This is a genomic window from Paenibacillus xylanexedens (assembly GCF_007676705.1).
In the GTDB taxonomy this organism is placed as follows: Bacteria; Bacillota; Bacilli; order Paenibacillales; family Paenibacillaceae; genus Paenibacillus; species Paenibacillus xylanexedens_C.
On the sequence record NZ_VEBF01000002.1, the window covers coordinates 403,700 to 519,042 of the forward strand.

General features: G+C 45.1%; 106 protein-coding genes, 1 pseudogene and 1 other annotated feature (1 of these 108 cut by a window edge). Of the genes and pseudogenes, 20 read left to right on the plus strand and 87 right to left on the minus strand.

The features are described from left to right. The 18 genes from FS628_RS11735 to metH all read right to left on the minus strand — a co-directional run. On the minus strand, positions 1-97 hold the 5' end (the start) of the coding sequence (locus tag FS628_RS11735; RefSeq protein ID WP_145322090.1) for a hypothetical protein. 302 nt of this gene lie to the left of the window's left edge; only the first 97 of its 399 coding nucleotides appear in the window; it begins with the start codon at positions 95-97; the stop codon falls past the left edge of the window. A 16-nt stretch (positions 98-113) separates the two neighbouring features. Continuing rightward, positions 114-599: a hypothetical protein gene (locus FS628_RS11740; protein ID WP_062834890.1), complete on the minus strand. Its 486-nt coding sequence runs from the start codon at positions 597-599 to the stop codon at positions 114-116. Positions 600-660: 61 nt separating this feature from the next. Beyond that, positions 661-2,727, minus strand: a complete 2,067-nt coding sequence (locus tag FS628_RS11745) for a hypothetical protein (RefSeq protein ID WP_145322092.1) — start codon at positions 2,725-2,727, stop codon at positions 661-663. After that, positions 2,717-4,543 carry an ATPase, T2SS/T4P/T4SS family gene (locus FS628_RS11750; protein ID WP_145322094.1) on the minus strand — a complete coding sequence of 609 codons (1,827 nt, stop codon included), beginning with the start codon at positions 4,541-4,543 and terminating at the stop codon, positions 2,717-2,719. Before FS628_RS11750 ends, FS628_RS11745 begins: the two co-directional genes overlap by 11 nt. 7 nt (positions 4,544-4,550) lie before the next feature. Next, complete coding sequence (locus FS628_RS11755; protein WP_145322096.1) at positions 4,551-5,381, minus strand: hypothetical protein; 831 nt, start codon at positions 5,379-5,381, stop codon at positions 4,551-4,553. Continuing rightward, entirely contained in the window at positions 5,378-6,091 is a 714-nt protein-coding gene (locus FS628_RS11760; protein WP_145322098.1) for a hypothetical protein, read from the minus strand. The genes FS628_RS11755 and FS628_RS11760 overlap by 4 nt, the downstream gene beginning before the upstream one ends. Before the next feature lie 74 nt (positions 6,092-6,165). After that, positions 6,166-7,188, minus strand: coding sequence for an SAF domain-containing protein (locus FS628_RS11765; RefSeq protein ID WP_145322100.1), 1,023 nt, complete (start codon positions 7,186-7,188; stop codon positions 6,166-6,168). A gap of 26 nt (positions 7,189-7,214) precedes the next feature. Then, entirely contained in the window at positions 7,215-8,693 is a 1,479-nt protein-coding gene (locus FS628_RS11770; RefSeq protein ID WP_145322102.1) for a serine/threonine protein kinase, read from the minus strand. Between the two features lie 190 nt (positions 8,694-8,883). Beyond that, complete coding sequence (locus FS628_RS11775; protein ID WP_145322104.1) at positions 8,884-9,933, minus strand: SAM-dependent methyltransferase; 1,050 nt, start codon at positions 9,931-9,933, stop codon at positions 8,884-8,886. A 6-nt stretch (positions 9,934-9,939) separates the two neighbouring features. Beyond that, on the minus strand, positions 9,940-10,713 hold the full coding sequence (locus FS628_RS11780; protein ID WP_145324104.1) for an ABC transporter ATP-binding protein: 774 nt from the start codon (positions 10,711-10,713) through the stop codon (positions 9,940-9,942). 2 nt (positions 10,714-10,715) lie between these two features. Further along, positions 10,716-11,033: a thioredoxin family protein gene (locus FS628_RS11785; RefSeq protein WP_145322106.1), complete on the minus strand. Its 318-nt coding sequence runs from the start codon at positions 11,031-11,033 to the stop codon at positions 10,716-10,718. Then, positions 11,033-11,371, minus strand: coding sequence for a cyclic-phosphate processing receiver domain-containing protein (locus FS628_RS11790; RefSeq protein ID WP_017688046.1), 339 nt, complete (start codon positions 11,369-11,371; stop codon positions 11,033-11,035). Before FS628_RS11790 ends, FS628_RS11785 begins: the two co-directional genes overlap by 1 nt. 19 nt (positions 11,372-11,390) lie before the next feature. Beyond that, positions 11,391-12,239 carry a deoxyribonuclease IV gene (locus FS628_RS11795; RefSeq protein ID WP_145322108.1) on the minus strand — a complete coding sequence of 283 codons (849 nt, stop codon included), beginning with the start codon at positions 12,237-12,239 and terminating at the stop codon, positions 11,391-11,393. Further along, complete coding sequence (locus FS628_RS11800; RefSeq protein WP_145322110.1) at positions 12,229-13,050, minus strand: Fpg/Nei family DNA glycosylase; 822 nt, start codon at positions 13,048-13,050, stop codon at positions 12,229-12,231. The genes FS628_RS11795 and FS628_RS11800 overlap by 11 nt, the downstream gene beginning before the upstream one ends. Positions 13,051-13,056: 6 nt before the next feature. Further along, positions 13,057-13,866 carry a TIGR01457 family HAD-type hydrolase gene (locus FS628_RS11805; RefSeq protein WP_145322112.1) on the minus strand — a complete coding sequence of 270 codons (810 nt, stop codon included), beginning with the start codon at positions 13,864-13,866 and terminating at the stop codon, positions 13,057-13,059. A gap of 81 nt (positions 13,867-13,947) precedes the next feature. Beyond that, the gene (locus tag FS628_RS31340) at positions 13,948-14,094 is read right to left on the minus strand and encodes a hypothetical protein (RefSeq protein WP_186327799.1); all 147 of its coding nucleotides are present in this window, start codon (positions 14,092-14,094) and stop codon (positions 13,948-13,950) included. A gap of 128 nt (positions 14,095-14,222) precedes the next feature. Continuing rightward, on the minus strand, positions 14,223-15,161 hold the full coding sequence (gene rnz, locus FS628_RS11810) for a ribonuclease Z (protein WP_145322115.1): 939 nt from the start codon (positions 15,159-15,161) through the stop codon (positions 14,223-14,225). A 77-nt stretch (positions 15,162-15,238) separates the two neighbouring features. Beyond that, positions 15,239-18,679: a methionine synthase gene (gene metH / locus FS628_RS11815; protein ID WP_145322116.1), complete on the minus strand. Its 3,441-nt coding sequence runs from the start codon at positions 18,677-18,679 to the stop codon at positions 15,239-15,241. Positions 18,680-18,858: 179 nt separating this feature from the next. Here metH and FS628_RS11820 point away from each other — a divergent pair, with 179 nt between their 5' ends. After that, on the plus strand, positions 18,859-19,404 hold the full coding sequence (locus FS628_RS11820; protein ID WP_145322118.1) for a cupin domain-containing protein: 546 nt from the start codon (positions 18,859-18,861) through the stop codon (positions 19,402-19,404). A gap of 87 nt (positions 19,405-19,491) precedes the next feature. Here FS628_RS11820 and FS628_RS11825 read toward each other — a convergent pair whose 3' ends face one another. The 8 genes from FS628_RS11825 to FS628_RS11860 form a co-directional block, all read right to left on the minus strand. Continuing rightward, positions 19,492-20,166: a GntR family transcriptional regulator gene (locus FS628_RS11825; protein ID WP_145322120.1), complete on the minus strand. Its 675-nt coding sequence runs from the start codon at positions 20,164-20,166 to the stop codon at positions 19,492-19,494. A gap of 102 nt (positions 20,167-20,268) precedes the next feature. Further along, the gene (locus FS628_RS11830) at positions 20,269-21,903 is read right to left on the minus strand and encodes an ABC transporter substrate-binding protein (RefSeq protein WP_145322122.1); all 1,635 of its coding nucleotides are present in this window, start codon (positions 21,901-21,903) and stop codon (positions 20,269-20,271) included. 291 nt (positions 21,904-22,194) lie between these two features. Further along, the gene (locus FS628_RS11835) at positions 22,195-23,067 is read right to left on the minus strand and encodes a carbohydrate ABC transporter permease (RefSeq protein ID WP_036613592.1); all 873 of its coding nucleotides are present in this window, start codon (positions 23,065-23,067) and stop codon (positions 22,195-22,197) included. A gap of 12 nt (positions 23,068-23,079) precedes the next feature. Further along, positions 23,080-24,009 (minus strand): ABC transporter permease, encoded by a 930-nt coding sequence (locus tag FS628_RS11840; protein WP_440131292.1) that lies wholly within the window; start codon positions 24,007-24,009, stop codon positions 23,080-23,082. A 586-nt stretch (positions 24,010-24,595) separates the two neighbouring features. Further along, positions 24,596-25,387: an HAD family hydrolase gene (locus FS628_RS11845; protein ID WP_145322126.1), complete on the minus strand. Its 792-nt coding sequence runs from the start codon at positions 25,385-25,387 to the stop codon at positions 24,596-24,598. 28 nt (positions 25,388-25,415) lie between these two features. Beyond that, positions 25,416-25,925, minus strand: coding sequence for a hypothetical protein (locus tag FS628_RS11850; protein ID WP_017688037.1), 510 nt, complete (start codon positions 25,923-25,925; stop codon positions 25,416-25,418). A gap of 124 nt (positions 25,926-26,049) precedes the next feature. Further along, positions 26,050-26,259 (minus strand): DUF896 domain-containing protein, encoded by a 210-nt coding sequence (locus FS628_RS11855; RefSeq protein ID WP_017688036.1) that lies wholly within the window; start codon positions 26,257-26,259, stop codon positions 26,050-26,052. A gap of 95 nt (positions 26,260-26,354) precedes the next feature. Continuing rightward, positions 26,355-26,732: a LysM peptidoglycan-binding domain-containing protein gene (locus FS628_RS11860; RefSeq protein WP_145322128.1), complete on the minus strand. Its 378-nt coding sequence runs from the start codon at positions 26,730-26,732 to the stop codon at positions 26,355-26,357. A 294-nt stretch (positions 26,733-27,026) separates the two neighbouring features. On the opposite strand from FS628_RS11860, the gene lexA reads away from it, so the two are divergent. Next, complete coding sequence (lexA, locus tag FS628_RS11865) at positions 27,027-27,653, plus strand: transcriptional repressor LexA (RefSeq protein WP_017688034.1); 627 nt, start codon at positions 27,027-27,029, stop codon at positions 27,651-27,653. A gap of 108 nt (positions 27,654-27,761) precedes the next feature. Here lexA and FS628_RS11870 read toward each other — a convergent pair whose 3' ends face one another. Next, the gene (locus FS628_RS11870) at positions 27,762-28,454 is read right to left on the minus strand and encodes an aldehyde dehydrogenase family protein (RefSeq protein WP_313958616.1); all 693 of its coding nucleotides are present in this window, start codon (positions 28,452-28,454) and stop codon (positions 27,762-27,764) included. A 104-nt stretch (positions 28,455-28,558) separates the two neighbouring features. On the opposite strand from FS628_RS11870, the gene FS628_RS11875 reads away from it, so the two are divergent. After that, complete coding sequence (locus FS628_RS11875) at positions 28,559-28,852, plus strand: tyrosine-type recombinase/integrase (RefSeq protein WP_260871014.1); 294 nt, start codon at positions 28,559-28,561, stop codon at positions 28,850-28,852. A 57-nt stretch (positions 28,853-28,909) separates the two neighbouring features. Here FS628_RS11875 and glnA read toward each other — a convergent pair whose 3' ends face one another. The 19 genes from glnA to FS628_RS11970 form a co-directional block, all read right to left on the minus strand. Continuing rightward, positions 28,910-30,238 (minus strand): type I glutamate--ammonia ligase, encoded by a 1,329-nt coding sequence (gene glnA, locus FS628_RS11880; protein ID WP_091029299.1) that lies wholly within the window; start codon positions 30,236-30,238, stop codon positions 28,910-28,912. 130 nt (positions 30,239-30,368) lie between these two features. Further along, positions 30,369-30,782 carry a MerR family transcriptional regulator gene (locus FS628_RS11885; RefSeq protein WP_056689944.1) on the minus strand — a complete coding sequence of 138 codons (414 nt, stop codon included), beginning with the start codon at positions 30,780-30,782 and terminating at the stop codon, positions 30,369-30,371. An 82-nt stretch (positions 30,783-30,864) separates the two neighbouring features. Then, positions 30,865-32,118 (minus strand): methionine gamma-lyase family protein, encoded by a 1,254-nt coding sequence (locus FS628_RS11890; RefSeq protein WP_145322130.1) that lies wholly within the window; start codon positions 32,116-32,118, stop codon positions 30,865-30,867. Positions 32,119-32,202: 84 nt separating this feature from the next. Then, positions 32,203-33,489, minus strand: a complete 1,287-nt coding sequence (gene hflX / locus FS628_RS11895; protein ID WP_076210080.1) for a GTPase HflX — start codon at positions 33,487-33,489, stop codon at positions 32,203-32,205. 118 nt (positions 33,490-33,607) lie between these two features. Further along, a complete protein-coding gene (locus FS628_RS11900) occupies positions 33,608-34,579 on the minus strand; it encodes an AAA family ATPase (RefSeq protein ID WP_091011956.1) in 972 nt (323 codons plus the stop codon). 113 nt (positions 34,580-34,692) lie between these two features. Continuing rightward, the gene (locus FS628_RS11905; RefSeq protein WP_145322132.1) at positions 34,693-35,256 is read right to left on the minus strand and encodes a DUF402 domain-containing protein; all 564 of its coding nucleotides are present in this window, start codon (positions 35,254-35,256) and stop codon (positions 34,693-34,695) included. Positions 35,257-35,542: 286 nt separating this feature from the next. After that, positions 35,543-38,206: a penicillin-binding protein 1A gene (locus FS628_RS11910; protein WP_145322134.1), complete on the minus strand. Its 2,664-nt coding sequence runs from the start codon at positions 38,204-38,206 to the stop codon at positions 35,543-35,545. A gap of 169 nt (positions 38,207-38,375) precedes the next feature. Next, a complete protein-coding gene (gene hfq, locus FS628_RS11915; RefSeq protein ID WP_017687918.1) occupies positions 38,376-38,618 on the minus strand; it encodes an RNA chaperone Hfq in 243 nt (80 codons plus the stop codon). A 373-nt stretch (positions 38,619-38,991) separates the two neighbouring features. Then, positions 38,992-39,939 carry a tRNA (adenosine(37)-N6)-dimethylallyltransferase MiaA gene (gene miaA / locus FS628_RS11920; RefSeq protein ID WP_145324108.1) on the minus strand — a complete coding sequence of 316 codons (948 nt, stop codon included), beginning with the start codon at positions 39,937-39,939 and terminating at the stop codon, positions 38,992-38,994. After that, a complete protein-coding gene (locus FS628_RS11925; protein WP_145322136.1) occupies positions 39,929-40,714 on the minus strand; it encodes a class I SAM-dependent methyltransferase in 786 nt (261 codons plus the stop codon). Before FS628_RS11925 ends, miaA begins: the two co-directional genes overlap by 11 nt. Positions 40,715-40,731: 17 nt before the next feature. Continuing rightward, complete coding sequence (gene mutL / locus FS628_RS11930) at positions 40,732-42,951, minus strand: DNA mismatch repair endonuclease MutL (RefSeq protein WP_186327800.1); 2,220 nt, start codon at positions 42,949-42,951, stop codon at positions 40,732-40,734. 22 nt (positions 42,952-42,973) lie between these two features. Then, positions 42,974-45,775 carry a DNA mismatch repair protein MutS gene (gene mutS / locus FS628_RS11935; protein WP_145322140.1) on the minus strand — a complete coding sequence of 934 codons (2,802 nt, stop codon included), beginning with the start codon at positions 45,773-45,775 and terminating at the stop codon, positions 42,974-42,976. A 423-nt stretch (positions 45,776-46,198) separates the two neighbouring features. Next, positions 46,199-47,449 carry a putative amidoligase domain-containing protein gene (locus tag FS628_RS11940; protein WP_260871015.1) on the minus strand — a complete coding sequence of 417 codons (1,251 nt, stop codon included), beginning with the start codon at positions 47,447-47,449 and terminating at the stop codon, positions 46,199-46,201. A 200-nt stretch (positions 47,450-47,649) separates the two neighbouring features. Next, positions 47,650-48,210, minus strand: a complete 561-nt coding sequence (locus FS628_RS11945; RefSeq protein WP_062835006.1) for an outer spore coat protein CotE — start codon at positions 48,208-48,210, stop codon at positions 47,650-47,652. Positions 48,211-48,285: 75 nt separating this feature from the next. Then, entirely contained in the window at positions 48,286-49,263 is a 978-nt protein-coding gene (locus tag FS628_RS11950) for an aromatic acid exporter family protein (protein ID WP_145322142.1), read from the minus strand. Positions 49,264-49,662: 399 nt separating this feature from the next. Then, positions 49,663-50,454, minus strand: coding sequence for an ABC transporter permease (locus tag FS628_RS11955; RefSeq protein ID WP_145324112.1), 792 nt, complete (start codon positions 50,452-50,454; stop codon positions 49,663-49,665). 38 nt (positions 50,455-50,492) lie between these two features. After that, positions 50,493-51,287 carry an ABC transporter ATP-binding protein gene (locus FS628_RS11960; protein ID WP_145322144.1) on the minus strand — a complete coding sequence of 265 codons (795 nt, stop codon included), beginning with the start codon at positions 51,285-51,287 and terminating at the stop codon, positions 50,493-50,495. A gap of 29 nt (positions 51,288-51,316) precedes the next feature. Beyond that, positions 51,317-52,321, minus strand: coding sequence for an ABC transporter substrate-binding protein (locus FS628_RS11965; RefSeq protein WP_145322146.1), 1,005 nt, complete (start codon positions 52,319-52,321; stop codon positions 51,317-51,319). A 160-nt stretch (positions 52,322-52,481) separates the two neighbouring features. Continuing rightward, positions 52,482-53,996, minus strand: a complete 1,515-nt coding sequence (locus FS628_RS11970) for a carboxypeptidase M32 (RefSeq protein WP_145322148.1) — start codon at positions 53,994-53,996, stop codon at positions 52,482-52,484. 225 nt (positions 53,997-54,221) lie between these two features. Between FS628_RS11970 and FS628_RS11975 the strand changes: the two genes are divergently transcribed. From FS628_RS11975 to FS628_RS11990, 4 genes are all read left to right on the plus strand, one after another. After that, a complete protein-coding gene (locus FS628_RS11975; protein WP_062835011.1) occupies positions 54,222-54,797 on the plus strand; it encodes a beta-class carbonic anhydrase in 576 nt (191 codons plus the stop codon). 172 nt (positions 54,798-54,969) lie between these two features. Further along, on the plus strand, positions 54,970-55,536 hold the full coding sequence (locus tag FS628_RS11980; protein WP_145322150.1) for a PadR family transcriptional regulator: 567 nt from the start codon (positions 54,970-54,972) through the stop codon (positions 55,534-55,536). Between the two features lie 99 nt (positions 55,537-55,635). Then, a complete protein-coding gene (locus tag FS628_RS11985; protein WP_124116370.1) occupies positions 55,636-56,139 on the plus strand; it encodes a hypothetical protein in 504 nt (167 codons plus the stop codon). Between the two features lie 5 nt (positions 56,140-56,144). Beyond that, positions 56,145-56,423, plus strand: a complete 279-nt coding sequence (locus FS628_RS11990; protein ID WP_017687903.1) for a YxcD family protein — start codon at positions 56,145-56,147, stop codon at positions 56,421-56,423. 124 nt (positions 56,424-56,547) lie between these two features. Here the strand turns inward: FS628_RS11990 and tyrS are convergent, their stop codons facing one another. The 9 genes from tyrS to FS628_RS12035 all read right to left on the minus strand — a co-directional run bounded on the left by tyrS (position 56,548) and on the right by FS628_RS12035 (position 66,150). Then, entirely contained in the window at positions 56,548-57,810 is a 1,263-nt protein-coding gene (gene tyrS, locus FS628_RS11995) for a tyrosine--tRNA ligase (RefSeq protein ID WP_145322152.1), read from the minus strand. Between the two features lie 117 nt (positions 57,811-57,927). After that, positions 57,928-58,154: a binding site (T-box leader), on the minus strand. 99 nt (positions 58,155-58,253) lie between these two features. After that, on the minus strand, positions 58,254-58,712 hold the full coding sequence (locus FS628_RS12000; protein ID WP_145322154.1) for a DMP19 family protein: 459 nt from the start codon (positions 58,710-58,712) through the stop codon (positions 58,254-58,256). A gap of 5 nt (positions 58,713-58,717) precedes the next feature. Then, positions 58,718-59,176 (minus strand): Imm63 family immunity protein, encoded by a 459-nt coding sequence (locus FS628_RS12005; RefSeq protein ID WP_145322156.1) that lies wholly within the window; start codon positions 59,174-59,176, stop codon positions 58,718-58,720. A gap of 145 nt (positions 59,177-59,321) precedes the next feature. Continuing rightward, the gene (locus FS628_RS12010; RefSeq protein WP_145322158.1) at positions 59,322-60,791 is read right to left on the minus strand and encodes a protein adenylyltransferase SelO; all 1,470 of its coding nucleotides are present in this window, start codon (positions 60,789-60,791) and stop codon (positions 59,322-59,324) included. A gap of 291 nt (positions 60,792-61,082) precedes the next feature. Further along, positions 61,083-62,399 (minus strand): nucleobase:cation symporter-2 family protein, encoded by a 1,317-nt coding sequence (locus tag FS628_RS12015; protein WP_145322160.1) that lies wholly within the window; start codon positions 62,397-62,399, stop codon positions 61,083-61,085. A 505-nt stretch (positions 62,400-62,904) separates the two neighbouring features. Next, positions 62,905-64,089: an S-layer homology domain-containing protein gene (locus FS628_RS12020; RefSeq protein ID WP_145322162.1), complete on the minus strand. Its 1,185-nt coding sequence runs from the start codon at positions 64,087-64,089 to the stop codon at positions 62,905-62,907. Between the two features lie 156 nt (positions 64,090-64,245). Continuing rightward, positions 64,246-64,851 (minus strand): hypothetical protein, encoded by a 606-nt coding sequence (locus FS628_RS31345; RefSeq protein ID WP_222125229.1) that lies wholly within the window; start codon positions 64,849-64,851, stop codon positions 64,246-64,248. 370 nt (positions 64,852-65,221) lie between these two features. Then, positions 65,222-65,521, minus strand: coding sequence for a Dabb family protein (locus FS628_RS12030; RefSeq protein ID WP_145322166.1), 300 nt, complete (start codon positions 65,519-65,521; stop codon positions 65,222-65,224). Between the two features lie 47 nt (positions 65,522-65,568). Then, positions 65,569-66,150 carry a TetR/AcrR family transcriptional regulator gene (locus tag FS628_RS12035; protein ID WP_145322168.1) on the minus strand — a complete coding sequence of 194 codons (582 nt, stop codon included), beginning with the start codon at positions 66,148-66,150 and terminating at the stop codon, positions 65,569-65,571. Positions 66,151-66,373: 223 nt separating this feature from the next. On the opposite strand from FS628_RS12035, the gene FS628_RS12040 reads away from it, so the two are divergent. From FS628_RS12040 to FS628_RS12050, 3 genes are all read left to right on the plus strand, one after another. Then, positions 66,374-67,489 carry an NADH:flavin oxidoreductase gene (locus FS628_RS12040; protein ID WP_145322170.1) on the plus strand — a complete coding sequence of 372 codons (1,116 nt, stop codon included), beginning with the start codon at positions 66,374-66,376 and terminating at the stop codon, positions 67,487-67,489. A gap of 227 nt (positions 67,490-67,716) precedes the next feature. Then, entirely contained in the window at positions 67,717-68,568 is an 852-nt protein-coding gene (locus FS628_RS12045; RefSeq protein ID WP_145322172.1) for an AraC family ligand binding domain-containing protein, read from the plus strand. Further along, a complete protein-coding gene (locus FS628_RS12050) occupies positions 68,565-69,494 on the plus strand; it encodes a DMT family transporter (protein WP_145322174.1) in 930 nt (309 codons plus the stop codon). The genes FS628_RS12045 and FS628_RS12050 overlap by 4 nt, the downstream gene beginning before the upstream one ends. A 71-nt stretch (positions 69,495-69,565) precedes the next feature. On the opposite strand, the gene FS628_RS12055 is transcribed toward FS628_RS12050, so the two are convergent. Then, the gene (locus FS628_RS12055; protein WP_145322176.1) at positions 69,566-70,267 is read right to left on the minus strand and encodes a pseudouridine synthase; all 702 of its coding nucleotides are present in this window, start codon (positions 70,265-70,267) and stop codon (positions 69,566-69,568) included. A 204-nt stretch (positions 70,268-70,471) separates the two neighbouring features. Here FS628_RS12055 and FS628_RS12060 point away from each other — a divergent pair, with 204 nt between their 5' ends. From FS628_RS12060 to FS628_RS12080, 5 genes are all read left to right on the plus strand, one after another. Next, positions 70,472-71,104 (plus strand): DUF1963 domain-containing protein, encoded by a 633-nt coding sequence (locus FS628_RS12060; RefSeq protein ID WP_145322178.1) that lies wholly within the window; start codon positions 70,472-70,474, stop codon positions 71,102-71,104. A 342-nt stretch (positions 71,105-71,446) separates the two neighbouring features. After that, complete coding sequence (locus FS628_RS12065; RefSeq protein ID WP_145322179.1) at positions 71,447-72,655, plus strand: MFS transporter; 1,209 nt, start codon at positions 71,447-71,449, stop codon at positions 72,653-72,655. A 93-nt stretch (positions 72,656-72,748) separates the two neighbouring features. Continuing rightward, complete coding sequence (locus FS628_RS12070; RefSeq protein WP_145322181.1) at positions 72,749-73,987, plus strand: aspartate aminotransferase family protein; 1,239 nt, start codon at positions 72,749-72,751, stop codon at positions 73,985-73,987. Between the two features lie 271 nt (positions 73,988-74,258). After that, positions 74,259-75,308, plus strand: coding sequence for a zinc-dependent alcohol dehydrogenase (locus tag FS628_RS12075; protein ID WP_145322183.1), 1,050 nt, complete (start codon positions 74,259-74,261; stop codon positions 75,306-75,308). A gap of 71 nt (positions 75,309-75,379) precedes the next feature. After that, complete coding sequence (locus FS628_RS12080) at positions 75,380-76,117, plus strand: HAD family hydrolase (protein WP_145322186.1); 738 nt, start codon at positions 75,380-75,382, stop codon at positions 76,115-76,117. Positions 76,118-76,261: 144 nt separating this feature from the next. Here FS628_RS12080 and FS628_RS12085 read toward each other — a convergent pair whose 3' ends face one another. The 7 genes from FS628_RS12085 to FS628_RS12110 all read right to left on the minus strand — a co-directional run bounded on the left by FS628_RS12085 (position 76,262) and on the right by FS628_RS12110 (position 80,666). Further along, positions 76,262-76,444, minus strand: a complete 183-nt coding sequence (locus tag FS628_RS12085) for a YjfB family protein (protein ID WP_017687882.1) — start codon at positions 76,442-76,444, stop codon at positions 76,262-76,264. A 110-nt stretch (positions 76,445-76,554) separates the two neighbouring features. Further along, complete coding sequence (locus tag FS628_RS32620) at positions 76,555-76,680, minus strand: hypothetical protein (protein WP_260871016.1); 126 nt, start codon at positions 76,678-76,680, stop codon at positions 76,555-76,557. Between the two features lie 304 nt (positions 76,681-76,984). Further along, the gene (locus FS628_RS12090) at positions 76,985-77,206 is read right to left on the minus strand and encodes a hypothetical protein (protein WP_145322188.1); all 222 of its coding nucleotides are present in this window, start codon (positions 77,204-77,206) and stop codon (positions 76,985-76,987) included. 18 nt (positions 77,207-77,224) lie between these two features. Further along, the gene (locus tag FS628_RS12095) at positions 77,225-78,367 is read right to left on the minus strand and encodes a YncE family protein (protein WP_260871017.1); all 1,143 of its coding nucleotides are present in this window, start codon (positions 78,365-78,367) and stop codon (positions 77,225-77,227) included. A 355-nt stretch (positions 78,368-78,722) separates the two neighbouring features. Beyond that, positions 78,723-79,580 carry a Cof-type HAD-IIB family hydrolase gene (locus FS628_RS12100; protein WP_145322192.1) on the minus strand — a complete coding sequence of 286 codons (858 nt, stop codon included), beginning with the start codon at positions 79,578-79,580 and terminating at the stop codon, positions 78,723-78,725. Positions 79,581-79,638: 58 nt separating this feature from the next. Beyond that, positions 79,639-80,097: an SMI1/KNR4 family protein gene (locus FS628_RS12105; RefSeq protein ID WP_145322194.1), complete on the minus strand. Its 459-nt coding sequence runs from the start codon at positions 80,095-80,097 to the stop codon at positions 79,639-79,641. Between the two features lie 50 nt (positions 80,098-80,147). After that, positions 80,148-80,666, minus strand: coding sequence for a GNAT family N-acetyltransferase (locus tag FS628_RS12110; RefSeq protein WP_145324114.1), 519 nt, complete (start codon positions 80,664-80,666; stop codon positions 80,148-80,150). A 219-nt stretch (positions 80,667-80,885) separates the two neighbouring features. Between FS628_RS12110 and FS628_RS12115 the strand changes: the two genes are divergently transcribed. Further along, on the plus strand, positions 80,886-82,043 hold the full coding sequence (locus tag FS628_RS12115) for a S8 family peptidase (protein ID WP_145322196.1): 1,158 nt from the start codon (positions 80,886-80,888) through the stop codon (positions 82,041-82,043). Between the two features lie 120 nt (positions 82,044-82,163). Here the strand turns inward: FS628_RS12115 and FS628_RS12120 are convergent, their stop codons facing one another. The 11 genes and pseudogenes from FS628_RS12120 to FS628_RS12170 all read right to left on the minus strand — a co-directional run bounded on the left by FS628_RS12120 (position 82,164) and on the right by FS628_RS12170 (position 95,989). Next, entirely contained in the window at positions 82,164-82,562 is a 399-nt protein-coding gene (locus FS628_RS12120; RefSeq protein WP_145322198.1) for a RidA family protein, read from the minus strand. A 314-nt stretch (positions 82,563-82,876) separates the two neighbouring features. Next, positions 82,877-84,319 (minus strand): 6-phospho-beta-glucosidase, encoded by a 1,443-nt coding sequence (locus tag FS628_RS12125; protein ID WP_145322200.1) that lies wholly within the window; start codon positions 84,317-84,319, stop codon positions 82,877-82,879. A 34-nt stretch (positions 84,320-84,353) separates the two neighbouring features. Beyond that, a complete protein-coding gene (locus FS628_RS12130; protein ID WP_145322202.1) occupies positions 84,354-86,267 on the minus strand; it encodes a beta-glucoside-specific PTS transporter subunit IIABC in 1,914 nt (637 codons plus the stop codon). A gap of 416 nt (positions 86,268-86,683) precedes the next feature. Continuing rightward, positions 86,684-88,624 (minus strand): beta-glucoside-specific PTS transporter subunit IIABC, encoded by a 1,941-nt coding sequence (locus FS628_RS12135; RefSeq protein ID WP_145322204.1) that lies wholly within the window; start codon positions 88,622-88,624, stop codon positions 86,684-86,686. Positions 88,625-88,791: 167 nt separating this feature from the next. Beyond that, on the minus strand, positions 88,792-89,631 hold the full coding sequence (gene licT, locus FS628_RS12140) for a BglG family transcription antiterminator LicT (RefSeq protein WP_036613486.1): 840 nt from the start codon (positions 89,629-89,631) through the stop codon (positions 88,792-88,794). A gap of 214 nt (positions 89,632-89,845) precedes the next feature. Next, positions 89,846-90,160 carry a hypothetical protein gene (locus FS628_RS12145; RefSeq protein WP_145322206.1) on the minus strand — a complete coding sequence of 105 codons (315 nt, stop codon included), beginning with the start codon at positions 90,158-90,160 and terminating at the stop codon, positions 89,846-89,848. 57 nt (positions 90,161-90,217) lie between these two features. Beyond that, positions 90,218-90,779, minus strand: a pseudogene (locus FS628_RS12150) (shikimate kinase). Between the two features lie 168 nt (positions 90,780-90,947). After that, the gene (locus FS628_RS12155) at positions 90,948-92,105 is read right to left on the minus strand and encodes an acyltransferase (protein WP_145322208.1); all 1,158 of its coding nucleotides are present in this window, start codon (positions 92,103-92,105) and stop codon (positions 90,948-90,950) included. 71 nt (positions 92,106-92,176) lie between these two features. Then, positions 92,177-92,710 (minus strand): GNAT family N-acetyltransferase, encoded by a 534-nt coding sequence (locus FS628_RS12160; protein WP_145322210.1) that lies wholly within the window; start codon positions 92,708-92,710, stop codon positions 92,177-92,179. Beyond that, on the minus strand, positions 92,691-93,167 hold the full coding sequence (locus tag FS628_RS12165) for a putative immunity protein (RefSeq protein ID WP_145322212.1): 477 nt from the start codon (positions 93,165-93,167) through the stop codon (positions 92,691-92,693). Before FS628_RS12165 ends, FS628_RS12160 begins: the two co-directional genes overlap by 20 nt. A 101-nt stretch (positions 93,168-93,268) precedes the next feature. Beyond that, the gene (locus tag FS628_RS12170) at positions 93,269-95,989 is read right to left on the minus strand and encodes an alpha-L-rhamnosidase (RefSeq protein ID WP_145322214.1); all 2,721 of its coding nucleotides are present in this window, start codon (positions 95,987-95,989) and stop codon (positions 93,269-93,271) included. A 134-nt stretch (positions 95,990-96,123) separates the two neighbouring features. Here FS628_RS12170 and FS628_RS12175 point away from each other — a divergent pair, with 134 nt between their 5' ends. Next, complete coding sequence (locus tag FS628_RS12175) at positions 96,124-97,008, plus strand: AraC family transcriptional regulator (protein WP_145322216.1); 885 nt, start codon at positions 96,124-96,126, stop codon at positions 97,006-97,008. 10 nt (positions 97,009-97,018) lie between these two features. Here the strand turns inward: FS628_RS12175 and FS628_RS12180 are convergent, their stop codons facing one another. From FS628_RS12180 to licT (FS628_RS12195), 4 genes are all read right to left on the minus strand, one after another. Continuing rightward, positions 97,019-97,585, minus strand: a complete 567-nt coding sequence (locus tag FS628_RS12180) for a 5' nucleotidase, NT5C type (RefSeq protein ID WP_145322218.1) — start codon at positions 97,583-97,585, stop codon at positions 97,019-97,021. A 165-nt stretch (positions 97,586-97,750) separates the two neighbouring features. Next, positions 97,751-99,214: a glycoside hydrolase family 1 protein gene (locus tag FS628_RS12185; protein ID WP_145322220.1), complete on the minus strand. Its 1,464-nt coding sequence runs from the start codon at positions 99,212-99,214 to the stop codon at positions 97,751-97,753. Between the two features lie 49 nt (positions 99,215-99,263). Then, the gene (locus FS628_RS12190) at positions 99,264-101,183 is read right to left on the minus strand and encodes a beta-glucoside-specific PTS transporter subunit IIABC (RefSeq protein ID WP_145322222.1); all 1,920 of its coding nucleotides are present in this window, start codon (positions 101,181-101,183) and stop codon (positions 99,264-99,266) included. A 132-nt stretch (positions 101,184-101,315) separates the two neighbouring features. After that, the gene (gene licT / locus FS628_RS12195) at positions 101,316-102,170 is read right to left on the minus strand and encodes a BglG family transcription antiterminator LicT (protein WP_036613466.1); all 855 of its coding nucleotides are present in this window, start codon (positions 102,168-102,170) and stop codon (positions 101,316-101,318) included. 272 nt (positions 102,171-102,442) lie between these two features. On the opposite strand from licT (FS628_RS12195), the gene FS628_RS12200 reads away from it, so the two are divergent. Continuing rightward, on the plus strand, positions 102,443-103,465 hold the full coding sequence (locus tag FS628_RS12200) for a hypothetical protein (protein WP_145322224.1): 1,023 nt from the start codon (positions 102,443-102,445) through the stop codon (positions 103,463-103,465). Between the two features lie 227 nt (positions 103,466-103,692). On the opposite strand, the gene FS628_RS12205 is transcribed toward FS628_RS12200, so the two are convergent. From FS628_RS12205 to zwf, 4 genes are all read right to left on the minus strand, one after another. Then, on the minus strand, positions 103,693-104,796 hold the full coding sequence (locus tag FS628_RS12205) for a metallophosphoesterase (RefSeq protein WP_145322226.1): 1,104 nt from the start codon (positions 104,794-104,796) through the stop codon (positions 103,693-103,695). A 244-nt stretch (positions 104,797-105,040) separates the two neighbouring features. Next, positions 105,041-106,459 carry an NADP-dependent phosphogluconate dehydrogenase gene (gndA, locus tag FS628_RS12210; RefSeq protein ID WP_036672842.1) on the minus strand — a complete coding sequence of 473 codons (1,419 nt, stop codon included), beginning with the start codon at positions 106,457-106,459 and terminating at the stop codon, positions 105,041-105,043. A gap of 68 nt (positions 106,460-106,527) precedes the next feature. Then, positions 106,528-107,193, minus strand: coding sequence for a fructose-6-phosphate aldolase (gene fsa / locus FS628_RS12215; protein ID WP_145322228.1), 666 nt, complete (start codon positions 107,191-107,193; stop codon positions 106,528-106,530). Between the two features lie 36 nt (positions 107,194-107,229). Beyond that, on the minus strand, positions 107,230-108,753 hold the full coding sequence (gene zwf, locus FS628_RS12220; protein ID WP_145322230.1) for a glucose-6-phosphate dehydrogenase: 1,524 nt from the start codon (positions 108,751-108,753) through the stop codon (positions 107,230-107,232). A 112-nt stretch (positions 108,754-108,865) separates the two neighbouring features. Here zwf and FS628_RS12225 point away from each other — a divergent pair, with 112 nt between their 5' ends. Then, positions 108,866-109,750: a LysR family transcriptional regulator gene (locus FS628_RS12225; RefSeq protein WP_145322232.1), complete on the plus strand. Its 885-nt coding sequence runs from the start codon at positions 108,866-108,868 to the stop codon at positions 109,748-109,750. Positions 109,751-109,841: 91 nt separating this feature from the next. Here FS628_RS12225 and FS628_RS12230 read toward each other — a convergent pair whose 3' ends face one another. The 5 genes from FS628_RS12230 to FS628_RS12250 all read right to left on the minus strand — a co-directional run bounded on the left by FS628_RS12230 (position 109,842) and on the right by FS628_RS12250 (position 113,571). Continuing rightward, complete coding sequence (locus FS628_RS12230; RefSeq protein ID WP_260871018.1) at positions 109,842-110,069, minus strand: chemotaxis protein CheW; 228 nt, start codon at positions 110,067-110,069, stop codon at positions 109,842-109,844. A 49-nt stretch (positions 110,070-110,118) separates the two neighbouring features. Then, entirely contained in the window at positions 110,119-110,799 is a 681-nt protein-coding gene (locus tag FS628_RS12235) for a hypothetical protein (protein ID WP_145322234.1), read from the minus strand. Positions 110,800-110,941: 142 nt separating this feature from the next. Then, complete coding sequence (locus tag FS628_RS12240) at positions 110,942-111,535, minus strand: cupin domain-containing protein (RefSeq protein WP_145322236.1); 594 nt, start codon at positions 111,533-111,535, stop codon at positions 110,942-110,944. Positions 111,536-111,672: 137 nt separating this feature from the next. Further along, positions 111,673-112,629 (minus strand): aldo/keto reductase, encoded by a 957-nt coding sequence (locus FS628_RS12245; RefSeq protein ID WP_260871019.1) that lies wholly within the window; start codon positions 112,627-112,629, stop codon positions 111,673-111,675. A gap of 135 nt (positions 112,630-112,764) precedes the next feature. Continuing rightward, positions 112,765-113,571 (minus strand): helix-turn-helix transcriptional regulator, encoded by an 807-nt coding sequence (locus FS628_RS12250; RefSeq protein WP_260871020.1) that lies wholly within the window; start codon positions 113,569-113,571, stop codon positions 112,765-112,767. A 162-nt stretch (positions 113,572-113,733) separates the two neighbouring features. Here FS628_RS12250 and FS628_RS12255 point away from each other — a divergent pair, with 162 nt between their 5' ends. Next, complete coding sequence (locus tag FS628_RS12255) at positions 113,734-115,272, plus strand: hypothetical protein (protein WP_145322241.1); 1,539 nt, start codon at positions 113,734-113,736, stop codon at positions 115,270-115,272. Positions 115,273-115,343: the final 71 nt, after the last annotated feature.

The window sequence follows — 115,343 nt, forward strand, 5'->3', positions numbered from 1 at the left end:
ATAAAATCGTAACATTCTGTTGCCCGTACAGGCAGGCTGTCACAAACAGGACAACCGCCGTACAAAACAACATGAGATGTTGGGTATTCTGGGACATGTTAAACCAACTCCTGTCAGGATTGCTGGAAGATCAGCCCTCTTACCACGTTAGATCGGTCTTTTACGATAATCGCTTTGAATTTACCACTTGGATTGACATATTGATTGTCTTTTTCACTCATGGTCTGGTTAATAATCCCCACTTTATCGTCAGGTGCAATAACCGAGCCATAGTCCGCATTATTGAGATCCTGTGAAATGTTCAGTTGGTTGCCGTACCATTGACCCGCTTTATTTTTACCCGTAATTACTTGGATACCGAACTGATCCTTGTCCGCGTATTTACGCAGCGCATTGGTTACCTGTGATCCACTGATGGTTGTTCCGTCATATACCGTAAATGCCGCCTGGGACAACTCGGTTTGAATATCAGCAAAATTATTCTGGGCCGTCTTGGTTGCCTCCTGAGCCGAAATAAACAACAGAACTACAATTGTGATCAAAGCGATCGTCAAAAATATCCCTGCTGCCACCTTTAAAGCGCTTGATGCATTGTTCATGTTAAATCCTCCTAAGTTATAAGTTATTAATATATTTCAGACTTCACACAGAGGGACTGTGCTACAGTTTCTGAATTTGTTCATAATAAATGTTCATTTGCAAGAAGCTCATACCCACCAATGGAATGACCAGATACAAGAAGATAAGGGCATACATAGGTGTAAATCCGATGGTTCTCCCCCATGATGCTTTTACATCAATCATTTTGCTGTACTCCTGCTTGCGCTGTTCAAAATAGAAGGCCATCATGCTCTCAAGATCATCGAAGGCTTCACGTATTGAGATTTTGCCAAGGGCAAGCTGCAATTTATCAACCAGTCGCTGGAACTCGGGCAAGCCCGCCTCTTCTTTTAATTGTTCAAGTGCATGCTCTGGCCCATGTTCAAAATGCAACAAACATTTTTGCAGCGGACGCTTGAAAATGACGGCAAATCGATTAAGCCATTCCAATATCTCCTCGACTGACATTCGGTCCATCTCACGCAAAATGGAAATCACTGTCTGGAATTGATAGATTTCATGTCGCATATCCATACTCCGCATCTTCCGCTGAAATAACATGAGCCATACGGGAATGTAGTACCCTGCTATACCCATGAGAATGGCTATAATCATTTCCCACCAGCGTACATATTGCTTGTTATACACCTCAAGTTTCTGCATAATGCGCGCGATCGTCTCAGTCTGTGTATCGTGATCCAACTGAACGGGAGATAACTGCTGTAACGCTTTGGAGATGTCTTCGTATGTAGCCCCCCGGTTCATTTCTACACTTTCCAGCACGGATTGATCCAACGCTGTTTTTTCCTCAGCCTTCCTGAGATCCGCCTCAGCCATTGCGCCAAACATGCGGTCATCCCTTATCGGATCATACAAGATGTGATTACGTTCAACCTGGTGCAACAACAAGATGCAACCCATCGTAAGGACCAAACAACCTGCGAATAACATCACTCGACGAATGGCGAGCCATTCGTATTTTAACTCCGAACTACTCTCCCTCATCAGGCGTATCGTTTGGCTGTACTGTGTACTGCCAGGTTTTGCTGCAAACAACATTGCCAATTTCCGTATGAAAGTTTGCTTGTACAGAAGCTGGTCCAACCATGAATGCTTATGCCCTGAACGGTAACGGGTCTCATCGTATTGCTGGAGCCTTTGCAGAAGCAAATAGGCAAGAATGATGATGACATAGATCGATATTTTGGTGACAAAACCGATTTTGCTGCGATAAAATTCATCCATCGTTGGAAAACTGACTCTGGCCCAACGTTCGATTGGAGCCGTGAACAATACAGGGGCGAGCGCGATGATGTTGAGCCCTTTGAGCAAATAATCTAATTTATCACGCCGCAAAATCTCCAAATGAATCTCCTGAGTCAGGTTACCCAGTCCTTTAAGATAGATAGAACCTTGTGCCCTATCCTTATCTCCGAACTCCATGACCATATAGGAAATGCCTGCGAATCCTTTGAGAAAACGGTTGGGAGCTACTTCATAATAACGCTCAAGGGCTTCATTCGGATCTGGAGAAGTTAGAGCTTCGTAGATCAGTCTGACCTGTTCAGCCGCTTCTCCTGTACCTGCTTCAGCAGCTTCATAGAGCGCTTCCTCAACCATGCCATGCTGATGATACCGATGCCTTACATCTGCAAACAGGTCCAACATCTGCACCAGCAACCTCTTCTCCATTCGACTGAGGCACATATCCAACACTAGACTGTTTAGCACCACAGCACAGAGGACGGACAATATTACAAAAGCGATACCCGGCTGCAGTAGAAACAGAATGACACTTATGCCTCCATAGCCTCCCAGAATAATCAGAACCACTGTCATCGTCATTCTTCGAAGAGACGGCTCATCCCCCACGTGACGGAATGAAATATGCTTCTGCACTTGTAGAATATAGGATGATAGCAGTGGGACTTTCATTCCAAGGCGGTAAGACTGCAACAAGAGTGATCCCAGTCCTTTGAATCCCTTCCCGCTGGGCGTAAGAATAAGGCCGGACTGACTTGTTGAGCCACCTCCTCTGCGACGTAGCAAGCTTAAAACCAAGAGCGTGATCAGCAACCCTCCTGCACAAATACTTAATACGAGGAGCAGAGTCCATTTAATGGTCATGCTGATCACCCCAATGTTGCTCCATAAAATGTTCAAACTTCTCGGCATCCTGCAATGTCATCTGTTCTCGCATGTCGATTATGCTACCCGAAGAGATTGGAGCTGTCGCGACATACGATCCATCTCTGTACTCCACAACATTACGAAACGCAAAACCTGCCCTCTCTTCCACGCTGTCACCTTGATTCGCACGAGGAAGACATTCCGTAATACGTTCAATATATCTTCGTCCCTCAGCATCTTTCTTCATATGAACATCGAAATTAATGACACTCACAACCTGCTCCTCAGCAATATGTTCATGTTGGAACATGCCTGTTTTGAGCAAGGAATTACGGAGGGAGAAGACCAGATCACGAAAAGTTTTTGCATGGTGTGTAAACAGGGTGAACAGACTGGCAACCTGGGACATTTGAATCATCCATGCAGCCACTTCATCACTCGCAACCTCACCGAGAATATTTACAGTACCATCCGTTTTTTTCTGCAAATCAAGTCCTTGTTGACCTGAGATATGTTCGGTCTCTCGGAAACTCAAAATATTACGTCGGCTGTAGATCCGTCTTAATTGAAGTTCGAACGCCATCTCCTGAACCCGAAGGGTATACGATGCATAGATGTGTTTGACCATAGCCATAAGCAACGTTGTTTTACCAGACCCCTGTGCCCCGGTTACAGCTGTAATCCGGCTTCCTTTCATCAGATATTGAAGCAATGTAATTGGCAGATCTGCGTTGTTACCCGTAATCAGTTGTTCAAGTGAAGCATTCGGAATATCGAATTTCCGGACGAAGAATGCCCATGATTCTGCAAAAGGAGGACGAACCACTACGACACGTGAGCCATCTTTCATCTCGTTCACCTTGTACCCACTCGCTTCCGACAACTGTCCCGGATAATTGTATTTGTATATGTTCTGGCATACACGTTTCAGTTCACGAATGCTGCCGAATGACAGAAAGGACAGATGGATAGACTTACCTTTATAGAAAATCCAGACACTTTCCATCCCACTCAGCGGTTCTTCATGTGCATCATCCTCGAGCCCTTGATCCAACAAATCATTCCATGTTGCCGGTTTTTGAAGTCCCAAATTATGAACAGTGTCCAGCATACCGCTGACACCACCGCTAACGCCGTCAATACGTTGGTCCCTTATCTCATCAACAACCGAGAACCCTTTATAGTGCTGGTAGATACGTTGCACGATGATATCCGTCTTTTCTCTGAATCCAAGCTCTCGATATTCGCACTCGAACACATACTGAATGTCCTCTTCAGAAATATAATAACTCCCTCCATCCTCCGAACCTTCCTCCATTCTCAGCCTGCCAAGATCGTAGGTATCAATCATTCGGGAAAGAGCATCCACACCGAATTGCTGTCGGTACAGATAGAACACAATTTCGAATCGGTCCTGGATCGTCAACAAATCAGGTTCAGCGAACAAAATAACTTCATCTACATTCGATTTGTTCAGACCTATGCTTCGGACCAACAGATCTCCTATCAGGTTTTTGACATATGTTTTATCGCTGATACTGCCTGAGACACAGCCTTTCAGGGCTTTTCTCATCTCGGCACGTTGATTGATTCTACGACGATATTCTTCTTCGTGCAGACCTGCATCCGCGAGCTGACTATGACTAAGCTCATGAAGTGAGTTCTTCACCTTCTCAATCAACATGTCAATCGTGAACGATTCCTGTTCGGGAACACGAGCATTTTTTTCACGAAGAAACGTTCTATACTTAAACCAGATGTATGTTAAGCATAGAATCAAAATTAAACTTATCCATAGGGTATTCCAGATCATCGGAGGTTCAGGCTCCCCTTTCCAGCCTCTTCAGAACCGTGCGCATACCTGCGCCGTCCATAATCAGGCGAGCGAGTTCGCTCATGCTTGCAGCAAAGCTCCCTTTGCGAGTATCCTTATTTTCACTTAAACTCTCCAATTGCAAGTACTTAGCAACATCTCGCCGATTCATTGCATCCAGATAGCCGGTTGTATACGGTATAGCAGATATCGTCCCCTTGTATTTGAATCGGCGTCGAATATTGGAAATGGTTGCACGTGAATGCGGATCGTATTTGTTAATTACAACATGTTTATTCTGATTGTTCATTCGTTCTGGCAGGATCTCTTCAAAGAACAACTCCAAATTTCGCATATTTTGATCAAGGTTTATTACAACATAGTCCGCCTGTTGCAGCATGAGCTGCGAATCCACACCGGATTGATCCGCATCCAGAAGAACCAGTTCATAGTATTCGTTAGCTACGTTCAATAACTTTTTCACAGTCTCACCATGTTCCTGCAGAGAGCATTCCATCTCATTCATTCTTCCAGTCAGGAAATCAAGCCTTTCCTTCAAAAGTGGCTTGGTATAATCCCTCAGATTGTGCTTGTTCAGACTTCCGCTCGAATGCAACCGTTCAATCGCATCCCAGCCGCCCTCTTCAAAGGAAAACATGGAATCTGCGGAATCCATCTCATTGGATGGCAGAGCAGCTTCTGTGCCAGTTCCCACAAGTCCAGCGTTAACAAGCAACACCCTTGTCCTATAGTGAAGTGCCATAGCATAGGCACTAATTAATGTGCTTGAAGTGCAACCTAATCCTGCAAAAGGGCTCCAAAAGGTAATGGTACTCATGCTCTCATCCTCTCTGCTTCTTTCATCGCCCGACGACTGCGAACACTTTCCCAACCTGTTAACTGCTCGACCACGCGACATAACGACTTTTTGTAATTTCGGGATAGAGGACCAAGAAGGACTCTGCGATGATGCTCATTCTCAAGCTTAACCGCCGCTGTTAACTCATCCCACGGAAGCACTAAAGATTCTCCTGTCCAACCAAACGGGCTACCTTCCAGATACGCCCACAGATAACGAGCTTCAAGCTTGCAGTCTACCCCATTGATCAAAATCCGCTGGAATGACAACTCAACAGGTAATGACTGTTCTTCAAGCAACCCTTTCAACCAGCCTTTGCCACGTTCCAGATTGTAACGCTCATAATCACTCACCCAGACTCTTACATCGGCGGTCAGCCAGAGATTGCGCGAAGCAAAGTGGGAGGTCTCTATGTCATATAACACATAGTCATAACTATCCAATTGCTCACCATTTACTTCAAGATGATTCTCTACTGCTGATGAAGTGACAAAATGACAAGCAATATCAAAACCTTCAAATTCCGTAATTCGCAAAGACTGCTGACTGTCACCCACGCCGTACCCATACTTCTGTTGTAAGGTTCCATCTACGAGTAAGACTCTGTTGCCTGTTGAAGCCAGTATCTTGCAAAGATACAGCATCAGATCATTCTTCTCACATAAACCTGCAAAGATCCATGTATGCATGTATGTTTAACTCCCTTTCTTTTCTCAAAATCTTTGTTACATGAAGTTGTCTCAGTAAATCTTTGGATGGATGCCTACTCACCACCCGTTAGCAGACTCTGCTGTTCATCTGATTGTAAAGCTTGAGCAGAATGATCCATGCTTTCCGTAACAGCCCCTGCTCCGTTTCCCGATCCATCATTCCACATCACTCCATCTGATGCTGCCGAATTATTCGCTGATGGACGACTGTTATAGGTAACTGAGGATTGTGCCACATCCTGTTCTACCCCTTTTGATGGTGCTGTCATGGAGGCAGCCAGCGAACTTTCAAGCGAACTTCGAACCTGTCTGGATAACTCCTGCTCGGCCCGTCGAACAATATTCGGATCACTCTCCAGCAGTTTTAACACTTCTGAATTGGCAGGGTACGTCGCGATTGCAGGTGTCTGAAATTGTGGTTCTACATAGGTTAAGGCATAGATTGAAGCTTTATGTAAATAGGCATCTACTATTGCACTTGAGAGTGACAGAATCTCTTCCTCCGTCATCGTAATCCATAAGGTAGCTGCGTTTAGTCGTTCCACTTTCTTCTTCGATAAGAGAACATAATCTTGTCCTGTGGGGAACTGGATGCGCACATCAATAATATCTCCTTTAACGAGTGAAGACGGCAGTAGGACAACCTGCAGCTCTCGATTTCTTAAATCGGGCGGAGCCGGCGTATCCTCATACACCATTTCGGTGGTAATGGCTGTTCCTTTTTTTAATTCTATTTTGGCCACCTGGCCTTCCATTTGCTTGGTACTGGACCAGAGATTTCGAGGCGCCTGTGCATCCGGAACAGCAATGAGCTTCAGATCCTCCGGTAATATCGGTTCACCTGCTTCAATATCCCGAATCGTAACCCAGCCTTGTGCTCCCGAATTCCATTGCTGCTTTAATTCAGCTTCCTTTTCCTCATATGCTGATAAATAACGGGCTTCTACGGCTGACCTGACATCACCCATCGTTTTGACATTATAAATAACATATCCTGCGAATACCAACCCTATAGTTCCTGCTCCGATAAGCCCGGCATAGATCAGTTGACGGCTTTGTTTTCTTAATTTAGACAAAAGAGGCTCTCCTTTCGTAATCTCCTCTAATCATGTACTTTCCTCCGTGAAAAGAACGAACGTTTCTTGGGCTGCTGTGCCATCATATGCGTTAAAATACGAGAAAACACTTTATCCATCTGTGCGTCCTTGTCAAAAGGATCAATATGTAACGGCAAACTGTATACACTTGTTGTGTCCAGTACTTTACGAATACGCTGAACAGCTTCACTTGCTGCCAGGGGCAGACAATATATCCATTTATCTCGTGGATACCGATGATGGGATCGAACAAATGCGCCAATCTCCGCCTGTCTCCATTCAGCACCTGAACCGATAACAATCGGCAGATCTGCACGCAGGAATTCTTCCAACCTATTCTGGTCCTGACCACTACCGAGGTCCATCACGATGAACTGGTAGCTCCCCCCAAGTAAAGACAAAATATCCGCTCGTCCGGATTGTTTCCAATAATGCACACCATCCACTGCAAACTGTCTGCCTACAGGCACCGGTTTACCCGCTTGAGCGATTTGTTGGATTCTTGCAAAGGATTGAGAACGAGGTGACATTTCAATCACAGCTACTTTGAAATTTTGCCTTTCGAGATAATGACTAATAGCTATAGCGGTGTGGGTAACCCCTACACCAGATGAAGCACCAGTCAGGGCAATAACTCTTGTTCCCCCATTCAAGGTCATCGTTGTATCTCCACCGGGCGTTGTTCCCCCGGGTATTCGGAGCAGTTCCTTTCTTACCTCATCGGCAGATTGGAATCGCTCTTCGGCATTATACCTTAACAGTCTTCTCGCCACAGGGATGTATGTCCGCGGAACATCACTCCGGATAGAGCTTTCCACACCCTGAATCCATTCCGTATACGCACCACTTGTCATAAGATACAGGAGCAATGCTCCAAGTCCATATAGATCTGAACGGGCATCGGTCTGACCTGAACCATATTGTTCAGGTGCGGCGAAACCAGCGGTTCCCAACTTGACCGTATCTTCTGCATTTTGCGCTTTGTAGCTTCTGGCGATGCCAAAATCAATTAATCTTACTTCATGTTCCGGCGTGATCATGATGTTTGATGGTTTCAGATCCCTATAGATCACAGGTGGATTCAGATTATGCAAATAACTCAACACATCCAGCAATTGAAGCACCAGCTCCGTCAACTGCTCCATCGGGATCTTCCCGCGACACTGCTTGAAATACTCACTAAGCGTTAATCCTTCGATGTATTCCATCACCAAGTACGTGTACCCATCCTCATCCGGGACAAAAAAATCAACGATTTGGGGCAATCTTGGATGGCGAAGGGATGTCAACAGCGCCGCCTCCGTCTCCATACTGCCTTCATATGGCATAGCTGTTACGCTTTCTTTAATGGCCCAAATCTTGCCTGGCAACTTCAGATCCTCCGCCTCGTATACATGGCTCATTCCGCCTGTACCCAGAATGGATACGATACGGTATCTACCTCCCAGCAGGCTTCCGCGTTCCAGCCTGGCCGGATGTCTCATATCAATTCCTCCTTCAATACACAACAAAAAAGGGAAAGCTTCACCGAAGAAGAACAGACCGGATATCCGGTTTCGTTCACTTCGGGATGCTTTCCCTCAGGCTTGTTATGGTTAATATTGGTATCATTATAGTACAGGCAGGAATAGATTGTAAAGCACAAAATTTAATGAGCTTAATCGAATCAATTTCTTAATATTTGACCATATAAAGTGTAATCTCTTCGCGGTTATGAAATAACTGCTTGGAACGTTGAATCTGCATCCGTGAACGCTCAAACGTATCAATGACGTCTTTAATGAGCGCGAGCGGCTTTTTATGCAACAGTTTCACGGTAACGATGGCTGTTCCCCCAGGCTGAAGGCTATACAGAAGATCCGATACAAGGCGGCTCATCAGCTTGGGACTCCAACTCATATCACATACGAGCAGATCAAATTCTCCTTCGCGGAAACGCACATCCCCCGCATTTTTTTTCAAGAAAGTCAGTTTGGGTGATGTCAGCAGGGTCGGATCCATCTTCGCCGGATCTACCGCCGTTACTTCAATCCCGCGTTCAAGCAGGAACGAGGTCCATCCGCCTGGTGCTGCACCGATATCGAGTGCTTTATGAAAAGAAGTGAAATCAATACCAAACGTTTGCTCAGCTTCAAGTAATTTGAACTTAGCCCGCGAGATCTGTCCGTCTTCTTTTTGAAAACGTACAGCTCCCCCACTCCAGTCTGACAGATTCTGTTCAGGTCTGGATACGCCAGCATACAACATATCATTCGCAGCAAATACGGAAATGACATATTCAGCATCACGCACTACCCATTCACAACCTAGCTCATCCAGCTTTTCTGTCAGCAATTGCTTCAATGAGGCCGCATTTTCTTGCCAAAAGGACCCCTCTGTCTTCCTTACCTGCAATACGACAGGGGTGCCGGACAATTCCTTATGATTCAGGACGAATGCAATCAATTTCTCAATAGACTGTTCCGAATCTTCTGTATTCTCCTGAAACTGAACAGGCTGAATATGACGTAAAAACGTTGGATACTCTTCCCACAGCTTACCTGCAACTTCTTCCTCCGCTACAGGCAGACCCGCAAGCAAAATTTCTCCTGGTACGAGTACCGTGCTCTTGACCGCACCAAACGTACGGCGCAACTCTTCCTGAGCATAAGGGGCAAAGCCATGATTAGCTGTACATATAAAACGGGAGAAGTTGCCTTCTTCCCAAGACGATTGTTTACTCAAATTGTGTTACCCTCCAGAACGTACGCGTATCCAAGGACGACCGTCATCCCACTGGATATCGACAGGGACATCGTACGTATGCTTAATTGTATCCTGTGTCAAAACTTCATGCTTGGGGCCTGCCGCAGCAATACGTCCATCGCGGATCAAGGCCACATGTGTAAATAAAGGTACGATCTCTTCAACATGATGTGTTACATACACAACTGTGATGTTACGTTGGCGCAGACGATCAATCTCAGCCAGCATTTTCTCACGTTCATATAAGTCTAGCCCGGCACAAGGCTCGTCCATAATCAGCAATTTTGGCTCAGCCATTAATGAACGAGCAAGCATGACTTTTTTGCGCTCTCCCTGGGATAACGTTCCAAGCGGGTTGTTGGCCAGGTTGGCAAAGCCCATATCATCTAACAAACTCATCGCCTTGGCTTTCACTTCACCAGGAATCGTCTGATAAAAACGCAAAAAAGCGTACGCTCCTGTAGCGACGACCTCCCATACCGGATCTCGGGGTGTTAATTTCTCAATCAACGTTTGGCTGATATAACCGATTTCCTTACGAACTTCCCTGACGTCACATTGTCCATACAGATTACCAAGTACTTCAATGCGCCCCTGGCTTGGAAACATATATCCGTTCATCATTTCCAGTAATGTTGTTTTGCCAGAACCATTCCGACCCAGAATAACCCAATGTTCACCTTGTTCGATGCGCAAATGTACGTTATCCAAAATCTGATTCTCTTCTCGTCTGAGTGAGACATGTTCCATCGAAATTATACTCATTTCAGCACCGCCTTCCGGATCTCAGAGAGCAAATGCTCTACAGAGCTCATCCGATAAACCATTTTTGGAACATCTTGCTGGCCGTCAAACAGCATCACGGCTGGTACGCTTGAAATTCGAAATTGTTGTACAAGTTCAGGAATGTCATGAATGTTCATTTCGGATAAAATACCTTCTGGCAGCATGTGCTCGACGACCTCCAACATCCGACGGGCTGCCGCACATGTCCCACATAAAGGCGTATATATAAATACAGCCTGTGGCATGCCTTCCCATACGCCTCGCATTAACATTTTGGATGTAATTGGCTTCATTAGCTTTCTTCTCCCGCGGCAACACGCAGCATGACCTCACCCGTCATTGGACCATTATGAATGGTTACCGAATCAGGTTTATTGCTATACAACATCTCGTACATCTGACGTTTCCCAAACATACTGGACGTATGCAAATAGATCTCGCGCGGAAATAAACCTTCCCGTACGATGGATGCCGCAACCTCACCGCCGTTAGGCGAATCCGGACCAAGCTCATAATCCAGAGACAAAATGTCCACGTCACCTTCTCTTAGCAGCATCAGGCACTCTTCTGCATTTGTTGCCAGAACAAACCCTTTCGGACACGCCCGATAGTCATCCAAAAAAACATGCATACAATCGCTCCTCTCCCTTTTATAGCCAGGAACGCATGAGCGCTATATCATCATGGTGCGTTCCATCTTCGCCCGTTTCGGTCTCTAGCACAACAACCGCATTTTGGAACTCAGGCGCATTTAACAATGCTTTCATTGATTCATATCCGATATAACCCCGTCCGATCCTCGCATGTCTATCCTTACACGAACCAGACGCATATTTGGAATCATTAAAATGTACAGCAGCAACATCATCCCAGTATCCCAGCACCCTGCCCTTATCGAGCATCGCCGCTTCGTTGCCTGAAGACCACAAACCTGAAGCAAAAGCATGGCATGTGTCAAAACAAAAAGCAATATGCTCAGGATATCGGCTTAATTTGCGAATCTGTATCATTTCTTCCATTGTTGTGCCCATAGCGCCATGATCACCTGCCTGATTTTCAAGCAACACCTTTGAATGACCATTCCAATTCTCCAAGGCGGTATCCAGACAATGTATGAGGTTCTGATAGCCTTCCAGCGGATCGCTCGTTTTGATATGTCCAAAATGGACCACCGTACCGACAGAACCGCAAGCATTCGAAATTTCAAGGTCATTGCGAATTGACGCTATCGTAGCATGAAAGCCCGCCTCTCCACGGGTCATGCCCAACGCCGGATTCGTGGGATAGGGGGAATGTGCAATGGAAGCAAGTCCCTGCTGTTCACACCAATCCCTGCACTGCTCAGCATCCTTGAGATCCAGACTTTTCAGGCTGAGACTGCGCGGGTTCTTCGGAAAATACTGAAATGCCGTTGACCCCATCGCATGTGCTCTTTTGGCAGCCTGAAGAAATCCGCCTCTGGTGCTGACATGTGCCCCAATTCCGGATTTAGGCCTCATGCTGGCATTTCGGACAGAAGAATGCCTTCTTGCCCGTAATTTCCACGCGTTCAATTGTTCCCCCACATCGCGGACAAGTCTCGCCTTCCCGGTCGTACACCCGACATTGCTCGTCAAAGCTTCCTGTTTTGGTGTCTCCCTGCATCAGTGGCATCTCCATATAACCACCCTCAGAAGCTGCTTCGCGAAGCACGGACTGCATCGAATGGAACAAGCGCTCCGTCAGCTCCGGCGAATTCGCAATGTTCTGCGTTTTGGAGCTTGGTCTCAGACCTGCAGCAAAAGCAATTTCATCGGAATAACAATTGCCGATCCCCGCAATAATATGCTGGTTCACCAATGTCGTCTTAAGCGTACCCCGACGACCTTTCAACAGAGAAGCAAAACGTTCCACGTTCATCCGTCGATCCAGAGGTTCAGGTCCAAGATCAGACATCGCTTCTTCGGTTTCTTTTGAGGTAAGCAGATGTAAGTACCCCAAGCGCAGACCGATGAAGAATAAAATGTGATCTCCAAACTGGATCTCCACCTGTGTGGAACGATCAGGGCGCTCCTCTTCCGTGCCCCAGAAAATCATACCGCCCAACATGAGGTGCAGGACCAGACGTTTGCCATTGGCCAAGTGGAAAATCAGATGCTTCGCTCGGCGCTCAACAAATATGATACGATTTCCTGTAAGTTCATTGATAAACAGATCAGGCTCCGTATTTATCGTTTTATCGCGGTTAATTACAACACCTGTAATCGGTAGATCAAGTATTTTCTCGGACAGCAAGGTCCGGTAATTTTCCATTTCCGGCAGTTCCGGCATCGTACATTACCCCTTTTTGGAAGCTTGGTCTGCCTCTTGCGACAGCCACTCCATCAATTTATGCAAATCTTCAAACACATGATCAGGTCGAGCCTTGGCTGCTTGAATGTGTCCATCCATATTATCCCGTGTTGTCACACCGGTAAGAACCAGCAATGTCTCACATCCTGCTGCCACTCCCGCTGCAATATCGGTACGCATATTGTCTCCGATCACTGCCACTTCATGAGACGCCAAGTTCAGCCGGCTAATGGCTGACTTCATTATAACACTCGATGGCTTGCCAATAACGGTAGGATGGACGCCGGTTGCGGCTTCAATTGCTGCTCCGATCGTTCCGGCTCCAGGCGTCAGCCCATCATCCGAAGGGAGTTGCAGATCTGGGTTGGTCATGATGAATTTTGATCCCCCATTTATCCATCGGAGTGCCTTGGTCAATTTTTGATAAGAAAATTCACGATCAATCCCCTGTATGACATAGTCTGGATCATCCTCCGTCAACTGTAGCCCTGCTTCTTCTATGGCTTGCAGCAGCCCTGCTTCTCCAATACAGGCCACTTTCGCACCCGGCGACTCCTCTGCAACGTATTCAGCAGCCGCCACTGCAGAAGTACATACTTGAGACGCATCCGCAGGTATTCCCATCCCGTTCAGATGATCTGCCACGCCTTGTGGTGTACGGGAAGAGTTGTTCGTTACAAATAAATACGGCTTGCCTAGCTCTTGCAGTGTTCGAATAAGCTGATCGGCTCCTTCGATACGATGTCTGCCATGATAGAGCGTACCATCCAAGTCAATCAGATAGGCCTTAATCACACACAGCACTTCCTTTCTTTATTCCATTAACATTTCATGTCCTTAATCATTTACCTCGAACTTTAACGCGAACCTATGTATTCAGGCAAAAAATATGGGCTTGCTAGCATATGCACGCAACAAGTCGAACCAGATCGAACACCGACGGTTTAACTCGCGCGCCTTCTGTACAAGCTTGTCATTTCCTGCGCTTTCCCGGAAAATAATTTGAATCATTTCCCTCTTCATATTGCCCATCCTACACGCTTTCTGACCAGATTGCAAAAGGGACCGCGGGAGTTCCTCTCCCTCAGTCCCGTGCAATTTCCCGGTTCTTCATGTGACGTGTTTAGCCGTGCCCTGGTTCGCAGTCATGGTTAAGATTCTTGCTTGCGATGCACGACAGGAATAAGCTGATGTTCATTGGCAAGTCTGGTATTCGGGAATATGGACTGTGCCTCTTCCAAAAGTGGCTGCAGTTGATCCTCATCCTTATAACGTGAGCTAAAGTGAGTCATGATCAGTTGCCCTACATTGGCTGCTCTAGCCGCTTCTGCTGCTTGTTTTGAAGTACTATGATAGTACTCATGCGCTGTATCGGCCAGATCATGCATGAATGTAGCTTCATGTACAAGTACATCTGCATTTAAGGAAAGTGGATGTACATTGTCACATGGACGTGTGTCACCCAAAATAGTAATCACCATGCCGCGTTTTGGCGTTCCCAACACATCTTCAGGACGAAGTGAATGACCGTTATCGAGCGTAATGGTTTCTCCACGTTTCAGCCGACCGAACAATGGGCCTGGTTTCAAACCATATTCCGCCAGTTTGGCTGGGTCCAGGCTTCCTGGACGATCTTTTTCCGTAATCCGGTATCCATAGCTGTCAATCCGATGCTCAAGCAAAGCAGCCTCCACGATAAAACTGTCATCCTCGAACAGGACGCCGCCCGTATGTTCCACGATATTCAAATCATAGTTAACCCGGGATTGGCTAAGCTCCATTGTTGTACTGATCATTCGTTCCGTACCTGGTGGACCATATACCGTTAATGGTGTGGTGCCACCTTGATAGGCTCTGCTCGAAAGCAGTCCTGGAAGTCCAAATACATGATCACCATGCAGGTGAGTAATGAATATTTTCTCCAATTTGCTTAGTTTAAGCGGAGAACTCAAAATCTGGTGCTGCGTTCCTTCCCCGCAGTCAAACAACCACAAAGCTCTGCGCTCATCCAACATGCGTAGCCCAATGGAAGTTACATTCCGTTGAAGCGTAGGTACACCAGCATTAGTTCCCAGGAAATATAGTTCCATTCTGGATCGCACCTCTTTCTGCTGCCAGCAAAAAACCTCCGACAATGCGGAGGGCTTTGCCTGACACTCAACTGAATTTATGCCTTCTCTACATTAAAATACTTAGCTTGCGGATGGCTGAATACCATCGCTGATACGGATGCTTCAGGTTCCATCATGAAACCTTCCGTCAATTCCACACCGATATCCTCAGGCTGCAGCAACTTGAACAGCGGCCCTTGGTCTTCCAGATCCGGACAAGCCGGATATCCAAAAGATACCCTGATCCCTTGATATCGTGCACCGTGACGTTGCTTCATGGTCATCTGGGCAGAATCCGGGAATCCCCATATATCTCTCATCATATGATGCACACGTTCAGCTAATCCCTCTGCTACCTCGAGCGCTACGGATTGCAGAGCATGCGAGCGAAGGTAATCCCCTTTATCTTTCCACGCAGTAGATAGTTCACGCACACCGTGTCCGGCCGTAACAACCATAAAACCAACGTAATCCATCTGACCGGATTCAACAGGCTTCAGGAAGTCGGACAGGCACAGGAATGGCTCGACTTTTTGACGTGGGAACGTAAAAGTATGCAAGATATTACTGGTGTCCTTTGGATCATAGATGATGATGCTGTTACCACTGGACTGAGCAGGGAAGAAACGATACATGGCATGCGCCTGAATAATTCCGTCACGAACAGCCTCTTGCATGATATCATCCACTACTGCTTTCAGATCAGTAGCCTTCTTATCACCTGAAGCAAGCAGTTGTTCAACTGAACCGCGCAACCCCAGATGATGTCCAAGCAACATCTGCATGTTCACGTAGGGCAGGATGTGTGATAACGGATAGTTGCGCATCGTATGCCGCTCCAGATCAGGCGGGACAAGAACCGGATTATCTACAGCAATATCCGAACGCTCCACCCGTGTAAGCTCTGGAAGCGTCTGAACGGCTACAGCCGCTGAAGCATCAGCTTCTTTCTCAGCTTCCATCTCCAGTTGCATCGCTTCACGTGTAACGGGATTCATCAATTTGTTCGCCAGATCCAGACCATCCATCGCATCTTTCGCATATACAACCATTCCGTTATATTCAGGACGGATACGATTTTTGGTAAATTTACGTGTAAGCGCCGCGCCGCCAACCATAATAGGCACATCAATACCTGCTGTTCGCAGATCCTGAGCGGTAAGAATCATTTGCTGCGCTGATTTTACCAATAGACCCGAAAGACCAATTGCATCAACTTTCTCTTCCCGGTACGCCTCAATGATACGTTCTGGTGGTACTTTTATACCCAAATTAATGATCTGGTAACCGTTATTGGACAGGATGATCTCTACCAGGTTCTTACCGATATCATGCACATCACCCTTAACCGTGGCCAGAATGATCTTGCCTTTAACCGAAGTCTCGTTCTTCTCCATGAATTGCTCCAGATATGCTACAGAAGCCTTCATAACCTCCGCACTCTGCAACACCTCAGCTACAATCAACTCATTGTTGTTAAAGAGACGACCTACTTCCTCCATCCCCCGCATCAGTGGACCGTTAATCACTTGAAGTGCTGTATATTTGGCAAGTGCCTGTTCGAGATCCGGCAGCAATCCCTCTTTACTTCCTTCCACAACATATGAAGCGAGACGCTCTTCTAATGAAAGGTTTGAGATTTTTTCCTTCTTCTCAACCTTCTTGTTACGGAACGCCGCTACGAACGCCGCCAGTGTGTCATCATTTGTGTTATATAAAAGCTCTTCCGAGAGCCTGCGTTCTTCTTCCGGAATGGACGCATAACGCTCCAGTTTCTCTGTGTTCACAATCGCATAGTCGAGACCTGCTTTGGTACATTCATACAAAAATACGGAGTTCAGTACTTCACGGCCTGCTTCAGGCAGTCCGAATGAAATGTTACTGATCCCGAGGATCGTATGACATTCAGGCATCGCTTCCTTGATCACTCTTATACCTTCAATGGTTTCTTTGGCTGAACCGATGTATTGTTCATCTCCGGTACCAACTGGGAACACCAACGTATCGAAAATGAGATCTTCGGGTTTGAGTCCATATTTGTTCACCAGCAGATCATAAGAGCGCTTTGCTACGTCAAGCTTGTCTTCTCGACTAATCGCCTGACCTCGTTCGTCAATCGTTCCGACAACAACCGCACCACCGTATTTATGAAGCAACGGCGTGATCAGCTCAAATTTCTCTTCGCCATCCTCAAGGTTAATGGAGTTAATTATCGCTTTACCCTGGGAGTACTGGAGGGCCAGATCAATTACTGAAGCATCTGTCGTATCGATCATGAGTGGCACTTTGACTTTTTTCACAACAAGTTCAAGGAACTTCACCATGTCTTCGGACTCTTCACGGTCCGGGTCTTGTACACATACATCGACAATGTGCGCTCCATTTTTCACTTGAGCCCGAGCAATTTCCGAAGCTTCTTCATATTTGCCTTCAACAATGAGCCGTTTGAACTTCCGTGATCCCAGCACGTTTGTACGCTCTCCGACCATATATGGGCGATTGTCCTGTTCGATGTAGATCGGTTCTATACCTGACAGGGCAGGTGGATGTGTTCCGTTCATTTCTCTTGGGGGGTACTGGGCTAGTGTATCACGCATGGCCCGAATATGTGCGGGAGTTGTTCCGCAACATCCACCAGCAATATTCAACCAACCCTGTTCGGCAAAAGCACCAATCTTCTGAGCAAGAGAATCTGGTGACTCATGATAATTACCATTCTCATCTGGAAGACCCGCGTTCGGGTAACAACTAACGGCAACCGATGCCATTCCTGAAAGGGAGCGAATGTGATCACGCATGAACTCTGGACCTGTAGCACAGTTTAGTCCTACCGAAATTGGGTTAAGGTGTTCTAAGGATATATAAAAGGATTCGATGTTCTGACCTGCAAGGGTCGTCCCCATTGGTTCTATGGTTCCTGATATCATCAGTGGCAGTGTAATGCCACTCTGTTCAAAGGCCTGCTGAATGCCAATGCTGCCTGCTTTTACATTGAGGGTATCCTGTGAGGTTTCAAGCAGTAGCGCATCAACGCCTCCCTCTATTAAAGCAAGCGCTTGCTCCAAATAACTGTCGATCAGTTCCTGGAACGTCACTCCTCCAGTAACAGACAGTGTTTTGGTTGTTGGTCCCATTGCACCTACCACATAACGTGGAGATTCTGGTGTAGAAAAACGATCAACTGCAGCTTTCGCAATTCTGGCTGCTTCCAAGTTGATCTCCCGTGCACGATCCTGAATATCGTATTCAGCAAGTACGACTGATGTTGCACCAAATGTATTGGTTTCAATCAGATCAGCGCCAGCTTCAAGATATTCTTCATGAATGCGCTGGATTAGCTCTGGACGAGTAAGCACTAACATTTCATTACATCCATCCAGATCTTCGCCGCCAAAATCTTCACCAGTCAGATCAACTTGTTGAATCATGGTCCCCATTGCACCGTCGAGGATTAATATTCGTTGTTTTAATGCATCGTGTAGACTAATCTTATCCAATATCTTCACCCCCGCAAAACGTTAAATCTTAGTTTAACAGAAACTAACTTAATGTGAAAGATCGGTTTTGCTCCCGAAACATGGCGGGTTTGCTCGAATATGAACGGAATTTGAGAATCGACAAAAACAGAGCAATCCGATATAATTCAATTAAACCAAGTGGAAAAGAGGGAAAGAACATGGCTGAAATTGTAATCCGAAATACGAACGAACGCATCACTGGTGACGAAAACGTTCGAAATTTCTTGAACAAATACGAAGTATTATATGAGAAGTGGGACGCATCCAAACTGAACACTGATCTGCAAAATAACTTTGGATTGACTGATGATCAGAAAGCCGAGGTTTTGGAAACTTACGATTATGAAATCAGAGATTTGGCTGCACGTCGCGGATATCAGATCTGGGATGTCATCACGCTGTCCGAACAGACACCAGATATCGAAGAGAAACTGGCCAAGTTCGAAGAGATCCACACCCACGCTGAAGATGAGATCCGTGCAATTGTTGCCGGTAAAGGAATCTTTGTTATCAAAGCTACAGATGATGTAGGCTACTTTAATGTAGAACTGTCTCCTGGAGACGTCATCTCCGTACCGGAGAATACACCGCACTTCTTCACTTTAATGGAGAACAAACAGATCATTGCTGTACGTCTGTTCATCGAAAAAGATGGCTGGATTGCAGATCCGTATCCAGATCCTACATTTATTAAACAAGGCTAAGACGCCCTTGTGCGATTTAATAAACCAAACCCCCTGTTCATTTGAACAGGGGGTTTGGCATGGAGCGTATTTTAAAACATCTTCGTACTAGATAAAATAATGTGGGTATTTTGCTTTTATCGATTCCTGTTCAATCACGACAAGCCTGAGATGAGCTTCCATCACCTGAACCGCTTGCTCCGTCTTACGCTCTGTGATAAGTCGATAAATCTCTTTGTGCTGCGAGATAATGACCTCCAGATTGGAATCCTCCGCTAGACGTAATAAACGCAACCGATTAAACGGGATATTTAGCTGTTGCAACATTTTCCACGTTCTCAGCTTCCCTGTGCCCTGAAACAAAATCTGATGAAACTCTTCATCCAGTTCGAACAGTCGATAGAAATTGTTTTTCCCTATACATACTTCCTGCATTGCAATGTTGGTTTCGAGTCTGAATCGGAACTCTTCAGGGAACGAAACACAAGCCAACGTCACGATTTCCTTCTCCATTTTCTCCCGCATAAACCTGCCTTCTTCCACATGCTCCAAGTTGATATGAGAGACTATGGTTCCACTCTGTGGAATAATATCCAGCAGTTCTTCTTCAGCAAGCTTCATGAATGCTTCCCGCACGGGGGTTCTGCTCACCTGCAGTTCATCTGCAATCTCTTTCTCTGAAATCTTGGTACCAGGCTTAAGTTCCAGATGAAGAATTCGTTCTTTTAACAGATTATATGAATATGCCCGGGTCGAGCCTCTAATTTTTTGATTAAGTGACATGCCTTGACCTCTTTCTCTCAGCCGTATTCATTCATCTTAGCACAAATTACCGTTCCACTTAAATATCGGAGTGAAACGGTAATCCGGACAGCATCAACTATATTATTGTTTGTTTTCTTTGTAGGCTTTGTACGTGTCATTTGCCAGCTTCAGATAATTAGATAATCCTTGACTATCCAGCTCTTTGGCAAACGTATCAAATTCAGACAAGTCCCGCTCACCCAAGATAAATTTAAGTGTATTTTGATCCGAATAGTCTTTCAGTGGTGTACTCAGAAGTGTCACCCGTTCACGATCCTCAGAAGAGTATGGAATTGGTGGTTCTGCCGGGATAACCTCTTTGGTATCCTTCATGTCTTGCTGGAATTTCAACTCTTCTTCACTAAACATGGATTGCAGCAGATCTGTAGTACCCCCATAGGCAAATACACCACCAGAGAAGCCATAGTCAATACGCAAATCCTTCGTTCCTTTCGGATTCAAACCATTGTAGTTAACGTCCTCTGCCAATTTACGTTTTCCACCCTCTTTGGTGAATGTTTCACCTTCTACGCCCCACTTGGCGAACTCTTGCCCCTCATCACTGTAGTACAGCCAATCAACGAATTGCATAATGGCTTTGAAATTTTCACTCTTTTGAATTTTCCCGGAGATCATGACACCGTTTTCAAGTCTAGACCCGGACATCAGCTGTCCTTTTGGCCCACCAGGTACTGTAATCTTCGCAACCGAGAATTTACCCTCTCCCAGTGTTTTGTTCATATCATTTCGGTGCAGCACCACCGTTTGGGAGTTACCATTAATCATGAATGATTTGCCGGATACAAATTTCTGTACAGCCTGATCATCATCCTGTGTAAAACTCTCCTTATCGAGCAGCCCTTCGGATACCAACTTGTTAAAGTACGTTAGCATTTCCTTATACTCTGGTGTAGTAGCCGTGTATACAAATTGATCTTGATCTTCTTTATACGTCAATCCATTACCAAAACCCCATCCAGCCTTGGTGCCAAAGCCGGTAGCAGCGATATTCAACGTGCTATTGAATTGGAATCGGTCCGAAAACGGAATAGAATCCGGATAGATCTCTTTCAGTTTCTTCGCTGCATCATACAATTCGTCCCATGTGGTCGGGATGGCGATGTTATTTTCCTCAAAAACATCTGTTCTTACGAGCAATGTGTAATCTGGCCATACTTCTTCATGAAGACCAGGAAGTACATAGTACTTTCCATCTTCCTGTCGAAGTCCTTCAAGTTCATCTTCCAATCCCCATTTTTCCACTTTATCCTTGAAGTTCGGCATCAAATCAATATAATCACTAATCGGCAAGATCGCACCGGAAGATACAAATGCAGACTCTTCACCTGGATACGTTTTGGGAATAACCAGTGGTGCATCACCGGAACTAATTAACAAAGATCTCTTCTGAGAGTAATCGCTCATCGGTACAATCGTTGGCTCAAGCGTCACACCCGTCAGTTCGGTGATTTTATCAAAAAGTAACCAGTCTTTTTTATATGGATAACTAGGTTGATCACTATATAGTATGGAGAGATTAAACGGCTCCGTTGCCTTGAATGTATCCCCTACATTGTACGTCTCCATCGCAGCGTTGGTCTGAACTTCTGTGACGTCACCTCCAGTTCCAGTACCGCTGCTACATGCTGCCAGAACGACGGTCATCATTGTTGCCAAAACCATTTTACCGACAAACTTACGTGGCTTTTGATTCATTTAGGTTATCCCCCTGAATTTGGTTTAGGTTGACCTTGCCTTAAAAACTTTTTAAATAACCTCTAAAAGTTAATCATGTGAATCATTCTTTATAAATTGAACTATTCATTTACACAAAACGGAGAGAACAGAAAAAACCTGAAAAAGAGTAGCGCTCGCCTTTATCACCGGATTTTCCCTTTTAAACAGGGAATCGAAAAAATCTGGGGATAACAGCGATTGGAAGGTTATTCTGTCATCGGAGTGTTCCGTGTAAATCATCTTTAGTTCAATTTATATAGCTGCTACGTATTACTGTTTAACAGACCCCAACATGATACCGGTTACAAAGTATCTTTGAACAAATGGATAAATGGTGAGTATCGGCAAGATGGTTAATACCATCGTTACTGACTTAATATTGGCAGCAATCTGTGTCAGGTTATCAGCTGAGGTTGCACCAGCAGACGCCCCGCTTGTCGCTCCTGCAATCATATTGCGCAAATAAATGGTGACTGGGAACAGTTCTTTTTTGTCCAAATACAGAAAGGCTGGGAACCAGGAATTCCAATGACCTACTGCGTAGAACAGCACCATGGTTGCCATAACAGCTTTACTCAGCGGCAAAATAATGCGTAACAAGATCCCGTAAGTGTTCAAACCGTCAATGGAGGCAGCTTCCTCCAGTTCTTCAGGCATATTCTCAAAAAATGACTTCATGATCAGCATGTTGTATATGCTAATTGCACCAGGCACAACAAGTGCCCACATGGTGTTGTTGAAGCCAAGAGAATTAATCAAGACATAGTTAGGAATCAATCCACCACTGAAGAACATCGTGAACACGGCGAACATCGTCAGAAATTTGCGACCCATCAACCTCTTTTTGGACAGGGCATATGCAAAAATAGTCGTCATGAACATGGAGATTAACGTACCTACCACGGTGTAAATAATCGTATTTTTATAATTGGTCCAGAACATGCTGTCACGTGAGATGGTTTTATAAGTCTCTACATTAAATCCTCTTGGGAACAGACTAACCTTGCCCGAATTAATATAGGATTCACTGCTGAAGGATTGTGCCACGACATTCAAGAATGGATAGAGCGTTATAAATACCACGAATAACAGAAAGATGACATTGAAAACTTTAAATACCTTATAAGATCTGGATTCCTGCATGATGCTCCTCCTTTACCATAAGCTTCTTTGTGTCAGTCTGCGTGAGATGGCATTTACGGAGAACACCAGGATCAGACCGATCAGCGATTCGAATAAGCCAATTGCGGTAGCATAACTGAAGTTACTGGATTCCAGTCCGACCCGATACAGGTAAGTGGAAATCACATCAGATGTCTCATAGATAAGCGGATTGTACAAGAGCAAAATCTTTTCAAATCCAACAGCCAGGAAATTACCCATGTTCAAAATCAATAACGTCACAATTGTTGGCAAGATACCTGGAATCGTCACATAAATCGTTTGCTTCCAACGATTGGCACCATCGATACGCGCAGCTTCATACAAAGAATCATCAATGGTTGTCAGTGCAGCCAGATAAAGAATAGCTCCCCAACCCATACCCTGCCATACCTCTGAAGTGATATAGATTGTTCTAAACCATTCAGCCCGCTGCATAAAAGGAATATTGTCTCCGGTGAAGAAAGCCACCAGTCCATTAATAGATCCATTCACTGCTGTCAGTTGCAGGATCATACCCGCAACGATAACGATGGACAGAAAATGAGGCAGATAAGACGCGGTCTGTACAAACTTTTTGAATCGTTTACTCTTCACTTCGTTAAGCATCAAGGCAAAAATGATTGGAACCGGGAAGGTAAAGAGTAACGCAAGTCCGCCCAACATCAGCGTGTTACCGAATACTCTCCAGAAGGTAGGGTCCTCAATGAACATTTTGAAGTATCGTAATCCAACCCACGTTTCTCCAAATATACTCCCCCCAGGAACAAAACGTCTGAACGCAATCACATTACCAATCATCGGTCCATATTTGAAAATAAGGAGATAAATGATGGGAAGGATTAATAGTGAATACAGTTGCCAGTCTTTGCGGAACAATGTAGCTGCCGTTCGTAATCTGCTCTCTTTACGTAAAGATGTCATGGTTAACGTTGTTTTAGCGGTTTCCGACTCCATGTGTTTTCACTCCGATCCAGGACTTGATAAGTAAGAGTAATTCATGTACTACCCCATTGTTTCTCCTGTTGTAGAAGACAACAACTCCTTCATCTTCACCCCCACTACAAAATAGATAACAGACCAATCTAAGCGATACCATATTAGAGTGTTATGTAGAATCACACAATCCAAGGTGCTTCACAACATAAATTAGCACTTGCTAGGCGGTGTGATCTCCAAATCGAAAGAAGCTATCCTAAAATATTAAGCGCTTACAATCAATCGAAAATAATAAGCAATAACTCCCTGCTTCCATTCAATGAAGTAAGCCAAAAAGAAATTGCTTTAGGACAATCTGAATACTAGTCATACTAGTATGTTAGTTACATTCTAATCCAGCTTCCCCTTAATTTCAATAACTTTTAGCAAAAAAAATTATTATCTCATTTAACAAGGTAAATTGGGCAACATGCCCAATAAAAAAACATTGGTAACTTCACGAACGATATTATCGTTCAATGAAGCTTCCAATGTTTCAGGGTGCTGAGGAAAGATGTTATAGCTGATCTGCTCAGAAATTAGCAATAAGCTGATCTAATTCCGATAAATGCGTTATTTCATGGTCAGGCGCATACGTTTCATTGTTGGTCTTATGCTCACGGTTAATCCATACGGATTGGATGCCAGAGGATAAAGCACCACGAATATCCGTCGTCAACTTGTCTCCCACCATCATGCTCTCTTCCGGTTTAACTCCCAGTTTACTCAAAGCATGTTCAAATATCGACGGATCTGGTTTTCCTTTTCCGAAGTTACCCGAGATAATAATCTCATCAAAGAAAGGAGTCAATTCAGGTACACCATCCAACTTCTCTTGTTGCAAAGCAGGACAACCGTTCGTTAACAACAACAGTTTGTACTTTCCTTGTAACTGACGCAAGGTATCCATCGTTTCTTCGTATACATGAGGTCTGGATCTCCGTTCTACGCCAAACTGCGAAGCAAGTTGTTCAGCAAGATCTTCCCGATCTATACCCAACTTCAACAAGCCACGACGCCAGGATTCTTTACGGTAAACTGGAGCAAGTTGTTCCAACTGACGGAACTCAGGTTGATCCCCACCAGTAAAGTTAGCCCAAAGGCCTTCAAACGGATTGATTCCAATCATTTTAGTAAACGGAAAGGTTTCATATGATTCATATAGTCCACGTGCCTCATTACGAACAGCTTCTTCAAGTTCTTCTGGTTTAACCCCAGTCTCTTTCGCTGCGATTAGACAAGTCTCATGAAAAGCTTCTCGAACACTACGCTCATCCCATAATAAAGTATCATCTAGGTCGAACAAAATCGCTTTTAACGCCATTCCGATCATCTACCCCTTTATACAATAATTACTTTTCGACGGTTTCCACGGTGATCTGGTGTGCTTTTGCAAACTTCAGCAAACGTTCTGCAATCGCATCTGTATCGTAACGGTTCAATAACTTGGTGAACACCCATCTTTTCCCGCGACTGTTATGTTCGATAACAACTGTACCTGGTTCAATTCTGAATTTGACAATATCGTCAACCCCGATTGAACGTTCACGATTCCCCTTCGTCGTTATAATCCGATTACTGCTAATCTTGATGTATGGACGGCGAAGCATGAAGATGACTGCCAAAAATACGTAAAGCAGCATCGTCACCCAGTCCCAGGTTGTCATCGGAGCTTGCACAAGGAACGTGCTCATAAACAGGTACAAAAAGGCGAGACCGATCAAAAATATAGGGAACAAAAGGCTACGTCCTTTAAAGACTTCTTCACCTGGTGTACCTGTGATTGGTTGACCACTTTTTTTACGTTGCTGATTTAACTGCTTGGAATTTTTCTTAACCGTTCTCTCGAACGAACGCGACATGAGAATCCCCCTTATGTGTCTTTGTATCGGCTTACATAACTGTAAACCAACATTTCCCCCTATAAATTGCACCCTCAAATAACAGGAAGAAACCTAAATATCATAATGATATCATTAGGTTTCGTTAGTGTTTGAGTTTGCCTTGGTGGCCTTTGTCATTCTCATCATCAACAATCTCAATGGTATCCAGTTGCTGTCTGAAATTGCTGCGGATATTACTCAAATAAATCTCTCTAAGCTCGGCACGTTCAGCAAGTTCTTCCTCCGACAATCCAGTGGACTTTTGCTTACGAGCCAATTCGTTAATGCGTGCTACCAGACTATCTATATCCAAGCTTGTCCCCTCCAAAAATACAAAGTCATATTAACTTTGCCATGATAAAGGCAGCTTGTCAAGCTGACACGCGCTTAGACAAGGTAATGTGTATTTTATTCTGCAAATTGGGGTAGAGCTAATACCTGACCCACTTGGATCGAAGTCGTATGAAGTTGATTCACTTTTTTAATTGCTTCTATATAAACACGTGTATCCATATTCGACGGTTTGTGTTCCAAAGAAATACTCCATAATGTTTCCCCTTCTGAAATGGCTATCTTTCCTCCTGGAAGAACATCATTCTCATTGCCAGCAAATACAGTTAAAACAGTGCTACATCCAATAAATATAATTAAAGAGGTAATAGCCACCTTTAACATCCATGAAGAAATCTTGAAACGTGCTAAAACCTTCTTGTAGTTCCCTATGTTGGATTTCACCAGTTCCGAATTCATTGGTTCATAAATGCTTTGATAAGTAGAATATCTCATTAAATACCCGCCTCCAAACGTTTGTTCCTATCTGTTGGAATCAATATAACACGAACACTTGTTTTGTTCAATAGCTTTTTAGAACAATTGTTCGCTTCTTTTTGAAGGAGAGATATCCTAATTGAAGCCTCTTGCACAGTATTTGTAATATTCTGCTCTAACTTTTGTACAAATTCTGTTCTGAAAGTTACAAAACACTGATTTAATGCCATTTTATTTAGAACTTATGTTTGTACGAACGGAGGTTCTATGTTATAATTTTCCCAAACGTTACTAAAATGGGGTTGATACGGTATGTCGAAGATATCCAGCAGGCAGCAGGCTATTCTGGAGTTTATACGAAATGAAGTCCGGTTGAAGGGGTATCCTCCTTCCGTACGGGAAATTGGTGAAGCGGTTGGACTGGCTTCCAGCTCAACAGTACATGGACATTTGGATCGTTTGGAGAAAAAAGGGCTGATCCGACGCGACCCTACCAAACCAAGAGCTATTGAGCTTTTGAGCCAGGAAGAATCTGAGCATTCTCATCAATTTGCTCATAGCGTTGCACGTATTCCTGTCGTTGGTAAGGTTACAGCCGGGGTTCCAATCACTGCAACCGAGAACATTGAAGACTACTTCCCTCTTCCTACGCACTATGTAGGCGAACAGAAAGTGTTTATGCTTTCGGTAGTCGGAGATAGTATGGTCGAAGCTGGAATCGTTAACGGAGATTATGTTATTGTCCGTCAACAGCAAACTGCTGATAACGGTGATATCGTCGTTGCAATGACTGAAGACGATGAAGCTACAGTGAAAACGTTCTACAAAGAGAAAGATCATATTCGCCTTCAACCGGAGAATGCGACCTTCGAACCTTTACGTTTGAAACACGTTAGTATTCTGGGTAAAGTCATTGGCCTTTTCCGAGATATTCATTAATATTTACATGAGTAACAAAACTAGATGTAATGCAATAAATACGAAAAGAGGTTGCCCTGACGAACAGGACAACCTCTTTTTTCATGTTTATGTTGTTTTATCGGCTAATTATTCACTACGTTTCAGAACACTCTTGTGATGAGAGAACACATCAAAGCTCTGTTGTCCGTGATATGAGCCCATACCACTCTCTCCTACCCCACCAAACGGGAGATAGTGTGAAGTCATATGAGAAAGGGTGTCATTAATACATCCCCCACCGAAGGATACTTGATTCAAAACCTGATTCTGCAGTTGCTCATCCTGTGTGAAGAGATATAGCGCCAATGGTTTTGGACGGCGAACGATTTCATCCAGCATGGGGTTCAGGTCACTGTACGTAAATACAGGAAGCACTGGACCGAAGATCTCTTCTTGCATGACAGATGATTCCCAGTTCACATCTCCAAGTACAGTCGGCTCAATAAGCAACTGCTCACGCACAGAACGTCCACCAATTAGCGTTTTACCATCATTAAGGAATTTCGACAATCGATCAAAGTTACGAGTGTTGACAATATGCGGAAAATCAGTGTTCTGTAGCACATCATCTCCAAATTTATCTTTGATCTCTGCACCAATCAGATCGATCAGTTCATCATGAACTTGTTCATGCACGAGCAAGTAATCCGGAGCAACGCAAGTTTGTCCCGCATTCAGGAACTTACCCCGAACAAGACGCTGTGCTGCCAGCTTCAGATCTGCATCGCTATGAACTATAGCCGGACTCTTACCCCCTAGCTCCAGGGTTACAGGAGTCAGATATCAACTACAACCAACCTTATACAATTCAATTTACTAAAACCAGCTAATTAATTTTATAGTCGGTATTCAAAAGGCTCTCCTCTTAATACAGGAGAGCCTTTTTGGTTGCCTTCTCCCGCATCTTACAACGTTGTGATCTCCCATCCCTCCCCATTCACTCTCTCCGACAAACCTGCGCGGTTCTTTTACTTGAGTCCGGGGCAGATATGAAATTCGTTCAAGAACAATTAGGTCACGGAAGTATCCAGATCACATCAGATGTATATGCCCATATCTCTGGCAAGATCCAGAAAAGCAATATAGATAGATTTGAGAAATTCACTGAAGAAATTTTCGAATGGAAAAATATTTTGTGGGCATTTTGTGGGCACTTTGGTTTTTTATTAAATATGTAGGTACTTGCCCACAAAAAGAAAAACCCCTCAGCGCTAGAGCGCCAAGGGATTGAGCTATTAGTACAAAGTAATATATTGATCGCGTTCCCATTGGTGGACTTGTGTTCTATACATATCCCACTCAATTTCTTTCAGCTCATAGAAGTGAGCCAAGGCGTGGTCGCCGAGAGCATCACAGATTACTTCGCTGCGAATCAATTCATTCAATGCTTCTTTCAGGTCAGCTGGCAAGCTTGGAATGCCTTCTTCCACACGCTCTTCTTCTGACATGATGTAGATGTTACGGTCAATTGGAGCTGGTAAGGAAAGCTCACGTTTGATTCCGTCCAGACCTGCTTTCAACAAAACAGCCAAAGCCAGGTAAGGGTTAGCAGCCGGATCCGGGTTACGAACCTCAACACGTGTACTCAGACCACGGGAAGCTGGAATACGGATCATTGGGCTACGGTTACTAGCAGACCATGCTACATAACAAGGTGCTTCATAACCTGGTACAAGACGTTTGTATGAGTTCACAGTTGGGTTAGTAATTGCTGCAAACGCACGCGCATGCTTCAGAGTTCCAGCCATGAAGTGACGTGCAGTTTTGCTCAGACCCAACTCGTCCGACTCGTCAACGAATGCGTTCTCATTGCCTTTGAACAAGGATTGGTTACAGTGCATACCGGATCCGTTCATACCAAACAGCGGTTTCGGCATGAATGTTGCATGTAAACCATGCTGACGTGCAATCGTTTTAACAACGAGTTTGAACGTTTGGATCTGGTCAGCTGCTTTCAGAGCATCAGCATATTTAAAGTCGATCTCATGCTGACCTGGAGCTACCTCATGGTGGGAAGCTTCAATCTCAAAGCCCATTTCTTCAAGTGTGATAACGATGTCACGACGACAGTTTTCACCAAGATCCGTAGGCGCAAGGTCGAAATAACCACCTTGGTCATTCAATTCGTTAGTTGGGTTTCCTTTTTCGTCTGTTTTGAACAAGAAGAACTCGGGTTCAGGACCGACGTTGAAGGAAGTGAATCCCATATCTTGGGCTTCCTTCAGGTTTCGTTTCAAGATGCCACGTGGATCTCCTGGGAACGGATTACCATCCGGAAGATATACGTCACAAATCAGGCGTGCAACACGGTTCTCTGCAACCCATGGGAAAATAAGCCAAGAATCTAGATCTGGATAGAGGTACATGTCGGACTCTTCAATACGTACATAACCTTCAATGGAAGATCCATCGAACATCATTTTGTTATCCAGAGCCTTAGTCAACTGGCTCACAGGAATCTCAACGTTTTTGATAGCTCCAAGCAAATCGGTAAACTGCAATCGAATGAATCGTACGTTTTCTTCTTTCGAAATGCGGAGAATGTCTTCTTTTGTATAACTCACTATAACCTCTCCCTTTCTTATCTGCGTAATTTGGCTTGCCTGTTATATTTGTACATTAGAAAGTTCCACGGGTCAAGGAGTCTCACACCAAAAGTGCATGTTTTCCCCTCACTCGCCAAGTTATGCGAACTTACTTTTTATTAAAGAATCGGGAAAGCTCTCCCTGAATGAGAGATACTTGTCCAGGTCTCTTACCTGATACAAGTTGTTGCTTCAGCAAGCGGTGCAACTGCGTATCGGACAGCTCTCTGCGTTTGACTTCAGTATCTGGCGTGATAACTGTAGCTTCCTCGGATTCTTTCGAAACAGGATTCATCACTTGTTTGATCCCTGCGATGTTAACTCCTTTTTCAATCAAAGCCTTGATCTCTAGCAATCTCTCTACGTCATTAAAAGAGAACAAACGTTGATTACCTGACGTTCTCGCAGGAACGATCAAGCTGTGCTGCTCATAGTAACGAATCTGACGTGCAGACAGATCCGTAAGTTTCATTACAATACCAATCGGGAATAAGGCCATATTTCTGCGAATTTCATCACCCATGTTCATCAACCTTCCAGTCATCTATTCTTCACCCTATTGTACATTTAGTTATTACCAAGTGTCAATGACGTGTTAGATAAACTCACAATAATTTACGATCTTTCATAGTCTGTAACGCCATCAAAACGCCATATTTGACATGAGAGTACGTTAATCCGCCTTGCATATACCCGATATACGGCTCCCGAATAGGCGCGTCGGCTGATAATTCCAGACTTCCACCCTGAATGAACGTACCTGCCGCCATAATGACAGGGTGCTCATAACCAGGCATATCCCACGGTTCAGGAACCACATGACTATCCACAGCTGCTGCACGCTGAATCCCCTGCACGAAGGCGATCAGATGCTCGGCAGAGCTAAACTGAACAGCCTGGATCAGATCTGTGCGAGCTTCATTCCAGGCGGGTTTGGTTACAAATCCGGATTCAGCAAACATCGCGGCAGCAAACGTACTTCCTTTGATAGCTTGTCCTACAATTGTCGGTGCCATGTAAAGTCCTTGGTAGATGCCACGTGTTGTCCCCAGCATTGCTCCCACCTCTCCCCCAATTCCAGGGGCTGTCAGACGATAAGCTGCCAGCTGTACGTACTGTTCCTTCCCACATATGTATCCACCGGTTTCCGCAATACCTCCACCCGGATTCTTGATCAGTGACCCGGCCATCAGATCAACTCCGACTTCTGTCGGTTCACGTTCTTCCGTGAATTCACCATAACAATTGTCCACGAATACGATAACATCTTCCTTCAGCGCTTTAACACGTGTAACCATCTCAGCGATTTCAGCAACGCAGAAGGAAGAGCGCCAGTCATAACCACGTGAACGTTGAATCCCAATGACTTTCGTAGCCGGTGTGATGCTTTTCTCAACTTCTGCCCAGTCCACTCTACCTTCAGCGGTTAAGGCCGTCTCTCGGTAACCGATGCCAAAATCGCGTAACGAACCTGTACCATCGCCGGGTTTGCCAATAACTTTATGCAATGTGTCATAAGGCTTACCCGTGATGTACAATAATTCGTCACCTGGGCGCAATACTCCAAAAAGAGCTGTACTAATCGTATGTGTACCTGAAGCAAAATGAGGACGTACCAACGCAGCCTCCGCGCCGAAAACATCAGCATATACTTCATCAAGCACTTCACGACCTCGATCGTTATACGCATAACCTGTTGAACCTGCAAAGTGGAAATCACTTACTTTTCGCTGTTGGAAGGCATTAATCACCTTCCATTGATTGTGATCTGTGATCCGATCAATCTGTTGCAGTTGTCCTTCAATCTGACGCTCCACTTGATGTTGAAGATCAGATATTTCTGAATCAAAGCTTACCATCTTACTTCATTCCCCTTCATAGCACGAATCTGACGTTAAATTTCTATTATCGTGTCAACTTATCACATCAATATGTCATGAGTATTACAATTCGATGAAATCTTCAAGCATATGACCAAATTTCTCATACTCACCTTTTTGTAATTCCACTTCATAAATCACATCATTTTCTTCAAAGCTGGTATCCACTACATCACCAATTTTGTAGAGGACGGACGTAAGATCACCACGTTCTGCCGGAATCCGGAAGCGCTTCGTGTCACCTGTAAGCTCTGTCTGGATCAATTCACGGATTTTAAGCAAATCGTCTGCGTCTAATGCGCTTACTTTGATGTGGTCTTTATCCAATGGAAGCATCTCAAGCTGTTCAGGTGTGCATGCATCTTTCTTGTTATAAAGCACTAGCTGTGGCTTGTCCCCTGAACCAAGTTCTTGCAGAATCGTGTTAACCGTTCGCATCTGATCTTCACGCATTGCCGATGAGGCATCCACAACGTGCAGGATGAGATCTGCTTCATTTACTTCCTCCAGCGTTGCCCGGAAAGCTGCAATCAGATCATGCGGAAGATTTTGAATAAAGCCAACCGTGTCAGTAAGTACGATCTCTTTGCCACTCGGAAGCTCCATGGTACGTGATGTTGGATCCAGTGTAGCAAATAACTGATCTTGAATATAAACATCTGCAGCAGTCAACTGCTTGAGCAATGTTGATTTGCCAGCATTGGTATAACCAACAAGAGCCACCTGAACAATACCTGTCTTTTTACGGCGTTCACGATGCAATTTACGATGACGTGTCAGTTCTTCCAGATGACGTTTCAGATCATCGATGCGACCACGGATGTGACGGCGGTCTGTCTCCAGTTTGCTTTCACCAGGACCTCTAGTACCAATACCGCCACCGAGTCTGGACAGGTTCTTACCATGACCCGATAAACGTGGCAGCAAGTAGCTATGTTGAGCCAATTCCACTTGAATGATACCTTCTCTTGTGTTGGCACGTTGTGCGAAGATGTCCAAAATCAATTGCGTACGGTCAATAATCTTAAGATCCAGGGTCTCTTCCAGATTACGAACCTGTGCACCTGACAATTCCTGATCAAAAATAGCTGTTGTTGCTCCGAGTTCCTCCGCAATCGCGCGAAGTTCTTCCACTTTGCCTTTACCAATAAACCATTTGGTATCGCGTTTTTCCCTGTTCTGAGAAAGTACACTTAGCACTTCCACTCCAGCTGTTTCGGCAAGTTTCACCAGTTCTTCTAAAGAGTACTCCGGATTGATACCTGTACGTTTTACATCATCCGTAACTAAACTCACCAAGACGGCGCGATCTTTTTTGACCATATCTGTATCATGTGTGCCATTTGTCATGTATATGTTCACTCCCTCTAATTGCTTATCTGTTGATATTCATTACCACGAATATGCCATGGCATGCCTTAAGCCGAACCGGTTGGCCCGGCCGGCTGTGTAAAAACTATATTATCGCTTACTTTCGCTCAAAGTTCAAATCCTCTGTACGGATTGTCATCAGCTCCAGTTTTCCTGGACTGCCTTCCGTATATTGTTCCAATAACCGAACCGCCTGATGCCTGATCGAACGCTCAATGGCATTACGAACGTATCTGGCGTTGCTGAAAGCATGCAGTGAATCATTTTTTTCCTGAAGCAAATGCTGCTTTAGTTTGAGTATGGTCTGTGGCATTAAAATATAGTCACGCTCTTTGGCCATAATCTCAGAGATTTGAATTAACTGATCAATGCTATAGTCTGGAAACTCCACTTGAATGGGGAAACGGGAAGGTAATCCAGGATTCGTCTGGAGAAAAAAATCAATTTCTTCTGAGTACCCGGCAAGAATCAGTATAAACTGATTTTTATTATCTTCCATGGATTTAACCAGCGTATCGATTGCTTCCTTACCGAAATCCTTCTCACCACCGCGTGCCAAACTGTATGCCTCATCGATAAACAAGATCCCACCGAGCGCCTTTTTGACCAGGTCCCTTGTTTTCTGAGCCGTGTGACCGATATATTCTCCAACCAGATCCGCACGCTCTACTTCAATAAGATGTCCTTTACTCAACACACCCATCTTCTGAAATAGTTTGGCAACGATTCTGGCTACGGTTGTCTTACCGGTCCCCGGATTACCTTTGAAGATCATATGATACACGTGCGCGCCACTAAGTAAACCTGCTTCGGTACGCATCTGAGCAATCTGTAAGAAAGCATAGATTTCAAATACCAAATCTTTGATATTTTCAAGTCCAACCAGTTGCTCCAATTCACCCTGTATCTCCTGGAAGTGCGCATGTTTGGTTATACTCTTAGCTGCCTGGACTGCCGCCGCTTCATCTTTGACCAACATCTGAGGTTCCTGGTTACGCAACACGATATTAATTTGTCTGGATGGTCTGCCTCCTGGTTGCTCTCCTGCAGCCATGACCCGTCCGTTCATTCGCCATCACCTCTATTTTATCGGGCTGAACTCTCCTGATTATTAATGTATTCTATCAGGTGCTCCAATATTAGAAGGATCATGAAGAAGAATTCTGCGGCGAAGTACATGTCTCAAATCTGAATGTTTTTTCGAAACTCTCCGTTCTCAAACAAACTCTGCCTGTGTTTCAGCGATAAATGAAAGTACGGAAAAACATGTGCATCAATGGCATGCAGAAGTTCCTTTGCTGTCTTGTTCGCCAAGTCATAATCACCCGTCGTTATGTGCTTCCGTGACAGTGCATCTTCAAGCTCATCTTCATCCAGCAAAAATACTTCTCCATCTTTCAGTACCACGACATCCAGATACAAGTCATCAAACCAAGGCACACCCTGATCAGTTATCCCCTGACTGCGACATGTATCAATGTACCACTCCACAATCCGTTCCTGATCATCAAACATCGCGGTAACCACGAAGTGCTCTCCCTTCGGATAGTATTGCAGCCAAGAATAACCTTTATCTGCGATACAGAAGGTACTGCCTCCATATGTTTTCCACAGAGGTTCTTTCAAATCCTGTATGGTGTACAACGTAATATAACCTGTGAAAATCTTGGATTGAACGAACCGGCATGTGAATTGTCGGTTCGTAATCCGGCGCCAGTTCGCGCGGTCCCCGAATTTCCGTTTCATACGAACCCCTCTTTGCCGACTACAGGTCCGTGACCTGCTCTGATATTGGTGAACAATGTAATAACATCCGCATGATGGCCTCCAGCGCTCTGGACCTGCCTGCACAACGTATTACGAATAGTTACAGCTTACCATATTTAAGGTATACACTCAAAATCAAGCTTTGTCCCACCTATCCGTCAAATCAGCTTCTATTAAAGAGGGTTCCGTATATTACAAAAAAAACTGCTTCACCGATATTCCGGGAAGCAGTTTTTTCAGTTTAACTATTTAGTAATTCAATGGCTTAGCCGCCAGTTCCAGCTTGAGAATCCACAGGTGCATCTGTTCCTCCAGTATCACCACTTGTTCCGCTGTCCGGGGTTACAACCTCACCCGGCGTCGTTACGGATCCATCATCGGAACCTTCACCGGTGTCTCCTGGTTCCGTTGTCCCCTGATCAGGTGGGGTCGTGTTCCCTCCCCCAGGTTGACCGTTTCCTTGACCGGCTCCATCGTTATTACCATTGTTTCCGTTGTTACCATTTCCATTTCCGTTGTTGCCATTTTCATTCCCATTACCGTTATTACCGTTCGAGTTGCCATTATCCGGTGAACCATCGTCCGGATTCTCTGTACCTGGCTGCTCAGGATCTGTCTCTGTTCCGGGATCTATGCCCGGATCAGGTTCCTCCGGTGGCATTTCCTCCGCTTCAATCATCAGAGAAATGGTATTCGAAGGATCCGTCTCCAGTCCTGATGCCAAATCGTAGGCTGTCACATAGTACTCATAGGTTAGACCAGGCAACGCACTTAAATCTTGTGCACTGGTCGCTCCGATTGCATCAATGAGATGAGTGAACTGGGCTTCAGAGGTTTCTTTACGATAGATCCGATATTGTGTGCTACCGTCACCCGTTCCAGTCCAACTCAGTGAGACGGTTTGTGCAGTTGGATCATATGATCCACTCAGTCCACTAACGGATAGAGCCGGCTTCTCTGGTTCTTCTACTGGCGGAGGTGCCTGCCCTCCAGCCGGTGCTTTGAATTGCTTCACGGGAACGCCTTTCAACGCATCTCCCATGACTTTGGCAAAGAAAGCTGCTGACAGCTTACTGCTGTTCTTAAGCATATGATTCGCATCCGGATTGTCGTACCCCATCCAGACTGCCGCAGTCCACTCCGGTGTATATCCAACGAACCATACATCACGGTTGGCACTGTTGCCAGAGATACCACTTTGAACAGTTCCTGTTTTACCCGCTACTGGACGATCCAGACGCGCTGAGCGTCCCGTACCGTCATTAACGACGTTTTGCAGCATCTGCGTCAACTGATATGCATTTTGCTCACTCATGACACGCGTTGTGTCCGAGTTATCATGTTTGTAAGTGGTTTTGCCTGCGCTATCCTTGATTTCTTTAATCGCATAAGCTTGTCGGTATTCTCCAAGGTTGGCAAATGCACTATAGGCTTGCGCCATTTCCAGTGTATTTGTACCTTTACTTAGACCACCAAGGGCAATCGCCAAGTTTTTGTCTTCATCCGTCAGCTGTATGCCTACACTTTTGGCAAAATTAATGCCTGTGTTAACACCTATTTTATCAAGTAGCCAAACGGCAGGAATATTTTCCGATTTCGTAATGGCTTCCGTCATACTGATGGTTGAAGAATATCCATGCAAGTTACCAGGACAGTAGTTACCAAAACATTGCTTCTCATTACTCAGCGAGGAATTGGCACTGTAATTTCCTGATTCAAGAGCCGGTGCATAAGACACAATCGGTTTAAAAGCTGAACCTGGTTGTCTTCGACTCTGCGTTACACGGCTATAGCCTTTGGTCTGATAATCCCGCCCACCCAAGAGGGCAACGAGACTGCCATTCTCGTGGTTCATAATAACCATGGAGCCTTGAACCTGTTGATCATCTTTGCTTGCCTCAAACAGACTATCATCTGTGAAGGCAGTTTCCATGGCTGTTTGAGCCTGAGCATCCATGGTTGTGTAGATTTTGTATCCGCCGATATTCAGATCATCTTCCGTTTTGCCTGTTACACGTTCAGCTTCACGGAGGACATAATCAATAAAGGCTTGATATTTCTGGTCTTTTTCTGGTCGCTTGTAGTTATAATCTACCTCTTTAGCTTTATCCATCTCTTCCTTCGTGATGTAGCCTTGCTCATACATTAGCTGGAGAACAACACCACGACGTGCCTTGGAATCGTTCGGATTGCTCACCGGATTGTAGGCAGAAGGCCCCTTGGGCATCGCGGCGAGTGTGGCAATTTCCCACAATTCAAGATTATTTAGATCTTTTTCTCCAAAATAAAATTCAGATGCTGCTTTAATCCCGTAACGCTGATGACCGAAGAAAATCCGGTTCAGATACATCGTCAGGATTTCGTCTTTTGTGTACTTGCGCTCCAATGCCATTGCAATCGATACTTCCGTTGCTTTACGGAAGAATGTCTTGTCACGGGACAAGAACATGTTCTTGGCTAGCTGTTGGGTTAGTGTACTACCACCTTCCACCATGGATCGAGCCATGACATCCTTAACCGCCGCACGCCCAATGGACCAGATATCCACGCCCTGATGATCGTAGAATCGCTTATCCTCCGTTGCAACAAAGGCTTGCTTCACCAGCTCAGGAATATCATCTTCCTTGACGGGTTCCAGCTTCTGAATGGATAGCTCCCCCATTAATTGGCCATTGCGATCATATACTTTTGAAGTTTCATTAATTGTGGTTTTGTCTTTGTTGGCTTTGAGCAGATTTTCGCCACTCACCATAATAAATAAATATCCGCCAAGTGCACAGAATATGGCGATTGCCATTGTGAAAAACAGTGTCCATCCAACGCGTTTACCCGTAATTTTTTTCTTTTTAGAGGTCTTTGGTTTCGCTTTTTTGGGTGACTTGTTATTGTTGTTGCGATTGTTAGACCTCGACAACGGATCGTTTGGCATGTTACCTCCTGACTCCCTTTCGGTTGCGTAATTTCTATTCGTCTGTTGGCTCAGACATATATTAAACATATTTTGCCCGGAATGAAAAGAACAACCCTTTATTCAGGTTGCTCTGTTTCACTGCCTATACTTGTAGACGAAATGGTTGGTGAAAAGGTTTCGTAATTTTTTAAGCTTCGCCGCTGTTATCTTGCTGCATCAGCGATACGCTGCGTTGCGGCGTGAACGTGGAGATGGCATGCTTGTAGACCATTTGCTGGCGTCCGTCGCTGTCAATGACGATCGTAAAATTGTCAAATGCCTTGATCGTCCCGCGGATTTGGAAGCCGTTAGTCAGATAGACCGTAGCTGGAATATTTTCTTTCCGCAGTTGGTTCAAGAACGTATCTTGGATGTTGATGGACTTGTTCATTAGCCGTACCCCCATTGGTTCATTTGAATTCGTGTTCGAGTAATATTCAATATCGCTGAGTAGCTTTCGTGCTATTATATCATGAACAGTTTCATATAATCCACAAAAACCCCTTGTCTGCTATTTTTCACCCAATCTTGACGTGGTGCATAACTAGAAGACTTATCCATTATACACCGCTTGCCAGATTTGCAAAAGAGGGACAATCTCTTCATTTCTAAGCACATTCCTTGCTTGTTTGGTGAATTATTCATCTCTCTCATCTGTTGTAGTTATAAACAAAAACCTCTACCCTTTTTAAATATCAAAGAGATAGAGGTTCATATGTCACGATCTTTCCAAGCGGTCAGATCCATACTATTCACTGCTCAAATCAGTTAAATTTTCGTGTAATTAATTCACTTACCTGCTTGAAATTTCCTTCAAAATCTTCGGTATCCGTCATGTCCACCCATTCAATATCCTTCATATGCCGGAACCAGGAGAGCTGCCGTTTGGCAAAACGACGCGTGTCTCTCTTCAACCACTCTACTGCGGCTTCCCAGCTCACTTCTCCTTGCAAGAACGCTGCAATTTCCTTATACCCCAGCCCTTGCATGGATATATGACCTCTGGCCACTCCGCGTTCCAACAAGGATTTCACCTCATCCACCAGACCTTGTTCAATCATGAGATCAATCCGTTCTTCTACCCGGGCATATAATTTCTGGCGATCCATTGTCAAACCAACAATAAGAAGATCATAAGGCGATTCTTTCTTCTGAACTGCCAGCTGATCAGACCACTTCTCGCCTGTGAGGTGATGGATCTCAAGCGCACGTACAATTCGCCGTTGATCATTCGGATGCAGACGATCCGCACTTGCTGGGTCAACTTCCCTCAATCGATCATGAAGGGCCTGCGCCCCATATTGTTCAGCATAGCTGAATTGTTGCTCTCTGAACGCTTCATCCGAACCGCTATCGGAAAATTGGAAGCCGTAACATACCGATTCCACGTACAGACCGGTCCCGCCTACAATAAAAGGCATTTTACCGCGTTCGTGGATCTCACTAATCAATCGTGTGCAACTCTCCTGAAACTCGGCCACAGAATACGGGTACTCCGGTTCATGGATATCAATGAGATGATGGGGTACACCCTTCATTTCTTCAGAGGTAATCTTGGCTGTTCCAATATCCATTTCACGATACACCTGCATCGAATCGCCTGAGATAATCTCACAATTGAAGGCTTGGGCAAGCTCGATGCTCATTCTCGTTTTGCCTACTGCTGTTGGTCCAACCAGCACAAGCAGTTTAGGTTTTGGTTTAACTTCCACTTTCAACATTAATCACTCCGTACAGGGTTTTTGCATTCGCCCGATCAAGTATTTCAAAACCGAGCCTGTCAAACTCCGCGCTGCCGCGCTTTTCTTTCATCACTACACGTTTACGGGCGACCCGTCTCGCTTCCATGATGCTCTGTTCATCCAGTGCGTGAGCATTTGCATAGTCTCGCAAGGGCTGTATAGCACTTGAATCCATCATCGGTTCACGGAACATGGGGTCAAAGTATACGGTATCACAGCTTCGATCCGGCATGGACTTCAGCAACTCAAGATGATCCACATGCCGCAGATCTATGCGCCGGAAAGCCTCATCCACCAAGGGCTGGTTGCTCTTATAATGGGACATGCCCTCCAGCAGCAAGGTATAGAGCGGTTGAGAACTTTCACAAGCGATGACTCGTCCACTCTTACCAGCCGCAACCGAAAATACCAGAGCATCTGAACCGAGCCCAGCGGTACAATCAACAATGGTGTCGCCTTCAAGTACCGAACCAGCTTCCAGCATGGGGTCGGCTTCCCCTCTTAGAACACGTTTAGCGCGAACAAATCCCATACTGGGGTGAAACTCAAGCTCCGTCGCATCCTTGCGAAACAAGCGCGCTCTGCCGTTGAGCACGACCAGTATTTCGTTGATACCATAATGTTCAATCAGTTTGGGTAAAGACGTTCTATTGCGCGGTACGTAGGTACCTCCTGTCGTTTCAGCGAGCTTAAGTGCACGCTCCACCTGAGAGGCAATCTCCTTGTCACCGGTTGTAATGTACATAATGTCCCCCTAAATAGCTACATCACTCGTTTAAATAATTTTTCCAGATCATATGTTGAAAATGAAACCACAATCGGCCGACCATGCGGACAAGTGTAGGGCTGTCGACATGAACCCAGACGCTGAATCAGCATTTCTGCCTCCTGATCCGTCAGCTTCTGGTTGGCTTTGATGGACGCCTTGCAGGAGCACATGATCGATGCAGCTTCTCGCATCTTGGCCACATCTATGCTGCGTTCGCTCAGAACCCATTCGGACATCTCTTCGATAATGTCTTTCTCGTCCCCTTTGGGGAACCAGAAAGGGTGGGAACGCACGCGGAACGTCTGTCCACCGAAATGCTCCAAATATACACCTGCCTGCTCGAACCAGGCCAGCCTTGTTTTCAGCTTTTCCGTCTCCGAAGGTGTAAACTCCAGCGTAATAGGCAGAAGTAACTCTTGTGAGGCCTGAGCAGGGTTACCAAATTTCTCGTAATAGTACTCATAATTCACACGTTCATGAGCAGCATGCTGATCGATCAGATATAAACCTTGGTCATTTTGCGCGATCAAATACGTACCATGATGCTGTCCAATCAGACTCAGCTCTGGAAAAGCAGGCATGGATGCATCTGATTTAATGGCAGCAGCAAGTTTAGTGGCATCAGGTAGACCGGAAGTTTTCCACATCCGTTCAGTTCGCGTAACCGAAGACGGATTATACGATGAACGAGCTTCCCTAACTGGTGAATTCATCGAATCGGAACGATACGTAGCCGGCATGCCCTCAGCCAGCGGTTTTTCTGTAGCTCCACCATCTCCACCATCTTGAGAAGAGAGGTCCGTTTTAGGAAAAGTTTCGGTAGAACTTGTATTTGCACTTTTATCCTTCGTGTCTTCTTGCAAGTTATCAGATGTCTGGCCTACGTCATAACTAGCACTCTTCTGCAAAATATCCCCGTTCCAACTTTCTAACTGCTCAGGGGGGTGTATAGTCTCAGGTGGAGCTTCGGGCAACGGCACCGACTGACCCTGTTCAGATCCCCCCTGTCCTGTGGACAAATCCGCCGGAGCATCCAAATCCAAATCATCATCTTCCGCTGTCAACTTCGACGGTGCAGCAGGTTTGCCAAGTGGACCTTTTTGCCCGTATCCTTCTGCATCAGATTGATCTTTCAGAGGGCCGCGTGGGAAGAGGAATTGTTCCTGGATAAAGGAACTATCATCTCCACGTCGGATCTGCTGCTTTTTGACCTGTGGAATCAATACCTCCTGTCGGAGTATTCCCCTTAAGGTCGTTTCCACGAATTCATACAGCTCAGGTTCCTTACTGAAGCGAACCTCCAACTTGGCCGGATGCACATTCACATCCACAAGCGATGGGTGCATCTCCAGTTGCACCACGACAAGTGGGAAGCGATTAATGGGCAGCAAGGTATGGTAGGCTTTGAGAATAGCCTGATTGAGACCGTAATTGCGGACAAATCGACCATTAACAATCGTCGACATGCCACCACGATTCGCCCGTGTCCATTCTGGCAGGCTGATCAGCCCACTCACTCGGTAATCCAGACTTTCTCCCTGGATAGGGAGCATCGCTTTTGCTGCACTTGTACCATAGATCGCTGCAACCACCTGCAGCAGATCGCCGTTGCCCAAGGTCTGAAGCAACACATTCTCATTATGGCGCAGTCGGAATGAAATGTTTGGATGAGACATCGCCATCCGGTATAGGACATCTGAAATATGTCCCAGTTCCGTCTGGATTGTTTTCATATATTTGAGTCTGGCTGGCGTATTGTAAAATAATTCTCTCACTGCAAAATCGGTTCCTTGGGGTGAGGTTGCATCTTCATGAGAGACAAGGTTCCCGCCTTCAATCACAATGCGGCGCCCTCGTCCGTCATTATCACTTGCGGATAACACCTCTACCTTGGACACTGCGGCAATACTCGCCAGGGCTTCTCCGCGGAATCCAAGACTTGTGATCTGAAACAGATCTCGACCATGAGCTATTTTGCTGGTCGCATGACGATAAAAGGCGGTTTCCATGTCCTCTGGCTCAATACCTGAACCATTGTCTTTGACACGAATACTAAGGAGTCCACCCTCTTCCACCGTCACTTCAATCTTGGTGGCGCCTGCATCCACCGAGTTTTCAAGCAACTCCTTGACGACTGAAGCAGGTCTTTCGACCACCTCACCCGCCGCGATCTGGTTGGCAATATGTTCATCAAGCACATGTATTTTCGCCACAGGTTTTCCCCCTCCCATATACTCAGGATAATTGCTGTGCCTTCAATTTGAGATCATTCAATATCTGCATCGCCTGAAGAGGCGTCATATTCATGACATCAATATCTTTCATCGTACGGATGAATTCTCGCGCTGGCTTATCCACCGCAACTACATCCGGTTTCGTTGGCACGTTCGGCTCATCATCTCCAAAGATGGACAGTTGAACCACATCCGAATGGCTCGAACTGGACTGTACCTTACCGTTCAGTTTCTTGGCATGCGGCTTCCCGGCCGAATCTTCAATAGAAGATGTGTAATCTGCACTTTCCGTAGTATCCTGCTCCCGGATCATTGGCGCCGAATCCGTGTGCTGGAGTTCTACAGCTTTTACATTCAGGCCTGCTTCCTGCTTCTCGCTACCGATGTATTCATTGCCCACCGCTACTTGAGCAGCCGCATGTTCAAACCCATGCAACAATCCATTCGCCCGCTCAATTATGCTATCAGGCAGACCTGCAAGGCGCGCGCAATAGATACCATAACTGCTGCTGGCTGCTCCGGCAATCAATTTGCGCAGGAAATTAACCTTGTCACCGCTCTCCTGTACCGCCATCGAATAGTTGGCCAGCTTGTCCAGACTCTCCTCCAGATGAGCAAGCTCATGGAAATGAGTCGATACAAGGGCCTTACAGCCAATGATATCATGTACATATTCAATGACAGATTGAGCAATCGCCATGCCTTCGCTGGTTGACGTTCCACGTCCCAATTCATCAATAATGATCAGACTGCGCGGTGTCGCTTTGTCCGTCATGACCTGAATGTCGGCCATCTCCACCATGAATGTGCTTTGTCCGCCAATAAGATCATCCGCGGCACCAATTCGTGTGAAAATACGATCCATAATCGGCACTTCCGCCTGGCCCGCAGGCACAAAACAGCCCACTTGCGCCAAAATGGAGATTAAAGCGACCTGTCGCATATACGTACTCTTACCAGCCATATTCGGACCGGTAATCAGCAGAATACGCGCCTCTTCCTTGGTCATTGCGGTGTGATTGGCAATAAATGCGCCATCTCGCATGACAGCCTCAACGACTGGATGGCGTCCTTCTTCCACAACCAGGTCATAACCGTCGGTCAGCGTAGGTCGTACAAAATTGCGTTCTGCACTGATTACAGCAAAAGATTGATACACGTCAATCTCTGCAACCTGTTCAGCCAGCTTCTGCAGTCTTGCAATCTCTTTGTTCAGTCGCTCGCGCAGCTCTGCGAACAGGCCATACTCAATATCAACCATTTTGTCCTGAGCTTCGAGAATCAGCGTCTCTTTTTCCTTCAACTCCGGCGTAATGTATCGTTCTGCATTGGCAAGCGTCTGTTTACGTTCATAACGTCCCTCTGGCAACGCGGACAGATTGGACTTGGTGATCTCGATATAATATCCAAACACTTTGTTATATCCAATCTTCAGCGATCGAATGCCTGTCGCCTCACGCTCCCGTGCTTCCAACTCCGCAATCCACTGTTTCCCGTTGACCGAAGCCTCGCGCAATTCATCCAGACGTTCATGGTATCCTTCACGAATAAGACCTCCGTCCCTTACCGATACCGGCGGCTCGTCCACAATGGCTAGCCCGATCGCTTCACGCAGATCATTGCAATCATCCATCGTTTCCGCAATATGCTGCAGTGTTGCAGAGGATGATCCTGCGCAATGCTGGCGTAGACCTGGAATTTTCTCCAGCGATGACTTGAGCGCATTCAGATCTCGACCATTGGCATTACCAAAAGCAATCCGGCCTACCAAGCGCTCCAGATCATAGATGTCTTTGAGTTCTGCGCGCAGGTCCTCACGCAATATAAACTGGTTGTACAGGGTATCTACCGCTTCAAGACGCTCATTAATCTTCCCTTTTTGGAGCAATGGCTTATCTACCCAACGACGCAGCATTCTCGCACCCATGGACGTCTCCGTCCGATCAAGTAACCAGAGTAATGAACCTTTTTTGGAGCGTTCACGCACGGTTTCCACCAATTCCAGATTCCGGCGGGTAAACGGGTCAAGAATCATATAATGATCCGGCTCATAGGTTGAGATCTGTGTTAATTGTCCCAGAGAGCGTTTCTGTGTCTCACTCAGATAGGAGAAAAGTCGTGCAATGCACGCTTGACGTTCAGGCTCCAATCTGGCCCACACGGCCTCGCCAAACTGCTGACGAACCAGATCTTCCTTATTCTTTGTCCATGATGTGTAGACCACTGGACGACCGATTGGTGATGCCTCAGCTTCTACCGTTTCAAGCAGTGCTGCATCCCCAACCAGCTCCGATGGTTCATAGATGCCGATCTCATCCTTGAGCCATTCCTTGGAATACGGTACCGATGTCACATACAACTCACCTGTGGACAGATCACAAGCTGCCAACGCCAGCGTATTCTGATTACCTGTCAGGCAAACCATGTAGTTGTTGGACTTGTCCCCCAGGGTCTTGCCTTCCATCACCGTTCCGGGTGTGACCACACGTACAATTTCACGTCGTACCATGCCTTTGGTAACACTTGCATCTTCCATCTGTTCGCAAATCGCAACTTTATATCCTTTTTCAATCAGACGCTGTATGTAATTGTCAGCCGAATGATAAGGTACACCGCACATCGGAATTTTGTCATCCGCTCCACCATTACGTGCGGTCAGCGTGATCTCAAGTTCACGGGCAGCATTAATCGCATCCTCGAAGAACATTTCATAGAAGTCACCCAATCTAAAAAATAAAAAAGCGTCCTGCGCTTCGGCCTTCACTTGCAAATATTGTTGAATCATTGGCGTATACTGAGCCATGATGAATATCCTCCATCCCGTTCCTATGATGTCAGGAAGAAACGCTCCCTGGAAGGACAATAAGACGGTCAGGCACTGTATTTGCGCCTCCGCCTTATGTGTTGGCTATACGCCACTTCCTTCACAGGTTGCTGCTCCATATCTTCCGTAGCTATTACTTATAAAGGTTGTTCAAAAAGTTCGCTTTTGATTACGAAGGATGCCTAGTGGCATCCTCAGCGTCGAATATGGCATTCAGCCGAAATAAGCTGGTGCTTACGAAGGTTGTTTCCTTCGGAAACAATGTAGTTGCTCACGTAGTTTTCCTACGCTCCGCTACTCCATTTCTAGCTTCATCCCATCTTCTCGGTACTGAAAACCGTTCTTTTTGAACACGCACTTAAACAGACTTGTTTCTTATTATATCAAAAAAACGTCCGCTCTTCATGAACCTGCCCGAATATTCCAGAGTTTGCGAATATCCCGGCTCTCATCCCAGGTTCTCCCCAGTTTTAATTGAAGGATTAACGGGGATGCATACCGTTCATATCGTTCATATCCATCCAACCTCTTCAGATCATCTACCAGAGTTGGGATGTGTTGCTGGATCACTTCACGCTTTCCTTCATAAAAAGCGGTGTGTACCTCAGCTTTCTCCAACGGACGCTGCCGTAATTGAGTATACCCGCTTGCGATCAGACCTGCCAAGGCCACTACGCCTTTCGCAACGAGGGGCGACACAAGAAAGCTGGGTAACGTACGATACTCAAAACCACCATAGGATTTCAGGCGAAAGTCACCAAGCGCTCCATAACGGGGCCGTCTTCCCGATCCACGCGGGTCCTGAAGAAATGCCAGTGGCAATGCCAGATAATTGTCCAGTGCGCGGAGTAGTTCCCCGGTAAGATTCACCCCGCTAAAATGAATATGACCACCAAGAGGTAACCCCCGCTGTGGCATCCCCCCTGCCTGCCAGATGAGCGAGTGATCACTGATGCTGCGGGAAGCCGCTGCGAATGCCCTCATTAGATGAGCCAGTAGCTCACGCGGCTCAGAGCTGGGTGCGGGCCGCAATTCGGCAACCGGATATATGCGCCGCCCACCAACCGTCACGGAATCACAACCAGCAATTCCTGTGCGTTCCAGAAATCTGGAGGCGGGTACGATTTTGGATTCTGGCATCTGTACAAGAAGAAACTCCGGGTCCATCCCGAGTATAGGCGTGGGTCTGTGACTCCGCTCCTCATCCAGAAGCCCCTGTTGCTGCCTCCAGCTTTCTCTGTAGGTAGCAGCAAGGTTGGTCACACCTTTCCATGGACACGGATCGATCGAAATCACTGCACAACCACCGTTCCCGGAAGATTCCATTCGAACAGCCCCATGATCCAGCCCTAACGTATACAGCGTTTTGATCGCAAGACGTTCAACACGCTTGAACAAGGTCGAACTCCCCTCACGCTCCAATAGACTTTCCTGTGTTCCTCCCATGCCGCTAGTATCTTTGCGATTGATCCGGATCGCTTGCAGACAGCTTATCTCCACATCATAGCGTACACGCAAACCCGGTTCACGCTTGCGACGATCCCGCAGTGACAATACTTCAATGCCTGCCTGTTTCAACCGTTCTGTACGTTCACCTGAGGTCATATTTTCATATCGGCGTAACGCTTCCTCCGCTTGTTCCATCACATTCATTTCGTCCCTCCTCCCGGTTACCCAACTAAAATAAAAATAACCCCGCAATGCGGAGCCTTCTCGTGAAAGGTATTCCAGGCACTTTGCGAGGCTCATTACCACCCATTTTTCACTAATTAAGAAGAAAGAGGGCTTACGCCCTCTTCACCGCGCCTTCTGGCGCATATGATACCTTAGGTTATCAAATACAGGCGTCAAACTCACAGCTCATCGTCGAGCAGATCGGGATCGAGATCGTCATAATCTCCATCGCCACTGCCAAAGTCATAGTCCTTGTCTTCGTAATCACCGCAACCATCTGTGCAGACCTTCACACAAACTTTGGTCTCGGCAACGAGTTCCACAGCAAATTCCCGTTCTACCCGGATAATTACACTGCTTCCACCTGCTGATACTGTGGCTTCCACACAGCTAGGTTCCTGCGTTGCATCCGCAGATACCTCTACTGTGGAAGTCCGGTGTTTCGGGTCCAGATAGGACAAAGGCACATGTTCTACATACGACACCGTTTCTTTGGCTACATCCGTCTGCGAATTCTTGTCATAAGAATACCAAATGTTGATATCGTAAGTACCAATAACTTCAATTCCGTCACCCGCCGATACGGCTTCATATTGGTGGTTGATAATCCAAGCCCCCAAAATACTTGTCGGACCATTTGGCGGAGTCACGGTATGTGTTACGGTAGAGAACTTACGACCTTTGCCGCAGATCGCCTTCGTGATAATCTCTCTACATTGATGTTTATGACTCAATGACATCTTTAAACCTCCTCCATACAATCATTCACTACAAGTGTATGCAGGGCATTCGTCTAGGGTGACAACTATTTTCTATTATTCGTTTGTAGATTGGGACCGGTCCGAGATTGGGGACGGCGCTTTGTCCTTCTTCGCGACTTTCAGATACAGCGCGAGTTCACGGCACAGCTGGAGAATTGCAGAACGAATCTCGAATTCTTCCCTTGTATCCGGCAGCTCCATACGTTTGAATTCTTCTTGCACATCTGCAAGAAGTTTTTCAGTTCGTCCGGTGTAGGATTCAGTAAGTACATCCTGGCTGAGTTGATCGAATAACTCCGATACCATTTCCGCATGGGGCATCTTTTCATATATCTGGGATACCAGATGCATCATGTGCTGGATGGAGTCCAGTTGCGTTTTGCGCATATAGAAGTAGACACTCCATTCCTCATTCGGATGAATTACCTGATTCTCCAGAGAACGCTTGGCTGCTTCGATGCCGCCCAAAATCGCTTTATCTGCTTCAATCAGTTCTCTCCCCGCCCACGCTTCATTAGGATTACGCAGCGTCGCCGCGAATTCCTTGAAGATCTTCGAGAAAAGTTCATCGATTCGTTTGCGAATGCGCAGCATCTGTGGATCTGCTGCCGGCATATAGGCCAGGTTAACCGCCATTGCCGAACCAAGGCCAATCAGCAGCAAAGCAATTTGCACGAGAATGACATGAATGTCCATCTCCCCGCCGCCAAACACCCGAAATACCACGACCGAACCTGTCACAATGCCTTCCTTGAAGCCTACCCGGACAATCACCGGAAATGCGATCAATATGTATACGGCCAGCACCCAGTAATGGAAGCCTAGAAAGTGAAAGAGTACACTTGCAAATAAAAGTCCGACTACTGAAGCGAAGAATCTCGCTGATATGGTGCGGATACTTCTTTTTCTCGTTACATCCACGCCAAGAATGGCAAGCAATCCCGCTGATGTTGGTCCCGGCAAGCGGCACCAGTCCGCAATCAATACGGCCATTAATGCGGCGATTGCGGTTTTAATTACCCTAAAACCCATTTAACATTCCATCTCCTCTAAGCTGCAAAAAAGTTCTTAGCCAGCTCATCGCCTCATTCATATGGACTACTTGTCCGATCGTCTGATCTCTCACGAGATCTTCGGATACGAACCATCATGACTAGTATGACTCAACCAACTGTAAACTAGACGACATCAACCGACATGCGCATGCATGCCGGTCACAGCAACACGCCCCGAATGAGGGACGCTGGCAAGTTAGATCGTTGCGACAGAACCTCAAGGCCCTCTTCTCCAATCATCGCATTCATTCCGGATCTGCGCGGAATATTCATACTAAATATGGTACTTGATTTTACGGTATCGGGCAATGTGACACCCCTTGTGAAATTGTATACATATCATAAACGAAAATAGTATCAGCTAAACACGATAACATCATCTGCGCCCAGCCAGCAATTTGCGTTCTGCATACACAACCAGTTGATACATAGCTGTGGCAACTGCAGCGATAATTAACAGACTCGATAATACCAATGTGAAGTTAAACACCTGGAATCCGTAGATAATCAGATAACCGAGTCCCTGTTTGGCGACCAGAAACTCACCCACGATCACACCAACCCAGGCCATGCCCACATTGACTTTCAAAGTCGATACAATCGCTGGAAAAGAAGCTGGCAATACTACTTTCGTAAATATCTCGGAACGGTCTCCACCAAACGTACGAATGACTTTAATATAATTGGAATCCACTTCATTGAAGCTGTTATACACGACCAGTGTCGTGATAATGACCGTGATGGACAACGTGGTCATGACAATGGCTGTAAAACCAGCGCCGAACATCACGATAAAGATTGGGCCGAGTGCTACCTTTGGCATACTGTTGAACACAACCATATAGGGGTCCAGCACTTTGGACAAAAAAGGAGACCACCAAATTAGAACGGCAAGCAAGGTTCCGACGAGTGTTCCCAGCAAAAAACCGACTGCCGTTTCCCCTACGGTTACCGCAACATGCGCCCATAACTCGCCGCTGGCGATGTCCTTGCCGATCTGAGCAAAAATTTTACTTGGGTAACTGAACAACAGCACATCAATCCAGCGAAGTCTTCCTGCCAGTTCCCACAACAAAAACATAGATACTAGCATGGATAACTGTACAGCAAGCACTTGATGTCGCCATCTGGCCACCTGCTGAATGTGATTCCGATGGAGCTGCCCCATCCATTCGTCACGCTTTTCCTGCTTCGGATTCGTTTGATTCACGCGTCTTTCTCACCTCCCCCGGACTGGTCCAGTTCACTCCATAACGCCTGAAACAGCTCATTGAATCCTTCTTGCTCCCTGGCATGGAACGGCTGAGATTTGCGTATTGCATCGGGAATGACAAATTCACGACGGATGCGCCCTGGATTGCGATCAAGTACAATGACGCGGTCACTGACCGCAATAGCTTCAGACAAGTCATGGGTGACGAGTACAGAGGTTTTGCCAAACTGTTTTAACGTATCCGAAACTAGATCCTCCAGTTGCAGCTTGGTTTGATAATCGAGCGCCGAAAATGGTTCATCCAACAATAGAATTCCCGGATCGGTTGCCAGCGTGCGCACCAGCGCCACTCGCTGTCTCATGCCTCCCGAAAGCTCTGAAGGGTACTGATTCTCCGTTCCTGCCAGACCCATACTTACGAGAAGTTCACGTACACGCTGACGACTCCGTTCATCCAATCTGCCTGTCAGTTCAAGTCCGATCAATGCATTATCCAGAATGGTCCGCCATGGAAACAGATAGTCCTGCTGGAGCATGTAACCAATCTGCGATGAAGGGCCACCAACAAGCTTGCCTTTAACCTTAACCTCTCCTCGGGTAGGTGTGAGCAGACCGGCAATGATCGACAACAACGTCGTTTTACCGCATCCGCTCGGTCCTACCAGACTGACGAATTCCCCTTTTTGGATCTCCAGACTCAAGTCTTCTATAACCAGTGAAGCTTCCCGCTCACTAACGTAGACTTGAGATATTCCTTCCAGTCGGATCACACTTTCGGATTCAGGCATTCTGCTCACTTCCTTTCCTGAATACCCCATTACTTCGATGTTGTGGCTTCTTCCGCATAGGCATTATCCACAATTGCATTCAAGTCTACGCGTTGTTTCAACTCCCCGGCAGCACTCATGACATCAAGCAGATTGTTCCACTCTGTCTCATCAATGATCGGGTCCGTTGCATAGGTGCCCTGTTCCTTATAACGGTTCACGCTACTGACCAGAATGGCTGGATCGATGTCTTTGAAAAAAGGAGTAATGACTTCCGCAATCTCTTCAGCCGTATGAGAATCTACCCATGCTTGTGCTTTGTGCAGACCATTCGTAAACTTCTGGACGATATCCTTATTGTCTTTAATATAGCTCTGTTTCGTCATGAAGACCGTGTAAGGCAGGTGACCACCTTCTGCTCCAAACGATGCGACAACCTTGCCCCGACCTTCTTGTTCAAAGATGGAGGCCTGTGGTTCAAACAGCTGTACAAAATCTCCCGTGCCTGAAGCGAAAGCAGACGCAATGTTGGCGAAGTCCACATTCTGAATCAGCTCCAGATCACTTTGGGGATCAATACCATGTTTGTTTAGCGTGAACTCACCTGCCATTTGTGGCATGCCGCCTTTGCGCTGACCGAGAAAAACGCTTTGATTCAGTTGATCCCAATCAAAGCTGCCTTCCGGATTACGAGCGAACAGAAAAGTACCATCCGTCTGGGTGAGCTGGGCAAAGTTAATGACCGGATCTTCTGCTCCCTGCTGATAGACGTATATGGACGTCTCCGCTCCTACCAGCGCAATGTCCACCGAACCTGCGAGCAATGCCGCCATCGTTTTGTCACCGCCAGCCGTCGTCTGAATGTCCACCTCAAGTCCCTGCTCCTCAAAAAAGCCTTGAGCCACGGCCACATACTCCGGTGCGTAAAATACCGAACGAGTCACTTCGCCTATCGTTATCTTGGCTTCATTCTCTTCCTTATTACAGCTGGTGAGCGCCACAATGATAATCAGCAGAATAACGATGCCCCGGACGAACCATGGCGTGTATTTCATGTGTTCTTTCCCTCCTTCACTGGTTTCAGCAGTTTCTCTCTATTATGGATATGCCGCTGCCCAACAAAAGGTTAAGAACTTAAATACAAAAAAGAGCCGGGCAATGATGCCCGACTCTTCAGCTCTTCTAAATGCTATTCAATATACCGTTTATTGGATATTACAGCTTGTAAATCTCGGCATATTTGGCTTCCAAATAATCGGCCAGATAATCCGGGTTCAATTCTTCACCCGTTACGGCAACAATCAATTCGGAAGGTGTGCGACTTTTGCCATAGCGATAGATCTTGTCTGTAAGCCATTCTTTGATTGGAATCAGATTACCTTCGGCAATATGGCTATCAAACTCCGGCATTTCCTTGCGCAATGTATGTAGAATCTGAGCTGCATACATGTTACCCAGAGAATACGAAGCAAAGTAACCAAAGTCACCACCGGACCAGTGAACATCCTGAAGAACGCCTTCTCCATCATTCGTTGGCATAATACCGAGGTATTCCTTGTATTTTGCATTCCAGGTCTCTGGCAGATCCTTCACTTCAAGACCATCGTTAAACAGCATTTTCTCAATCTCATAGCGAATAATAATGTGCAGGTTATAAGTCAGTTCATCGGCTTCAATCCGAATCAGCGAGCTTTCCACCCGGTTGATTGCACGATAGAAATCTTCCAGTTCAACCTCGTTCAGTTGCGGGAAATGCTGTTGCAAATCCTTGTAATAGCGTGTCCAGAATGGCAGGCTGCGACCAATCATATTCTCCCATAGACGAGACTGCGACTCATGAATACCCATTGAAGTTCCTTCGGCAAGAAGGGTGCCCGCCAGACTGTCATCAATATTTTGCTCATACAGGGCATGTCCGCCCTCATGCAGTGAACTGAAGACTGCGCTTGCTACATCATCCTGCAGATAGTGTGTCGTGATCCGCACATCCCCCGGGTTAAGGCCCGTTGCAAAAGGATGAACACTCTCGTCCAAACGTCCAGCTTCAAAGTCATAACCCATCTGTTCCAGGATGAACAGGCTGAACTTTTCCTGTTGTTCGGTGTCAAACAGCTGGTTCAAAAACTCTGTATTCGGCTTGTAGTCCGAAGCATTAATCTTCTCTTGCAAAGGTACCAAACGTGCTTTGAGACGGGCAAAAACAGCATCCACTTTCTCAACCGTCAGATCCGGCTCATACATATCAAGCAGCGTATCATAACGAGTATCCTTCACACCCCAATAATCAATAAACTCCTGTTTAAGCTTAACGATATCTGTCAGATAGGGTGAGAACCCTGCGAAATCACTGTTATGCTTGGCATCTTCCCAAGCCGTTTCCGACTTGGCTGTAAGCACGGTATAGGCTTGTACTTTTTCCGGTGGTACGGACTGACTGCGATCATATTCTTTCTTGCAATCTTCAACCAGACGACGATCTATATCTTCGAGTTGTTCCAATACCGCTGGAGCAGTTAATGCATCCAGGTAGGTCTTCATGTCAGCCGAAGTTTGCAATTTGAATGCTTCGGTGGACAACATACCCAGCGTCTCCGAACGAGTCGGAACGCCTTTTTTCGGCGCACCTGTGCGCAAATCCCAGTGAAGCAAACCAATGGCTTCATGATAACTCTTAATTTTACGAGCCAAATTACGGAAGGAATCCAAATGTTCCTGTGTTTGTTTATCCATTGTTAACGTCCACCTCTTCAAAAAAAGTTTATACACCTATTGATGATACTTTTCCCATTGAGTATAATCAACTTTTAACAGAGGCAAATTGCATTATTCTACTACAAAGGTTGAGTAATGCCGTCTGCTGACGGTGGTATACCCAAAAAGCAAAGGCGCGTAGGACAAGCTGCATCGAATGCAAGTGGCCGTGCTCGTCGTATTGGATAACAGGAGGCAATAGACATGAACAACATTCAAGAGATTTTGGCTTACAACAAATCATTTGTCGAGACCAAAGAATACGAAAAGTATACGGCTGGCAAGTTTCCAACCAAAAAGATGGTTATCATTACTTGTATGGATACACGTCTGGTGGAAATGCTGCCCAAGGCCATGAATCTGAAGAACGGTGATGTGAAAATCATCAAAAACGCAGGCGCGATTATCTCTCAGCCTTTCGGCAGTGTAATGCGTAGTGTGCTTGTCGCCATCTATGAACTGGGTGCAGATGAAGTCCTGGTTGTGGGGCATACGGAATGTGGTATGGCTTCCCTTCACGCAGAGACCATGATTGGACATATGGTTGAGCGTGGCGTATCTGAAGAAGTCATGACAACCTTGGAGAACTCTGGCATCCGTTTGCAAAAGTGGTTGCGTGGGTTTGACAGCGTCGAAGAAGGGGTAAAACATACTGTGGAAGTGATCAAGAAGCATCCTTTACTTCCTCCAAATGTACCCGTCCACGGCATGGTTATCGATTCTGCCACAGGTGAGCTTGATCTTGTCGCTGAGGGGTATGGACAACAGGCATCTCTCTAAATGGTTTGGAGTGCGGACCTTATGGTTCGCACTTTTTTTGTCTAAATTAAGGCAGTTGTTCTGTCAGGTTGTCAAACCATACAGTTTCAGTGTACACTTTTATGAAAGCGGTCAAAGAAAGCAAATTTGTTTATTTTCTCTGACCCAGCCCTAATATTAAGGAGACATGTGCATGAACATACTTTCCTACGGATTGCTCGGGCTGCTCACCCGCGAGGAGTCCTCGGGCTATGATCTGATGCTGAAGATTCAGCCGCATTGGCAGGCCAAACACAGCCAGATCTACCCACTCCTGTCCAAGATGGAAAACGATGAGTTATTGGCCTCCCGCTGGGTACAACAGTCTGACAAACCGGACAAGAAAATGTACGCAGTCACGGAAAAAGGCATTGAAAAGCTCTTGGAATGGATGATTACTCCTGTTACCGCACCGGTTACACGCGATGAGTTTAATTTGCGTATCTTGTGTGTTGGCATTGCGGAAGACGGAAGCATGAGACGCATTCTTAACGAGCGTAAAAGCTGGTTTATGGAACGCATACGTTATTTCGAGGATCTGAAGTCGCGTATACCTCAGGATAATCTTCGTGTAGGCAACCGAGACTTTGGAAGCTACATTCTGGTACAAAAAGGGTTAATGAATGCACAAACAGGCCTGGAATGGTGTCACTGGGTTACCCAATTGCTTGATGGCCAAGCTGCAATTCAAGACCCAAGCCCAAGCGTTACAGAAATTTAATCAAAATTTGAAACGTTCCTGCAAGTTGACCGTATTACATGAGTAAGGCCCATTTTTGGGCGATTCAAACAAATTAATCGGGGGGTTACGATCTTTACAATGAAGAAAAAATTTGGAGTTAAACATCTAATGATGGTATTTATGGCCTTTACATTATTGTTCGCAACAGTGGGAGTAACGAATCCGGATTCTGCGGATGCAAGACGTGGTGGCGGATTCAAATCCGGTACGAAAAGTTATACCAACACACCTAAGAAATCCGACTCCAACAGCAACGTTAATCAATCCAATTCCGGTAATAACTCCGGTACTGGTGCAGCTGCAACTCGTGGTGGTGGATTCTTCGGCGGTGGCGGCGGATTCATGAAAGGTATGATGCTTGGTGGTCTTGCTGGTATGATGTTCGGCGGATTGTTCGGTGGCATGGGCGCTCTGGGTAACATCCTTGGATTGCTCGTGAACGTTGCAGCAATTATGTTGATTGTAATGCTTGCTATGGCACTCTTCAGAGCGATTTCCAATCGTCGCAAACCTGCAGCGGATGGTCGTTATGACCGTCGCAATGATCGTGATGATGACCGTAACAGAAACGGACGGTACTAATCTCTATGGTTCTGAGCATGGATGAAATTGTGAATGCAATCTGTATTCATATGGCAGAACGTAAAGGTGTACGTCCAACCGATGTGAATGTAGAACTGAGTTGGGAAGAAGATACAGGTTATTCCGCTGAAGTTTGGATCCAAGGACGCAGTCAATATCTGGTGGAGTCCAACATGATTGAAGCAATTCTTCGCTACCTGCACAGTGAATACAACATCCGGGCGTACCGTGAGAACGTACGACTTGATCTGGATGAAGAGATCACAGCGATCGTTAATCAATAAGATAGGTCACTCACTGGCCTGATATACGAAAGACCGCCTCCCCTCTGTCGCCTGACAGAGAGGGAAGGCGGTCTTTTTGTTTTGTTTCTGTAATTGTATAAGTGTACGTTTTAATTGTCAGACACTAGGATTGAAGCTTAACCAGACTGTAGTTCTTTTTACCTTTACGGATAATGATGAATTTACCGCCAATGGCATGCTCTGCCGAGACTGTGAATTCAAGCTCAGTAATTTTCTCACCATTCATGGAGATCGCACCTTTAGTGACATCCTCACGCGCCTGGCGTTTGGATGGCTCCAGCCCCAGATCTACGAGCCAGTCGACGATATTTTTGGCTTCGCCGTCTGTTTCAAACGTTGGCATTTCCTTGAAGCCTTGCTCGATTTCATCGGCTGTCAGGGAACGGATATCTCCACTAAACAGTGCTGCTGTAATGCGTTTAGCCTGTTCGAGCATTTCTTCGCCGTGAACGAATTTTGTCATTTCTTCCGCGAGTGCTTTCTGTGCTTCACGTTTGTGCGGCTCCGTCTCTACCTTTTCAGCCAAAGCTTCGATTTCTTCTTTGCTGAGGAAAGTAAAGTATTTCAAGTATTTAATGACATCACGGTCATCTGTATTCGCCCAGAACTGGTAGAACTCAAATGGTGTTGTTTTGTTCGGGTCAAGCCAGATTGCGCCGCCAGCTGTTTTACCGAATTTGGTTCCGTCAGATTTGAGCATGAGCGGAATGGTCAGACCGTACGCCTTTGCTTCAGATCCTTCTTTTTTACGAATCAGATCGAGACCACTCGTGATATTTCCCCATTGGTCCGAACCGCCGATTTGCAGTTGTACATCTTCGTTCTGGAACAGGTGCAGGTAGTCGAGAGATTGAAGAATCTGGTAGGAAAACTCGGTGAACGAGATTCCTCCTTCCAGTCTGCTCGCAACTACATCCTTGGCCAGCATCGTGTTGAGGTTGAAGTTTTTGCCGTAGTCACGTAAAAATTCAATCACATTGATTTTGTGTGTCCAATCGTAGTTGTTTACCATACGAACCTGATTATCACCGTCTGTTACGAACAACTTTTTCATTTGTGCTGTCAGTGCATCCACATTCTCCTGCACCTGTTCCATCGTTTGCAAAGAACGCTCTGCCTGACGACCACTTGGATCACCAATCGTACCTGTAGCTCCACCAATCAAAATAACCGGACGGTGTCCTGCCAGTTGAAAACGTTTCAGCATCATGAAGGGAATAAGATGTCCGATATGCATACTATCCCCCGTAGGGTCAACTCCACAGTACAATGAGACTGATTTGGTTTCAGTCAGTTCACGCAGTCCCTCTGCATCGGTCTGCTGGTTGATGGCGTCGCGCCACTCTAGTTCATCAATAATATTCATTCGTAAAAACCCCTTTTCTATCCTCAAGATTCAGTCATGATCTACGTTAAATTACGAAATAACACGCTGGAACGGGTTTTTTGGACACAAAAAAATCGCCTCCTTGTCTTCATTAGACACAGGGACGATTATCATAACCGTGGTACCACCCAAATTGCATGGACAACACTTGCCTTAACACGCTATCCATACCACTTTCGGCAATATATCGTTTGCCCACCCGCTTGGCATTACCCAAGTACTCCAGAGTGTAATTCGCAGCCCTTGTATGTATCAGGTTCCATCAACCCCTGACTTTCTGTAACAGGGACAAAGCCGCTACTGCGCTCCATCAACGTGATTCATGTATTTAATTTATAGCAAGTATAGCCGAACGTTTCAGTCATTGCAAGGCCAAGTATGCAAACTTTAAATATATCAATGGTCAAGCACATAAACTCAACTTATAAGGTCATGATGTTCAACTTTCCGTGATAATAATGATGTGCCTTCTCTGCAATCTGATCCTCATTGTTCCAAAATTGCTGATCCAGTATATCTAATTGCTGCTCCTGCTCTATTGTTAGAAACTTAGGAATATCCCACAGTTCAGTAAGCCTTTCATCCTCTTCCAAGTGCTGGATGCAGCCGTATGCTGACGTTAGAATGCCGATCACTTGAGTCGCACCAATGGTCTGTAGTGCTCGTAACGCGTAACGGTACGCCTCTTCCCCCCAGTTACAGAAAAACTGTATAAAGCCACCATTAAAGACATCCACCTCTAACAGCCATAGAGCAGCAATTTCCTGTTCATTTGATGTTAAGGCTGCCCATCCTTGTTCAGATTCATTCTTTTTTCCGACGAAGGATAACGCATACTCATACCATACGTCATTGATGTCATTGATATCTTGTTCACTCATCTCAATCACCTCTCTTTAGTAGACTGAATCTGCTCAAGCTCCTGTCGTTTACTCGTCATATGCCAGTATAGATAAGGATCACCGATCTTTTGGAAGGCTTCCTGAACGCCCCTGTTCAGATCCTTCATCACTTCATTTGAATAGTTTAAATGAGTCTGTTTATTATCCACGCCATGTCTTTCCATCAATTCTACATGCGTCGCGGTGAAAATAATATCCTCCAGTAACCAGTAGATAACTTCATCTGACTGTTTTATCCGTTTCTCCAACCAGACGAGACCACGTTCGTATATGCGAACGATATATGTATCTTTTCCAGTCTCTACATAGGGGACGCCATCCGATTTAAAGGGCTCAAATAAGCGGTTAACATAGTTCTCCATCTGTTCCCTATGGAAAGCTGTTCGCTCTAACAACTCTAAAAGGATCTCTGCCATTTGTTGTTTGTTTAGCATATTGGACATGAATGCACCTGCCTATAAAAGTAATCACTTCTTCTCTAATTATTGCATGACATTCTCCGAATTCAATGCGAACGATGGATTTTAACGTCGATGACATAAAGAAAAAGCTGCCCAAGGCAGCCTTTTCTTCTTCCATATTGTTCAATCAAGTCCCACAAAAAGTCTGATACGAAGTATTGCACTGTGCAGGCAGTTCAGCATATTCAGCCTGTTCAGGTGAGTGGGCGAACGGATCGGAAAGAACAGCCAGAAGCTTCTCCATCACGCTAAGGTCTCCGTAATTCTCCGCTCGATCAAGTGCTTCTTCGACTCGATGATTGCGAGGAATCACTGCCGGATTACTCGTTCTCATCAATTGCCGAGAGACTTCCTTCTCCCCATGCTGTCTGTCCAATCTTGCTTGCCACCGCTCATTCCATTCAGCAAATTCTGTCGTGTCAAACAAAGTTGTCCCTTCCAAATGATCAAAGGTCAATGCCAAGAATGTATTCGTGTAATCTGCACTATGCTTCTCCATGAGTTCAAGAAGGTCCTTGATCAGCGCTTCATCTTCTGTCTCTTCATTCAACAAGCCTAGTTTGGCCCGCATTCCCTTAAGCCAATGATGGTGGTACAATTCTGAAAATTGTGCGATGGTGTCCTGAGCGAGTTGCACGGCCTGTTCTTCATCTTCGTGCAATAGCGGCAGAAGTGTCTCGGCAAAACGAGCCAAATTCCATCCTGCAATATACGGCTGATTACCATAAGCATACCGACCTTGCGTGTCAATGGAACTAAATACCGTTGAAGGATTGTAAGCATCCATAAAGGCGCATGGGCCATAATCAATGGTCTCACCACTGATCGCCATGTTATCCGTGTTCATCACGCCATGAATGAAACCAACACGCTGCCACTGGGCAACGAGCGCTGCCTGCCGCTTAATCACTTCCTGAAGGAGCAAAAGATAGCGATTCTCAGCTTGGGCGACATCAGGAAAATGTCGATGCAACGTATAATCAGCCAACGCCCGAAGATCGTCGATAGACCCCCATCTGGCTGCATACTGGAAGGTTGCTACTCGGATATGACTGGAAGCCACTCGGGTCAATATGGCCCCAGGCCGTTCTGTTTCGCGGATAATGTTTTCTCCGGTAGATACCACTGCCAGACTTCGGGTTGTTGGAATACCCAGTGCATACATCGCTTCACTAATAATATATTCTCGCAACATGGGCCCAACAGCAGCACGTCCATCTCCTCCACGAGAGTAGGGTGTTCTTCCTGAACCTTTCAGCTGGATATCCACTCGCTCACCACGTGGCGTAAGCTGTTCTCCCAGCAGCAAAGCCCGTCCATCACCAAGCATGTTAAAATTGCCGAATTGATGTCCTGCATAGGCCTGAGCTAAAGGCTCGGCTCCTTCCGGAATCAGGTTACCTGCAAAAATCTGCGCTCCTTCATCACTGTCAAGAGATTCCACATTCAGACCCAGGCTGGATGCAAGCAATCGATTGAAGATCATCAGCTTCGGTGATTCAACAGGTACTGCGCTCTGGCTTGTAAAAAAAGGTTGCGGTAACTGCGCATAACTATTGTCCAGATTCCATCCTTTGTTTAACGTCTCTTGTTGCACGGTGATCACAACTCCTTTTCTGTACCAAGGGATATCCCTTGGTTATATTGTAGCCTTGTGAACCAATGCTCATTTATGTAGTCGCATGGAAATTCAATGTAAGGAACATATAAGATGTTCTTGATGAAACTTTAGCATATTTGCATGCCATTTGCATTCCTCATGAATAGTAAGCACAAAAAATCCAAGAGGTTTCTTTGCCAAGTGGAGTCATTTCCTTTCATTCCACTTCCCAGAAAACCGTCTTGGATCTGTTTCGTTTACACGCTGACATGTCTGTTATTCCAAGAATTACGTGTGTACTTCTTGAGCCTGTACAGGCTGTACTGGCAAACTCTTATTTTTGAAACCGAGGTTAAAGAAGACATTGAGCAGGATCGCTGACAGGCTTCCCGTGATAATACCATCGCTAACAATGATGCGAATACTTTGAGGAAGCTGGGCAAATAGATCGGGTACAGCGGTAACACCAAGTCCAAGTGAAACGGAGCAAGCCACGATCAACAGATTGGATTGTTTGCCGAAGTCGACGTTTTGCAGCATTTTGATCCCGGATGAGACGACCATTCCGAACAGTACGACAGTCGCTCCGCCTAATACAGCACTCGGAATAATGGTTGCAAAAGCTGCTACTTTGGGAATAAGTCCGAGAAAGATGAGGATACCTCCAGCCGCAACAACCACATTGGTCGTTTTCACCTTGGAGAGCTGAACCAAACCGACATTCTGAGCGAATGTATTGTATGGAAAAGCATTGAATATGCCGCCAAGGACAAACGCAAGACCTTCTGCGCGATATCCCCGTGCCAGATCTTTTTCGTTGATCGGTTGATCACAGATTTTGCTCAAAGCCATAAACACACCTGTGGACTCGATGATAACCACCGTACCTACAATGATCATTGTAATAATGGGGCCGATTTCGAAGGTTGGCCATCCAAAGTAGAAGGGCTGGGGCAAATGGAACCAGGAGGCTTCCTGTACAGCGGCAAAATTCACTTTTCCCATGAAGGCTGCGACGAGGGTCCCCACGATAATACCAAGGAGAACAGCCAGGGATTTTACAAAACCGCGAGCATATCGATTCAGGATCAGAATGAAAAGTAATACGCCAAAGGAAAGTGCCAAATTGTCCAAACTTCCAAAATTCTCGCTGTTTGCTCCACCCGCCATGTTTTTAATGCCTGTTGGGATTAGTGCAAGACCGATGATGGTCACCACTGTACCTATAACGACTGGCGGAAACAATTTGACGATTTTGCTGAAAAATACGGCAAAGATGACGATAAATATTCCCGCTGCTATGATGGAGCCATAAATGGCTGGAATCCCGTATTGTGACCCAATTGCAATCATGGGTGTGACCGCTACAAAAGAGCTTCCGAGTACTGCTGGCAAACCAATGCCTAGGTACTTCCCTTTCCGAGCCTGAAGCCATGTGGCAATCCCGCACGTTAACAGGTCAATGGATACCAGATACGCCAACTGCTCTGCAGTCAAATTTAGTGCTCTGCCCACAAGCAAAGGTACCAGAATTGCTCCCGCATACATCGCCAATACGTGCTGAATCCCCAGTGAAAAAATTCTCATCTTTTTGGTTTCTTTCATCTCACGTTGCCCCCCTGAAATTAGAATCAACCGAACCGCTGCAAAATCATGTTATGTTGATTCACATTATATAAACTATTCAGGGAAGTTCCATGATTCATAACATAGAATTGTTATAGGAGATAAAGAGTTCAACTTAAATTGGGCGTGTTGTACAAAAAGAAAATCTCAAACTGTTTATGTCGCGTTATATTAATTGACACAAGCATTCTCGACAATTCATCTTTAATCTCCAATAGATCCACTTAGCTAGCACAACCCCAGGTGGAATCAGCAAGCGAAATATTATTTCCCAAAACATATCCTTAACCGTAGTTTGGATGGCAGTACCCTGCGCACAAGTTGTTGGGAATAAAAAAACTGCTCCCCCTGAGACTTAGGTCTCAAGATGAACAGTTTTATTTTTAGAGGGCGTCCCTTCCAACTGAACTCCTGTACCTACCATTAAAGAAAACTTCAAGAAGTTTTTTATAAAACAATGAAAAAGGTACCTGATTCTCTTTGTTTATAAATTCCCCATTTCTGGGTCCTCTACATAAATCATCACTTTGTTGTTACCGTCCTCATTCAAACGCTCAGGGTACCGGGCTTCACCGTGGACATGAAAATTTGTCACACCTGTTACATCTATGATAACTCTGTTAGTTGTGTCCATTAACTGTTCAAAGGTATACTTAATGTTCTGACCATTTATTTCCACGAAAACGTCCACGACTTGATCGGATTCAATTCTAATAGCCACCTTCGCTAGAAATTTCCCAGGGTTCAGAGAAAACGCAGGAGATTTACTCAGAATGATCGTTTCTTCAGGCTCTGTGTAGAATATGTTTGCTCCAAATCCGGCAGACACACCTGGGAAGAGGTGAGAACCGGATAATGACTCCTCAACCTTATGGTATGCGTAATCCTCACCAGCAGCTGCCAACATTCGGTTGAGAATGGTAACTGTCTCTGCCCGCGTGACCGATCTGTCAGGGTAGAAAAAACCATTGGTGTCTGGAGTAATGATTCCCAGTTTCATAAAACGGTACAAGGCCTGGGCCTTCACGTAGTCAAAATCCCCCGCCCAATCAAGTTTAGTTCCCTCCTGAATCAAGGCCATCTTTGCTGTCATCAGGGACTCGGGATACCCGTTCTTCTCGAAATCCTTGTAGGATGCAAACTGGAGCTTCGGAACATCTTTTACCTTGGCTAGTTGCTTTACTGAATCCGACGTAGTTAAATCATTAATTCTGGGCCCATTCATATCACCGAACAATGCATCTAATGTCATCAGCACGTCCCAACGAGACATCTTTTTCTCCGGTTTGTAACTGTAACTATCATCAGCATAATTTTGTACATCCGCAGCAAAGATAGGTGAGATTGTACTGTACAACTCAGCGAATTCTTTGCTAGCCCAATGGCTTTCAGGTACCCCCGAGATCCTAGCAGATTCCAAATTGCGGAGCATAGGGAACAAACGGTACACCATAACCGTAAACTCAGCTTTCGTTACGGACTGTTCTGGGCGAAATGAACCGTCTGGATATCCAGTTAGAATCCCGCGACTATTCATTTCGTCTATGGACAATCTGGCCCAATCATATTTACGATTATTGTCTACATCGCTAAATCCAGCAAAGACGGGTGAAACACATGCAACAGACACAATAATTAACACCATGCACGTCAAAAGATATTTTTTCAAAGATAACACGCTCCTGTTTTGGGAATAAAATAGAATTGAAATAACAAAGGTAGCATATACCACTGTGTTTACTTGACATGCTCACCGTTTTAACTATCACTTGATATAGATCAAGGGATTGCTTAGACTCCTCACTTACGCCCCAGGTGCACTAGACTATTCAATATCGCTACGCTTGATCGTAGTGCCATCATCAAAAATAATTTGATCCATCTCGAATTCAACTGTGATTTTTTCTAGTGGAGTATCCCTAAATTCAATATCATCTTTTATAAATTGATTCACTTCAAAACTACCATCATATGTAGTAGATGTTCCAGATGTAATGGCTTCATCGTATTTTACATTAAGTGATTTGATATCATTATCAAACATATCCTTAAAAGTGATGAGACCTTGGAACCCTTTCACCTTTTTATCAGATGTATTTTCAATGTCAAGCGTCATGTTAATGACGTCTTTAAAAATCCACTTATCGGTATCTTTGAAAATCACACTCTTTTTAAGTAAGCCTACTCTTAATGAATCATTCAAAACTTTTAATTGGGTTTGTTTTTCTTTTTCTGCTTCTTCCTGTTTTCGTTTAATTTCTTCTTGCCTCTTTTTTTTCTCTTCTTCAATCTTCCGCTGTCTATCTTTTTCATCGTTTATAATTTGGATCACTGTTTGTGACGAGAGGTCTGTATTTTCGCTGCTGGCAAACTCAATTGCCATGCTATAGAAATCTTTATCTTCTTGTGTAAGTTCAGTCGTAGTCTTCACATCCTGAGAGACAGTCTCTGAATACAGTTCTTCTGTTATCGGCTTTCCACACGCAGATAACACAATAGTCACTAGTCCAATGAATAAAATTAATGCTAAACTCTTTGTCTTCGATTTCCCCTTCAACACTGCACATCCTTTAAAATTTTATTTTCATGCACAACATAATACCCTTCCCATTTAGACCTCCTCCAGGAAATTTATACCTCATGAATTATAGCATCAACAGGAAATTTGGACTAGATGTAACAGTGTCTTAAGTCACGATTCCGATGCACATATTATGATTCAATCTTGAATTACTCCTCTTGATGTCTCGTCTTTATGGTAAGTCCCCCTTCCCTTTCACTATTTTGCTTTAATCGCAGCTTTAGATCAGGTAATCAACCACAATAACATCTTCCACCCAACCATCTAGCGAAGCTACAAAAGCCTGATGAGCTGGATGTGGACCATAAGCGCGCAATGCCTCCTGATCTTCAAACGTCACTCGCAAGCCAATCGTGTAACCTTGGATACGATCCGTTTCTTCCGTAGTATTGATTCCCGCTGTCAGCGAGACAATTCCCGGAATCTGTTCCTGTAACGCGAGCAATTGAGCCACCAGTTCCTGTTGCTTGGCTAATGTGATTTTATCGTTAAATTTAAAAACAACTAAATGTTCAAACATCTTGTTATTCCTCCTATGTCCATCGAATAGTAATGCAATTTCGGTAGTCAATTCAACAATTCCAATCCGCCCATAATATAGGGTACCACTCTCTTGGCTAAGTCAGCAGGCGATTCCTGTCTTCCTTCGATATTCCAGCGATACGTTATTCCATAGATCGACCAGCTTAACATCGTCGCAGTAGCTTTCAACGTTTTAAGGTCTACTTCTCTCGCTCCTTGCAGCATGAATTGAAGAAGAAACTGCTCCAGCTGCGTTTTGATATTCTCTTCAATAATTGGTGCAACTGTATCATATTTTTTAATACACTCATTGCTTGATACGTGGTAATCACATAACGAATATATAAGCTGCTGCATGGACTCGGCTGACAATCGAGCTTCCGAATCCACTCTTTTCGTTACATATTCCATAAAAGCATCCGATAACAAAGCTTCGAGCAGCGCATATTTATCCTGAAAATGGGCGTAGAATGTAGCTCTGTTGATTGTGGCTTGCTCTGTAATATTCTGAATGGTAATACTACTGAAGTTTTTAAGGTTCAATTGGTTTAAAAACGCATCAAGAATTAATTGACGCGTGCGGATTACACGCGGATCATTCGAGTTTGGAGACAATACACCAGACATGTTCCAATCCTCCTTCGTACACAAAATATTTGGCTAGACTCCTTCATTATAGATAAGTGCCATTTGTTCAACAAGTGAAAGTAAGTGCAAAGACACAATACAATAATCCGAGTCTTTCGCTTAAGCAACAAAATGCTCCGATTGTTGGTTGAGCATGCCTATAGACCTTGTTAAGATTGCACTCGTACCCGCTTGAAGGTGCAAAATAATGGAGGTGCTTAGTTTGAGTAATCAACAACATAACGTTATTTCTACGGAGCTTCTGTTTCAACCATACACCGTTCAAAAATTAACCCTGTCCTCACGAATTGTCATGTCCCCCATGGCTCGCGCTTTTTCCCCGGATGGTGTCCCGGGAGCCGATGTAGCAGCATATTATCGTCGACGCGCAGAGCAAGGTGTTGGCTTAATTATTACGGAAGGTGCAACCATTGAACATCCATCTGCATCAAGTGAGCCTAGAATCCCTCATATGTATGGAGAAGCAGCTCTTCAAGGCTGGGCTGAAGTGGTTCGACAAGTCCATGCCGCCGGCGGCAAGATTTTCCCTCAGATTTTACATATGGGAATTGTTCGTCCTTCAGGATCCCAACCACACCCGGAAGCTGCATCTCTAAGTCCATCGGGAATTGATATAGAAGGTAATCAGGTAAGTGAGCCTATGACGGAAGAAGAAATTGCAACTGTTATTGAAGCTTATGCCGATGCAGCAGTTAATGCACAACGCATAGGTTTTGATGGAATTGAGCTCCACGGTGCTCATGGTTTTCTGATCGATCAATTTTTCTGGAAAACAACGAATAGGAGAACGGACCGCTACGGTGGCGACCTTCAGAAACGAACACAATTCGCGGTTGAACTTGTTAAGGCAGTCCGGACTGCGGTAGGTCCTGATTTTCCTATTGCGATGCGGATCTCCCAATGGAAGATGAATGATTATCAAGCCAGACTGTTCGACACACCCGAACAACTGGGACAATTCCTCAGCTTGTTGGTTGATGCAGGTGTAGATATCTTCCACTGCTCGACACGACGCTTCTGGGAGCCCGAGTTCGAAGGATCTGAGCTTGGATTTGCAGGTTGGGTAAGAAAACTGAGTGGCCGAACCACAATTACCGTTGGTTCTGTGGGTATGCCAGATGAGTCTGAAGCAGGAGCAGATAAAGCAACACATCCAGGTATGGGCGAACTCATGAAGCGATATGAGCAACAGGAATTTGATCTGGTAGCTGTGGGACGTGCACTCCTTGGTGATCCGGCATGGGCTGCAAAAATACGCGAAGGCCGCGTATCCGAGATTCAGCCTTTTACACCTGAAGCACTAGCTACACTACATTAAAAAATAAGTACGTATTGTTCCAGGAACATTTGGTCTCATAATATATAGGTTTGAACTCGTGAATCAACTATACTAAGCAAAGGGCTCGCTTTCCCTCGGGGATTGCGGGTATTTTGTTTTGTAAGATATCTGTCCGACCAAACACTTGAAGCAATAGCAATATCGTTCAAGAAAATCCCTTCTTTACATCCTATAATGACGTTAACATACCAGAAAGAAGGTGCATCATGACTCGGGAAGTTCGAACTGTTGTATTTGATACTGATCTACAGCTGGAAGCTTATCAATTTGAAGGCATTATGCAGAAGTTTCCCAATCATTTTCATGACTATTATGTCATTGGATTTATTGAGCAAGGTAAGCGACACCTCGTCTGCAACAACGAAGAATACATTCTGAATAGTGGTGACATGATTGTCTTTAATCCACATGATCCACATGCCTGCGAACAGGTCGATGGAAGAACCCTCGATTATCGCTGTATCAACATCCAGTCTGAAGTTATGCGAGAGTATGCGAAAGAGATTACTGGACAAGCTTACTTGCCACGATTTACCTCTCCCGTTCTCTACCAGAGTGAACTTGTTGGTTCCCTGCATGAGCTGCACCAGATCATTCTGGAGGAGCAATCCGATTTTTGCAAAGAAGAATTATTACTCTTTCTGCTGGATCAATTGCTGAGAGATTATTCGGATGCTGAACCACCCGTTGCAACACAGGATGTTACTACTGAGATCAGACGCATATGTGATTACATAGAATCTCATTACATGGAAAGCATCTCGTTGAACGAGTTAGCCGACTTGACGGAGATGAGCAAATATCACCTGCTGCGTTTATTCACTCGCCAGAAGGGGATATCACCTTACCGCTACTTGGAGACAATTCGTATTAATCAAGCCAAACGGCTGTTGGAACAAGGCCAGCTTCCGATTGAAGTGGCCGCACAGACGGGATTCAGTGATCAGAGCCACTTTACGAATTTTTTCAAAAAACTGATCGGCCTGACACCAAAGCAATATAGACGTATCTTCAATCATGATTCGGAGTTGAAACGAACCACCACTAACATCGTATGACAAGTCATCATAACAGCAATGCCGCTACCGGACATATGCTCGCCTTATTTACCATATTGATCTGGGGAACTACCTTTGTCTCGACGAAGGTTCTGTTGATTGATTTCACTCCTGTAGAAATATTATTTTTCCGTTTCCTGATCGGGTATTTGGTACTGTTATTGATCTATCCACGTTCACTGCGGATCGCCTCATTCAGAGAAGAATGGTTATTTATCGGAGCAGGACTATGTGGGGTGACGTTATATTTTCTTATTGAAAATATTGCTCTGGTGTACACAACCGCTTCCAACGTGGGTGTTATTGTCTCCATTGCCCCGTTCTTCACTGCCGTGCTCGCACACTTCTTCTTAGATGGTGAGAAGTTAACTCGCCGCTTCATTATCGGATTCGGGATTGCCTTGAGCGGCATCCTACTCATCGCACTGAACGGCAGTTTCATTCTGCAACTGAATCCGATAGGTGATCTGCTTGCTTTCATAGCACCTGCGGTATGGGCGATCTACTCTGTGCTAATGCGGAAAATTGGGGAGCTTCGCTATCACACCATTGGCGCGACTCGCAAAGTGTTCTTCTATGGCCTGATCTTCATGCTGCCAGCTCTATTCCTGTTTGAATTCCATTTGGAACTCGGACGCTTCACGAACATGACCAATCTTTCCAATTTTCTCTACCTCGGTCTGGGTGCCTCCGCGTTGTGTTTCGTGACCTGGAACCGGGCCGTGAATCTTCTCGGAGCTATCAAAACGAGTGTCTACATCTATCTGGTGCCTGTCATTACTGTCGCGTCATCTGCACTAATTCTTCAGGAACGGATAACCTGGGTGATTATACTCGGGGCGTTCTTAACCCTATTTGGCTCTTACATTTCAGAGCGAAAAGGACACAAGCTTAACAACAAAAACACTAATCCGCATAGGGGTTAGTGTTTGCTTCATTTTTTACTGATAAAACTGGACATCGTGGTTGACCAACGTTGACATGCAGCAGAAGTCATTCATTTTATCTCATTTAATTGAGACAGCAGAATCTCCAGTTCCTCTTGCTCCAGATGACGCCATTGCCCCCGCTCCAGTTGATCCAGCGTAATATTCATAATTCGCACGCGCTCCAGCTTCAAGACTCGGTACCCCAAAGCTTTGCACATTCTGCGGATCTGCAGGTTGAGACCCTGTGTCAGAATAATACGAAATACATTGTCACTTTGCCTATACACTTCGCAGGGCTTGGTCACTACGTCAAGAATTTCAACGCCTTTAGACATGGACTTTACAAATTCGTCGGTTACGGGTTTGTCTACAGTCACTACATATTCTTTATCATGATTATGCTCCGAACGCATCATCTTGTTCACAATGCCTCCGTCATTCGTAAGCAAAATCAACCCCTCAGATGCCTTATCCAGCCTGCCTATCGCAAATATGCGAGAAGGATAATTCATATATTGAATGATGTTCCCCTCCACATGTTCTGCTGCTGTGCAGACAATACCGATGGGTTTGTTCAAAGCAATGTAGACAGGTTCGCTGTCATTACGAGGAATCTGCTTGCCATCAATGAGTACCACATCGTGAGGTTCAACTACCGCCCCTTTTTCACATACCCTGCCATTGATCGTTATGCGTCCAGCTGCAATTAAACGGTTCGTTTCCCTGCGGGAGCAGAATCCCGTTTCACTTATGTATTTGTTAATTAACATATGTCACCGCTTCTCATCTATAGTATTGCCACTGGTTCTTTGAGTGCTGGTACGTTCATTCGCTTCGTGCAATGAGTTAGTACCTTGTACTGATTTTCATTCCACATCATCTCATTTATACTGAAACGAAGCAATGAATGGTTATATGAAGACACATACAACATTACATAGGAAAGCCAAAATACACTCTGAAAGGAGTCTCTCATGTACAAAGTTACTCGATTTACAGTTGACCCCAATGATCCAAACCAAGACTCTGGCATGTGGATTGGTGGAGAAACTGCATACGTTTCCGACTGGCCGCTCAACCCTGAGGGGCAGCCTTTACTGCATCTGTTCTCCATCAATTGCAATACACTTTCACAGCAGGTCCATATCCCTTCTTTACCACAAGATAAATATATCTCGGTCTTCTCGACCTACTCCGCCTCCGAATACTTTCTGGATCAGGTAACCTATACGGGAGATGAGCTGGAATGGAACGAGAATATTCTCGCCGGATGCACTTATGTCTCGGTATCTTCGCATCCACTAACTTCCGTATGTCCCGTTCCACCCATTCCGTTAAGCGGCATACGTTTGATTGAAACGGAGTTAGACGATCAGGAGTTCCCTGCATTTTCATTTTTCTCTCCCACTTTACCAAACGGTGTGAAAGGAATTGACCATTTGGTAGAGGAACATCAACTGGTGTGTCAAATATATTCCGGAGATTTTCCTGATCCTTATCGGGATATATTGGGTCTTCCCGATGCAAACGGTTATTTATTTTTGCGAAGTGGTCCCGCGTCTGCTCACGCACCATTCGATGGAATTTTCTTTGTACAGACTGCTTAATGGCGATACGTTGAAGTCAGGTATCATCATATAGAACGGCTAATCAGAACGTTTCCCGTCTACTCAGACAGGGAACGTTTTTTATATATGCACGTTTTACTATCCTCGATCAATACAAATGCCAAACACTGTTAAAAGGTCATATGTATTGGATCATATCTATCCTTTCGACACGAAATCGTTTTAGAAAAAACTTATCACGAGAAATATTTCCACCCATCAAAATTTAACATTATTTTACAACAAAAAGCATGTACATTTGCACAATTATGGTATAAGTTATATATGAAATAAACATTAATTACATAATATAAAATTTTTATCCAACTAGGAGGCAGGCTTTTGAAAAGAATATTCGCTCTAAGCTGCGGTTTTTATCTGTTAATCGGCATAACCAGCGTTGTGCTAGGTGCACTTCTCCCTGTTTTATTGTCACATTATGAGCGCGGTTACAGTGATGGCGGATTTTTGTTATTTCTGCAGTTTCTTGGATTTCTTGTCGGTGTAATTGTAGCTCCTGCCCTGACAGCCCGTATCGGAAGAAAAGCTATGCTGACCCTTGCTCTGATCTGTATTGTAGCCGCCTATACATTACTCGGTTTTTTGCCATCCTGGCCTGTAGTTCTTCTACTCACGATTATTGTAGGTTTCGGTTCAGGTATTATCGAACCCTCTGTAGGTGCATTCACGATCGAATTCGCTGAGAATCAAAAGGCGGTCGCCATGTCCAAGCTGGATGTCTTCTTTGCTCTTGGAGCACTTCTCATCCCGGCTGTCGCTGCTTTATTTATCTGGATGGATCTGTGGCATCTTACTTTTTATACGGTGGCCGTGTTGTCACTGGTTCTCATGATGCTGTGGATCACTATGCCCCGGCCAGCCGCACTGTATCTGGAACAGGCTGGCGAGAATACAGTGGCACATGCAGCAGGTAAAGCCCGATATTCGAGAAAACATCTGGGTCTGCTGACGATCTTCGTCATCTTCTTTTTCATCTACATGGGATTGGAACTGGGATTGATGAACTTCCTGCCCTCCATTCTCGTAGAACGACTTCAACTTCAGGAATCTGTCGCATCGCTGAGTGTCTCCATCCTGTGGATTGCGATGATCATCGGTCGTCTTTTCTCCGGGAAAATAGCGGAAGCCGTCAACTATATGCCTTTCCTGATCTGGAGTACCATCGGCACGTTTTTGTTCACAGTCGCTATGGTATTTGTAACTGGACAATGGGCAACGTATGTGCTCATCTTCGGAACCGGTCTGTTCATGTCAGGGCTGTTCTGTATCGCACTGGTCTATGCAAATGTTCTGATTCCCGGTATGACCGAGCGGACAACCAGTATCCTGATCGCATCGGGTGGTATTGGAGGTGCCATCTTGCAGTATGTGACTGGATGGAGTATGAGCACAGGGCCTGTCGTGAATACTATCTGGATTTTGGCCGGATTCTGTCTGATCCTGCTGCTCACATTGATGGTCTCTCATCTATGGACTGTAAAAAACAATGCAGTACGTACTGCTCTCGCACAACATAGCAAGGAAATGTAAACATCCTTTCTTAAGGGAGGTGATGCCCGCATCATCCGGAATTTTTGTTGAGCTTCGTTCGAGCTAGTACACCATTATATTGGAGGAAATCGTATGCAAACTTTAACCAACAACCGCTTCATAGCCGGAAAAGGGATTAAGTTGATTGACGATTCAGGTGTTGAATACCTGGATGGCGTGTCGGGCACGTTCAATCTGTCACTGGGCTATAATCACCCACATGTTGTCAGCAAAATTCAGGAACAAGTCGGCAATCTGACGCATATGTCTTCCTCCTTCACCGAACCGTACGTAAATGAAGTACTTGATCACTTAATCGAATATGCTCCAAACGACATTAATGCCGGATGGATGCGGGATATCACCGGTTCAACTGCAAACGAATGTGCAACCAAAATTGCACAGAAGTATACAGAATCGACAGACATCATCAGCCTGTATCTGTCCCATCATGGACAGACCCAATTTGCCACCGGGATTTCGGGAAATGCCTTCCGGCGGAAACGGTTCCCCAATTCAGCTGTGGCTAACGCTGTCCATGTACCTGCCCCATACTGTTATCGCTGCCCATTTAAATCCTCAAATGGATACTGCGGCTATCAATGCGTTGAAGCTATATCTGATGCGATAGAATATGCAAGTTCCGGCTCAGTCGCCTGCATGATCATCGAACCTATTCTCGGGAATGGCGGCAATATCATTCCTCCTGCCGGATATTTCAAACGTCTGCGAAAACTGTGTGATGAGTACAATATTATTCTCATTGCTGACGAAGTACAGACCGGAATCGGTCGTACCGGAACCATGTTCGCCAGCGAACTGTTTGATATCCAGCCTGATATGATTACCCTTGCGAAAGGTCTTGGCGGTATCGGCGTACCTGTTGCTGCGGTATTAATGCAATCCCGGCTGAATGTGCTCGAAAAGCACGAACACTCCTTCACCTCAGGAAGCAATCTGATCTCCGTAACCGCTGCCAAATCCACCTTGGAAGTCGTATCCGAACCCGGATTCCTGGATGCGGTGAAACGCAAAGGTGAAATTTTGGGTGAATTGCTGCATGAATTGGCTATAAAATACCCAAGTATCGGTGAATCTCGTGGTGTCGGGTTAATGTGGGGGTTGGAGATCGTAGGTGACGGTAATGAACCGGATACGCTAAAAACCAATGCCATTGTTGACCGCGCTTTTACAGATGAGCATCTGATCTTGAGAAGTTCAAGATATGGCTTCGGCAACGTTGTTAAGGTCCGGCCTTCCCTTACCACAACCGAAGACGAACTGGTTGAGATTGTAGAGCGGCTGGATTCAGTGCTTGCCACCGTTCATTAGTGAGTAATTCATATTACACTCGAACACTACGCAAACAGAACAACCTTTCGATCGCTGTTATCCCCGGATTTTTTTGATTCCCCTTTTCCCAAGGGAAAAACCCGTTGATAGCGTATGCTTCCGAAGCAGCTTTCTTTCAGAAAGCTTTGAGGCGAACGCTTCGCTTCTCCAGAATCGATTTCGTCCCTTCACTACTTTCGTATCTTGTCAAAAACTGTTTTAAGATGAATCGCTATATTTATATTTTATATAATTATAAGGAGGTTATACCATGCTTGCATTGGTATACAAATCGGCTTGGGATGTGGCACTTGAGGAACGGCCTGTTCCGGAAATCACGAGAGATAATCAGGTGTTGGTTCGTATTCGGGCGACAGGCGTATGCGGTACCGATCTCGGTATTGTCAGCGGCAAATATCATGCGGTTCCTTCTGTCATTCTCGGTCATGAGTCTGCCGGGGAAGTCATTGATGTTGGCTCTGCGGTAACGACATTACAACCGGGCGACCGTGTTGTGATCGACCCTACCTACTATTGCGGACAATGTGACATGTGCAGAACAGGCAGACAAAATCATTGCACACACAAGTCTGTTACCGAGACAGGTGTGAGTGCTGACGGAACATTTACAGATTATTATGTGACCGAGGATCGTTTTTTGTACAAATTGAAGGATCATGTGAGCTATGAGGAAGCGACTTTGACGGAACCGCTCAGCTGTATGCTGACGGGGATTAATCAGATTCATTTACTGCCGAATTTCAGAACGATCATCCTCGGCGCAGGCCCGATTGGCATTCTGTACAGCTACGCGCTCGCTTCCAAAGGGGTTACCGGCTGTCTGGTCGACATCTCCGAAGAACGCTTAGCCATTGCCGGTTCCATTGCACCAGACCGTTGGGAGGTTCATTCATCCTTCGAAAATGCAATAGATTCGCTGTCACCAGCAACCCATCAGGTTGATATGATCGTGGATACGACAGGTGTTGTGGGCACACAAGTGCTTTCCCAGCTCGCCAGCGGAGGTTACCTGATGCTGGTTGGTCTGAGAGATGGAAACACATCATTCAATCCCAAGGAAGTTGTGGACCGCAGTCTGAAAATTATTGGTTCCATCGATTCTCTGGGGACATTTGCTACCGCACATTATATGATTGAACAAGGGATTATTCCGGCAAAAAAAATCATAACCCACTCCTTCCCGCTGGAGGATTACGAAGAGGCATTCCGCACACTTGGCTGCGATATTCAGGGACGCACACTTCAAGCCTCTTCACATGCCATTAAAGTTGTGCTGCAATCCAGCGGTTCCAGTTTCTAAAGTGGAAGGTTAACCATGAATGGATTATATTAGAGATATATGTTTACACAATCCCGGAGGAGGAATACAACATGGCAGCAAACAAAGAATCTAACGGACTGGGAGCGCCCAATGATGACATCATTCAAGCGGTCATTTTTGACATGGATGGTGTACTGATTGACAGCGAACCGATTTATTTCGAGATTGAGCGCAGCTCTTTTGCCCATTTTGGAGCAAGAGTGCCTGATGAAGAACACCATACCTATGTTGGAGTTACATTGGAATCCATGTGGCAGCAAGTATTGGACAAGCATCAGCTGACAGTTACGCTGGAAGAAATATTTGCTTATCATCAGCATAATGTGATGCAAACCATGCTTGCCCATCCGAATCTGACGGCAATGCCTTCCGTGGAACGCTGGTTAAGCTGGCTGCATGAGCAACACGTACCAATAGCCGTTGCTTCTTCCTCTCCACGTGCACTGATTGATTTGATTATGGACAAAACCGGACTTGGACAATACTTTGAGGTGCGAATGACAGGTGAGGAAGTTACGAACGGCAAGCCGGCACCAGATATTTTCCTGACCACAGCTGAAATGATTGGTGCATCCCCTTCGAATTGTCTGGTGATCGAGGACTCGCGCAATGGTGTTCAGGCCGCCAAAAGCGCAGGCATGCGCTGCATCGGATATCGCAATCCGGGATCAGGCAATCAGGACTTGTCCAAAGCCGATCTTCAGATTTCCAGTTACGATGAGTTATGGACATTGAAGGATACACTGCCCTTTGAAGGCAGATTGCCAAGTTTGTCAAAGTTTCGCTGAGAAGATCGTAATAAAAAGATCGTAATTTCGGAATGAGTATTTAGAATAAAACAACCCAAACGGCTTCAATTCATTCGAATTGGAGCTGTTTGGGTTTTGCTTGCTGCAATGGGTGTTACATGAGGACACATGCTGTAATTTCAACTAAACTGAAAGATCGAGACTTCCACCCAGATTGGGATGAGGAGCAGGCACTGACTTCAACATTTCCGCCATCTGCTGGCCTTGCTGCTGTGCCATGTCTTTCGTAATCGACATCACTTGCAAGCTTGCCGACTGCACTACTGAAGCTTGGCTCATTGCCATTGATAATGCTGCAATATCCATGTTCTGCACTCCTTTCACTTTCTGATTACATAGATGTACTTATTATATATCGGTCAGAAGAGAGGAATTGTTAAAAGGTCGATCAAAATGTATACGGAAATCCATTCCATTCAATCATAACCGCCCTCAGCTTCAGGCAGTTCCTTGTAGGCTTTTTTCGTTTCAACGATCTGTTGAATGAACTTCCGCAAGTTCAATAGCTGATCTGCCTCGTTGGAGCATCTTCCATGTATCAACTTTATATTTCATGCATTTCGACAACCAGCAACTAATAAATTGCTTGTTTGCAAAATTCACATTAAACTTTCATTGGGAGTTATGCAATAATAAAGTCAAAAGGAGGGTCATCTATATCTATGAACGGGAAAAAATTCGTGATTCTTTTTGGGCTCCTTGTTGGCCTCTGTGTTGGAACATTTAGTGCTGTTCTTTACTGGATCTTGTCTGTAGTCTGAGTACTATGCAAATAGACACCTCCATTGAGGAGATGCCTGTCTCGTTCTGATCTGATCATTCAAGACTCACGATTCTAATTATCACTTAGAGAAACGGATTCCTCTTTACTTCAGAACCGATTTTTTCGCTCGCTTCGTTCTCTGTATCATTCAACATTTGTTCTGAAGATGGTACAGTTGAATAATCGTCCTGTAATACAATTACATACATCCCCTTACCTGGAATCCTAACTTGGCATAAAGAATTCTCTTTGTTCATGGTGATCAGCTGCTCCATTAAGTCTGATGCCGTTATAACTTCTTTCATCCAAATCCCCCCACCTTTCTACGGATTTACACCTACTGCGAATGGACGTGCCCCCACCGGAATGACATCAATTACCGTATTCGTTTCGCCATCGATCACAGAAACGGTATTATCATCTTGATTGCTTACATAAACTCGATTGGTTAACGGATTGGCGCCCGCTCCGTTTGGATTAACCCCAACCGGCACAGTAGCAATCACGATATTGGTCAATCCGCTAATTACTGAAACATTATCTGCGTCTCGATTGGGTACGTAAATGGCGTTTGTGGAAGTATTAACAGCTACTTCAGCTGGCGTAACGCCGACCGGAATGGTATCAATCACGGTATTGGTCAATCCATCAATAACGGAAACCGTATTACTGGTGAAATTCGATACATAAATGCGATTGGTGCCTGGATTAACACCTATACGGAATGGATTAACCTGAACGGGGATCGTAGCAATCACCGTATTCGTTACTCCATCGATCACAGACACAGCATCAAAATTAAAATTAGCTGCATAGATTCGATTGGTTAATGAATTGACGCCTATACCAGTCAAAAAATTGAGTCCCGGAATAGTAATGGCGTCAATCACCGTGTTGGTCAATCCGTCAATGACGGTTACATCTTCAGTGATGTCCAATGAATTAAAATTTGCTGTATAAACGGCATTGGTTGCTATATTGACCGCTACGTCCCCAGGCTCATTCCCAACCGGAACAGAAGCAATTACCGCGTTGGTTTCACCATTAATGACGGAAATGGTATTACTGGTTCTGTTTGCGACATAAATACGATTGGTTAATGGATTGACGTCCACCCCCGCAGGATTCGTGCCTACCGGAATGGTAGCAATCACTGTATTCGTTTCGCCGTTAATGACGGAAACATCGTTACTGTTGAAATTGGCAACATATATGCGGTTGACTGATGTGTTATCTCCCTCCATTTCAAGTTCATCAAGTTCGGAAGAAACTAATCGATGTGCGGCAACAAGCTGGCCGGTTTCATTTTTGCCCCACACGGAAATCTCCGTCTGCTCTATAGCTACACCTTCAACTGTAAAGACAAATTCAAACGCATCAAGATTGGCAAAATAAGTTCTTGTCACTACCTGATCAGGATCAATTGAAATCTGCTCGCTGACATATAAAGTCCTCGTAGAGTTCAAATTATACCCTTGTATCAAAACAACGGATCCATCCAGAGAATTCCTGTTATCGATTTTAACTGTAACTTGTTGTGTTGGCCGTACATCACTGACGGTATTATTCTCAATAGGTCCGGTTGACAAAATGGCCATTTCGATTATCTCCTTCACTTAGATGTTATGGTTTGATTAGAACCCTTTTGTAAAAAAAATAAAATTGATCTGTTTAAACCAAAATAAAGACCCTGCAATAATATATGCAGGGTCTAAAATAAGGTTTGGGACAAAGGATGTACGTGTTAACCGTTTTTATCTCTCAACTTCGTTATATAGTCAACATCATGTCCTTCCGCCACTAGATTGCCTCATTTCTTTATCACGTGATCAAACCATACTTCACAAAACTATGATACAAGCCATCTTCCTCAACTGTTCCAGTAATATCATCTGCAATGGCTTTCAGACCTGGCTTTGCATTGCCCATGGCAATTCCGACCTTACAAAATTCCAGCATCTCCGCATCATTCATGCCATCGCCGATGGCGAATGTATCTTCCTGGGACATGTCTAGATGCTCCAACAGATCTGCAATCGCAACGGCTTTGTGAATACCAGGGATCATCAGTTCACCGCTTCCTTCACCAAAGATCGGCACGGTGCATTGAATGACTTCGAACTTACCTGCAAACTCCTGCTTAATTCGGTCGAACGGGATAACTGAGCTCTCCAGGAAACATACTTTGTTCACGTCATCCTTGTACAGATCTGCCTCTCCATATGTCAATCCGGCAATAAACGGGTGCGGCTTCAGTTCCTTCTTCTCTCTGGCTACAGGATCATTCTCCACATCACCGTAGATGCGGCGTTCCAGATGAGACTGCAGATTGCTACTCGCATACAATGCCGAATTGGATTCAAGGTAGAAGTCAATACCGTGTTCATTGAAGAAATCGACCATATGGCGAACATCTTCCGCTGTTACCCTTTTGTGATAGAGCACATCCTTGCCAAACTCCACATAGCCTCCGCCTGCACCAATCAGACCGTCAAATCCGACATCCCAGATGGAATCATAGATCTCTGCCTTGGAGCGGCCTGTACATAAATAGAGCAGATGTCCATTCTCCCTTGCCTGTTTGCAAGCCTTCTGTGCTGACAACGGAATGCTTCCGTCATCGTCGACCAATGTGCCATCAATATCAATAAAAACAATTTTCCGCTTCGTTTCGTTCATCTGCTTATGCCCCCATCATGTATCTCATATATGTCATGTCTCTGTTTTTAATACCAATTTACCGATTCCGAGGTGTTCGCTGATCGATCAACTTCTCCAAAAATCCGGCAAAAGAATCCGCGTACACTTCAGGTTCTCCATTAAAGTAATCCAAACGCATCACTTTGTACTCCCCAAGGTGATCAGCCGTCCGCGTATCAAAATAGTAATATTCATCCTCGTCCGGTACAAACAGCTCCAACTTCCCTTCCTTCTTCGCGTCTTCATCGGTAAGTCGGTATCTATACAAAATGTCAGCGTCCGTATAATCTCGGTGTTCTGGAGATGTAATGGTCAGAATTTCTGTCCCGTTTAACATCGCTTCACCGTAATTCAGAAGCCACCAACGATAGGACGGAGGTAACGGAAAGCCCAATTCCTGTTCCACTTCGCTAATCCAGCTCTCTTGAACTTGATGATTCGGGAACCAGCGTATAACCTCGGTATGCTCCAGTTTCTCAATCAGACTTGTGTACATGGATTGATCTCCCCTATCGCTGTGTCATTTTCCTGCAATGATTCCAATGGTCACTTACGCACCAACTTGTCCATATGTACCGTCTGCCAGTCATCGTCTTGCTCGGTAATAATCGTATATCCCTGACGTTTCCAGAAATCCACGGCCCCTGGCAAGAAGCGATGTGTATGCAGATACAGCGTCGTATAGTGCATATCCTTCACCACGTTCTCCAGTTCGTTCACCAGCATCGAACCAATACCGAACCTACGATACGCGGGATCTACATAACATTTTACTATTTCGGCAGCCGATTGAGCTACATATCGACCTTGCACGGCTTCAATACGTCCATCATATGGCAAAATCCCAATAGAGCCGACGATGTCCACATCCCCCACCATTGCAACGAGAAAGATCGCATCGTCGGAGTCCAGATAGTGTTCTCTGAACTGCTCAAAGTCCACAGGTAATCTCGTATGATCCATCATGGGAAACACTTCTCTGCGTACACGCATGGCAAAATTAATCGCATCATGAATCTGATGTGCCTGAACAGGTGCTACTGTCGGTATCTGAAGTTGTGTCAAAAAATCCACGTTCCTTATCCTGTGTATTGAAAGCTGCCTTTCGGCCTTTCCTGATCTTGTTCCATGCCAGATCCGCTCTCTTCATTTCATCTTACCGAAATTACCTCGCCCAATCAATCTATCTACACTACTATCCAAATTGAAAGAGTGCCCGCGCAGTCTGATAGAGTTCGCATACGATAAGGCGTGTCTTAATCTCTATTGGAGGGGGAAACGCTCATGTGGTTATGGTTAGGTATTTTTGCTACCATCTTGCTTGCAATCGGGTACGTGTATCGTTATCTGGACCATCAGGCAGAGAGTCAGTTTCATCCTCACGCGCCAAACCAGCTCCTAATCAAATTCAAGGAAAATACAACCGAGGATGAGATGCACTCTTTGCACAAAAAAGGGAGATGTAAGGTCGCTGAGACCTATGAAGATTTAGGCTGGTACCGCATGGAATCCCGTAAAAAAATGTACAGAATGCTGAAACATTACAAAGATCATGAGCTAATTGAACATGCAGAGCCCAATTACCTCGTTGAAGCTTCGTTCACCCCTAATGATCCATTCTTTCCTTATCAGTATAATCTGCCAAAAATTAATGCACCCGCTGCATGGGACATTACGCAAAGCAACAGCTCTGTCAAAATCGCCATTATCGATACAGGTATACAGCTGAATCATCCGGAATTAGCCTCCAAGCTCCTCCCGGGTTACGATTATGTTGATTATGATAACATTCCCGAGGACGGAAACGGCCACGGCACCCATGTTGCTGGGATCGCTGCCTCCGTCACCAACAATGGTGTGGGTATCGCAGGCGTTGCACCGCTCGCATCCATCGTTCCGCTCCGTGTACTGAATAACAACGGGCAAGGAACGGTAGGCAATGTCGGTAACGGGCTTGTCTTCGCTGCCAATAATGGTGTTCAGGTTGTTAACCTGAGCTTAGGTGGACCGATGGGAGATGCTTTCCTTCAAGCTGCCGTACAGTATGCATGGGATCGTGGAGCCGTGATTATTGCTGCGGCCGGTAATGACAACACTTCTTTCCCCATCGTACCCGCATCTTATCCCAACGTAATTGCCGTCGCTTCAACCAATTCTTCCGATCTCAAATCCAATTTCTCCAACTATGGCCCTTGGGTGGACATGGCTGCACCAGGTGATACCATTCTATCCACATACCTGGGTGGCTCCTATGCCTATCTTAGCGGAACATCAATGGCTGCCCCCCATGTGGCTGGAGTGGCTGCACTTCTCGCTGCACAAGGGAAAACAAATGCTCAGATTCGGGATGCGTTGTGCTTCGCTTCTGATCCGGTATCAGGCTCCGGAATCTATTGGACGTATGGACGACTCAATGCCTATCAGAGCTTGCAGGTACCATAATGCACCTACTCTTGCTCATGATTTCATAGAGCGAGCATACCCTTCTATTTTCCACAAATCAAAAAACCAAGGAACATCTATACGTTAGATGTCCTTGGTTTGGATGAAATGTATTCGATGTTAAACTTTTGCTGCCCAAAGTTCTATCTCAATTTTTATCTCTGGCAGACCCAACTCTGTAATATATCCAATCGTCATTGCAGGATAATCATTACCGAATAACTGTCCCCACTCGGCATAAAAGAAATCCCAATCGATTTTCTCAGTAGCCCATACGTTCACTTTGATAATATGTTCAGCATCTAAACGCTCAGATTCGAGCACTGTTTTAATATTATTAAATGTATTAGTGACTTGCTCATTCAGACTCTCCGGAAAGAATCCATTACGATCTGCTCCAATTTGACCCGAAGTCACAAATAGCTCTGCATTCCTCGGGATCCTTGTAATATGCGTGTACTGACCTACAGGAGCTGGCATATTTGCTGGATTTGTTCTAGTAATTTTGTCAATATTCATTTGGATTACCTCGTCATTCTTAAGATTTTTCTGCGTTATTTCCTAGTTTTCTTCCGATTTTGGGCAGACCTCACCCTTGGAATAGATTCTAGAAAAAGACAGCAGTGGAGTATCCATATCCCGAAGATATAAACGCAAGTGATTTTTTCTTCATGAGTGGATGCTCCTCCCTTCTTAAGTGACAAGATTCTCTTGAATTTTTAATTATATCTGAAAGCCACATCATGGGTCAAATTCATCCCCTCATAAACAAAGAGCAATCCCGTAATAACGAGACTGCTCTTTGTCTTTTCCATAACGTCGAACACCTTGTATCAGAAATATTGTGCGCCGTTGCTCGCAATGACATCTTTGTACCAGTGAAAACTCTTCTTTTTCACTCTGCGAAGTGTGCCCGTGCCATCATTATTTCTGTCTACATAGATATAACCATAACGTTTCTTCATCTCTCCGGTACCCGCACTGACCAGGTCAATCGGTCCCCAGCTTGTGTAACCTATGAGCTCTACACCGTCTTGAATCGCTTCAGCCATCTCGGCAAAATGACTATTCAAATATTCGATGCGATAGTCATCTTCAACGGAGTCATTGTCCAGCAGCACATCGGTAGCCCCAAGTCCATTTTCTACGATAAACAAAGGTTTGCCATAGCGGTCATGCAGCTGATTACACGTAATTCTAAGCCCCTTCGGATCAATGGTCCACCCCCACTCGGATGCTTGAAGATATGGATTCTTCACCGAACCAAATACATTGCCTTCTGTCGAATCTTTCAAAATCTCAGGGTCTGTACTGGTGCACCGGCTTGCGTAATAGCTAAAACCGATATAATCGACCGTGTTCTGCATCAAGATATCTGCATCTTCCGGTTGCATGTCAATCCGAATGTCATTTTCTCTGAAAAATCTTTTCGTATAACCCGGATATGCTCCCTTCGACTGCACGTCGATGAAGAAGAACGATTCACGGTCTTTCTCCATAGCCTTCCACACGTCATCCGGGTTAGAGCTGTATGGATACACCATTCCAGCGGCTAACATACAACCAATCTGTGCACCCGGAATGATCTCATGACAAGCCTTAACAGCAAGTGCACTCGCTACCAATTCATGATGTGCTGCCTGATACAGAACCTGTTCTTTGTTTTCACCATCCTGAAGAACAATACCCGCTCCAATGTACGGGAGATGCAGCAACATATTGATTTCATTAAACGTCATCCAGTATTTCACTTTATTCTTGTATCGATTGAACAACGTTGTCGCATATTTCTCAAAGAAACCAATCATCTCGCGATTCTTCCATCCGCCGTATGTCGCGACCAAATGTACAGGTACATCGAAATGGCAGATTGTCACCACAGGTTCAATGTTGTATTTCAATAACTCATCAAAGACATCATCATAAAATTGCAAGCCTGCTTCGTTTGGCTCCGCTTCATCACCGTTAGGGAAAATCCGTGCCCAGGCTATGGAAAGCCTGAGGCACTTGAATCCCATTTCTGCAAATAATTTAATATCTTCCTTATATCGATGATAAAAGTCAATGGCTTCATGTGAAGGATAGAATTCCCCTGTTTTTGGCTCATACGAATCCAGGTTACCCAGAGCAATATTCCATCGATTGGCACCAATCGGAATCAGATCTACAGTTGTTAAACCTTTGCCACCTTCCAGATAGGCACCTTCCAATTGATTCGCTGCGGTTGCTCCTCCCCAGAGAAAATTCTCCGGGAAGGCTGTAAACTTTTCATTCATTGAGTAGTCCCTCCTAAACCATCTTTATTTTCAATTAGCTTAATACGGTAATCAGTTTATCTTTCTCATGAACGGATGCGTCTTTGGTTCCTACAACGTCCAGATAATTTGAAGTATTAGTGACAATGATCGGTGTAACCGTCTCATATCCTGCATCCTTAATCGCTTGCAGATCAAACTCAACAATCAGGTCACCTGCGTTAACACGGTCTCCGTCTTTTACATGGGTTGTAAAATGTTCACCTTTCAGCTTTACCGTATCCTGTCCAATATGGATCAGCATCTCTACACCATCATCGCTTACAAGACCAATGGCGTGTTTGGTACGATATACGGTTTGAACGACACCTGTGATCGGAGATACCACTCTGCCACTGGTTGGACGGATTGCAATCCCTTTACCCATGTGCTCTCCTGCAAACGTTATGTCATTAATTTCGTTCAGTGCAACAACTTCACCAGCCATTGGGCTTACGATTTCGTATCTGCTGTTCGGATTTGGATCAAGTACTGGTGCTGGAGCTGGTGTAGCTTCTACTTTGTCTTTGAATCCAACCACGTACGTCAGAATGAAACCAAGGATGAACGCGATACCACATGCAACCAGAGCCATATAGAATCCTGAATCAACGCCTGTTGCTTTATTAATGAAGCTTGGGAAACCGAACACGCCCAGTCCACCAAAGATGTATAATTTCGAACCGGCCAATCCCAAGATACCGCCACCGATACCACCTGCAATACAGCTCATGATAAACGGTTTTTTCAGTGGAAGTGTCAGACCGTAGATGGCTGGCTCAGTCACACCGAAGATACCCGAGATGAATGCAGGAATACCTAATGATTTCAATTTCGTGTTTTTGGTTTTCAACATTACGGCAAGTACAGCACCTGTTTGAGCAAAGGAAGCGGCGAAAGACATCGCAACCACCGGGTCAGCTCCGGATGTGCTCAGGTTGAGAAGCATAACCGGCACGAGTCCCCAGTGAAGACCAAACAGTACAAACACTTGCCACAATCCACCAATAATCAAACCTGTAGCAACTGGACTTAAATCATAAATACCTGTTGCTCCTGCACCAATCAATTGGCCTGCCCAAGTGGATACTGGACCAATAAGAATGAATGTTGCCGGAACGATAACGAGCAAAGTAAAGAATGGAACAAGGAACGTGCTAACGACTTTAGGAATAATGTTTTTAAAGAATCTTTCAATTTTAACAGCGAAGAATGTAGCGATAATGATTGGAATAACCGATGTTGAATAGCTCATCAGAATAACCGGAATACCCAGGAACGTGATGTGAATCGGTGATTCAAACAATGTACCTGCAAACAGGGTGTACAGTGGATCTCCAGCAGTCAGACCGGACAGCGTAGGATAAACTAATGAAGCACCTATCGCCATACCCAGGAACGGTGAACCGCCAAATTTCTTGATTGCAGTGTAACCCAGGAAGATCGGGAAGAAGTAGAACAGACAGTCACCTGTTGCATTCAACAATTGGTACGTTCCGGAGGTATCTGTAATCCATCCGAATGATAAAAACATGGCTGTGAAACCTTTGATCATACCCGTTGCAGCGAGCAAACCGAGTAGCGGTGTGAACACACCGGAGATCATGTCGATAAATCGGCTGAACAACCCAACTTTTTTGCCTGAGTTGTCCGCTTCCTCTTCAACTTGTCCTTCACTTGGGAAATTCCCTACTTTAACGACCGCTTTATATACATCCGGCACTTCATTGCCGATAACGACTTGATATTGTCCACCACTTTGCATGACGGTAATAACACCTGGCAGATTTTTAAGTTCTTCCGTTTTGGCTACGCTTTCATTTTTCAGTTTAAACCGCAGTCTTGTTACGCAATGGAATACACTGTTTACGTTCTCGCGACCACCTACACGTGACAGAATGTCCTTAGCCAATTGATCGTAGTTGCTCATTGTAATTCTCCCTCTCTAAGTAGACTCCCCATGACTTTTGAAACAAATAAAACCTGAACCACTGAACATACACAACATACCGGATCGTCCGGAAATCAGTCGTGTTATTCAGCAATTCAGGTTTTGCCCTTAACGGTTGCAACCCTGTAAGGCTGTACACATTGGTATTTAATTATTTGGATAACGAAGGTAAGTTGCATCCCATATCCTCAAAGCTGAGGAAGGTCGGAATTGCCTGATTGAACAGTTACAACCCGATTAATGTATGCGCTTACTTCTTGAACTCATCATAGTACATCTGAACTACATTTGCAACACTTATTTTTGAGATATTACAAAATATATCGAAGCTACCGGAAATGAAAAAAAGGGACAACTTCGAATGAATCGAAGTTGTCCCTGCACCTGAAACAGAATTAGCCAATAACGGTAACCAATTTATCCTTCTCTTGCACTTTACGCTCTGTCGTTGCGACCACGTCCAGATAATCTGCAGTATTCGTTACAATAATCGGAGTTACGGTCTCATATCCTGCCTCAATAATAGCCTGCAGATCGAATTCAACGATCAGGTCGCCAACATTCACACGATCTCCGTCTTTCACATGTGCAGTGAAATGCTGACCTTTAAGCTGTACCGTATCCTGACCAATATGGATCAGAATCTCTACACCTTGATCATCTACAAGTCCAATCGCATGCTTGGTACGGTATATCGTCTGCACAACACCATTAATTGGAGATACTACTCTTCCACTGGTTGGACGGATAGCAATCCCTTTACCCATATGCTCACCAGCAAATGTGGCATCATTAATTTCTTGCAGCGGAACCACATCACCCGTCATCGGGCTGGAAATTTCGTAGCGATTATTTGGATTAGGCTCAAGTGCAGCCTTCTCTTCTTTTACCGGCTCTGGAGTCTGTTTGGCAGCCTCTGGATTAGCAGGATCTTTGAACCCGAAAACATACACGAGAACAAAACCTAATACAAAAGCAATGATTGTCGCAATCATGGCCATCCAGAATTGATAGTTAATCCCTTCTGTCGGACTAATTAGCGCCGGAACACCGAAGATACCGGAAGCAAATACAAACATTTTGGAACCTGCGAATCCAATAATACCTCCAGCTGCTGCAGAAGCTATACAGCTCATAATGAACGGTTTCTTCAATGGCAATGTAATACCATAAATTGCTGGCTCAGTTACCCCAAAGATCCCGGACACGAAGGCAGGAACACCCAGTGATTTGAGTTTAGTGTTTTTTGTTTTAAGCATGACGCCAAGAACAGTACCAATCTGAGCAAAGGAAGCAGCAAACATCATTGCCAGAATAGGGTCTGCTTTCAGTGTGGACAGATTGAGCAACATGATTGGTACGATTCCCCAGTGTAATCCGAAGATGACCAATACTTGCCACAATCCACCAACAACAATTCCGGTTACCAATGGACTCAAGTCATAGATGCCCGATACGCCGGCACCAATCAACTGACTTGCCCATGTCGCGATTGGACCAATCAATAGGAATGTTACTGGTACAACAATCAGAATCGTAAAGAATGGCGTGAGGAACGTTCTCACAACAGACGGAATGATCTTTTTGAAGAAAGCTTCTACTTTTGCTCCGAAATAAGCAGCAATAATAATCGGAATTACGGATGAGGAATAGCTCATCAAGATAACAGGAATACCCAGGAACGTGATATGAATCGGTGATTCAAACAACGTGCCTGCAAACAGCGTATACAATGGCTCTCCACCGCTAAGACCGGTTAAGGCCGGATATACCAGCGAAGCTCCGATGGCCATCCCCAGGAATGGAGATCCACCAAATTTTTTCATTGCGGTGTAACCCAAGAAGATTGGGAAGAAGTAGAACAAGCAGTCTCCTGCAGCATTCAACAATTGATATGTTCCTGAAGCCGGGTCAAGCCATTCGAGAGAAGTAAACATGGACAGGAATCCTTTAATCATCCCTGTTGCAGCTAGCAAGCCGAGAATTGGTGTAAATACACCCGAGATCAAGTCGATAAACCGACCCAGAAGACCTTCTTTTTTACCGGAAGATTCAGACTCATCATCACTAGAGACCGGTTCATCCGCACTCATATTACCAACCTGTAGCAAGGCTTTATACACATCAGACACTTCGTTACCCACGACTACCTGGTACTGCCCACCGCTTTGCATTACCGTTATGACTCCAGGCAGATTTTTGAGGTCGTCTGTTTTGGCATTATTGTCATTTTTTAATTTGAAACGAAGTCTGGTCGCGCAGTGCACCACGCTGTTAATGTTCTGTTTTCCACCAACGCCAGACAGAATGTCTTTGGCTAATTGCTCGTGTTTCATGAAGTCTTTTCTTCCTTTCTGGATAAACACGGATTCAAAGCATATTGGAGAGAATAAAAAAACCTGAACATCTGAATGTAGGGAACATCCGGTTAACGGTATGTTCTGTCATTCAAGCGTTCAGGTTTTGCCCTAGTGGTTGCAACCCTGCAAGCTGATCTATGGGATTATTCAGAAGTTGCATTCACAACTCTCTCAATATGGATCGTTAAGTACATCAATTCTTCGTCAGTTAGTTGATACGTGTAGTTGCTTTCAATGAATTTCTTGATTTTCTCCGAGCACTTGTGCGCTGCTGGATACTTTTTCTGAATCATCAGGAACAGTTCATCATCGTTGTTGCTCTTGTAATGTTTTCCCTTCACCAAACGTTGGGCGAAAAACTTCAAATGCGTCACAAAGCGATAAAATGTCAGTGAGTTCTCATCAAAATCAATCTTGAAATGATACTTGATGATTGTCAAGATTTCCTGCATGACCTGCGTCATACTCTTGATGTTGGGCATTTCCTCATTCAAAGCTGCATTGACAAAGTGAAGTGCCATAAAACCGGCTTCGTCCTCGGGCAAGATCACACCAAACTGATCACAGATCATATTGAGCGCTTCCATTCCGACTTCATATTCCTCTTTATATAACTGCTTTGTCTCCCAGATTAACCCGTTGCGTATGGGCAGATTCTTGCGATACCGCTCAATGGCAAAGTGAATATGGTCTGTAAGATGTAAGTAAATGCTCTCATTTAATTTCTTGCCAAGTTTTAGTTTGGCATAAGCGATGATTTCCTCGGATACTTTCATGTATTCCAGAGGAATGCTTGAGATTAATGCCTTGAAGTTTTCCTGAATATCTTCATTCTGTAAAGTAAATATCTTGTCGATATGCTGCTCGGAAACCATATCACCCGCCCGCTTCTGATAAGCAATCCCCCGGCCAATGATAATAACTTCCTGTTCGTCATTCATTGCAACTACAGCATTATTGTTCAGCACCTTCTCGATTTTCACTTTATCACTCCAATATACAGAAAAAGACAAACCAATCCCTTTTCTCAAGGTATACGGCTTTGCCTGATTCAACAGTTACAACCCGATATGTTGTACGCGCTTCCCTCATAATATTACAAAATTCTACACAGTGCAACAAAAAGTTAATATCGAATTAGCATGACTCCCGATCTAGGTAAATATACTCACAGGAGTGAGCAAATCAAGAATTATTTTACAGGGATTCACGGTTTATTGATTTGCTGTCTTTCTCCAGTTCCGCTTCGATTCTTCGATTAATCATGTTCATTTCTTCTGAGCTCAATTGATCAACTTGAGTGTATTCTTTATCCATCTCGTACTCTTGCGCCTCACCTTTGTTCATTAACCCCAGATGATTCTTGATATCCCGGATATCTTCACGCATATGCATCGTCTGGCGGTATTGGTCTACAACAAGCGCAAAAACAATGCCCCCGGCCACTATTGGACCAAATGGGAACAAATAACATAAAACAAGTCCTATGAGCAAAAATAAAACAAAGTACATGATGTAATGCCCCTCTCATATAAAATATCTACTCTGCTAAGATAAACGTTTCATAGATCACAAATTAAATCGTTCCTGAATTAACTTTGCCACCTCATCCGGGCTCTTGTGTGTGTTATCAATCCGTATGTAGTGTTCATGTGTGATTTCTCCCGGTGCCGAGTTCAATCGATAAAGCTTCATCGTATCAAGCAAATCTCGCTCAGACCACGCGATGTCACGCTTTGTTGGCTTATGTAACAGGCGATGCGGACTTTTATTCCGCTCCAATCTTTCCGATGCATCAGCTTCCAGTTCCACATAACAGACCTGGCCTCCATTAGATTCGAATAACTCGCTGATCTGACGAATGTACTCTCCGTCTTTCGCCAAATCAAACGCCCATACAAATGTGAAAATCAAACCCGGCAGGTCACTCTTCGCCACTTCTTCAAAAATCTCCTGACGGAACAGACCCACTAGTCTTTTGCCTTGTGGTGTACCGTAACTAAAATAAGGAGATACCAGTTCAATCGTCATATGATTGTGAAACAATTTCAGGATTCGTTATCTTCTCCAGTTCTTGTCCAACCGTCATTTTGCCCACAGCCTGCGGTCCAAAAATAATTACAAATTTCATTCGATCACTCCTGACCAAGGTAATATTCATCCCATTAATTGAATTTTATGGACATTAAAATCTATATTACCTTGTTAAGGGCAAATAAAAAAGAGGTTTCAAGTAATCCTCTCGATGGTAGAGGGCTTGAAATCTCTTTGCTTAACACTTGTGTATGTTTATTCTAACTTAACGTCCAATCAGTACCCATCCCCACTTCATCCGGCGCAATCCGATTGCGAACACCCATGAGATCAAAAGCGCCACAACATAAGAACATATGATGCCCAGACTGAAATGTTGAGCCAGTTCATCTGTGAATTCACGCCTCCAGAAGAGCAACACAAGTGGATGCATTAAAAATACACCGAACGCAACTGTACCAAGGGAGTCCAGAACACGCGTAGCTTTACGAACCTCGATATGTTTTCCTGTACCGATTCGTTCACTTATAATTAACAGGAGCAAACAAGCTGAAAGTGTAAACAGATTTCGGAAGGTAAACAGCATCGTGTATGTCACCACCGGGTACGGAGCAAGAGTCGTTTTGATATAAGCATTACCATATATAAAAATGGCACCTCCGCTCAACAATGCAACTATAAGCACATAACGGTGAGTATACAGTTTCTTCAATGCCCACTCAAAGTTCAACCCAATCCATGCGCCAAATCCAATCACAATTAGGTAACTGGGTAACAAACTGCCTGTTCGTTCAAAGTGAAACTGCAAGTGCAATGCATAGAATATCGCCTGAGCTGCAATAAAGAATAATGGCAAGTACCGATTAAACAGACGATGACGTGTAAATGACAGAAGCAATGGAAAAACGATGTAGAACTGAAGGATAATTAGAAAAAAGTACAAGTGCGTATGGGCCGTTCCCATCACTAATTGTTTGGCAAACTGAACACCATGTGTCAGAGGTTCTTTACCAGCAAGCAGCTGTTTGATGGCAAAATAGATAAGAGACCATACGACATAGGGTACAAATACATAGAATAATCGCTTCTTATAAAATGCTTGCATCCAGCCCTTCTCATACTTCTTGGAACTGTAATTGTAGAACAAGACCAGAGAGGACAGGAACAGAAACGCTGGAACGGCAAATTGCAAAAACGTGTTCCAGAAGTAATACACATCATGATCTAATGTATGCTTGGGGTAATGCGCAACTGCTGTTGAAGTCGCATGAATAGCTACCACTGCCATGATGGCAAAAGCACGATAGAGATCCAGATACTCAATTCGCCGGGGCCGATTAACCGGTTGATTCATAAAGATAACCTCACTTGTGCCTGATATGGGATGATAGTTTCCGGCCGCAATCCAGATTCTATGCTTCATTTTAATCAGCACTCGAGGGTAATACAATCATAATCTATATTATTTTCGTTATATTACATCATTATTCTGCATTATTCGACATTTTCTATCCAGAATCGTTCAACTACGTTGCCATTGGACTCCACATAGTCTTCATCACGAATGCCACCATTTCGAAGGATAACCCTTCTGGAAGGCTCATTCATCGCATCGCATACGACCAATACTTTGGTAATTCCAAGCTCTCTTGTTTTCTCCAAAGAAAGCCTGAGAATTTCGGAACCATAGCCACTTTGCCGCTCTCCTGGACGAATGCCATAACCAATATGTCCTCCGCTGTTGAACAATTTGTCGTTAAGCTCATGCCTTATATTGACGGCCCCCACGATTTGTTGTCTCTCCGTGACCAGCCAGTATGTACTGTCTTTGACCCAGCCGTCCGGGATGTCGATCCCTTGTTCATTGCGCTGCAAAAACGCCAACATCTCATCGAACGCATAAGGATCTTTGGAAATGACCCAAGGTACCATCAACTCTCCACTTTTGACCCAGTCTTCATAAAATGCCAAATAGGCTTCCTTATATGCTCGTGATGGTTTAATTAATCTAACGTGTTCTTTCCCCATGGTCCGTATTCCCTCCCAACAGATATTGATATTGCCACGTTCTCTCCTCCAGGATACGCTGTTCTTGCTCTTCCATCGGAGATTCATAAAAGATAGCTTTCACTGCGTACGTTGCAGCATGTACCGCATGTTCCTTCACATGAGCAGTTGCAGCTGCATGCCCCGCCGCACGAGATGATGCAGAGGCAGCGACATTATCGGCTTCCCGTGCAGCAGCATGAGCTGCAAAAGCCGCCTTTCGAGCATCAACCATGGTAATCTCACCACGGATCCAACCGCGTCCTGCGGCAATGGCATTACGGGCTCGGCGATCCTCCAACTGCTGCGCCTCAAATATAGGCAAGACACGTTCAGCACACTCCGCAGCCCAACAGGCCAGTGTATGGTGATCCTTTTGCTTAGCCAGATCCTCAATCTCACGACGTAAAGGTGCATCTTTGAAGGCAGGTTTTGCCATGGTTATGCTCCTTTCGTTGTTCACCTTTAAGGAAAGTTCGAAAAAGGATCTGCGTGTGAGCAGACCCTCTTCAAATGTACATCTTTCTGCTTATTCTATTATTATACAGACTCTGTCAATCTGGCTTCTTGCGCATCCTCTTCCTTCCCCGCATTAAAGTATTTGTACGTGAATTGGTAACTTCCAGATCCCAGTGTGACTTCGGTATCGTCTCCAATACTCTGAATATCCTGAACTTCACTCACTTGCTCCAAAGGTTTCCCTTGCTCCAGAATCAATTGACCACCAGCTCCAGGCAAACGAACCGTGCCTGTCGTATTAACGGGAATATGCACCCGTATCTCCATTTCGTTATCCGCCAGTCGGTGCCAACTGGATGCGACCTGACCATACATCGTCTCCAAACTCGCTTCCACCCAATCCAGTCCCGGTCCGGGTTGCGGCTCGATATGCACCATTCGGAATCCTGGCTGATGTTCATCGGACCGAATGCCGGCAACATAACGATACAACCATTCTCCAATCGCACCGTACGCATAGTGGTTAAATGAGTTCATATCAGCACTCCAAAGACTGCCATCCTCTTTGATCCCATCCCAATGTTCCCAGACAGTCGTTGCACCTTGAGTCACCTGATACAGCCAGGACGGATAATCCTCTTGAAAGAGTAATATATATGCCAGGTCGTGAAGACCTGAATCACTCAGTACCGGATTCAGATAAGGTGTGCCCACGAATCCTGTAGTAAGATGATTGCCCGCCTCTTTCACGAGTTTTGCCAATTGTTCAACAGCACGAGTATGAGCAGTGGCGTCCAATAGGTCAAATTGAAGCGCAAGAACATGCGCTGTTTGCGTCGGAACAGCAATTTTGCCGGCTGGAGTCACGAATTCATTTCGAAACGCATGAACAATGTTCTTATGCAACTGCTTGTAATATTCAGCATCGTCTGTCTTTCCAAGGACCTCAGCCGCTTTTTGAGTTAACGAAACCGAATAGGCATAGAATGCAGATGCTACATAGTCCGTGTCCGTTGCGCCCACATAACTATCGGGCTTGGAGTCCAGTCCCAGCCAATCGCCAAAGTGGAATCCCGTGTTCCACAGATATGGATTGTTACCCTGTACGTGAATGTATTCAATCCAGCGCTTCATACTCTCATATTGCTCGGCCAGTAATCTGGCATCCCCGTACATCTCATAGATGGTCCATGGACAGATGACTGCTGCATCACCCCAAGCGGCAGAAGAATGGCTGGTGTCTCCCCATCCTTCTGAGGTGGAACTTCTCAGATCTGGAACGAAGAATGGAATACCGCCATCTTCTCCCTGGTCCGCTTCCAGATCCCGCAGCCATTTAGTGAAGAAGGGAGCCGTGTTCATCAGGTAGGACGACGTGCGGACAAACATCTGCGCATCGCCGGTCCACCCAAGCCGTTCATCCCTCTGTGGACAGTCTGTCGGCACATCAAGGAAATTCCCCTTTTGCCCCCACAATATATTGTGATGCAGCTGGTTCACCAGTGGACTGGAGCACGAGAACTGACCTGTTTGCTCCATATTCGAGTGCAGCACTATTCCGGTGAACTCCTCCAGACGAACGTGTTCCGGGAAGCCAACCAGCTTCACATATCGGAACCCTTGGAACGTAAAATGCGGTTCAAAAGTTTCCACTCCATCTCCCTTACAAGTGTAGCGAATGCACTGCTTGGCTGCGCGAAGATTATCGGTGTAAAAGTTGCCTTCATGATCCAATATCTCAGCATGGTGCAGCTCCACCGTCTGACCCGCCTCACCTTGAAGGCTGAATTTCACCCATCCAACCATGTTCTGCCCCATATCTATTACACGATCTCCCTGTGGGGTTGTTAGCAAGGCGATTGGCTGCAACTGTTCGACTTGGGTGACGGGTACGTTCTCCTGCGCAACGATGATATCTTTGGGATGCTCCAGTACGTTCACGGGTGACCAATTCGTCTGAGATGAATCCGACCAATCGGACTCCAGTCGAGCATCATACGTCTCCCCCATATAAATGTCCGACATACGAATGGCGCTTGGAGCAGCCGTCCACTCCCCGTTGGAGAGAATACATTCCTCTGATCCATCTTCGTATTTCATATGCAGTTCCAGCAGCAATGCGGACGTTGAACCAAATATCTCCCGTTCTTTGTTCCAGCCAAGATACCCTCGGTACCAGCCATCTCCCAGATTAGCACCTAAAGTATTCTGTCCATTCTGAAGCAGGTGGGTAACATCATAAGTTTGATATTGTAATCGCTTACGATAAGAAGTCCATCCCGGTGTAAAATAATCTTCTCCTACTCTTGTGTTGTTCATATGCAACTCGTATAATCCAAGTGCTGTCACATATATTCTGGCAGACGTAACCGATTGTTTCACATTAAACTGCTTGCGCATTCGCGGGCATGACCTTTCCCCATCGTCCGCTGGTTGAGCTGTAATCCATTCCGCTTTCCATCGGTTGTTGCTATCCATCAGTCCCATTTCAAAATAAGCCGTTTCGGACCAACCGGATTCCTTTCCTGCATCATCCCAGGCCCGAATTCGGTAGTAATATCGCGTTCGCGGAGAAGGCTGAAAATGGTTTAATTCCACATGTATGGATTGATCCGTGCTTATCTCGCCAGAATCCCATGCAATCTCATCAAAATCTTCCGTCAATGACAGCTGAATCTGGTATGCGGATTGCATGCAGTTCCGACGATCCGATTGCAGCTGCCAGCTTAAACGCGGTGATTTTAAGTCGAGGCCAATCGGATTAATTCTATACTCACAGCGAAGGTGACTAACGTTGAACATTAGCAGATCGTCCTTTCCATCTTGGCTTCCCATTCGGGGTTACGATATAATTATATCGACCCTGTTGTCGTAAATACCCGGTAATCAGGACTATTTCATCCGGTAGTTCAGCCATCTGTGCGAGGAGGTTACTTGTGAATTCATCTGTACAACTTATGAAAAGTGAGTACTTTCTGCATAACCATCTGCAGCTTTTCGTCAATCGTTGCTCTGAAGATTTTGTACTTCCATTTCACGCACATGATTTTATTGAGTATAGCTATGTTTCCGAAGGAAAGGGCTTTCATCATATTGGTGAAGATGTCATTCCGGTGACGAAGGGGATGCTGTTTGTCATTCCTGTCGGTGTCCCTCATGTTTTCCGTCCTGTGAGCACCAACGTAACCGAGCATCCGTTAATTCTATATAATTGCCTCTTCAATGCTGAATTGATCAACACACTGACATCCGTCATTCAGGAAAAAGAAATCATTCAACATCTGATGGATCTGGCACAAAATCAGATTCCTTATATATCCGTTGTGGATCACAACGACCAGATTGAAGAACTAATGGTGAAGCTGTATCGTGAATCCTCCGTTCCGGGAATCGGTTCGTCTACTATGTTATACACTCTGGTAAGCCAGTTGGTATTGATGACCTACAGACAACTCAATCAAGAGGTTCATAATGAAGAAATTCATTCTACCGATTTTGAGTACATTCTTCATTATCTCAAGCAACACGTAAGCAATCGGATTCGGATGTCAGATCTCGTACGTGTATCCGGCTGGAGCGAAAAGCAGATCGGACGAATGTTTCTACGGCATACCGGACAGACCTTTAGCAGCCACCTGCAACATCTTCGTATACGAAAAAGCTGCGAATTGCTTAAGAGTTCAGGGCACAAAGTCAGCCTGATTGCAGAGCTTGTCGGATATCGGGATATGGATTCATTCTACGCTGCATTCAAAAAAATAACAGGCGAAACGCCACTGACCTATCGCAAAAAATCCAGAGCACTGCGCTCTGGACAATAAAATTAACGTTTCAGACACTGACAACCTGTAACACTTCATCTATGTAAGCCTTGGCCTCTTTCCAAGAAGACATCAACGGAAAGTTGTATCGCTCACGCTCCTGTATGTTCCATGGATGTGGGATACAGATGACCTTTTTGCCGTCCTCATGCGCTGGAATCAGGTTATGTGCTCCATCATCAATGAGCAGATCGAAACCGAGCAAGTTTTTTCTTTTGCATGTAATAAACTGTTCTGCGGTAATAAAAGGCATATGCTGCTGAAGCCAGTTCCACTTCTCAACAACTGTTCTTGGTTCTGCTGCCGTTACGACTATGACATCATAAGCATCGTTCAGCTTTCGCATCTCATCTACAACATACTCGTCATATAACTCCAATTCCTCGAACAGACCCGGCCGACCATAAAATACATCGTGCGTGCTCTCTGGATGACGCAAATGGGATGTATCCCAATGAATCATATCCTCGTAGCGAAGCGGATGGGTCGGGAAGTTGAGGTTGTTGTGATAAATAGCCCGCTTAACCAGATGACATATCGTGTCATCCATATCTACAGCTATAATAGGCTTCTTCATGGTTATCCCCCCCCAATACGAACACAGTATACCATCCCGAATGTTATGAAGTCATCTTTTTCACATTACAGTGCCATTAGCCTTCAAGAGAATTCTGCCAGATTATAATAAAAAGGCGCCCCTGCGCCGCAATGATGCTACGCCGGGGTGCCTTTATAGATTGATCTATTCCAAGTTCTCACCATTCGAGGCAATGACTTTTTGGTACCAACCAAAGCTTTTTTTCTTATAACGATTCAATGTGCCCTGTCCGTTGTCATCCTGATCCACGTAGATTACGCCATAACGCTTGGACATTTCCGAAGTGGATGCACTGATGATATCAATCGCTCCCCAGTTGGTATATCCCATCAGGTCCACACCATCCATAACGGCTTCTTTCATTTGTGTGATATGTTTTCTCAGATAATCAATCCGGTAATCATCGTTGATGGAGCCGTCTGCTTCAACCGTATCTTTCGCGCCAAGGCCGTTCTCCACCACAAACAATGGCAGTTGATAACGGTCATACAGCTCTTTCAATGCCACGCGCAGACCGATTGGATCAAGCTGCCAGCCCCACTCCGTACGCTCCAGATTCGGGTTCTTGATCGTACTGTACAGGTTGCCTCCAGTTACTCCATATTCCTCTGGATTTACTGCGGACACCAAGGATGTGTAATAACTGAATGAGATGAAGTCAACTGTGTGCTCACGCAGGATCTGCTCGTCCCCCGGTTCCATGGCAATCGTAATCCCGTTCTCTGCCCAGTACCGAGCCATGAACGTTGGATAACTACCACGAACTTGTACATCCGTATGCAGCAGGTTCAGCTGGTTATCAATCTGTGCTTGCAGTACATCCTCTGGCTTCGACGTCGCCGGGTAGTGAATCATGCGAGCAAGCATACATCCGATCTGGAAGTTCGGGTTAATCTGACGTGCTTTCTCTGTCACCAAGCTGCTGGCTACAAATTGATGATGAAGCGCCTGATAAGAAGCTTGCATCGTGTTCTCAACTCGATCTTCAATAATACCGCCACCTGTGAAAGGTTCAATAATGGTTGTGTTAATCTCATTGAACGTCAACCAGTATTTGACCTTGTCCTTGTACCGGGTCATCACGGTTTCCGCATATCTCACAAAATGTCCAATCACTTCGCGACCAGCCCAGCCATTATATTTCAGGACAAGTGCCATAGGCATCTCATAATGCGAGAGGGTTACAAGTGGTTCGATATTGTATTTCCGGAGTTCATCGAACACTTCGTCATAGAAACGCAGTCCCTCTTCATTTGGCTCGGAATCATAACCATTCGGGAAAATACGCGGCCAGTTGATGGACAGTCGGAATGTCTTGAAACCCAGCTCGGCGAACAGCGCAATATCCTCTTTGAAACGGTGGTAAAAATCAATCCCGTAACGCTTCGGATAACCTTCTGCACTGTGATGTGCCATTGCTTTCTCAACCGTTGCACTGGTAACATGCATCAGCTCTCTAAGGTTGGTATAATCCTTTTTCTCAAAATAAGGAACCATGTCGGCTGTCGACCATCCTTTGCCGCCAGCGTCGAATCCACCTTCAGCCTGGTTGGCGGCAATAGCGCCGCCCCATAGAAAACCTTCCGGAAACCCTTGTCGATTAATCATTCGTATCTCTCCTTCTTTTGTTGATTTTATCTTTTAGTCCTAAGACAGTTTAGATTTCAGCTTTCAAGACGTCTTCACCCATCGTGATTTCACCCAATTTCACAGGTAGAACCTGCTTGTAATCAGCCGTATTGGTAACAACCATGGCCGTTGTAATATCGTATTCTTTTGCAATTTCGGCCAGTTCAAATGTGAGCAACTTGTCTCCAGCCTGTACACGTGCTCCTGTAGCAACATGTGCATCGAAATACTGTCCACGAAGCTTCACTGTGTTAATTCCAACATGAATCAGCAATTCCATTCCGTTATCACTGCGGACAACGATCGCATGTTTCGTTTTGAACACATTCATGATGGTACCAGTCACTGGAGATACCAATTCGCCCACCGTTGGAACAAATGCCACACCTTTACCCATCAATTCATCACCAAATGTTGGATCGTTGACTTCTTTGAGCGGGATGGACTTACCTGTCATCGGTGCAACAGCTACTGCATCACTCGTTGGTGTTGGATCGCCCATGTCGTCCACATTTACGGTTGCAGCGTCATTGGAAGTTACTTTCGCTGGTGCTGTAGAAGCACCCGGTGAGAATTGAGCTAACGCCTCTGCGTCTCCTTCTTCTTCCTTAATACCAAATATCGTAGACATGATTGCACCCACGACAAAGGCCAAAATCATACCCCCAAAGGAATACCAGAAGGTCTGTCCGATCAGGGAAGGAAGTCCTGGGAGACCCCCGTTACCCGCAAGTACATACGCTTTTGCGCCAAAAGCAAGGGCGAATCCGCCACCCACTGCACTACCAATCATGGCTGCAGCAAATGGTTTTTTGTATTTCATATTTACGCCGTACATAGCTGGCTCCGTTACACCCATCAGAGCTGTAAAGCTCGTAGACAATGCCACGGTTTTAAGTTTTTTATCTTTTGCCCGGAAGAATACGCCGAGTGTCGCACCAGCCTGACCCATATTGGAGATAAAGGTCAATGGCAAGAATTTATCGAAGCCCAGTGTAGCGATATTACTCAGGATGATCGGCACAAGTGCATAGTGCATTCCTGTCATAATAATGAGCGCCATCGCGCCGCCCAGAACAATACCTGCAATCAATCCGCCTTCATTCAGCAGCCAGTTGATACCGCCAGACAATCCGCTACCTACAAAAGTACCCAATGGACCAATTGCAATCAGCGTTACCGGAACCATTACAAGCAAGGTAATCAGTGGCACAAGCAATAGCTTGAGCGCAGCAGGGATAACGCGGTCAACCCATTTCTCAACATAGGACATCAACCATACAGCGAGTAAAATCGGAATAACCGATGAAGCATAACTTACTGCTGTAACCGGGATTCCCAAAAACCCAACCGATTCACCACTAGATAACAATGCTGTCATGTCTGGATACATCAGTGCCGTACCTAGTGCAATCGCAACAAACGGGTTACTGCCGAATTTTCGAGCAGCGCTGACTGCAATCAGTAAAGGCAGGTAATGGAATACGCCGTCACCAATGGCTGAAAGAATACGATACGTATCCGTTCCGGCAGACATCCAACCTACGGACACGAATAGTGCAAGTAATCCTTTGAGCATACCTGCCGCAGTAATCGCTGGAAGCATCGGGGCAAAGACACCTGCGATTGTTTCAAAAATTTTCAGCACGACATTTTGTTTTTTATCCGACTTTGGCTCTTTATTTTCTGTAGTTTGCTGGATTGCCGGATTTTCCTTCACCATGGCATCGAACACTTTTGCCACATCATTACCGATAATGACCTGGAATTGATCCCCGGAAATATTCGTTCCCATGACCTTATCCAATTTCTTGAGTGAGCCGTTGTCGACTTTATCGTTGTCTTTTAGATCAAAGCGCAAACGTGTAACGCAGTGATACACCGAGTTAATATTGTTTGTTCCCCCAACGGCTTTAATGATTTCCTGCGCCGTTTCCTGATGTTTCATGATGTTTTCCTCCTCATTTTTCCAATAAAAAATACCCGAACGAATCTAGCGCATATTGATGGCGCCATCTCATTCGGGTATTGCCTGATTGAACAGTAACAAGCCCATAGGATATCCAGTTGTAATTTGATTCTATTGCGTGGACTTTTCGTCCCGCTTGGTTTTCATCAAACGTTCCAGATGGAGCGTTAGATATAACTGCTCAGAGTGAGTCATGTCATACTGATAGTTCTTATGGATAAAAGTCTCGATCTTGCCAATACACTTGAATGTCTCCGGATAGTTTTTCCGAACCACTTCATATAAATACTCCTCAGCATCATCATGTGAAGAATGCGTAATGACACGCTGACAGAAATATTTCAAATGGGTGATGAAGCGGAAATAATTGACGCTATCTTCATCCAATTCGACGTTGAAGTGATATTTAATGATATTCATGATCTCCTGCAACAGCTGCATCAGATGGGTGACATCGTTCATGGAATCATTCACTTCCGCATTGATGAAATGCAAGGCAATATTACAGATTTCATCTTTGGGAAACTCAATATCCAGTCTTTCCTTCAGCAAGGTCAGTGCTTCTCTGGCCACATCGTACTCCGCCTTATAGAAGTGCTGAACTTCCCAAGAAAGTGGATTACGAGTAATCATTCCTTTTTCCAAGCGTTGAACAGCAAAGTGAATGTGATCAGACAGCGAGACATAGATCCCGTCACTGATGGTTTTGTTCAATTGCGTTCGTGCCAGTGTCACAATATCATCTGTTGCCTGCAGAATCTCAATCGGCACTTCAGCTACGATGGATTTGAATTTCTCATAGATCGATGCATCCTGAAGACGAAATACCTTCTCAATCCGCTCTTCATCAATCTCATCGCCTGCTTTGAACTTAAATCCGATACCCCGGCCGAGGATCAGTAGTTCCTGATTTTTGTCATCCACGGTACTGACAATATTGTTATTAAATATCTGTTTAATAATCATTATGGACCCACCTGGTTTTTTTTGAGGAATAAAAAAGGGCAAAACCAAAACAGAAATAATAAAATCATTTCCATAGTGGTTTTGCCCGCATTACCGGTAACAAGCCTCGGATATAATTTATCATAACCTGAAAACGGTGTCAACCAAAATTACTGCTACTGCGATTCCACTTTTTTAGATCATATCAAACATTTACCTTTTATGTTATTTTGAAATAAGATATAACCTTTGATATTTAATAATATGAACCAAACTAATCAGGAGGATTCACTTTGAAAAAAATCACTTCGTTTACCGCCGTCATTGCTGCCATCTCGCTATTATTATCTGCGCCACTCACCTTGGCCGCAAAATCCAATGATCTCTCTTTGATACAGAATCAAGAGTCTGCTGACAAGCTGGATCGGAAGACACAACAACTTTTGAGTGATGAACTAGTTAAACTCGTGGGGAAACAGAACATTCAATTCACCACAATAGACACATCATTTGATCCGTGGGTCATTAACGGAACTATTGATGGAACCGGGTTCGCCTATTTCACACAAACATACGATCCTGATACAAATCGTGTCGCGTCCACCCATATCATGTATGATAACGCTGATCTGAATAAAGTCATGGATAATGCGCTGCGCCTGAAGCTTGATGCCTTCCTAAAAACATTTGAAGATGAAGATATCTTCATTAAAGGTGGTTTCTGGCGTTTCAAAGCCAATGATCCAGAACATGGACATTTACTTCAAAACTACTGGGTCATCTTTGGACCAAGTCAACAACTTTACATCGATGTGGACAAAGGTAATCAAATGTCGGCAATTCTGCAATATAAAATCGATGATTCCTATGCCTGGATGACAAACATAGCACGAAATTCACTCAAAACACTTGGAATCCCCTCAGTAAAAGCCTTTGATTACACCTTATTTACCGTAGAAGGAAAAGATATGTTATGGCAGTATCGGGATGACGACAATCTAAATTACGTGCATATCGGCAGCAAGACCGGAAAGGTATGGAAAGTCACCAACGAACTAGGTATTAACTGGAAAAATGATGCTGATTTCAAAAAGTCTTTTGCCAAGCCCAGGCTCAGCAAAAACAAAGCACTATCCATCGCTGTACCTACAGTCAGATCTATATTTGGTATTGAGCTAAAAGGTTATTCCGTTCGTATCCAAGAAAACGAATACACCTTCACGAAAAAAGGAGCCACAACGCTTATCGGTAAAATCAATAAAAAAGGCGCATTTTATTCGTTTGAAGCTATTCCTTTAAAAGGGGAAAGAAACTAACTACATAATAAAAAAACAGGCGGCTTGAACTCCGATTTCCGAAAATCAAGCCGTTTTATTTTAATATAAACTACTTAATTAATCAGCGCCCATCTAAAATTGCATAAAAATACTCCGCTGTATGATGACAGTCTGTTTGATCCTTGTCATCATACAGCGGAGCCGGTATCATCAATCTAGGCATGACGTTCCTATAAGGCTGCCCTTCTCTCGAAGGGACCTCTGTATCACTGTTGGAACGTTATATTAATCTGTACGATCTCCGAACGACTACTAGTACGAATTGGAGGTCCCCAGAAGCCAAATCCTGAGGTTACGATGGAGTGCATGGAACCCTTTTGCAGATAACCCCAATCATTCTCGTAGATCGCTTGTGTGATGAACTGAGCCGGTGCAATCTGTCCACGGTGGGTGTGACCGGATACGACTAGATCTACATTGTTCTGCTCCGCAATATCCAGATCATACGGTTGGTGATCCATCATAAGTACCGGTTGGCTCAAGTCCGTATCTTGCATTAATGCAGCTACTTCTGCCCGATCCTTCTCTGTCCGGTCTTTCCGTCCAATCAGGGTAATCTTGTCATCCAAAACGATCTTGTCATCGTACAGAACTTGCATGTTGCTCTTCTCCAGCGCAGCAATCAGATCTTCAATCGGACCATCGAACTTGTCGTGATTCCCGAGCGAAGCATAGACACCGTACGGAGCCTGAATGTCACTGATAATGTCAGCAATTCCGCTATTCAGATACATATCCAGATTGTCATCAATAATATCTCCAGGATACAGCACCAGATCTGGCTTCAGTGCATTGATCTCCTCCACCATGCGTTTGGCATGTGCAGGGCCAGATAGAAGTCCGAAGTGCATATCAGCAGCCATGACAATGTTGAGCTTGTCTACACCTTCTACTTTTTTATCAATCTGGATATTATATGTTCTCACTACCGGGCTGTAGGCGTTGAAAATTCCATAACCTAATGTGGACACTAACAACACCAGCGTAACGACACCTGCCCACTTCTGTGTGTGATGTCTTGGAATACGGGTTAATCTCAGCAGCCACATCGTCAGGTGAATGACGGGCAGGATCAGCAATAATAACGAAAAGATTGCCAGCCAGTAGGAACCGATGATACCGAGGAACGAAATGCTTCCAAATACTCGTGCCAAAATGAAGGAAGTAGCAAGGAATACAAGCGCTATAATATACAACCACCGAAATCTGGCGGACACGACAGGTTTCATCCAACTCCAACCGCTCCAGCCTATGTAGAACACTAATAAACCGTACACTACCAAAAACAATATACCTGCTAATACGAACATGCCCGGTCTAACCTCCACGTCAATAAGTTGTATTCTGAATTTTCATCACGGACACAGGTCCGTCTGAACAAGTATAACGTAGTTGAAGAGTCAGATCATCTGTTTGCCAAACCCAGATTCGTACATTTTATTACAATTTAATGATATTCAAATTCGAACCATTAACGAGAAAAAGCACCCTTGCAGGTACCATGAAGTTAAATTCATGAATGACTGCAAGAATGCTATATTTTAGGAATTAAAATTACTCGTTTGTGTCCATCCACTGGAAGTGGAATGAACCTTCTTTGTCCACACGTTTGAATGTGTGAGCACCGAAGTAGTCACGTTGTGCTTGCAGCAAGTTTGCTGGCAAACGCTCCGTACGGTAGCTGTCGTAGTAAGAAAGAGCGCTGGAGAAGCCAGGTACCGGAATACCTTGTTTTACAGCAGCCGCTATAACTTCACGCCATGCACCTTGATAAGACTCAACGATGTTTTGGAAGTAAGGATCCAGCAGCAGGTTTTTGAGTTCTGCATCTTTGTCATATGCTTCTTTGATGTTTTGCAAGAACTGCGAACGGATGATGCAACCACCACGGAAGATCATGGCAATGTTGCCGTATTTCAGATCCCAGCCGTACTCATCGGAAGCTGCACGCATTTGAGCAAATCCTTGTGCATAGGATACGATTTTACTTGCAAACAGCGCTTTACGCACGTTCTCGATGAATGCTTTTTTGTCGCCAGAGAATGCTTCAGTCGCTGGTCCATTCAGGATTTTGCTAGCTGCTACACGCTCGTCCTTCATCGCAGACAGGAAACGGGAGAATACGGATTCCGTAATCATGGACAATGGTACGCCGAGGTCCAGTGCACTTTGGCTTGTCCATTTACCTGTTCCTTTTTGTCCAGCAGCGTCCAAAATCACGTCAACCATTGGTTTACCGGTTTCTGGATCGTATTTGGAGAAGATATCTGCTGTGATTTCGATCAGGTAACTGTCCAGCTCTCCTTGATTCCATTCCGTAAAGATCTCATGCAGCTCTTCTACGGAAACGTTCAATACGGATTTGAGCAAGTGGTAAGCTTCACCAATCAACTGCATGTCTCCGTACTCGATGCCGTTATGCACCATTTTCACATAGTGTCCTGCACCGTCAGGTCCGATGTACGTGCTGCAAGCATCATCGCCAACTTTGGCCGAGATTGCTGTCAGGATCGGTTCTACCAACTGATAAGCACTTTCCTGACCACCTGGCATGATTGCCGGGCCTTTCAGTGCGCCTTCTTCACCACCGGATACACCTGCTCCGATGAAGCGGAAACCTTTTTCTTCCAGTTCTTTACTGCGACGTTGTGTGTCAGGGAAGTAAGCATTACCTCCATCGATAATAATGTCGCCTTGATCCAGATGAGGAAGCAGTTGCTCGATCGTTGCATCTGTTGCTTTACCTGCTTGCACCATGATCAGAATTTTACGCGGAGACTCCAGGGATTCCACGAATTCTTCAATAGTGAACGCACCTGTCAGGTTCTTACCTTCTGCTTCTTTCAGAAGATCGTTCGTTTTCTCCGGGGAACGGTTAAATACCGATACCGAGAAACCTTTGCTTTCAATATTCAAAGCCAGGTTTTTACCCATTACTGCCAATCCAATAACACCAATCTGTTGTTTACTCATTATGTCCTCCCAATGCTCCATTATTTATATAGGTTTATAGTAAGATGAAACGAATAAATGTTCAGTAATTATTGTACAGTTTTTTTCCAGTCCGCTGCAAATTTGTCCATACCTTGATCTGTCAGCGGATGTTTGGAGATCTGTTCAATGACGGAGAATGGAACAGTAGCAATATGTGCTCCAGCCATCGCTACACGTGTAACGTGATCCGGATGTCTTACAGAAGCCGCAATAATCTGTGCATCCAGGTTATGTGTACGGAACAATTCAGCAACTTTGGCAACCAATTGTACGCCATCTTCGGAGATATCATCAAGACGTCCCAGGAATGGGGATACATATGTCGCACCAGCACGAGCAGCCAGAAGCGCCTGGTTCACAGTGAAGATCAACGTTACGTTGGTTTTCACGCCTTTTTTGGTCAAGTAACGGCAAGCTTCAAGTCCTGCAAGTGTCATTGGCAATTTGATCGTAATGTTTTTGTCGTTGTTGTTAATTTTGATCAATTCGTCTGCTTGTGCAATCATCTCTTCAGCAGTAAGGGCATCTGGTGTCACTTCCGCAGAAACGGACTCCACTTCAGGTACCAAACGCAAGATTTCTTCAATACGATCTTCGAATTTCACGCCTTCTTTGGCTACCAAAGATGGGTTTGTTGTTACACCAGACAATACGCCGATTTTGTATGCTTTTTGGATATCTTCCACGTTAGCTGTATCGATAAAAAATTTCATGATTTAATTACCTCCAGATATATTTTATATTTTGGTTTAGAGATTCGCATTAACCGCCAAGGGTATGCTATTTGTAACTACAGACTCCTGATCCGCCGGCTCATCAAACCACCAGTGGTGACCTTCTTCTTCAAGCATAACATCTGATTCAGCCGGTCCATAGCTACCCGCAGGATACAGGTGAAGTGGTAACAGATTTTCCTGGAATGCATCCAGAATTGGTTGCACCCACGCCCATGACAATTCTACTTCATCCCAATGGGCAAAGAATGTTGGATCACCCAGCAAAGCATCACGAATCAGATTCTCGTAAGCTTCCGCGAGGTCACCTTTATCCGGAGAAAGATCGATATGAACCGGTTTGAATTCACCTTTATTCTCAGGATCACTTGCATTCAGTTGCAATGTCATGCTCTGATCCGGACTCATCTCAATGACGAGCAGGTTTGGCTTGGAACCCTTGTTTTTCAGCACATTTGTCTGTCCTGAAGGTTCTTTGAATTCAATCACGATACGTGTTGACTTCTCCTTCATTCTTTTACCCGTGCGAATGTAAAACGGAACACCGCGCCAGAAGAAATCATCGATTTGCAATTTGGCAGCAATGAACGTGTCATTCATCGTATTCTCTGCTACACCCGGTTCAGCAGCGTATGCATTTACTGGTTTGCCTTGAATGTTGCCTTCAGCATACTGTCCGCGGATGATGCTTGCACCTACAGTTTGCTTCTGTAATGGCTGGATCGATTCCATGATGTGCTTTTTCTTCAATCCAACTTTTTCGGAAGTACTGTTGTATGGAAGCTGAATCGCCATCATCATGAGCAATTGCAACATATGATTCTGGAACATGTCTCGCACAGCGCCTACATGATCATAATAGGATGCACGTTCTTCAACACCCACAGTCTCGTTAGCCGTAATTTGCACATTGGAGATGTAACGATTGTTCCATAACGCCTTCATGATCGGGTTACTCTGATGCAACGTCTCCAGACGCTGTACCATCGGTTTGCCCAAGTAATGGTCAATCCGATAAATTTCTTCCTCGGTGAACGATTCGCTTAATTTGCGATTAAGGTCTCTGGCAGACTGCAAATCGTGACCAAATGGCTTCTCGATGACGAGACGTTTCCAGCCCTCCGTGGAACCCAGTCCGCTTTGTTGAATGTTCTCGGCAATCGGTTCGAAGAATTCCGGACCAACCGAGAGATAAAACAAGCGATTGGACGGGATGCCAAGTTCAGCTTCTCTTTGTTCAACTAATCCTAACAGCTTTATATAATCTTCCTTATGGCTTATATTCAATACACTGTAGCGAAAAGCTTTCACGAATGACTTCACAACTTCAGGATCAGCTTGGCGTCTGGAAAATTCATTTAGTGATTTTTCCACTTGTGCCTGAAAGAATTCATCAGACCACTCTCTACGCCCCAGACCAATCAATGAGAAGGATTCCGGAAGCTTCTGCTCAAGATATAAGTTATATAAGGCAGGATATATTTTTCTTTTGGCTAAATCGCCAGTAGCACCAAATAAAACAATGGTAGTTGGTTCCATCTCACCGTTCTCCTTCCAAGTAACTCTGGTTTCTTTGTTGTAGTTACACTATAATACGTTTTACAGCCATACAAGTAATTAATATATTTCACAGGAGCTATAGACCACATCTATGACAACAAATTACGAACTATATAAAGTCTTTTATTGGGCCGCCAAAACAGGTAGTTTGACACAAGCTGCCAAAGCACTGTATATCACTCAACCGAGCGTCAGTCATGCCATCAAACAGTTGGAAGAGAGCTTTGGTCTCACTTTGTTTTATCGAAATTCCAAGGGTGTAGCGTTGACACAGGAAGGTGTCAGTCTATACTCCTATATTGAACAATCCCAGATTTTGATCTCGCTTGCGGAAGAAAAGATGGCCGCACTGAAGAACCTCGACAATGGTGAATTGAGGATTGGCGGCAGTGACTCCCTGTTCAAGCATTACATGCTGGCGTACCTTGAGGAATTCCACACCTTGTACCCTAACATCAAGCTGCATTTGAGCCATGGAACCACGCCGGAAGTCATTACCTTTCTGAAGGAAGGCAAGATCGACCTTGGTGTAGTTCGGATGCCCATTGTTGATCCGCAGCTCGAAGTCAGGGAAAGCATTCAGTTGAAAGACTGCTTTGTAGCCGGGGAACGTTATGCTCAGTTGAAGGGTAAAGTGATGACACTTGAGATGCTTCTTGAGCATCAACTGATCCTTTTCTCCAGGAACAGCCGGGTCCGCATGGCTATAACCGAGTTGTTTAACAGCTATAATTACACGTTGAAGCCTGAGATTGAGGTCGGTAGCGTTGATTTGCTCATTGAATTTGCCCGTCGGGGATTGGGCATTTCCTATGTCACACGAGAATTCATCTCCAAAGAGTTGGAGGAAGGTTCTCTCTTCGAAATTCAGCTTGATGTTCCTCTTCCTCCATCCCATGTGGGAATTATGACCAAACGTAATATGCCGATTTCTCTGGCAGCCAACCGGTTTATGGATCTCATTTTCAAATCCTGAGTGGCCACAATGTCAAAAGATACAACAAAGAGCCCCATCATCCAGTTATGGATGATGAGGCTCTTTGGCCTGCATAATGTTTATCTAACGATTAGTGACTGACCAGATAGGACGCGTCCAATATGAGGGCAACTCTTCCGCTGCCCAGGATCGTTGCACCAGACAGATGGTTCATCGCACCCAGATACGTACCGAGCGTCTTAATCACAACTTCCTGATTCCCGATGATCTCATCTACTGCGTGTGCTGCAATTTTGTCAACGGAACGCACGATCACGAGTGGAATCCGGTTCATTCCTCTCGAACTGTGCCACTTCATTTTCTTACAGTGAGTTTGGTATAAATTCTATGGATTCACACGAATAGAATTACGTGCCGTACAACTGCTCCAGTTCGACTAACCGGTACTTAATTGGCTGTGGAATAATGTCAAACAGCTTGTCCCAAGTCATAAACATTTCCGGTTTCAACAGATATTCTTCGAACTCCATGGCAGGCACGAACGCCTGGGTTTGCAGATAACGCATTACCTGAGCATCAATCTGCTCGTTCGTTTCAAAATACCCTCGGAATAACTCATTCACAAGTAGCCCATCACACCCAGCCTTGGCACCTGCTGCACTGTATAAGTCCGGTAATAATTCGAATACAACCGGCAATGGTGAGAAAGCATGTTTGCCAGGCTGCGAGTATAAACATACATGACGTCCAACCACATTGACTCGATCCTTCAGCAAACCCCGCAGCACTTTGCCATGAAAGCTAGCTTCACAGTCCACAACTTCACCGTCATGGCCCACATATATCCACACATGCTCCATCTCATACAGATGTCCAATCTCATAATCCCACCAGATTGCATATTCAATTACATATTGTACTGCCTCGGTCGGAAACTTAATGTCCCTCTTGAATGAAGGCGAAGGACCTGAACGATCCAGCACAGTAATGCCAACAAAATCCGGATAGAAGGGTTCGTTCCGGTCAAACATCAATACAGGTGCATAACCCATAGCCGTTTCAAACATTTCGGTCTCTGACATTGTCATGGATGCTATCCCCCATTTTCATCGATGTTACAACTATACTAACAGAGATTTGTATAGGTGTTAACGTATAGAATAAGCCCGCAACTGGATGAGTTCCAGCTGCAGGCTTGAATGTTTCTATTTTATTAGAGAGGATTTGCTCCTAATCTCTGGATCCTTCAGTTGGTTTGGGTGCATTGGATGGTTGAGTAGACAGGTCAGAAACAGCGGTATCACACCCTATAGGCGGTCCCAAAATAGCATCATTTTTAATAGACGCAACGGCTCTGGCATATGCCTCTTCATCCAGACAATAGGCACGATGTGCCACTTCCGGTGGCGTTGCGGCTAGAAAATCAGCTCCAAAAACAATATCAGGGGTCGGCTGATCAAAAATAGTTAATACGTGTACATCATCAGTTTCGGCCACAAACCAGTGAAACCAGCCTTTGGGGAACACCGAAACCTGCCCCGGTTTCAAACGATATGTCAATCGCTCACGCGTGAATGGATTAAACACGGATGTTGTAACCTCGCCACTGATGACGATGACCATTTCTGTAACATTCGTGTGCCAATGAGGCTGTACAATAATGCCTTTGCTAAGATATACATTAAAGAAACCATTTTCAATCGTTGGCAGTTGCGCTCCGAATAGCTGGGTCACATAATTGCGCGGGTCCCTCCGATAATTAACAACAGCATTAGAATCAGCCGCCAGCTGCACGTTCGGGGATTGCAGAATGGGATTAATCATACGATTATTTCTCCTCCTTGGGCATACATCTCATTGTTGTACTGTATGCCGGAGAATAGAAAGATAATACCGTTGACACATGTTATACACTCTTTTTAATCCGAAAATACAGGTTACTCCCATCATATCTTAAGGAACTAGACTTGACCAGGGAATCTGCCTCCGGCTGCAATGCCTTGGGGTGATATGTGATCTATCTGGTTCATCTCATCATCCGTAAGCGAAACCTGTAGCGCTCCTAAGTTCTCGTGAACTCTTTCCAGGTTGCGAGTCCCCGGGATCGGAACGATATGTTCTCCCTTTCCAAGCAACCAAGCCAGAGCAAGTTGAGAGACCGTACATCCTTTTTGCTTAGCCATCTCTTGGATCAATCCAACAACCTCCAGATTTTTCCGAAAGTTCTCACCTTGGAAACGCGGATAGTGACGACGATAATCATCTTCCGGCAGATCGTCTATAGAACGGATCTGACCTGTCAGGAAGCCCCGTCCCAATGGGCTGTATGGAACCAAGCCTATGTTCAATTCATGCAGGACAGGCATAATCTCATCCTCAAGCTCTCGACTCCATAATGAATATTCGGTCTGCAACGCTGTAATCGGATGAACAGCATGTGCACGCCGAATGATCTCTACTGGCGCTTCGGACAAACCAATATATCGAATCTTCCCCTGTTGAACCAGATCGGCAAGCGTGCCTACCGTCTCTTCAATGGGTGTATTCGGATCAGGACGATGTTGATAATACAGATCGATATAATCCATTCCTAGGTTGTATAGACTCGCATCTACTGACTTTTTAATGTAGGCCGGATCTCCCTTGGGCCCCTGTGTGTGCGTAATACCGAATTTGGTGGCAACGACAACGTCAGATCTTCGACCTTGAAGCGCACGCCCAAGCAGTTTTTCATTCCCTCCAAATCGCTGCTTTTCATACTCTCCGTACAAATCCGCCGTATCAAACATGGTAACTCCTGCATCCAGCGCACCCTGAATGGTATGTACTGATTCGTCATTATCCGGCATCATCATCACACCCAGGCCGAGCGCAGATATTCGTAATTTATCATTTCCCAGTGTTCTTGTTTTGAGCATGAGGCTCCCTCTTTTCATCTTGAAATAGAAACGTTAACTAGATACGTATGAACTTGAGTTCATTCTATTTCACTCCCGAGACCCCAACCACACTCTGTTTATGCTAGTAAAGAAATTACCAGTTTGATTAACTTTCTATATGGCAACAGGAACGTAAATACAACAATGAATGCCTGATTGGCTGTTCAGATTATTCATGGAAAAGATATCGTATGCATGCACAACGCCATCTGCCCGATCCGTCGTTTCAAGCAGGACACGATTGACTTGTTTCATTTCAACTTGGTGCAGGTTCCAGATCGTTCGGAAGTCCACACTTTCTTCACTCAATTGTTTCACGATTCTGCTAAATTCGGGGTCACTCGGATACTTGTCATAGTACGTACGGAAAACAGCTACCGAGTGCCGCGCGAATTCCTCCCAGTTGTGCATACGCTCCCTGAGCGCTGTATCCAGAAATAAAATCCGCATCATTAGACGCTCATTCACATTCATCGACGAGAAGTTGAAAAGGTTCGTATCTGTAGCTTCATTCCAGGCAAGTACCTCAGAACGTTCATTGGTAATAAAGGAAGGATGAGTCAACTGGCCAATAATACTCTGCCACCCTGGCTCCAGTTGTGAATACGAAGCAAGGAATTCATGTTCCGTATTAGGGTCCCATAAGTCAAACAGATGACTCTTCTCTTCCAGGGTTAAACGGAGCGCATTCGCTATACTCTGCATCACTTCTCGTGAAGCCGCTAACTCCCTACCCTGCTCGAGCCACGTGTAATACGTTGCACTGACACCAGCCAATACCGCTACTTCTTCCCGCCGTAGACCGGGTGTTCTTCGCTGTCCATAAGATCCTGACAATCCAACTTGTTCCGGATGAATGCGGCTTCTCCGTGATTTCAAAAACTCACCCAGTTTTTTGTTACGGCTCATACCTGTATCCATAGACATCGTTCCTTTTTATAAAAGTATTCAAGCCTATTCGACTCTATCCCAAAATGGTAGTCTCTGAATGGCTTTGATATAATTCATCTATTATTAGTTCTGCAGAATACTAGGTTTACAAGTAGCTTAGCATCGATTGGTGCAGAACGAAAGGAGCATAACATGATCCCCAAGGTTGGAGATGTATATTGCGTGTACGCCGAAGAATTACAACAATATGTCGCCTGCCAGGTAACTGGACTGAAACAAACAGAAGGTAAAACTTCCGATACGCTTGCCTCAGTCCTTCAATTGGATTGGACTGGTGATCAACTGCCTAATGAAATGCAGCTTCACCAGATGAAGCCACTGATCTGTAATTTCTATTTCTGGAATGATCGAGTTGCCCATAGTTTCGTACATGCTAATGTTCCTCCACAGTATGAGCTTGCAGGCAACATCCCTCCTCTCTACACCGAGGAGACAAATACGTATAGCGGAGGCTGGCCGATCGGAGAAAGTCTCTATCGCCAGCGTGAATGGGAAGGTATCGATGCGATCCGAAGAGCACAGTTCAAACAAGCTGCGAATGATGACGAAGAAGTCATGGTTGGCAATCGTGTAATACGGCGCAGTACGAGTACACTCCGCGATTTCAGCCCTACATCTGCGGAAGATGTAGCCGAACTCGCCAAGCTACCTTGTTTGACACATATTGAAGTGGATGGATATACGGAATCGATCTTTTCATTTATAGAGGAGAATCCGTTCATCAATGAACTTCATATCATAAATCATGGTCAAACGATGCTGGATATCAGCAAGAGCCACCTGACCAAACTTATTGTAGATGTCAGCGGGTTGAAGGAGTTAATTTTGAACACGAAGATGAAAAGTTTGAATTTCACAGGAGAGCTGTCTCCTGATCTTCGTATCGTGGCTCATGAAGAGGGTAAATGCATAACTCTCCATGTTCCATCCGGCCTACCACAAGTTATCGGTGTCTCGCGACTTGCAGGTCTGTATATCAGAGAAATCACGGAACTCAATCTGGGGCCACTTGTGCTGTTCTATCCTGAGCTTTCAGAATTACGATTGTGGGGTAAACCCGGCAACGTATCCCATATAGAATCGATTCAGCATTTGGCAAATTTGCAAACCTTCACTACATATGACCTGTTCGGTTTCAATGGTGAACAATTCCCTGATCCAGAGCAACTTCCAAAATTGGCTACGCTGTGGCTAACCAGCCTGCCTGCCGATGCAGCCAAATCGATCAAAACCAGATATAAAAAATTCGCTGCTGCCGGACTTGATATGGAAATCACCAAACCACGCAAACCGGAATGGCTTGCGGAGAACCTGAACAATCCATTTCGGGATTGGGATGGGCGGGACCACATCAAGGCAGCACACGCGAAAAAAGCAGCTCAATTGTACAAGCAGTGCTTAAAGGAAATCCGTCAATTAAGTCAAGTTTCCATGGATCAGGAGTCTCTACAAAAACAACTCGTCTCCATGGTTGAGAACTACACACAGACCTTCAACAAGTTGGATGCCAAGTCCGGCTTTATTGAAACTGTTGAGCGTGAAGAGATATATGTGGTTCTAACGGAGTTGTTGGATCAGTTGCAGCATAATTTGGAACTGCGTCAAAATGATTCGATTAAGGTTAATCACGAGGAATTATATGGGGTATTTGATCGTTTGAGGGATTTTTGATTACAGGTTAAGATTCGTTCAGTCGCTAGAACGGCGATAATTCACAAAAAAACAACTGTTTACGCATAGAG

Coding starts and splice junctions, on each gene's coding strand:
- hflX (WP_076210080.1), bottom strand. CDS start 33,489: ATGACAAATGGCACACATGATACAGATATGGTCAAAAAAGATCGCGCC.
- FS628_RS12250 (WP_260871020.1), bottom strand. CDS start 113,571: ATGGATACAGGTATGAGCCGTAACAAAAAACTGGGTGAGTTTTTGAAA.
- FS628_RS11845 (WP_145322126.1), bottom strand. CDS start 25,387: ATGGCGTTAAAAGCGATTTTGTTCGACCTAGATGATACTTTATTATGG.
- FS628_RS12100 (WP_145322192.1), bottom strand. CDS start 79,580: ATGAACGAAACGAAGCGGAAAATTGTTTTTATTGATATTGATGGCACA.
- FS628_RS11840 (WP_440131292.1), bottom strand. CDS start 24,009: ATGACATCTTTACGTAAAGAGAGCAGATTACGAACGGCAGCTACATTG.
- FS628_RS12000 (WP_145322154.1), bottom strand. CDS start 58,712: ATGAGTGAACAAGATATCAATGACATCAATGACGTATGGTATGAGTAT.
- FS628_RS11740 (WP_062834890.1), bottom strand. CDS start 599: ATGAACAATGCATCAAGCGCTTTAAAGGTGGCAGCAGGGATATTTTTG.
- FS628_RS11755 (WP_145322096.1), bottom strand. CDS start 5,381: ATGAGTACCATTACCTTTTGGAGCCCTTTTGCAGGATTAGGTTGCACT.
- FS628_RS12205 (WP_145322226.1), bottom strand. CDS start 104,796: ATGTTCGTATTAGCAGGTATATTGTTTTTGGTAGTGTACGGTTTATTA.
- FS628_RS11975 (WP_062835011.1), top strand. CDS start 54,222: ATGAACAACATTCAAGAGATTTTGGCTTACAACAAATCATTTGTCGAG.
- FS628_RS11785 (WP_145322106.1), bottom strand. CDS start 11,033: ATGAAGCCAATTACATCCAAAATGTTAATGCGAGGCGTATGGGAAGGC.
- FS628_RS11950 (WP_145322142.1), bottom strand. CDS start 49,263: ATGGGTTTTAGGGTAATTAAAACCGCAATCGCCGCATTAATGGCCGTA.
- FS628_RS11750 (WP_145322094.1), bottom strand. CDS start 4,543: ATGATCTGGAATACCCTATGGATAAGTTTAATTTTGATTCTATGCTTA.
- FS628_RS12135 (WP_145322204.1), bottom strand. CDS start 88,624: ATGAAACACGAGCAATTAGCCAAAGACATTCTGTCTGGCGTTGGTGGA.
- FS628_RS12190 (WP_145322222.1), bottom strand. CDS start 101,183: ATGAAACATCAGGAAACGGCGCAGGAAATCATTAAAGCCGTTGGGGGA.
- FS628_RS11945 (WP_062835006.1), bottom strand. CDS start 48,210: ATGTCATTGAGTCATAAACATCAATGTAGAGAGATTATCACGAAGGCG.
- rnz (WP_145322115.1), bottom strand. CDS start 15,161: ATGGAACTATATTTCCTGGGAACTAATGCTGGTGTACCTACGCTTCAA.
- FS628_RS11980 (WP_145322150.1), top strand. CDS start 54,970: ATGAACATACTTTCCTACGGATTGCTCGGGCTGCTCACCCGCGAGGAG.
- FS628_RS12180 (WP_145322218.1), bottom strand. CDS start 97,585: ATGAAGAAGCCTATTATAGCTGTAGATATGGATGACACGATATGTCAT.
- FS628_RS11940 (WP_260871015.1), bottom strand. CDS start 47,449: ATGAATGTGATGGAACAAGCGGAGGAAGCGTTACGCCGATATGAAAAT.
- FS628_RS12115 (WP_145322196.1), top strand. CDS start 80,886: ATGTGGTTATGGTTAGGTATTTTTGCTACCATCTTGCTTGCAATCGGG.
- zwf (WP_145322230.1), bottom strand. CDS start 108,753: ATGGAACCAACTACCATTGTTTTATTTGGTGCTACTGGCGATTTAGCC.
- FS628_RS12125 (WP_145322200.1), bottom strand. CDS start 84,319: ATGAATGAAAAGTTTACAGCCTTCCCGGAGAATTTTCTCTGGGGAGGA.
- FS628_RS11910 (WP_145322134.1), bottom strand. CDS start 38,206: ATGCCAAACGATCCGTTGTCGAGGTCTAACAATCGCAACAACAATAAC.
- FS628_RS12050 (WP_145322174.1), top strand. CDS start 68,565: ATGACAAGTCATCATAACAGCAATGCCGCTACCGGACATATGCTCGCC.
- lexA (WP_017688034.1), top strand. CDS start 27,027: ATGTCGAAGATATCCAGCAGGCAGCAGGCTATTCTGGAGTTTATACGA.
- FS628_RS11795 (WP_145322108.1), bottom strand. CDS start 12,239: ATGAGGCCTAAATCCGGAATTGGGGCACATGTCAGCACCAGAGGCGGA.
- FS628_RS12165 (WP_145322212.1), bottom strand. CDS start 93,167: ATGGCAAAACCTGCCTTCAAAGATGCACCTTTACGTCGTGAGATTGAG.
- FS628_RS11900 (WP_091011956.1), bottom strand. CDS start 34,579: ATGAACGGACGGGTCATGGCTGCAGGAGAGCAACCAGGAGGCAGACCA.
- FS628_RS12005 (WP_145322156.1), bottom strand. CDS start 59,176: ATGTCCAATATGCTAAACAAACAACAAATGGCAGAGATCCTTTTAGAG.
- hfq (WP_017687918.1), bottom strand. CDS start 38,618: ATGAACAAGTCCATCAACATCCAAGATACGTTCTTGAACCAACTGCGG.
- FS628_RS12170 (WP_145322214.1), bottom strand. CDS start 95,989: ATGTTCAACGTTAGTCACCTTCGCTGTGAGTATAGAATTAATCCGATT.
- FS628_RS12090 (WP_145322188.1), bottom strand. CDS start 77,206: ATGAAAGAAGTTATAACGGCATCAGACTTAATGGAGCAGCTGATCACC.
- FS628_RS12060 (WP_145322178.1), top strand. CDS start 70,472: ATGTACAAAGTTACTCGATTTACAGTTGACCCCAATGATCCAAACCAA.
- FS628_RS11760 (WP_145322098.1), bottom strand. CDS start 6,091: ATGCATACATGGATCTTTGCAGGTTTATGTGAGAAGAATGATCTGATG.
- FS628_RS12240 (WP_145322236.1), bottom strand. CDS start 111,535: ATGATTAATCCCATTCTGCAATCCCCGAACGTGCAGCTGGCGGCTGAT.
- FS628_RS11905 (WP_145322132.1), bottom strand. CDS start 35,256: ATGAAACGGAAATTCGGGGACCGCGCGAACTGGCGCCGGATTACGAAC.
- FS628_RS11830 (WP_145322122.1), bottom strand. CDS start 21,903: ATGAATCAAAAGCCACGTAAGTTTGTCGGTAAAATGGTTTTGGCAACA.
- FS628_RS11860 (WP_145322128.1), bottom strand. CDS start 26,732: ATGAGATATTCTACTTATCAAAGCATTTATGAACCAATGAATTCGGAA.
- FS628_RS12225 (WP_145322232.1), top strand. CDS start 108,866: ATGACAACAAATTACGAACTATATAAAGTCTTTTATTGGGCCGCCAAA.
- FS628_RS12055 (WP_145322176.1), bottom strand. CDS start 70,267: ATGTTAATTAACAAATACATAAGTGAAACGGGATTCTGCTCCCGCAGG.
- FS628_RS11790 (WP_017688046.1), bottom strand. CDS start 11,371: ATGCATGTTTTTTTGGATGACTATCGGGCGTGTCCGAAAGGGTTTGTT.
- FS628_RS12085 (WP_017687882.1), bottom strand. CDS start 76,444: ATGGATATTGCAGCATTATCAATGGCAATGAGCCAAGCTTCAGTAGTG.
- fsa (WP_145322228.1), bottom strand. CDS start 107,193: ATGAAATTTTTTATCGATACAGCTAACGTGGAAGATATCCAAAAAGCA.
- FS628_RS12030 (WP_145322166.1), bottom strand. CDS start 65,521: ATGTTTGAACATTTAGTTGTTTTTAAATTTAACGATAAAATCACATTA.
- FS628_RS12075 (WP_145322183.1), top strand. CDS start 74,259: ATGCTTGCATTGGTATACAAATCGGCTTGGGATGTGGCACTTGAGGAA.
- FS628_RS11990 (WP_017687903.1), top strand. CDS start 56,145: ATGGTTCTGAGCATGGATGAAATTGTGAATGCAATCTGTATTCATATG.
- FS628_RS12185 (WP_145322220.1), bottom strand. CDS start 99,214: ATGATTAATCGACAAGGGTTTCCGGAAGGTTTTCTATGGGGCGGCGCT.
- FS628_RS31340 (WP_186327799.1), bottom strand. CDS start 14,094: ATGAAGAGGGAAATGATTCAAATTATTTTCCGGGAAAGCGCAGGAAAT.
- FS628_RS11965 (WP_145322146.1), bottom strand. CDS start 52,321: ATGAAATACACGCCATGGTTCGTCCGGGGCATCGTTATTCTGCTGATT.
- FS628_RS12120 (WP_145322198.1), bottom strand. CDS start 82,562: ATGAATATTGACAAAATTACTAGAACAAATCCAGCAAATATGCCAGCT.
- FS628_RS11835 (WP_036613592.1), bottom strand. CDS start 23,067: ATGCAGGAATCCAGATCTTATAAGGTATTTAAAGTTTTCAATGTCATC.
- tyrS (WP_145322152.1), bottom strand. CDS start 57,810: ATGAATATTATTGATGAACTAGAGTGGCGCGACGCCATCAACCAGCAG.
- FS628_RS11770 (WP_145322102.1), bottom strand. CDS start 8,693: ATGAGACATCCGGCCAGGCTGGAACGCGGAAGCCTGCTGGGAGGTAGA.
- FS628_RS12035 (WP_145322168.1), bottom strand. CDS start 66,150: ATGTCTGGTGTATTGTCTCCAAACTCGAATGATCCGCGTGTAATCCGC.
- FS628_RS12015 (WP_145322160.1), bottom strand. CDS start 62,399: ATGAAAGAAACCAAAAAGATGAGAATTTTTTCACTGGGGATTCAGCAC.
- FS628_RS11960 (WP_145322144.1), bottom strand. CDS start 51,287: ATGCCTGAATCCGAAAGTGTGATCCGACTGGAAGGAATATCTCAAGTC.
- gndA (WP_036672842.1), bottom strand. CDS start 106,459: ATGAGTAAACAACAGATTGGTGTTATTGGATTGGCAGTAATGGGTAAA.
- FS628_RS12105 (WP_145322194.1), bottom strand. CDS start 80,097: ATGTACACAAGTCTGATTGAGAAACTGGAGCATACCGAGGTTATACGC.
- FS628_RS11850 (WP_017688037.1), bottom strand. CDS start 25,925: ATGTCGCGTTCGTTCGAGAGAACGGTTAAGAAAAATTCCAAGCAGTTA.
- FS628_RS11925 (WP_145322136.1), bottom strand. CDS start 40,714: ATGTACATTACAACCGGTGACAAGGAGATTGCCTCTCAGGTGGAGCGT.
- FS628_RS12235 (WP_145322234.1), bottom strand. CDS start 110,799: ATGACAATGTCAGAGACCGAAATGTTTGAAACGGCTATGGGTTATGCA.
- FS628_RS12155 (WP_145322208.1), bottom strand. CDS start 92,105: ATGAAGCATAGAATCTGGATTGCGGCCGGAAACTATCATCCCATATCA.
- FS628_RS11745 (WP_145322092.1), bottom strand. CDS start 2,727: ATGACCATTAAATGGACTCTGCTCCTCGTATTAAGTATTTGTGCAGGA.
- FS628_RS12255 (WP_145322241.1), top strand. CDS start 113,734: ATGATCCCCAAGGTTGGAGATGTATATTGCGTGTACGCCGAAGAATTA.
- FS628_RS12245 (WP_260871019.1), bottom strand. CDS start 112,629: ATGCTCAAAACAAGAACACTGGGAAATGATAAATTACGAATATCTGCG.
- FS628_RS11985 (WP_124116370.1), top strand. CDS start 55,636: ATGAAGAAAAAATTTGGAGTTAAACATCTAATGATGGTATTTATGGCC.
- mutS (WP_145322140.1), bottom strand. CDS start 45,775: ATGGCTCAGTATACGCCAATGATTCAACAATATTTGCAAGTGAAGGCC.
- FS628_RS11885 (WP_056689944.1), bottom strand. CDS start 30,782: ATGGGTGATGAAATTCGCAGAAATATGGCCTTATTCCCGATTGGTATT.
- FS628_RS11955 (WP_145324112.1), bottom strand. CDS start 50,454: ATGGGGCAGCTCCATCGGAATCACATTCAGCAGGTGGCCAGATGGCGA.
- FS628_RS12230 (WP_260871018.1), bottom strand. CDS start 110,069: ATGAAGTGGCACAGTTCGAGAGGAATGAACCGGATTCCACTCGTGATC.
- FS628_RS12145 (WP_145322206.1), bottom strand. CDS start 90,160: ATGTACTTTGTTTTATTTTTGCTCATAGGACTTGTTTTATGTTATTTG.
- FS628_RS12045 (WP_145322172.1), top strand. CDS start 67,717: ATGACTCGGGAAGTTCGAACTGTTGTATTTGATACTGATCTACAGCTG.
- FS628_RS11800 (WP_145322110.1), bottom strand. CDS start 13,050: ATGCCGGAACTGCCGGAAATGGAAAATTACCGGACCTTGCTGTCCGAG.
- FS628_RS11820 (WP_145322118.1), top strand. CDS start 18,859: ATGGCTGAAATTGTAATCCGAAATACGAACGAACGCATCACTGGTGAC.
- FS628_RS12070 (WP_145322181.1), top strand. CDS start 72,749: ATGCAAACTTTAACCAACAACCGCTTCATAGCCGGAAAAGGGATTAAG.
- licT (WP_036613466.1), bottom strand. CDS start 102,170: ATGATTATTAAACAGATATTTAATAACAATATTGTCAGTACCGTGGAT.
- FS628_RS11970 (WP_145322148.1), bottom strand. CDS start 53,996: ATGGATAAACAAACACAGGAACATTTGGATTCCTTCCGTAATTTGGCT.
- FS628_RS12130 (WP_145322202.1), bottom strand. CDS start 86,267: ATGAGCAACTACGATCAATTGGCTAAGGACATTCTGTCACGTGTAGGT.
- FS628_RS12080 (WP_145322186.1), top strand. CDS start 75,380: ATGGCAGCAAACAAAGAATCTAACGGACTGGGAGCGCCCAATGATGAC.
- FS628_RS12160 (WP_145322210.1), bottom strand. CDS start 92,710: ATGGGGAAAGAACACGTTAGATTAATTAAACCATCACGAGCATATAAG.
- FS628_RS11825 (WP_145322120.1), bottom strand. CDS start 20,166: ATGTCACTTAATCAAAAAATTAGAGGCTCGACCCGGGCATATTCATAT.
- FS628_RS11890 (WP_145322130.1), bottom strand. CDS start 32,118: ATGGTAAGCTTTGATTCAGAAATATCTGATCTTCAACATCAAGTGGAG.